We start from the raw sequence: 114,281 nt of genomic DNA, 5'->3' as shown, positions 1-114,281 counted from the left end.
TCGCGTAACGCCCCGGCGGCGCCGTGCCGCACGGTGACGGCGAACCGGTCACCGAGCAGCACCATCACGTCACCGGTGTCGATCACCTCGGAGGTGTCGGTCAGCTCGGCGTGCTCGACGTACCCGGCGGTGCGCAGCACCAGCAGGGTGACCGGCCCGTGTCGCTGCACGGTGGGCCGGTGCCCGTCGGCCAGCGCCTGCTCGACGGTCAGCTCGTCCAACCCGAAGGTGCGGCCCACCGCGGCGAGCACGGCCGGCCCCGGCTCGTGCAACCCGAGCCACACGAACGCGTCGCGGCTCCGCCGGGCGCGGGCGTACGCGTCGTCGTAGTGCGGCCGGCCCGGCTCCCGTCGACCGTTGACGTAGACGGCGCAGTCGACCACGGCGTCCGGATTGGACCGGCGGGGTGTGGGAGTGTCACCGCCGGGGCGACCGAGCAGGCGACGGGCCAGGGCGCGTACGCCCCGACCGGCCCGGTCCCGTACCGCTCGCTGATCCACGACGCGCCCCCTCCCGCGCACCGACGCGGCCACGGTGCTTGCAGGGCATGGTGCCATCGGAACGCTTGGCCACGTCCGTGGGGGCGGATGTGGTCGCGAGCGGTATTCCCAGCCCCTCAGGCGGTGCGGGTGGCGAAGACGACGATGTTGTCCACGTAGTTGCCGGTCGCGTCGTCGAACCGGCCGCCGCAGGTGATCAGGCGCAGCCCCGCGACGTCCGCCGGGCCGTAGACCAGGCCGCTGGGGAAGCGGTCCTTGGGGTACGCCTGGACACCGTCCACCGTGAACGTGGCGACCCGCGCGTCGGAACGGGTTACCTGGATCTCCTGGCCGGCGCGCAGGCGACCGAGGTCGAAGAAGACCGCCGGCCCGGCCGGGGAGTCGACGTGTCCCACCAGGACGGCGTTGCCGGTCTCGCCGGGGCTGACCCCGTGCCGGTACCAGCCGGCGAGGGTCGGTTTGTCCAGCGGGGGGACTTCCAGCACCCCGGCGGCGTCCACGCCGACGGCGACGATGTCGGCGCGTACACCGATGGTGGGAATCTGGACCCGGACGGGCGCGGCGCGGGGCAGCGGCGCCAGGTCCGGCGCGGGCCGGGAGTGTGCCGGCGCGGCGGCCGGCGGGCGTGGGGGGCGTGCTGGCCCGTCGGTGAGGCCGACCGTGATCAGCCCCAGTCCGGACACGCCGAGCAGGGCGACCACCGCCGCCGCCAGAGTGCGCCGCCGCCACCACACGTGTTCACCTCCGTACGCCGATGGTCGGAGTGCCCGTGCCGGTGTCGCCGGCACGGGCACCCTTCCGCAGGGATGGAGCGGTCGCCGGTCAGGCGACGATGGATGCCGGACGGCGTCGGCGCAGCAGCAGCACCGCGCCCGCGGCGGCAGTTCCGAGCAGCGTGCCGCCGGCGGCGAGCGCGCCGCTGTCGCGGTCGTCGCCACCTGAGCCGGCGGGCGCGCCGCCGATCGGGGTGACGGTGAAGGTGGCGCTGCCCGCCGAGCTGCCGTCGGCGCAGGTCGCGGCCACCGTGTAGGTGCCGAGGGTGAACCCGGCGGTGAACAGTTCGGCGCTGAGCCCGCCGCCCGCGGCGGCCGTGGTGGATCGGACGTTCTCGTCGCGGTTGGGCCCGGTGACCCGGAAGATGACGTCACCGGACTTCGGGTTGCAGGTCGTCGCGGTGAGTACGACGGTTCCTCCGACCGGGGTGGTGGCCGGTGACACGACGGTGTCGGCCAGTGCGGCGCCCGGCAGCAGAAGCGTGCCGAGACCCACGCCGAGTGCCGTCGAGCAGAGTGCTGTTGAGACCTTCATACGCGTCTTCCCTCACTTTTCGTCCGCTGACTGCGTGGGACGTCGTTCGGGTGGCCAACTCCGTGACTAGCACCGGTGTGCCCAACACTAGGTGGGTTGGGACCCCGATCAGGTGAAAATGAGAAACCTTCGTTGCCGTCACGTGTCCACCCGAAGGCGGGTCCTGGTGCAGCCCGACGAGATTGCGCCGATCTTGCACTTTCGGTCGCCGACATGCGTGCCATGCCCTGTATGTCGCGACAGCAACTGCAAGATCGCTGGGCAAAGGGGAGGCCGGCCCGGTGGTGTGGCAGCGTGGTGCGGGTGACCGACTCCGTCCGGATCGACGTCGACCTCGCGCTGCTCGGCGGCGGGGGCGCCGCCTCGCTGCTGCTCGCCGCGCTCGACCGGCACGGCGTGCGGGGCCTGCGGATCGCCGTCGTCGACCCGGTCCGTCGGCGCGGCCAGGACCGCACCTGGGCGTTCTGGGGCCATCCCGACATCGACCTGGACCCGCTGCTCAGCGCGAGCTGGCATCAGGCCGAGGTGGTCACGCCCGCGCGACGCCGCGTCCTGGACCTCACCCCGCTGCGGTACGCCATGCTGCGCTCCGGCCCGGTCTACGACCGGGCTGCCGAGGCCGAGCGTCGGCTGGACGCCACCAGGATCGTCGCCCCGGCCGAGACGGTCACCGACGACGGTGACCGGGTGGTCGTCCGCTGCGGTGACGGGTCGGTCGTGCGGGCCGGCTGGGTGCTCGACTCCCGCCCCCGCCCACCGGCGCGCGCCGGGCGGACGACCTGGTTGCAGCACTTCCGGGGCTGGTGGCTGGAGTCCGACCGGCCGGTGTTCGACAGGCGGCGGGCGGTGCTCATGGACTTCCGCACCCCACAGCCGGCCCGGGGCGTCTCCTTCGGGTACGTGCTGCCGGTCGACGACAGGTACGCCCTCGTCGAGTACACCGAGTTCTCGCCCGACCTGCTCACCGACGCCGGGTACGACATGGCGCTGGCCGCCTACCGCGACCTGCTCGGGCTCGACCCTCGCGGGCTGCGTGTCCGCGAGGTCGAGAACGGGGTGATCCCGATGACCGACGCGCCGTTCCCGGCCCGGCCCTCCCCGCGCGTCGTACGCCTCGGCACGGCCGGTGGCGCGACCCGACCCTCCACCGGGTTCACCTTCTCCGCCATGTACCGCCAGGCAGACCAGGTGGCCCGTGCCCTGGCCGCCGGTCGCCCGCCGGTGCCGGCGCCCGCGTATCCGGCCCGGCACCGCTGGATGGACGCGGTGGCGCTGCGGGCGCTGGACCGAGGCGGCGTCGGCGGGCCCGACTTCTTCGACCGGCTCTTCGACCGCAACCCGCCCGAGCGGGTCCTACGCTTCCTCGACGGCGTGACCACCCCGGCGGAGGAGATCGCGATCATGAACTCGACCCGGCTGCTGCCGATGATCGCTGCCACGGCCGGCGACGCCGCCCACCGCGTCCGTGACCGCCTGCGGGCCGCGCGGCCTGCGCCGGCCATTCCGGCGGCCGTGGTGGGTGGTCAACCCCGGCCACTCGCCGACTCGGAGACCTGACCGGCCCGGTCAGCGCCGGGCCGTCACCGCGTCGCGGATCAACACCCGTAGGTCCTCCATCGGGTCACCGTCGCCGGCCCCGAGCAGGGTCTTCGTCGCCGCGACCGTCAACCCCAGCTCGGGGTACGCGTACGCGAGGCTGCCGCCGCTGCCGGCCGCGCCGAAGGAGCCGTCGCCGTCCACCGCGTACCCGAGGCCCCAGGTCGTCTCCTGCCCGAACACCCACTCCGGGCCGGGCGGCCCGTCAGGAGTCGTCGCCTCCCGGAGCCGGGCCGGCGAGATCAGTCGCACGCCGTCCACCTCGCCGATCAGCGCGGCGAGCATCCGCGCCGCCGCGCGGGCGGTCATGGTGCCGGTGGCCGGCACCTCGGCGGTGAGCACGTCGGCCCGGCTGCCGACCTGCGCGCCAGGTCGGACGCCGGGCGGGGCGACGCGGTCGAAGTTCGGCAGGTTGGCGCTGGCGTAGTCGAACAGCGCGGACAGGTTGCGGTCCTCGACCCGGGCCAGTCGACCCAGCTCGGCGGCCGGCACCGCGAGGTACAGCTCGTCGGCGACGCCGAGCGGCCCGGCCACGTCCTCGGCGAGCACCGTCGAGATTCGTCGGCCGGTCACCCGACGGACCACCTCACCGACAAGCCAGCCGAACGTCCACGCGTGGTACGCCTTCAACGCCCCGGGCGGGGCGACCGGCTCGGCGTCGGCGACGATCGCGCACATCCGGTCCCAGTCGGTGAGGTCCTCCGGCGTCACGTCCACGGGCAGGGCGGGTACGCCGGCGGTGTGGGTGAGCACGTGCCGCAGCGTGATCCCGTCCTTGCCGTGCCGGGCGAACTCCGGCCACACGTCGGCGATCCGCAGGTCGTACTCCAGCTTGCCGCGCTCGGCCAGCACGTGCGCCACTGTCGCGGTGAGGGCCTTACCGGTGGACACGCTCCAGATCGGGGTGTCGGCGGCCAGCACCCGGCCGGTGGCCCGGTCGGCGCTCCCGGCGTGCACCTCGAGGATCGGCTCGCCGTCGAGGTACGCGGCGACCTGCACCCCGGACTCCCGTCCGCTGGCGATCAGCTCGTCGACCGTGCGTCGTACGTCGGCGCGCAGGCCGTCCCAGTTCCCGTCCACGACGGTCGACTCTGACAGACCGGGCCACGATCGCGCGCACGATTTTCGGCGGGCGTGGCGGCCCCCGAGCGGCCGGCGCACGGTCGCCGCCCGGTAGGTTGCCTGCCATGGTGGACGTGGCGGCCGGCAGGGGCGTGCAGATCTGGACCGACGGGGCGTGCAGTGGCAACCCCGGGCCGGGCGGCTGGGGCGCACTGCTGCGTTACGGCGACCACGAGCGGGAACTGTGCGGCGGCGAGGCCACGCCGACGACCAACAACCGGATGGAGCTGATGGCGGCCATCCAGGCGTTGGAGAGCCTGAACCGGCCGGTCACCGTCGAGCTGCACACCGACAGCACCTACGTGCGCAACGGCATCACGAGCTGGTTGGCGTCGTGGAAACGCAACGGCTGGCGGACCGCCGCGAAGCAGCCGGTGAAGAACGCCGACCTGTGGCAGCGGTTGGAGGCGGCCTGCGAGCGTCACGAGGTCACCTGGCTGTGGGTCAAGGGGCACAACGGTCACCCGGAGAACGAGCGCGCGGACGGCCTGGCCAACAAGGGCATGACCGAGGCGCGCGCCGCGCTGGCAACCCGCTAGCCCCGACGGGTCGCGTCGGGGTGCCCCGGCATGCTCGACCCGCCGCCGCTGCTGCCGGACGAGCCACCGGCGACACCCGAGTTGTCGCCCTCCGTCACGATGTCCGGCCGCCCGTCCGTATCGGCCGGGGCAGGGACCTCGGTGTCCGTCTCGACCTGCACCAACGGCACCTGGCCGTTCTCGTCCTCGCTGTGCTGCGGGTCGCCCGGCAGCTCACCGTCGCGTTTTCGGTAGCCCACGCCGTGCCTCCCGTCGATGCCGGTCCGCGTCGGCGGTGGCTACCCGGCGTCGTCGCCCGCGAAACCTCGCGGAGCGGTTGCCGCCGGTTCGGCGACCCGGGCGACCTGCGGCGCGGCGTTCGGCAGGCGCAGGCTCCGCCGGCGGGTGAACGCGACGGCCGTGGCGAGCACCAGCGCCGCGGACGCCGCCAGGAAGCCGGGGGTGCTGCCGACGTGATCGGTGATCGCTCCGGCAGTGGCCGAGCCGACGGCGAGACCGACCTGTCCGGCTGTCTGCAACCAGCCGTACGCCTCGGCGAGCTGCGGCGTCGGGGTGGACCGGGCCAGGAGTTCGTCGGTGACGGCCAGAAACGGCGCGAGCGCGAGCCCGAAGACCGCCAGCGCGGCAGCCATCTGCGGCACGGTCCGAGGCAGCGCCAGCGCCAGCGAGGTGACGGCCAACGTGCCGACCAGTGTCAGGTAGGCGCCCCCGGGAGTGCCGGGTCGACCTCGGCGGGCCAGCAGCAGGCCACCGGCCAGGCTGCCCACCGACCAGAGGGTGACCAGCAACCCAGCCTGTCCCGGGTGCCCGACGGCGGTGGCGAAGGCGGGGACGAGCACCCACATGCTGCCGATGGCGGCCATGTAGGCGACCTGGGTGCCGAGCACGGTGCGCCGGGTCGCCCGGCCGGACGTCACGGGCCGGTCGGTGGCAACCGGGGTGTGGGCGCTGTGGCGGGGCACCACGAGGGCGGTGCCGACCAGCCCCGCGCTGCCGATCGTCGCGAAGGTCAGGAGCGCGCCGGCCGGTCCGCTGAGCAGCAGAATCACCGTCACCGCGAGCGGGCCACCCACGTACAGCAGTTCCTGCCCGACGGCGTTGACGGCGTACGCGCGGCTCAGCGCGGGGGCGGGGACCATTCGGGCGAGGTGGGAGCGTCCGCTACCGAGCACCGGTGGGGTGCTGAGTCCGGCCAGGGTGGCCAGTGCCACGAACGCCACCGGCGCGGTGGTCACCGCCAGCCCGACCAGGGCGAGCAGGTGGATGACGCCGGTACCGAGCAGCACCGGTCGGTGGCCGAGCCGGCCCAGCAGTCGGCCGACGAAGGGTGCGGTGAGCGCCAGCCCGATCCCGCAGCCGGCGCTTGCCGCACCGGCCGCGGCGAAGCTGCCCGTGTTCTCGTGGCCGAGCAGCACGACGAGGAGCTGACGCATGGCGACCGGTAGGTGCGCCACGGTCATCGACGCGACGAGCAGGACCGCTCGACGGGGCAGTTTCACGACCACGACCTATGCATACCTGAGGAGCTGACCGGCAGCGCACCCGTACCGTCGTCAGCGACGCCGCCCACGGCGGCTCGGAGCGGCGGCGCGCACCGGTGTGAGCGCGAGCGCCGTCCAGTGCGCCGGCCGGCTCAGCGTCCCCGGAAGGTCCGTGCGGGCGTCACCGCGCGCGGCGTCGAGTTGCGCCTGGTGCAGGAACAGCGTGGTCCGCAGGTCCGCGCCGCGCAGGTCGGCCCCGCGCAGGTCCGCGCCGGTGACGTCGGCCAGCGCGAGATCCACGCCGCGCAGGTCGGCGCCGATCAGCAGCGCGCCGCGCAGGTTGGCCCGGCGCAGGTCCGCGCCGCGCAGGTCGACCCCGAGCAGGTGGGCACCCCGGCGGTCGACGCCCCCGGGAGCGCGCGCCGCGTCACCGGCGCGCGACAGCAGCGGGTTGACCCGGGCCCGGTGCGCGTCGACGTCCACGGCCCGCAGGCGCGTCGGATCGGCCTCGGTGAGCCCGGCGATCTCGGCGCGGGCGTGTTCGAGTTCGGCGCGTAGTTCGGCCGACGGATGCAGCGACACCGCCTCGGTCAGATACCAGAGCAGTTCGTGCAGCGGGCGCAGCACCCGGAACGCCTCGGCCATCGCCGGCAGGGTCTCCGGGGCGTCGCGCCAGTCCCGTCCACCGAAGGTGACCTGCGCGACCTGCTGCCCGGCACCGAAGCAGTCGAAGACGGCGCAGCCGGCGAACCCCCGCTCCCGCAGGGTGGTGTGGATGCCGCAGCCGTGGTCCGGGCGCAGGTTCGGGCACGCCTGCCCGGCCGGCTTGTCGATGGCGAAGTCGGCCGACGCGGCGAAGGCCGGCACCACGCAGCACAACCCGAAGCAGCGCGCGCAGTCGGCGGCGAGGCGCGTCGACCCCGACGGCTGGGCGGGGTGCGTCGACACGGAAACGGTCCTCCTGGCGGTCGGGGCGGCGACCCCATTGTCTCGGAGAGTGGTCACCACCGCCCGGTCGGGGGTCACCGTCCGTGCGCGTCGCTGGCCGCCGCGGAGCGAGGATCGGGGGTACGCGGACCGCCCGGCGGCGGCACCAACCGGTGGATCTCCCGCTGCCCCTCGCCGTACTTCTGATCGAAGTGTCGGCGCACGGTGGCGGCCGGGGTGGGGTCCTCCTCGACGGGTTCCGCCAGCGCGAACACCGCCGGAGCGCCACCCGGGGCGCGCGGTGGCAGCACGGCCCGCACGGTCAGCGGACCGTTCACCTGGAAACCGCCGCAGTCGACGTAGTGCTGCCCGTCCACGCTGACGTAGGGCACCTGCATGGTGACCACGTCGGAGTCGTCATGGCGCAGCGTCACCGTGACCGACCAGTACCGTTCGAGGTTGACGGTCGCCTGCTCGTGCTCCCACAGCTCCTCGAAACGGGCGTGCACGAACCCGCCCCACGGGCTGTCCATGTCGACCTCGAGCTGGGGCACGTTGAACGACAGCTTCCCGATCGGGAAGAACGAGATCAGCGCCCGACTGTCCCACTGGTAGAGCTGGATGGACGGGGACGCGTCGTACAGGCGGACCTGCAGCCGGTGCCGTAGCCGGGCGTCCAGGGTCTCCTGGAACAGCGTCAGGTGGCGCAGGTTGGTGCGGATCTGGCGTGGCACGTCCACCCGCTGCCGTTCCAACTCCTCCGAGCGCTGCTGGGCTGCCGTGCAGTCCGGGTCGAGCAGGAGCAACTGCACCTGCGCGCCGTTGGCGAGGGCCCTGCGCACCGCTCGCAGCGTCTCCTCGCGGTGCGTGTCCTCCAGCAGGATCGTCCAGGTGTCGAGGATGCGCACCCGGCGGGCGCAGCGGTGCAGCCGGGTCACGAACGCGTGCTGGTCGAAGCTCAGGTGCTCCTGCACCCGCGCCCGGCGCGCCTCCTCGAACAGCGGGTCAAAGATGACGTACGAGATGGCGGCGAGGACCACGCTGGAGCCGATGTTGAGCAGCAGGTCGCTGAGGAAGCCGCTGCTGCGCCAGGCGGCGAGCAGCATCACGAACGCGATGCCGAGCAGCGTCCCGCCGACGACGAAGGCACGTCGCTGTCGGCCGCCACCTTCGCCCCGACCTGCCCACTCGGGCATCCGGCCCCCTTTTTCGTCACGGCCCACCGAGATGCGGAGGATACGTGCCGGCTTTGCCGCTCGCTGTCCCTTTCGGGACCGGCAGTTTCGTCGGCTCGGCCCGCCGTACCGCTCTTAGGGTGACGGTATCGGAGTCGGGCGAGCGCGGAAGGTGACGGTGTGGACGACGTGGAACGCGAGAAGGCGCTGTTGAACGTTCTCAACACCGAGCACTACGCCCTGCAGACGTCCCGGTCCGGCACGATCGAGGAGGCCACCGGCCGCGCCACCATCTTCCTGTCCGTGCTGTCAGCGGCCCTGATCGGTCTCGGCTTCGCGGCCGGCAACGAGCAGGTGGTCCGGCCCTACCTGGGCGCGGTGCTGCCGATCCTGGTGATCATCGGGATACTGACCTTCCTGCGGCTGGTCGAGACCACCGTGGAGAACTCGTTGGACATGAGGCGGATCCAGCGCATCCGCGCCTACTACCACCACCGTCTCGCCAGCGAGCACGACTTCTTCGCCGACGCGGTGGCGTCCGAGGACAGTGCGGAGACGGCCCGGATGCTGGTCGGCATCCGGTCGGGGCGCTGGGAGTTGCTGCTCACCACGGCCGCGCTCGTGGGCGCGGTCAACGCGGCGCTGGTCGGGTCGGGCATCGCCCTGGTGCTCGGCATGGTCGGGGACTGGCACTGGCTGATGGTCCTCGCCGGGGTGGCGGTCGCGGTCGCGGCGTTCGTGGCCCAGTTCCTCTACATCGTCCGGATGTCGAGGGGACGCCGGACCTGACGTCCCCTCCTTCCCGACGCCTTGCCGCTTGTCAGCGGGTCGGCCTGCGGACCCGGTGGCGGCGTACCGTCACCGAATGCGGATCATCCGGTTCACGCACTCCTGCGTCCGCGTCGAGCACGACGGCACGGTGCTGGTGATCGACCCGGGGACCTGGAGCGAACCGCGCGCGCTGGTCGGCGCGGACGCCGTCCTGGTCACCCACGAGCACACCGACCACGTGGACGTGCTGCGGCTGGCCGGGCTCGGCGTGCCGGTGTACGCCCCCGAGGGCGCCCGGCTGCCCGACCTCGCGCCGCTGCCGGTGACCCGGGTACGCGCGGGACAGCGCTTCACCGCCGCCGGCATCCCGGTCAGCGCCCACGGGGGCCGGCACGCCGTCATCCACGAGGGGCAGCCCGACTGCCCCAACCTCGGCTACCTCGTCGGCGACGGGCTGTACCACCCGGGCGACTCGGTGCACGTGCCGGACGAGCCGGTGCACACCCTGCTCGTCCCCGCCCAGGGATCGTGGCTACGCCTCGACGAGGCGATCCGCTTCGCCCGCGCGGTGGGCGCCGCCGCCGCGTACCCCATTCACGACGCGCAGCTCAACGACCGTGGTCTGGCCAGCGTCGCCGGCTGGTTCGCCGAGACCATCCCCGGCTACCGCCACCTCGCTCCGGGCGACACCGCCTGAGCGCCGGCATCGTCGTGGGTGGTCAGGGCACACAACGGCATCGACAAGCGTGTCGGTCGCGCTCATGTCGGGTGTGGCCCACGTCACGGTAGCTTCGGCGCGCGTCGACGTCCCCCGTCCGGCGCTGCCGAGGAGAGCGTCCATGACCACACCGCGCAGAGCCGCCACCGCCCTGACCGCCGTCCTGCTGCTGATCCTGACCGTCGCGGCCCCCGCCCAGGCCGCCACCCCGGCCACCAGGCCGCCGGTCTCCGGGGCGTTGGGCACCTACAACATCTCCGGGGTGTACGTCGCCGGAGTCTCCTCCGGTGGTTACCTGGCCACCCAGCTGCACGTCGCCTACTCGTCCCGGATCCGGGGCGCGGCGGTCTTCGCGGCCGGCCCCTACTACTGCTCCCAGAACACCGTCGCCCAGGCGCTCTACGGCTGCGGCGACAACCTGTACCCGACGAACGTGTCGGCCCTTGAGGCGTACACCCGGACGTGGGCGGCGTACGGCTGGGTCGACCCGGTCGGCAACCTGTCCGGCGACCCGGTGTACGTCCTGCACGGCGCCAACGACACCACCGTCAAGAAGTCCGTCACCGACGACCTGGTCCGCTACTACCAGCGCTTCGGGGCGAACGTGCAGTACGACAGCGGCTCCGCCGCCGGTCACGGGTGGGTCACCCCGTACGGCACGCTGGGGTGTACGGCGACCGCGTCGCCGTTCCTCGACGACTGCGGCAGCGACCCGCAGAACGCCCTGCTGCGCACACTGCTCGGCGGCGTGAACGCGCCCAACACCGCGGCGCTCGGCGGCACGCTCGTCCGGTTCGACCAGAACGCGTTCGCGGTCAACGGCCGGGCCAACGGGTTGAGCATGGACGCCAACGGTTTCGCCTACGTCCCGTCGGCCTGCGCGGGCGGGCAGTCGTGCCGGCTGCTGGTCGCCCTGCACGGCTGCGCCCAGGGGTACGGGTCGGTGGGCACGGCGTTCGTCGACCGCGCCAACCTCAACCAGTACGCCGACACCAACAACCTGGTCGTGCTCTACCCGCAGGCGAGCACCGCCCTGAGCAACCCGAACGGCTGCTGGGACTGGTGGGGCTACCTGGGCGCGACGAACTTCCCGATCAAGGGTGGCGCGCAGGTGGAGACCATCATGAACATGGTCCGCCGGCTGGACGGCTGAGCTGGGCGGCTGAGCTGGGTGGACGGCTGAGAGCGGTGCTGCCCTCAGCCCAGGAACAGTTGGACGAGCACCAGGACGGCGAGCAGCGCCCGCCCCCGAGCGCCCTGTCGCAGCAGGTCGACGGGGACCATCCCGAACGGCGTGTTGACCGTCGCGCCGCCGTAGTCGATCGGCGGGCGGGTGCCGCTGCGCCAGGCGGCGGCGACCACGCCGAGCGCCAGCGTCGGCGCGAGCCAGGTCGGGCCGGCATCGAGGGTCGGCAGACTCGGCAGGGTCAGCAGCCACCACAGGCCCGCGCCGACCGCCGGCACCACCACGTGGATCCCGCGCAGCGCCGCGTCGCTGCCGCCCAGTGCCCGGCGCAGGCCCGGTGACCGGCTGACCGCGCGCAGACCGCCGGTGAGCCGTTCGGTGGCGACGTAGGCGAGCACCACCTGCGCGGCGCCGGCCAACCCGGGCAGGGCGAGCGCGGCCGCGTACTGGACGCCGGCCAGTCCCGCCCAGATCAGCAGGGCGCTGGGGTGGCGGCGCAACCGGCGTACGTCGGCCTGGAGCAGTGCCCACCAGCCGGGGCCGGGCAGGAGGCGTCGGCTGCGGACCCGGCCGATGCGACGCCAGCGGCGGCTCTCGACGAGGCCGGTGAGCATGCTCGGGTCGAGCAGGATCGTGGCCGTCGCGGCGGCGTTGGCGAACTGCGCGCCGGTCGTCAGCGTGGCCCGGTCGACCCGGGGCAGCGCCCGCAGGGCGAGCACGGTGACCACGACCGCGAGCGGCACCCCGACGGCGACCAGCACGCCGGTCGGCAGTGTCGCCGGCCGGGGCAGCGCCTCGCCGAGGCGACCCGCGATCACCACCACCGCCGCGACGACGGCGGCCGCCACCAGCGGCGTTGCCCCGACAGCTGTCGGCCAGCGGCGCCCCGCCCGGCTGCTCTGGGCGACGACGGCGAGGGCGAGCGCGGCAGCGCCCCAGCCGGCGCCGGCCGCCGCGGCCCACCCCACGGCACCCAGGTCGGTGGCACCGCCCAGTACGGCCACGGCCACGCCCAGCAGCGCCGTGCCGGCCGCCGCGCCCACCAGCAGGACGCCGAGTCGCGGCGCGAGCCAGGCCTGCCGGTCGATCGGAGCGCTGGTCACCCAGCTCTGGGTCGCCGGGGTGACCAGCAGCGGGCCGAGCGCGCGCAGACCTCGCCAGGCAAGGCCCGCGCCGGCCAGCAGCGCGGCCACCGCCAGCCACCAGCGCACCCCCGCGTCGGCGCGGCCGACGGTGGGGGAGACCAGCATGTCGCGGCTGGCGCTGACCGCGAACCAGCCGTACATGCCCACGAAGAGCACGATGACGTACGCGTCGCCCAGCACGTCGCCCAGCGAGTGCTCGTGGTGCCGGCGGCGGGCGCGGCGCAGGTGCGTCCGTACCTGTCGGGCGCTCGGCAGCCCGGCGGGCGTCGGGGTGACCGTGGCCGGTGGGGCGCTCACCGGCCGATCTCGATCCGCTCGTCGACCACCGCGTCGATCAGTTCCGGGTCGTGCGAGGCCAGCAGGACGGCCGTGCCGGCGTTCCGCTCCCGGCGGAGCCGGTCGGCCAGCCACTGCCGGCCGCGCACGTCCAGCCGCTGCTCGGGCTCGTCCAGGATCAGCAGCCGGCGCGGGCGCACGAAGCACGAGGCCAGCGCCAGCCGGCGGCGCTGCCCGCTGGAGAGGGTCACCGGCAGTTGGTCGCGGGCCGGTTCCAGGCCCAGCTCGGTGAGCACCTCCTCGACCGGCTCGGCGTCGCCCCCGTGGGCGTACGCGACCAGTTCCAGGTGCTCGACCACGGACAGGTCGGGAAAGAAGTCGATGTCGTCCAGGGCGGCCGCGACGAGCGCCCGCACCTCGGGGTCGGTCTCGTCGGCGCGCCGGCCCTGCACCAGCACCTCACCGGCGTCCGGGCGGTCGGCGCCCACCACGCAGCGCAGCAGGGTTGTCTTGCCGCTGCCGTTGGGGCCGAGCACCACCGCGATCCGGCCCGCCGGCAGCGTGAAGGTCACGTCGTCGAGCACGACCAGGTTGCCGAAGTTGCGGCTGAGTCCCCGCACCGAGAGAGCGTCCACGGTCACACACTCTCCCAGACCCGCGCCACCGGCCACGACGAGCGATCGACATCACGCCGACCCGGTGGGACACACCGGTCAGGGGATGGCCGGCGGCACTTCGACGTCGTGTTCCAGGCGCTCGTCCGCGGCGGCCAGCGCCCGGTCGTCGTCGACCTCCTCGGCCACCGTCGCCGCGTCCGCCCAGAGCCGCCGCGCGTCCGTCGGGTCGCCCAGCGCGGCGGCGGCGTCGCCCAGGTAGAGCAGGGTACGCCCCAGCCCCGCCGTGGGTCGGGTCTCGGCACGCAGCCGTCGGCTCTCGGCCAGCAGCTCGTACGCCGCCCGCGCCTGCCCCGGAGCGCTGGTCAGCAGCGTCGCACCGGCGTTGAGCAGCGCCGCCGCGCGACTGGTCGGGTCGTTGACCGACTCGTACTCGCGCAGGGCCGCCCGCCAGGCCTGCGCCGCGTCCAGGTGCTCGCCGAGGCTGGCGTGCACCAGCACCAGGTTGGTCAGCGCGGCCGCGTAACCGCGCGCGTCACCCACCGACCGGAACGTGTTCGCCGCCCGCACCAGGTGGCGGTGCGCGGTGTCCAGCTCACCCCGGGCCAACTGGGCCGCGCCCAGGCCCAGGTCGGTGAGGGCGTGCCCGGACCGGTCCGCCGACGAGCGGTGCCGGCGGGAAAGCTCCAGGTGCTCCACCGCGTCGTCGAGCTGCCCCAGGTCGAGCAGGGCCAGGCCGAGGTTCATCCGCGCCTGTGCGGTGCCCCGACGGCCGCGTTCGGCCACCGCGAGGGTGAGCGCCGTCGCCGCGCCCTGCGGGTCGTGCCGACGCCGACGCAGCACGCCCAGCTCGTTGTGTGCCCACCCGGCGATCTCCGGACGGTCGTCGGCTGTCGGGGTGGCCAGCACCGTGCGGCAGACCTGCTCCCACTCGTCGAGCCGCTCGACGTGCGCGAACCACCCGCACAGCGCCACGGCCAACCGGAACCACCACCGACGTACCCGCCGGGGCAGCGCCTCCGCCGCCCCGGCCGGCACCCGGACGACGGCCAGCAGCAGCTCCTGGTGCAGGTCGAACCAGCCGTACGGGTCGTCGTCGAGCGGCAGCGACCACTCCCGGTCCGGCGGTGAGCCGAGCACGGCCAGGTTGGCGGCGTGCCGTTCGGCGCGGCGGGCCAGGTGACGGGTCAACCGGGCCTGGGCGGCGACCCGGGAGCGGGCCGGATCGGCGTCGCGCAGGTGCAGCCGGGCGCTCGGCGCGAGCAGCGGGCGGATCTCGTACCGGTCGCCGGGCGCGCCGACCACGAACGCGGCGGCGGCCAGCCGGTCGAGCAGCGCGGTCACCCGCTCGGGGTGGCGGCGGGCCAGGGCGGCGATGGTCGGCCGGTCCACCGGGGCCGGGGTCAGGGACATCAGCCGGTACAGCCGACGCCCCTCGCGGGTCAACGCCCGGTACGCGGTGTCCCGCTCGGTGACCAGCTGCGCCGCGGGCGAGACGGCGACCCGCTGGTGCGGTGGTGTGCGTGCCGCGCGGCGCAGCGCGTCCAGCACGTCGGAGTGCCGCCAGCCGTGCTGGGCGGTGCGGTAGCCGAGAGCACGCACGATGCGGGGCTGCCGGCCGCACAGGTCGACGATCTCGCGTACCGCCGGGTCGGTGCGCGGGTCCGCGCGGCGGAGCCGGGCGGCGGGCGCGGCCCGGCCGGCGTCCGCGAACAACTCGACCGCCTCGTCCGGGCCGGGTTCGGCGATCCAGTGCTCCACCACGCCGCTGAGGCCGCTGAGCGTGGGCCCGCCGGCCAGCAGCAACCGGGAGGTGCGCGTGGTCGGTGGCAGCAGCGGCCGGACCTGCTCGGGTCGGTCGACGTTGTCGAGCACCAGCAGGATCTTGCGGCCGTCCAGCTTGCGGCGCAGCGCGGCGGCGGCGACCGCGAGGGCGTCCGGGCGGCCGGAGGTCGGCGGCGGGGTGCCCAGCACAGCGGCCAGCGCGGTGAGCACCTGCCGAGCGGACCGGGGACGACCACCACGGCGTAGGTCTAAGTGGTACTGCCCGTCCGGGAAGTCCTCCCGGCACAGGTTCGCGGCCTGTACGGCGCACGCGGACGTGCCCACCGCCCGTCGGCCGAGCACCGCCACCGCGTGCTCGCGGGCGAGCAGGTCGAGCACCGCCCGGACGTGTTCCTCGCGACCGGCGAACCCGGCCGTGTACGGCAGGTTGGGCACGTCGGTCGTCGGCGTGGTGACGACGTCGGTCGGTTCCGGGCCGGTCTGCCGCACGGCTCGCCGCCGTCGCACCTCGAACACCACGAACCCCACGCCACCGGCAACCGCCAGCGCGATGCCGGCCGGGCCGAGGACGCTGGCCGCCAGCTCGGAGAGCAGGTTGCTGGCGAGGTTGCCGAGCACCCCGCTGACCAGCGTGCCGACCGCGATGAGCACCGGCCAGCGTGGCGCCCGGCCGTTGCCGCCGGGGCTGGTCACCGGACACCACCGGAGACCAGCCCGGCGACGAGCTGTCGCCGGGCGACCACCATGAGCAGCACCGGAAGCACTGAGGCGAGTACCGACCCGGCGGCCAGGATGCCGCTGTTGGACACGAAGCCGCGGCTCTGCCCGGCCAGCAACAGGGCGATCGGCGTGGCCTCCGGCCCACTGAACAGCAGCCCCACCGCCAGGTCGTTCCAGACCTGGACGAACTCCAGCACGGAGACGGCGATCACCGCCGGCAGGTTGTGCCGGGCCAGCCGGTGCAGGGTGCCCCACCAGCGCCGCCCACCGAGTCGCGCGCCCCGTACCTGCTCGGCCGGCAGGTCGGCGAACGCGTTGCGCAGCACCAGCACCGCGAACGGCACCCCCAACGCCACGTGCACCAGGGCCAGCCCGCGCGCGGTGCCGGAGGAGAGCACCGCGCCGAGTACCTCGTTGACCGGCCCGGCGATCACCTGCACCGGCACGACGGTGGCGGCCATCAGCAGCAGCCCGGTCGCCTGCGCGGCCGGCCCGGTCAGCCACGCCAGCGGGTACGCGGCCAGCAGCGCGACGAGCAGCACCGTGGCGGTGACGACCGTCGCCAGCAGCAGCGTGAAGCCCAGCGCCCGCCACAGCTCGTCGCCCCCGAGCAGCGCCGTGTAGGAGCCCGTCCCGGGCGGGGCCGACCACCAGCCGCGCGCGGCGGCGTCCACCGGACCGTGCGCGGAGGTCGCCACGAGCACCACGAGGGGGATCAGCCAGGCCACCGCGCCGCCCGCCGCGAGCAGCCGGAACAGTCGTCGCGGCGGCGTCGTGGGTGCGGGGTCGGGTGACGGCTCGACGCGGGGTGGCGGCCACGCCTGTCGGACGAAGAACGCCGCCACCAGCATCCCGGCGACCACCGCCACCAGCCAGACGACGCCGAGCGCGGCGCCCTGCCCGGTGGTGGTGCGGCCCGAGGTCTGCCAGACCTGCAACGCGAGCACCGTGGCGTCGTCGCGGACCGACCCGGGCGTCATGACGAGAATCAGGTCGAACGTCCGGCTGGTGCCGAGCGCCACCAGCGCGAACACCACCGCGACGGTACGCAGCAGCAGTGGCCGCCACTGCGCGTCCCACAGGACGTGTCGTCGGCCACCGCCATAGGCGCGGACCGCGTCGGCCAGGCTCGGCGGCAGCCGGTCCAGTGCGGCCCGGAAGACCAGCACGGCCAACCCCACCCACGCCCACACGAACGCCGACATCAGCGCCACCGTGACCAGGCCCCGGCCGAGCAGCTGCGGGGCGTCGTCGGCGGCGCGGCCGGTGAGTCGCGCCGCGAGCAGGGTGGCCACGCCACGCGTCGGGTCGGGGTCGTACATGAGCCGGAAGGTCACCCCGGTGACGACCAGCGGCAACGCGACCGGCACCAGCAGGATCAGGCGGACCAGACCGCCCTCCTGGGAGCGGCGGGACGCGACGGCGAACAGGTAGCCCAGCGCCGTCACCACCGCCGGCACCAGGACCGCCCACAGCACCGTACGGCCGACCACCGCGCCGGTGCCGGGCGCGGCGAGTGCGGCCCGGAAGTGCTGCGCGCCGACCCAGCGACCGTCGGTGGTGACGCTGGCGTGCAGCGTACGTAGCACCGGCCACAGCACCAGCGCGCCGAGCAGCACCGCTGCCGGCAGCAGCAGCGCGGAGGTCGCCCCGGCCGCCGGGTAGGCCCTGCCGCGTCGGGGCGGGCCGACGTCGTCGAGCACCGCCAGCTCGCCGAGCACCTTGACCTGGCTCATCGGCCACCATCCGCGTCGCGGGCTGCCGCGGCGAGCTGCCTGGTGGCCCGGCGTACCGCCTCGTCGGCCCGGACACCGTCGGTGACGTCGGCGAAGAAGTCCTGCATGATCGGCCAGATGCCGATTCCGTCGGAGCCGGTGAACGGCGCGGGCAGCTGGTCGGACAGGTCGAAGTGCAGGGTGTCGGGGCCGCGCATCTCGCGGGCGAGCTGGCGACGGACCGGGTCGGCGTAGTCGGTCAACGGGATCGTGGTGTTCGGCGACAGGTAGCCACCGGCACGCAGCCAGGGGCGAAAGGCATCGGCCCTGGTCAACCACTCGACCAGCTCCACCCCACCCCGGGCGTCGGCGAACACCACCGCCACGTCCCCGCCGACGATCAACGCGCCGCCACCCGCACCGGCGCTCGGAAACCGGAAGGAGACCGGAGTCTCGGCGCCACTGCGGAACCGGCCGACCACCTCGGCGGTGAAGTCGGCCTCGAAGACCATCACCGCCCGGCGGGAGTTGACCACCTGGATCACCGACTCCTCGTACTGGGTGAGCAGGGCGCGACGGCCGCCGCCGAGAAACGCCCCGTCGATGCTCCACAGCTCGGCGAGCCGATCCAGGGTGTCGCGCACCGCCCGGCCCTGCCAGTCACCATCCGACGCGGCGAGGGCGTCGTACGCCGCCGGGGCGAGGTCGGCCAGCACGTTCTCGAACCAGTCGGTGAGCACCCAGCCGTCCGCCGCGCCTATCGCCAGCGGCGCCGGACCGGCACCGCGCCGGGCGAGCGCGCCGAGACGGCGGGTGAGCGCGACCAGAGCGTCCCAACTTGTCGGCTGCTCGGGCAGCATCGAGGGCAGGTGCCAGACGAGAGACTTGTGCGCGGCCTTCACCCACACGCCGAAGCGCTGCCCGCGGGCCATCAGCAGGTCGCCCAGGCCGATGGGTACCGCGTACTCGGTCGAGGGGCGTACCGGCCGCAGCCACTCCCGCGCGGCGTACTCCGTGACCAGGCCGGGACGCGACATGATCGCCACGTCGGGGGAGGTGCCCGCGAGATGCCGGGCGCGCAGGAACGCGTCGATGTCGTTGCCGGCGCTGACCACGCGTACCGGGTGGGGATAGGTGGCCACGACGTCCCGGAAGCGGTCCAGCTCGCCCCCGGACCAGACCACCGCCACCTGCACCGATCGGCTGCCACCGGCACACCCCGCGACGGTCGCCGCCGTACCGGCCGCGGCGGCGCGCAGCAGCGCACGTCGGGTGACCCGGCCGCCCGGCGTCACCGCGGCACCTCGTCGGTCTCGGCGACCAGCTCGTGCCGCTGCGGGATCTCGGCGAGGGTGGCCGGGTCGGCGGTGCAGACGAGCGTGGCCACTCCCGGCGCGCCCGGCGGCGCCAGCCGGGGCAGCAGGTCACCGAGGCGGCTGCCGCCGGGCGGGTCCACGGGCAGGTCGACCACGAGCACCTCGGGCAGGCAGACCGCCGCCCGGGCCAACGCCACCCGGAAACGTTGGGCGTCGGAGAGCACGTGGGGCAGCAGACCCAGCGTGGGCGCCAGCTCCAGCCGGTCCACCACCGTCGCCGTCCAGTCGTCGGCCATCTCGTGCACCCGTTCGCGCTTGCGCTGGCCGTACTCGATGTTGCGGCGCACGGTGAGCTGCGGCAGCAGTGCCCCACCGGCGGGCACGTAGCCGATCTGCCGGCGCGGCGGCGCGAGCGCCGTGACGTCGCGGTCGCCGACCATGATCCGTCCGGTGACCGGGGCGGCCAGGCCGGCCAGCACGCGAGCCACGGCCGTGCCGACCCGCGGTGGCGCGACCAGGGCGACGGTGGCGCCGGACGCGACGTCGAGGGTCACCGGCCCGGTGCCGGGCACGGCGACCAGTGCGCGTACTCGTAACGTGGCCCTCACCTCCGGTGACCCCTGGTGCCCGTCCCAGGGTGGCACACCGTGCCGACAGTCGATGTCCCGCCGATCTTCCGGTGTGCACGTGGCGGCGGCTACCGGGTCGGGGCGTAGAGGGCGGCCAGGCCGGCGGCGGTGGCGGCCAGGCGGTCGCGGAGCGCGACCGGGCTGAGCACCTCCACGTCGGCGCCGAGGCGCAGCAGATCGCCGTGGGCGTGGGTGAGCGACTCGATGGGCAGGACAGCTGTCACCCAACCGCGAGCGTCGGGTGGTCCCGCACTGGCGTCCACGGCGGACACCACCGGATCACTGCCGATCTCCCGCAGCCGGTCCCGGCCGGCGGGGGACAGGCGTACGGTCGCCTCGTCCTGGTGCAGTTGGGCGCGGAACCGCACCACGTGCTCCCGCCACCAGGCCGGCAGGTCGAAGTCGGCCGGCCTGTCGAACTCCTCGGCCAGCGGGGTCAACGCGAGGATCTGGTTGACCCGGTAGGTCGCCGGCTCGCCGCGGCCCGGTCGGGCGGCCACCACGTACCACCGGCCGCCCTTGAGCACCAGGCCGTACGGCTCCAGCACCCGGGTCACCTCACCCCGCCAGCCCCGGTAGCGCACCCGCACGCGCTGCTGCCGCCAGACGGCCTCGGCCGTGCGGGCCAGCTCCGGGGAGGCGTCGCCGTCGGCGTACCAACCGGGGGTGTCCAGGTGGAAACGCTGCTGGAGTTGGGTGGCCCGGTCCTGCAACGGCGCCGGCAGCGCGGCGTGCAGCTTGAGTCGCAGCGCCGCCACCACGTCGCCGTAGCCCAGCTCGTCGGCGGGGCCGGGCAGCCCGGCCAGGAAGAGCCGCTCGGCCTCCTCGGCGGTCAGGCCGGTCAGGCGGGTCCGCCAGCCGTCGACGAGCTGGTAACCGCCGGCGTGCCCGGCCTCGCCGTAGAGGGGAATGCCGGCGGCGTGCAGCGACTCGACGTCGCGGTAGATGGTGCGGGGGGAGACGGACAGCCGCTCGGCGAGTTGCGCGGCCGTCAGTCGGCCGTGCGACTGGAGCAGCAGCAGGACGGAGAGAAGTCGGCTGGCCCGCACTTCACTGACACTAGCTGTCAGTGAAGTGGTCCTACCGTCCCGGCATGGCATTTCACGACAAGGATCTACGGACGCCGGGACCGGTCACGGTGGACGGTTGGCAGCTCAAGCGTTACCACATCGACCAGCCGGGGCAGCCTGTCGAACCGGCGGTGGAGAAGGCCGCGTACGACGTGCTGCCAACGCTGCTGGCCCGCGCGGTTCGCGACGGCACGCCGGCCGCCGGGTGGGTGGTGCTGCACCGGGGCGCGGACACCGGCGCGTACCTGCTCGCGTACACGTGGGTGTGGGACAACGCGGTGCAGGTGCACATCGCGGTGGCCGGTCAGCCGGCGTTGGACTGCCCGGACGACGACCCGACCCACTTCGTCGAGCTGGGTCGGCGCGAGGTTGGCTGCGTCTGGGAGCTGGCGGTGCTGGAGCACGAGCGGGCCGCCTGGGTACGCCACCTGCTGGCCCCTGAGCGCCCCGACCTGGCCGGCTATCTGCGCGACTCGCGAGCGGAAGGGCCGGTGGGCCGCTGATGGGCGACTTCGACTTCTACGTCGGCACCTGGAACGTGGTCAACCGACGGCTGCGCGAACGGCTGACCGGTTGCGACGACTGGGACGAGTTTCCCGGTAAGTCGGTCGCGCACGGCTTCTTCGGCGGCGGCGGCAACTTCGACGAGATCACCTTCCCCACCAGGGGTTTCTCCGGCGCCACGATCAGGATCTTCGACCCGGCGAGCGAGCAGTGGTCGATCTACTGGATGAACAGCGGTCGAGGCGAGCTGGAGCAACCGCCGGTGGTCGGCCGCTTCGTCGACGGGGTGGGCCACTTCTACGCCGACGACCGGCACGAGGGGCGGCCGGTCCGGTGCCGGTTCATCTGGTCCGGGATCACCGCGACGACGGCCCGCTGGGAGCAGGCGTTCTCGGTCGACGGCGAACGTACCTGGGAGACGAACTGGATCATGGAATTCACGCGAGCGTCCACGGACTAGCCTGCGGCCCACGCAGATCGCGGTGGCCTCGCCGCCCGGTGCCGCGCATCCGGGGCGGTGTTAGGGTCCGACCACCGCCCCGGGAGGAATCGATGCCCTCCGACCATGTCGACGTGCTCATCGTCGGCGCCGGCCTGTCCGGCGTCGGCGCGGCCTGCCACCTGCGCCGCGACTGCCCCGACAAGACGTACGCGGTGCTGGAGGCGCGGGACGCCGTGGGCGGCACCTGGGACCTGTTCCGCTACCCCGGCATCCGGTCCGACTCGGACATGTTCACCCTCGGCTACTCGTTCAAGCCGTGGACCGACGCGCGGGCCATCGCCGACGGCGCGACCATCCGGGCGTACGTGCGCGAGGCCGCCCGGGAGTACGACGTGCAGCGCCACATCCGCTTCTCCCATCGGGTGACGCGCGCCGAGTGGGACAGTGGCACCGCCCGCTGGACGGTGCACGCCGAGCGCACCGACACTGCCGAGACGGTGGTGTTGACCTGCTCGTTCCTGTTCGCCTGCACCGGTTACTTCCGCTACGACGAGGGCTACACGCCCACCCTGCCGGGCGTCGACGCGTACACCGGGCGGTTGGTGCACCCGCAGCACTGGCCCGACGACCTGGACCACGCGGGCCGGCGGGTGGTGGTGGTCGGCAGCGGCGCGACCGCCGTGACGCTGGTGCCGGCCCTGGCGCGGCGGGCCGCCCACGTGACGATGCTGCAACGCTCACCGACGTACGTCATCGCCCTGCCCTCGCGTGACCGGCTGGCCGACGCCCTGCGGCGTCGGCTGCCGGTGGGCGTCGCGTATCCGGTGGTGCGGTGGAAGAACGTGCTGCTGTCCACGGCCAACTTCCAGCTCAGCCGGCGCGCGCCGGGGCTGGTGAAGCGGCTGCTGCGCCGGGCCGCGACGCGCCTGCTGCCGGTCGGGTACGACGTCGACAGGCACTTCTCGCCCCGCTACGACCCGTGGGACCAGCGGCTCTGCGTGGTGCCCGACGGCGACCTCTTCACCGCCCTGCGGGACGGCCGGGCGTCGGTGGTGACCGACACCATCGACACGTTCACCGCCGACGGCCTCCGGTTGGGCTCCGGCGACGAGGTGAGTGCCGACATCGTGGTCACCGCGACCGGGCTCAACCTGCTCGCGCTCGGTGGCCTGACGCTGCGTGTCGACGGTGTCGAGGTCGACCTGTCCGACACCGTCGCCTACAAGGGCATGATGCTCTCCGGCGTGCCGAACTTCGCGCTGACGATCGGCTACACCAACGCGTCGTGGACCCTCAAGGCCGACCTGGTCGCAGGCTACGTCTGCCGGCTGCTGCGGCACCTGGACCGCACCGGCCAGCAGGTCGTCACCCCGCTGCCGCCGCCCGGTGACGAGCGGGCTCCGCTGATCGACCTGCGCTCCTCGTACGTGCTGCGCGGCGTCGACGCCCTGCCCCGGCAGGGGGCGAGGGCGCCGTGGCGGCTGCACCAGAACTACGTCCGCGACGTGCTGCTGATGCGGCACGGCCGGCTCGCCGACGAGGGTGTGCGGTTCTCCCGCCGCGCCCGCGAGCAGAGGAGCACCGATCGTGCGGAGGTTTGAGTTCGCCGGCGCGACGGCCGTGGTGACCGGCGCGGCCAGCGGTATCGGCGCGGCGTTGGCACACGCTCTGGCCCGCCGGGGCGCGGACCTGGTGTTGCTGGACCGGGACGCCGAGCGGTTGGACGCCGTCGTCAGCGCCATCGGGGCCGCTTACCCGGACCGCAGGCTGCACACGTACCGGGTGGACCTCGCCGACGCGGCGGCCACCGCCCGGGTGGCGGCGGAGATCGTCCAGCGCCATCCCCGTGTCCGGCTGCTGGTGAACAACGCCGGCGTCGGCCTCGGCGGCCGGTTCGACCAGGTGACGTTCGACGAGTTCAGCTGGGTCGTCGACATCAACTTCCGGGCCGTGGCGCAGCTGAGCCACGCGCTGCTGCCCGCGCTCAAGGCCGAGCCGGGCGCGCACCTGGTCAACATCTCCAGCCTGTTCGGGCTGATCGCGCCGGCCGGGCAGGCCGCGTACGCGGCGAGCAAGTTCGCCGTCCGGGGCCTCACCGAGGCGCTGCGGCACGAGCTGGTGGACGACGGCATCGGGGTGACATCCGTGCACCCGGGTGGTATCCGGACCCGGATCACCGAGAACGCCCGGGTCGGCAGCGGCGTGTCGACCGAGGAGTACGCCGCCGGCCGGGCGCAGTTCGAGAAGCTGCTCACGATCGCGCCGGAGCGGGCCGCCGAGGTGATCCTGCGGGGCGTCGAGCGCCGCCGGGGCCGGGTGCTCATCGGCTGGTCGGCGAAGGTGCCCGACCTGCTGGCCCGGCTCCTGCCGGCCTCGTACAACCGGCTGTTGGTGGTCGGCCTGAACCGGGGTGTGACGCGGCCCGCGCCGGCACCGCCGCCGGTCGCGGACCCCACCTGATCAGGGCGGGCTGCTGCCCCGCTTCTCCTCCTGGGCGAGCACCGCCTCGCGGTGCTCGGGCTCGTCGCGGCGGGCCAGCTCGGCGGCGAGCCGTGGGTCGGTCACCAACCGCTCCCGGTTGCGGTGCAGGAAACTCTCGAAACCCCCGGTGTACGGGCAGGCCAGCTCGCCGAGCGCCCGCTCCGGCGCGTACCGGCAGCCGGCGCAGTAGTCGCTGATCTCGTCGATGTCGGTACCGTCCACCGCGTACGGTCGGGTGTCCACCCTGGCCAGGTCGGCGTACTGGCTCATGCCGATCACCGTCGCGTTCATCACCCAGTCGGTGCCGTCGACGAAGCAGCGCTGGAACCAGTCCGCCACCTCGGCGGGACGCCAGCCGCGCTGCAACGCGTAGTTGCCCAGCACCAGCAGCCGGGGACTCTGGTGCGTCCAGGCCCGGTCCCGGACGGCGGCGAGCACGTCGGCCAGGCAGCGCGCCTCCACCGCGTCGGCGTCCAGGTCGGCGAACCACCGCGGCATCGGCTCGGTCGCGGCCAGCCAGTTCGCTCCCCGAAAGCGCGGCTCGTGGTACCAGTACAGCTGCCAGAGGAACTCACGCCAACCGAGAAGCCCGCGGATGAACGGCTCGACCGCGGTGCGGGGTGCGGCGCCGGAACGCCACGCCTGCTCGGCCGCGCGGACGGCCGGTTCGGGGTGCAGCAACCCCAGGTTGAACGACGAGGAGAGCGCCGAGTGCGCGAACAGCGGATCGTCGGCGCTCATCACGTCGGCGTAGCGGCCGAACCCGGGCAGCCGGTACGTGAGGAAGTGCGCGAGCCGCGCCTGTGCCTCGGCGTGCGTGGCGGGGTGTTGCCGGGGGCCGTCCCGCCCGACGAACCGGATCCCCTCGGCCGCCCACCGGTCGAGGTCGCGGCGGACCTGCACGTCGATGTCGTCCTCGACGATCGGCGGTGGTGGCGGCGGCGTGGCGGGTACGGCGGGTGCCTCCCCCCGGGGCCCTCGCGGCGTCGGGGCGGTGGCGGCGATGCGGGCCGGACCGGCCAGCACGGCGTGCCGGCGGCGGGCCTGCCGGTAGTGGTCGGCCATCCGCAACGGGCCCCGGCGGGAGCGGTCGGCCCAGGCCGCGAAGTCGGCCTGGCTGGTGATGAAGCCGCGCGGCGGCAGCACTGTCAACCCGGGCACCGAGCGGGCGAACCCGAGCGCGGCCCGGGAGTGCGGGTGGCACACCTCCACCGGCTCGGCGACCTGGGCCAGGGCCTCACGGAACGTGCCGGTCCGTAGCAGCAGCGCCCGGTCGCCCAGTTCGGCGGCGCGGTGACGCAGGGCGGAGAGGATCAGGTGCGCCTTCTGCCGGTGCATCGGGCGACGGCGGAACAGCTCCCGGATCTCCACGAGGAGGACCGGTTGATCGGGGTCGTCGAGGAAATGTGGCCCGAGTTGGTCGGCCAGCAACCATCGGCGGCGTAGCATCCCGCAATTCTGCCCATTTTCGGACCGTCCCGCGCGCCGGCAGGCCGAGTGATCGATGCCTGATCCGGATCGGGGTCAGGCCGCCGCCGTCGCGGTCGACCCGGCGTCGCGTCCCCGCAGCACCACCGTCACCGCCACGAGGGCGACCAGCAGCAGCGCGAGTACCGGCACCGGGGCCGGTCCCAGCGGCACGAGCAGCGCCAGCCCGGCGACCACCGGATACGCGGCGACCACCGCGCCGTGCTGCTGGCGGCGTACGTGCAGCACCCAGACGGTCAGCAGGAAGACGGCTGTCGGTACGGCGACCGCATACGCGGCGGTCGTACCGGAGACGTGCGCGAGGTGCCGTTCGTGGTCCACCACCACGGGCAGGCCGGCTCCGACCGCGGCGATCGCCGCGAAGATCAGGTAGTGGCCGTACCCCCACACCAGCGAGTACGGCATCCGGTCCGGCGCCTCGACCGGACGGTCGAAGTAGAGCCACCACAGCGCGTACACGATGACCGCGCCGGCCGCCGCGAGCGCCCAGAGACCGTGCTCGCCCGCGTCCAGCCCGGTCTGGATCGCCACCGAGATCGCCAGCACTGCCTCACCGAGCACGATCAGCGTGAACAGCCCGTACCGCTCGCCGATGTGCCCGGGATGCCACGGTGTCATGCCGGGACGCTCGGCCACCGCCGGCACCAGCAGGTCGGCGAGGGCCAGCAGCAGGAACGTCACGATGCCCCAGCCGTCGGGCAGCACCAGCCGCAGCAGCCAGCCGAGCTGCACGACGGTCACGCCGATGGCGTACCGGTGGGCCGCGGCCCGGTGCGTCGGGTCACCGGCGGCGGCCCGGCTCCACTGCCCGACGGCGGCCAGCCGCATGACCACGTACCCGTAGGTGATGACGGTGAAGTCGGCGTCGCTGAACGCGCGCGGCACCCCGGCCGCCAGGATCAACGCCCCGGTGATCTGTACCAGTGTGGTGATCCGGTAGACGTCGTCGTCGGTGTCGTACGCCGAGGCGAACCAGGTGAAGTTCATCCACGACCACCAGATGGCGAAGAACACCATCAGGTAGCTCGGTAACGCGTGGGCCAGGTGCCCCTCGGCGACGTCGTGGTGCAGGCTCGTCGCCGCCTGCGCCACAGCCACCACGAAACACAGGTCGAAGAAGAGTTCCAGAGGGGTGGCCGAGCGGTGCGGCTCGTCGCGGCGGCGCGGCCTCATGGGCCGGTAGAACGGCCGCACCGAACGACTGTGGGTCACCGCAGCTCCTCAGGCCGACCGTCGGGCTCGGGCACACGATAACGGGTGCCGACGATGCGGTTCGGCCAGGTCAGCCGCGCCGACGGCCGTGGGTCAGCCCCTCCAGCACCAGCGTCAGGCCGGCGCCGACCAACCAGACGTCCTTGGCCAACCCGGCCCCCTGCTGGGTCGGCCGGACGCCGCCGGGCCGGCGCATCCCCGGCGTCTTCAGGTAGAGCTGCACGAGACCCGCGCCGAACGCGGTCAGACCGAGCCCCACCAGCGGCGTCGGCACGAACGGCGCGAGCAGCGCCGCACCCAGGGCGATCTCCGAGTACGACAGCAGCTTGGCGAATCGCGGCGGGTCCAGTTGGCCGAGCTGCGGAACGGCGGCGACGGCCATCCCGTGCATCGCCTGCGCGGCCTCGCCCTCCAGGTTCCGCTTGCCGAGGCCCGAGTCGAGGAAGTACGCGCCGATGGTGGCCCGCAGCGGCAGATGCGCGAGTTTCATGATTACTCCCGATGGCCGTGGTCCGAATCGTGGCCCGCGTACCCACCGTGACCCCCGATAACCCGCCGCCCGACCGACTGGGCCGACCGTGATGATCGCGGTAGGTTCGCCCGGGGCCCACCGCCGAGCCCGGTCCACCCGCCCGGTACCGGCCCCGCCACCGACCACCACCAGGAGGCGAAGTGAGCCAGGAAGTCCGGGGAGTCATCTCCCGCAGCAAGGGCGCGCCGGTCGAGGTCACCACGATCGTGGTGCCCGACCCCGGCCCGGGTGAGGCGATCGTCCGGATCCAGTCCTGCGGCGTCTGCCACACCGACCTGCACTACCGCGAGGGTGGCATCAACGACGACTACCCGTTCCTGCTCGGCCACGAGGCGGCGGGGATCGTCGAGCAGGTGGGGGAGGGCGTCACCGACGTCGCCCCGGGCGACTTCGTGGTGCTCAACTGGCGGGCGGTCTGCGGCGACTGCCGGGCCTGCCGTCGCGGCCGGCCCTGGTACTGCTTCAACACCCACAACGCCACCCAGCGGATGACCCTCACCGACGGCACGGAACTCACGCCGGCGCTGGGCATCGGCGCGTTCGCCGAGAAGACGCTGGTGCACGCCGGACAGTGCACGAAGGTGGACCCGGCCGCGCGGCCGGCCGCCGTGGGTCTGCTCGGCTGCGGCGTGATGGCCGGCCTCGGCGCGGCGATGAACACCGGCAACGTGACCCGTGGTGACTCGGTCGCGGTGATCGGCTGCGGCGGCGTCGGGGACGCGGCGGTCGCCGGCGCGGCCCTCGCCGGCGCCACGACGATCGTGGCCGTGGACACCGACAGCCGCAAGCTGGACTGGGCGAGGAAGTTCGGCGCGACGCACACCGTGAACGCCTCCGACGTCGACCCGGTCGAGGCGATCCGCGCCGCCACCGGCGGTTTCGGAGCCGACGTGGTCATCGACGCCGTTGGCCGACCGGAGACCTGGAAGCAGGCGTTCTACGCCCGGGATCTGGCCGGCACCGTCGTGCTGGTCGGCGTGCCGACGCCGCAGATGCAGATCGAGCTGCCGCTGCTGGACGTCTTCGGTCGCGGGGGCGCGCTCAAGTCCAGTTGGTACGGCGACTGCCTGCCCAGCCGGGACTTCCCGATGCTCACCGAGCTGTACCTCCAGGGCCGTCTCGACCTGGACGCCTTCGTCACCGAGGAGATCGCCCTCGACCAGGTCGAGAACGCGTTCGAGCGGATGCACCACGGCGACGTGCTGCGTTCGGTGGTGGTGTTCTGATGACCGTCCGGGTCGACCACGTGGTCACCTCCGGCACGTTCTCCCTCGACGGGCAGACCTTCGAGGTGGACAACAACGTGTGGGTGGTCGGTGACGACGACGAGTGCGTCATCCTCGACGCGCCGCACGACGTGGCCGCGATCCTCGCGCTGGTGGACGGTCGTCGGGTACGGGCCATCCTCGCCACCCACGCGCACGACGACCACGTACGGGTGGCGCCCGAACTGGCCGAGGCCACCGGCGCGCCGATCCTGCTGCACGCCGACGACCGGGTGCTCTGGGACATGGTCCACCCGCACCTGCCGCCGCACGGCGAGCTGCGCGACGGGCAGGGCGTCGAGGTGGCCGGCACCGCCCTGTGGGTGCTGCACACCCCCGGGCACAGTCCCGGCGCGTGCAGTTTCCACGCCCCGGACCTGGGCGCGGTGTTCACCGGCGACACCCTGTTCCAGGGCGGGCCGGGCGCGACCGGGAGGTCGTACAGCGACTTCGACACCATCGTCGGGTCGATCCGTACCCGGCTGCTGACCTGCCGGCGGACACGGTCGTGCACACCGGTCACGGTGACGACACCACCATCGGCGCGGAGGCCCCACACCTGCCGGAGTGGCTGGCCCGGGGGCACTGACCCGCGCGTGCCGACGGCCGGCTCAACGTTCGTCGGCTGCGCCCAGCACCGGCTTGACGTCCAGCACGGGGGTGCCGTCGAGGGCTTCCAGGCCGGCCACCTCGACGCGCAGCCCGTCCACCGCGAGCACCCGCACCCGGTGCAGCCCGATCGGGTTGGGCCGGTGCGGGGAGCGGGTGCTGAACACGTCGCCCTGCCGCGGGGCGCTGGCCGCGTCGACCAGCGGCGAGGCGACCCGGCCGACCGGGCGCAGCAGGTACGCGTCGTCGACCATCCTTGCTCCCTCGGGACAGTGCCCCCGTCAGCGTAGGCGTTACGATCCGGCGCATGGCCGCCGAGAACCCCGTGCCCGCCGTCCGTCAACTGCGCCTCGTGGTGGAGGCGGCGGACCACGAGGCCGCCGTGGCGTTCTTCCGCGACGCTCTCGGCCTGCCCGTGGAGGCCGAGTTCACCAGCGACGGAGACGCCCGGGTGGTGATCCTGGACGCCGGCCGGGCCACGCTGGAGATCGCCAACCCGGCGCAGAAGCGGCTGATCGACGAGGTCGAGGTGGGCCGTCAGGTCGCACCGCGCATCCGGGTGGCCTTCGAGGTGGACGACTCCGCCACGACCACCGCCCGGCTGGTCGCCGCCGGGGCGAGCGAGGTCGCGCCGCCGACGCTGACGCCGTGGCGGTCGCTCAACGCGCGCCTCGACGCCCCCGCCGACCTGCACATCACCGTCTTTCAGGAGTTGGACACGGAGCCGGACACGCCGTGACGTCGCCCGTACCGGCGTGTGCCTGGGTCGTGCCGGGACGGACGTCGCGGGCCTGACGCGGACGCTCCTGGACACGCCGCTCCAGACCGCAACGGTCGGCCGTGCGCTGGACGACTACGTGCAGGCCCAGATCCACGGACCCTTCGACCTCGCGTCCGACGTCGAGGAGCTGGTGGTGGACCCGTCCTTCGCCGGTACCGCCACCGGCGACGCGCTGGAATTCGTGGCGCGGCGGTACGGTTTCCCGCTGCGGTGGCACCCCGGCTTCGCGCTGGCCGTCGACGAGGTCGACGCCGAGTTCCGGGGCCCCGCGATCCCGGTGCTCGCGGCACGCCTGCACCGGGAGTTCGCCCGGCCGGGCGCGCCGGTGATCGGCCGGGGCGCCGTGTCGGTGGTGACCGAGCCGCACCGCTGGGCCGATCGGGGTCCGGCCGCCGACACCCTCCAACACCTCAAGCAGCTCTGGCACGTGCTCGTCCGGTTCGGTACGGCCCATTCGGGCCGACCTGACCGCGCGGATCGTCCGTTTCGTCCATTTGTCGCGTGACCACGCCGACCATCCGAATTCCCCGAGGTGGCCGGCACCGCAGCCCGTCACCGTGGAGACATTTCCGGAATGACCGACTCGTCGGGCTGGTTGTGTCCCCCGTACCGCCGGAGCCCAAACCCCTTTTCCGCGGTCACCTCCCGAGGCGCGTTCACCCCGGAGCGCTCCGCACGATCGAAAGGAACCATCGTGAAGCCCGACTTCACTCGATGGCTCCCCGCCATCGCCAAGGACTCGTACCGCAAGACCGCGCTGAGCGTGGTGGGTGTTGCCGCCCTCGGTGGTCTGGCGCTCGCGCCGACCGCGGCCGCCGCCCCGGTCACCTCCGGGCCGCACCAGGGCGCCGTCGCCGCCATCGACCTCGCCACCGGCAAGGCCGCCACCGCCGCTCACCACGAGGAGCAGCCCGTCGAGTCCGGGCTGACCACCGGCTCTCCCACCGGCAAGCCGCCGGCCGGCAAGCCGAGCCGCGACGAACTGATCCCGCACGGCATCGAGGGCGCACAGTCGCGCATCCCGCTCGACAAGGCGCAGCTCGACAACGCGCGGGCGATCGTCGACGCGGCCAGGAAGACCGGCGTCGGCGACCGTGGCGCGGTGATCGGTGTCGCCACCTCCCTGCAGGAGTCGAAGCTCTACAACCTCGGCCACCTCGGCGCGTACAACGACCACGACTCGCAGGGCCTGTTCCAGCAGCGTCCGTCGTCCGGTTGGGGTTCGCCCGAGCAGATCACCGACCCGGAGTACGCCGCCACGGCGTTCTTCGACGCGCTCAGGAACGTCGGCGGCTGGCAGGACCTGCCGCTGACCACCGCCGCGCAGACCGTCCAGGTCTCCGCCTTCCCGTACGCGTACGCGCAGTGGGAGGAGCAGGCGGCGGACGTCGTCCAGCAGCTCTGGTGACCTCGACACACCGGCCGGCCCCCGTCACGGGAGCCGGCCGGTGTCGTCTCGTCAGCAGGGCGCGTAGAGGCGGCGGGTGCCGACCCCTGCGGCGTACGCCTCCCGGTCGCTGAACCGGCAGCCGTAGTCGGGCCGCGACACGATCGCCGGATCGGTCACGGTGTCGCCGGCCGGGCGCTTGCCGGTGCGTACCCAGGACACCAGGTCGTCCCAGGCGGCGCCGGCCTCGGCCGGGCTGAACTCGCAGTGCTGCGCGGCCCGGACGGCTCGCTGCACCACCAGCCGGCTGCGACCGTGCCGTGCCACGTCGGTGGCGTACGCCTGCTCCATGCTGAACGGTACGAACAGGTCACCGAGGTCGTGCAGGCTGAGCACCGGCGCGCTCGGGCGGCCGGCGATGCGCGGCACCTCCGTCAGCGTCGGCAGGAGCCGTTGCCGGAGGTTCTCCGGCGCGACCCGTCGCACGGTCGAGTTCAGGTCGACCGGATTGTTCGGGCTGTAGCGGGTGAGCAGGTTCGTGGCGAGCTGCCCGGGCCGTTCGGCGGGGGAGTCGCCGCCGTCGGTCACCATGATCGAGAAGAGGAAGTCCTTCCAGACCGCGAACGCCGCCTCCGCGCCGGGACGCGGCCCGCCCGAGCGGTTCACCGTCACGGCCCGCAACTGCTTGCCCCGCTCGGTGGTGGTGTCCGGACCGGTCGGCGTGAGTCCCGCCAGCCCCAGCGTCGCCTGGATGCGCGGCACCGCGTTGCTCAGGTAGTCGGCCGGCGTGGGATAGGCCGGCACCCCGGCGAGCGCCTGCGCGACCAGGTTGTAGTCGAGATAGAAGTCGAGCAGAGTCTGGTCGCCGAGCACCCCGCACATGGGCAGAGCGCCGTCGTAGTAGCCGGGATACTGCTCCAGCGAGCGGCCGATGACGTACCCGCCCATCGACACCCCGGCGAGATACGTGCGGTGCGGCCGACGTACCGTCCGTCCGAAGTGGTCCGCGAGATCCTTCGTGCTCAGCACCCCGGAGCGGATGTCGAAGCCGTTCCGGTCGTACGAGGACGACGCCCACGCGTACCCCTGGGTCAGCATCCGCTGCCGCAGGTCGAAGCCCGGCGGCTCCGGCGAGAGCACCGTGCCCTGCCCGCGGTATCCGTGCGCCCACACCACCAGGTCACCGTTCCACCGGGCGGGAACCTCGATGATGTACGCGGAGTGACGGTGCACGCCCTGCCGTACCGTCGTCGGCTTGCCCGCCACGGTCAGCGGCGTCAGCGGCGGGTTCTGGAAGGTGTAGCCCGGCAGCGGCTGGTCGCCTCCGGGGTCACGGTCGGTCGCCGCGGCCGCGCCTGCGGTGCCTGCGGGTGCGGCGGTGGTGGGTGCGGGGCCGATCAGCCCGACGGCCAGGGTCAGTGTCGCGGTGGCGGCGACCAGGCGGCGCAGGGTGCGAATGGGTACGGACAGCATCATGCTTCCCATCGGACGGATGTCGCCTGCGGGGCGACCAGGCGGGACGGTTGCCTACCGGCCGGTAGCGTCCTGAACCTAGGACTGCCGTCGACCGGAGTCAATGGCTGCGCTGACCGGTCGGTCAGCCCCGGTCGGCCTCGATTCCGTGTTTCGGTCCCGTCGGGTTGACTGTCGTCGTGGACGACACGATCTGGGCGGCGGCCCGGGCTGCGCGGAGTTGGCTGGACACCGCGAACGGCACCGGGCAGACCGAGTTGACCTGCCGCATCCTCAAGCTGACCGAGGAGGCCGGCGAGGCGTCCGCCGCCTGGATCGGTCTGCTCGGGCAGAATCCGCGCAAGGGTGTCACCCACACGCGCGAGGATGTGGCAGCCGAGTTGGCCGACGTCGTCTTCACCGCGCTGGTGGCGATCGAGAGCCTGGGACTCGACGCGCAGACCGTCGTGGGGGCCTGTGCGGAGAAGGTCCGCTCCCGGCTGGAGACCTGACCCGCGCCGGCGACCGTGATCCACTCCAGGTCGCCGATGTGGGGGCTTCCCACGCACCCGATGCCCCCGGATCGGCGACCTCGAGTCGATCACCCGATCCGCCCGCCCCTGCGCCCGGTGGGGCCGGGGTGATATGTGTGCTGTGTCCGGACCCGGGGGGCGTGACCGCACGTGCGGGTGGGGATGTGACCGGGCGCGTGGACGGGTCGGACTGCCGTCGGGGCCGGACGCAGGTGGCCCGCCGGGAATGGGCCCCGGCGGCACGCCGTTACACCCGGTCCCGGCATGGCAACCACCCCAGCGCCGCAGGTCGGCCGGGGAATGGTCCCGGCCGCCGGGTCGTTGTACAGGGTCCGGCGCGATGAGCCTCCGCTCGCGGGCCGCCCCCCGAGCCCCCGGAATGACCCCGGCCACCAAGTCGTTGCACCCGGTCCACGGCGCCTATCAAGGGCCCGTGAGCCCGCGGGAATGACCCCGACCGGCCGGTCGTTACACCCGGTCCCGGCTCGGCTCACCCGGTTCGTCAGTCCCCGGGAATGACCCCGGCCAGCCGGTCGTTATGCACGGTCCCGGCGCCACGAGCCCCCCGCTCGCAGGCCGCCGACCCCGGACTTTTCAAGCGCCCGGACGAGGTGCTGACCCCCACGTCACCCGATCCCCCCGAGCAGGTGTGTGGGTGTTTCCTACCCCCGAAGGAGCTACCCCCATGAACACGATCTTCCGCAAGAGCATGCTGTCCGTTGCTGGTCTCGCGTTCGCCGGTGGTGTGTTCGCCGGCCCGATCGCCGCCCACGCCAACCCGGCCGTGGACGCCAAGCCCGCCGCCGTCGCCGTGCAGAGCGCCGCGCCCAAGCCGCAGGGCGACCAGTCGCACATCACCCTCGACGACGAGCAGACCGCCAACGTCAAGGCCATCATCGCGGCCACGAAGAAGGCCGGCCTGCCCGAGCGGGCCGCGGTCATCTCCATCGCCACGAGCCTGCAGGAGTCCAAGCTGGAGAACCTGGGTCACCTGGGTGACGCCAACGACCACGACTCCCTCGGCCTGTTCCAGCAGCGCCCGACCTCGGGTTGGGGCACGCCGGAGCAGATCACCAACCCCGAGTACTCCACCACCGCGTTCCTCAAGGGCCTCAAGCAGGTCGACGGCTGGCAGGACATGCCGCTGACCGACGCCGCCCAGACCGTACAGGTCTCCGCGTACCCGGACGCGTACGCGCAGTGGGAGCAGCAGGCCACCGACCTGGTCGCCCAGCACTGGAACAGCTAAGAACCACCGATGGCCGGCACCCCACACGGGGTGCCGGCCATCGTCGTACCCGCGACCGTTCAGAAGAGGACCGTGGCGAGCGTGCCGACCGGCTGGAAGCCGCAGCGTTCGTACACCCGGCGGGCCGGCAGGTTGAAGTCGTTGACGTACAGGCTGACCGTCGGGGCGACCCGGGCCAGCGCGTCGCGTACCACCGCGGCCATGGCACCGGCGGCGATGCCCCGGCCCCGCCACTCCGGCGCGACCCAGACGCCCTGGACCTGGGCGGTCCGCTTGGTCACGACGGCCAACTCGGCCTTGAACACGACCTTGCCGTCGACGAACCGGGCGTACGCACGGCCGGCGCGGACCAGGTCGTTGACCCGACGGCGGTAGCTGCGGCCGGCGTCCTCGGCGAGTGGGGAGACGCCGACCTCCTCGGTATACATGGCGACGGCCGCCGGGAAGAGTCGGTCGACCTCGCCGGAGCGGACGCGGCGTACCTCTGGGTCGGCCGGCACGGCCGGCGTCGTGTCGGTGGCCAGCAGCGGCTGGTTGGGGCGGACGTCGCGGGCCGGACCCCAGGTGCCGGAGAGCCGTTCCCAGAGGGCGAGGACGGCGTCCGCGCGGCCGACGATCGAGGAGCACAGCCTCTCCTCGCCGGCGAGCAGGTCGGCGAAGGCGGAAACGGCGGCGTCGTTGGCGAGCACCGGCGTCAGGTTGCCGCCGAGCCAGCACAGTGATTCGAGGTTGCGTCGGGCGCCGTACCCCAGGATTCGCCCTTCGGCCCGCCACCAGGACAGCCCGCGCGCGGCGATGCGCTCGGCGACCTGCGCACCCGCGAAAGGGTCACGGTCGAGCAGGCGCTCGACCGCGCGGCGCTCCGATTCCCCCAGTTGCCGTACCGGCACCGTCAGCACGCCTACCAGCCTGCCAGATCGACCCCCCACCCCGCCGGCCGAGTGGCGAGCCCGGTCTCAGACGTGTGCCGGTTCGGTGACCGCGCTGGTCGGTCGGGTTCGGCCCGCCCACCGGACGACCGGGGGCACCAGGGCACCGAGCAGGAGAAAAAGCCCGGCCAGCACGAGCCATCCCGGTACGCCCCAACCGAGGGCGAGGCTGGTCACCACGACGGGTGCGAGCATCTTGCCCAGTTCGTAACCCATGCCGTACGTCCCCTGGTACTGCCCGTGCGCGTCGGCCGGTGCCAGCCCGAAGGAGATCCCCCAGCCGGCGGCGGAGTGCCACAGCTCCCCGATGACGTGCGCCAGCGATCCGACGCAGAGCAGGCCGATGGCGCCCGGTGTGGGCAGTGCGCCGCTGGCGGCGAAGAGTACGCAGGCCAGGGCGATGACCGCCCCCGCCCGGCGGGACGCGCGGGCGGCTCCCGGCAGGGTGACGGCAGTGCGCGCCGCCCGTACCTGAAGAAGCACCACCATCGCGGTGTTGACCAGCGTCAACACCGAGATCATCCAGACCGGAGCGGTGGTGTGCCCGGCGATCCACAGCGGCAGGGCGAGGGTGAGCAGGCTGAAGTGCATGGACATCAGCCCGTCGAGCAGGGTGAAGGCGAGGAACGGGCGGTCCCGCAGGGCGACCAGTCGGGGTCCGCGCGTGGGGGCGGCGACGGGCGCGACGGTGGGCAGTCGGACGGAGATCGCCGCTGCGGCCAGCGACGCGGCCGCCGTGGTCAGGATCAGGGTGAGGTAGCCGGCGCGGGTGTCGGCGGCGATGGCGAAACCGCCGAGGACGGCCCCGACGGAGATCCCGACGTTGGTGGTGGCCCGCAGGTAGGCGCGGGTGTGTACCCGCTGGTCGGCCGGGATCGCGCCGGCGATGAGGGCTCCCCGGGCACCGCGCTCGACGGCGTCGGCGAGCGCGGTGGCGGCACCGACCAGCACGAACGCGGGGAACGATCGGACGGTGATCAGACCGGCGGTCAGGAGGCCGGCCGCGATCAGCCCGCCCACCTGCACCCCACGCGGGCCCATGCGGTCGGCCAGGTAGCCGCTCGGCGTACTCGCGAGCACGCCGACGAACGCCGCGATGGTGAGCCCGACGCCAACCTGGGTCGCCGAGAGACCGACCGAGCGAGTGAGGAAAAGCGCGCTGGCAACCAGCCAGAGACCCCGCCCGATGGTCTTGACCAGGGTGCCGAGTGTGAGGGTCCGGGCCGGGCCGGGCGGTGGGAGCAGGCGCATGTCAGCACCTTAGCAAGACGTACGTACGGTTTGATAGATCAAGGCTTGTCGGCGATGCATTGCCGATATATCGTTGATGCATCAGCGACAGTACGAAGACGAAGAGAAGGAGAACCCGATGAGGTTCCATCGACAGCACCACCCGATGCACGAGGCCCGGATGCGTGGATTCGGCTTCCCGCCGGTTCCGCCCGGCCCGCACGGCCACGGCCACGAGCACGGCGGCCCCTGGGGCGGACGCGGTCGCGGACGAGGCAGGGGCCGCCGCCCCAACGTCCGTGGCGCGGTGTTGGCCCTGCTCACCGAGCGGCCGATGCACGGCTACGAGATGATCCAGGAGATCGACTCCCGCACCGGCGGGGCCTGGCGGCCCAGCCCGGGGTCGATCTATCCCACGCTCCAGCTCCTGGAGGACGAGGGTGTGATCGCCGCCAGCACCGAGGAGTCCAGCGGCGGACGCAAGCGGTTCACCGTCACCGAGGCCGGTCAGGCCGAGGCCACCGCCGCCGCGCAGACGCCCGCCTGGGCGGACGTCGCCCAGGGCACCGTGAGCAGCTGGCACGACATCCGCGACTCCGGCGCGCAGGCGATGAACGCCCTGCGTCAGGTGATGATGAACGGCACCGACGACCAGCGTGAGCGGGCCGCCCAGGTGCTCGACGAGACCCGGCGCAAGCTGTACGCGATCCTCGCCGAATCAGAGTGAGACGCGCCAGAACGAATGCGGGCCGCTCCCCGAGGGGGAACGGCCCGCATTCTTCGAACTGACTCAGTGCACGGTGACCGTCGGGCCGGTGACCAGCCCGCGCAGCTCCTCGGGCAGCTCGGCGCCCATCTCGTCGGCGATGCGCAGCGCCTCCTCGATCAGCGTCTCCACGATCTGCGCCTCGGGCACCGTCTTGACGACCTGACCCTTGACAAAGATCTGGCCCTTGCCGTTGCCGGACGCGACGCCGAGGTCGGCCTCGCGGGCCTCGCCCGGGCCGTTGACGACGCAGCCCATGACGGCCACCCGCAGCGGCACGGGCAGCCCTTCGAGGCCGGCGGTGACCTCCTCGGCGAGCTTGTAGACGTCCACCTGGGCACGCCCGCAGGACGGGCACGAGACGATCTCCAGGCCCCGTTCGCGCAGGCCCAGCGACTCCAGGATCTGGTTGCCGACCTTGATCTCCTCGACCGGCGGGGCGGAGAGCGACACCCGGATGGTGTCGCCGATGCCCTCGGCCAGCAGGGCGCCGAAGGCGACCGCGGACTTGATGGTGCCCTGGAAGGCCGGCCCGGCCTCGGTGACGCCGAGGTGCAACGGGTAGTCGCACTGCTCGGCCAACTGCCGGTACGCCCGGATCATCACGACCGGGTCGTTGTGCTTGACCGAGATCTTGATGTCGCGGAAGCCGTGCTCCTCGAACAGCGAGCACTCCCACAGCGCCGATTCGACAAGCGCCTCGGCGGTGGCCTTGCCGTACTTGGCCAGCAACCGCTTGTCGAGCGAGCCCGCGTTGACGCCGATCCGGATCGGCGTACCGGCGGCGGAGGCCGCTGCGGCGATCTCCTTGACCTTGTCGTCGAACTGCCGGATGTTGCCCGGGTTGACCCGGACGGCCGCGCAGCCGGCGTCGATAGCGGCGAAGACGTACTTGGGCTGGAAGTGGATGTCGGCGATCACCGGGATCTGCGACTTCTTGGCGATCGCGGGCAGCGCCTCGACGTCGTCCTGGGACGGCACCGCCACCCGGACGATCTGGCAGCCGGACGCGGTCAGCTCGGCGATCTGCTGAAGGGTCGCGTTGACGTCGGAGGTGAGGGTCGTGGTCATCGACTGCACGGACACCGGCGCGCCGCCACCGACCGGCACCGAGCCGACCATGATCTGGCGGCTGGCCCGGCGGGGAGCCAGTGGCGGGGGCGGCACGGCGGGCATACCGAGACTGATAGCGGTCACTTCAGGCACTCACCTTGAGAAGAGCGTGATCGGGTTGACGACGTCCGCGGCGATGGTGAGCAGTGTGAACGCGCCACCGATCAGGATCACCGCGTACGTGAAGGGCATCAGTTTGAGGTAGTCGACCCGGCCCGGGTCGGCTCGGCCGATCCGCGCGTAGAGCCAGGAGCGGGCCCGCTCGAACCAGGCGACCGCGATGTGGCCGCCGTCGACCGGGAGCAGTGGCAGCAGGTTGAACACGCCGATGAAGAAGTTCAGCGACACGAACAGCATGAAGAAGACCAGCCAGGCGTTGTTCTGGACGGCCTCGCCGCCGAGCCGGCTGGCGCCGACGACGCTGATCGGGGTGTCCACGTCCCGCTCGCCGCCGGTGAGGGCGGTCCACAGGGCGGGGACCTTCTGCGGGATGCGCTGCAACGCCTGCGCGGTGCCGACGGCGAGTTGACCGGTGAAGTCGGCGGTCGCCCCGAAGGCGCCGACCGGCCCGTACGTCAGGCGGCGAGGCGTGCTGGGGGCCACGACGATGCCGAGCGCGGCCACCGGCCCGACGGCACCGCCGGGGTTGTCCAGGGGCGGACGCTGGGTCTGCGCGAGCACCGTACTGGCGCTGCCCGGCTGCCCGTCGCGGACGTACTCGATCCGCGCGGTCTCCCCCGCCTTGAGCCCGCGCAGCTTGGTCAGCAGTTCGCCGTACGTGCCGACGGGGGAGCCGTTGATCGAGGTGATCCGGTCGCCGTCGCGAAGCTGGGCCTGGGCGGCCGGGCTCACGGGATCGGCGGGCGTGCACTCCCGGACGACGTTCTCCGGCACCACACACGACCTGAGTTCGATGACGGCGGGCTCCTGGCGGGCCTGCGCCTCGGTGGTCGGGAAGTCCGGGTTGGGAAGGCCGGCGGAGACGGCGAGGATCCAGATGGTGACCAGCGCGAGCGCGAAGTGCGTGATCGATCCGGCGGCCATCACGATCGTCCGCTTCCAGACCGGGTAACGCCACATCACCCGCGGCTCGTCGCCCGGCTCGACGTCGTCGTCCTGCGGGGTCATCCCGACGATCTTGCAGAATCCGCCGAGGGGGATGCCCTTGAGCCCGTACTCGGTCTCACCCCGCTTGAACGACCAGATGGTGGGGCCGAAGCCGACGAAGAACTTCGTCACCTTCATCCCGAACATCTTGGCGGTGAGCATGTGCCCCGCCTCGTGCAGACTCACCGAGATGAGGATGGCCAGGGCGAAGAGGACCACCCCGAGCAGGTACGACATCAAGCTCCCTTCACCGAACCCGCGATGATCTCCTGCGCGTGCGCGCGCGCCCACGACTCGGCCGCGAGCACGTCCCCGACGGTACCTGGTTCGGCGAAGTCGGGAGCGTCCTCCAGCACCCGCTCGAGGGTGTCGACGATGCCGAGGAACGGCAGTCGGCCCGCGACGAAGGCCGCCACGCACTCCTCGTTCGCCGCGTTGTAGATCGCCGGGCGGCACCGCCCAGCCTCCCCGGCGGCCTTGGCCAGCGCGACGGCCGGGAACGCCTCGTCGTCGAGCGGCGCGAACTCCCAGGTGTGCGCTGCCGTCCAGTCGACGGCGGTGGCGGCCTCGGGCACCCGGTCCGGCCAGCCGATGCCCAGCGCGATCGGCAGCCGCATGTCCGGTGGGCTGGCCTGCGCGATCGTCGACCCGTCCACGAACTCGACCATCGAGTGGATCACCGACTGCGGGTGCACCATCACGGTGATGTCGGCGTACGGCACGTCGAACAGCTCGTGTGCCTCGATCACCTCAAGCGCCTTGTTGACCATGGTCGCCGAATTGATCGTGACGACCGGTCCCATGTTCCAGGTGGGGTGCGCGAGCGCCTGCTCCGGTGTGACCTGCGTCAATTCGTCGCGCTGCCGCCCCCGGAACGGGCCGCCGCTGGCCGTGACGATCAGCCGCCGCACCTCACCGCGCGACCCGGAGCGCAGACACTGGGCCAGCGCCGAGTGCTCCGAGTCGACCGGCACGATCTGCCCCGGCCGCGTCACCGCGGCCTTGACCAGCGGGCCGCCGGCCACGAGCGACTCCTTGTTGGCCAAGGCGAGAGTACGACCACCGTGCAGCGCGGCCAGCGTAGGAGCGAGGCCCAGCGAGCCGACCACCCCGTTGAGCACGATGTCGCAGGGCCACTGCGCCAGCTCGGTCATGGCGTCCGGGCCGGCCACGATCTTGGGAAGCTTGAAGTCGCCGGTGGCCCAGCCCCGACGGCTCGCCTCGGCGTAGAACGCCAGTTGCAGGTCCTGCGCGGCGGACGCCCTGGCCACCCCGACCGCCTCGACGGCCAGTTCGAGGGCCTGCGCGGCGAGCAGCTCGACGTTGCCCCCACCGGCCCCGATGGCCACCACCCGGAACCGGTCCGGGTTGCGCCGGACGATGTCGATGGCCTGCGTGCCGATCGAACCGGTGGACCCGAGCAGGACAAGATCACGGGGGGAAGTCACGACGCCATTCTCCCCCACCGCCGCTGTACGCCCGCTGGGAGCCTCAGCCCTCCCCGCACGCCGCTGTCAGCCATGATCGACTCCAGCTCGCCGATCTCGGGGTATCCGCACCTCTCGGACACCCCCACGTCGCCGAAACCGAGTCGATCAAGAGGTGCCCGACTCCTCCGGGACCGCCTCCTCGTCCAGCAGTTCGGCCGGATCGATGGAGAACTCGAAGGGCTCGCGCATCGCGAAGGTGCTGCCCGCTGCTGCGGCGGCCACCGGCCGGTACTCCCCGTTGACCAGCTCGAACAGAGCCAGTGTCGGTACCCGATTGCGCAGGTCCACCCGGAGGAAGAACGGAACTCCAGCAGCCGCGTACTCCCGGGGCCGGTCGATCACGTCCTTGCGTCGGTTGCCCGGCGAGACGATCTCTCCGAGTAGTACCGCCTCGGCGATGGGAACCGTGGTGCGGCCACCCCCGGAGCTGCGCAGCACGACGATGTCTGGAATGGAGAGATCATCCCCGGAGAGGACGTTGATCTCCGGATAGACCCAGAAGCCGGCCTTTCGCGCAGCACGGTGCAGCACGTAGGGCAGTTCCCTCTCGACCGACTGGTGGTCAATTCCCGCGTGTGGTGTCACGATCACGCTTGGGCTCAGGACCTCAACCTTGGGGCCGTTGGTCTCCGGCAACAGGTCGAGGGCGAGCTGCGCGGTCCACGGCTCGTCGTGCCACCGCAGCACGTCGAACGACGGCTCGGTGTGCTGCGGCGCCGGCTCCGGCGCGAACGCTGCCTGGGCCATCCGGGCTCACCCCCTCAGCGGACCATCCTGCTCAGGTCAGCCTAGCCACCGCAGCCCGCGCAGCACGTCATCGCACACCGAGTCCGCCACCAATCAGCCGCACTGGTCCTGATCCACGGGCCGAGCGGGCACCACGCCGTCGCCGTAGTTGGTGGCGAGGGCCGCGGCCCACAGGTCCGGGACGGTCCAGCCGGGGAAGGCAACCGGGACGTACGCCTCCAACGCGCCGGCCGCATCCAGCATGGGGCCGAACTGCTCCTGCCACTCACCGCGTACCGCCGAGGTGGGGAACCCCCGGAAGATCGCCACTTCGGGATCCCGCTCACCCCAGCACCCCCACTTGCGGGAAGGCCCGGTGACCGCGATGACGTTCGCCGAGATCGCGATCGAACCGAAGATGTCGCTGGCAGCCTCGTGACCGATCAGCGCCCAGTAGTCGTCCTCACTGGCCTCGACGGACAGCGACAGGGCCGGATACGACTGATACTCCGACAGGTAGTACGCATCGCAATCCGGTTCGAGGACCAGCAGCTCGACACGCTGGTCGCCATGCCAACGGGCCATCGCACAGAGCGCCGGCCAGAACTCCGGGTCGAGGACCGAGTCGAACTCGCAGAATAGCGACTCCCCCTCGATCTCACGAAAGACCTGGTCGGGCAACCTGGCCGAAAGATCGAAGGCGGCTGCACAGCGCGAGCGGATGTTCAGGTAGGCGTGGTGATCGATCACGACAGAGCCCTCCCCGGAGATCCCCGGTCTACTGTCCCAACCCCGGCGTCAAGATGCACGAGTGGTTCGTGCAGATCTTGGACACTTTCCGTTAGGCCGTAACTATTCAATCCCATGACATCTGTCAGTGGTGAAGTCCCGATACATGTGTCAGTTGGTATGGATCTTGGGTGGAGGGGAATCGCCCCTCCCGGGGCCGAATTCTCCCAAGAACTCAATCGACGAGTTGTTTGAGCGGTTCAGCGGCGAATGTTCAACTGACGTGCGCGGGTCGCCGCGACGAAGTCGGACCAGGCCGAATCGGTGAAGGTCAGCACGGGGCCCTGCCGGTCCTTGCTGTCGCGTACGCCGACCGCGTCGGCGAACCCCGCCACCTCGACGCAGTTGCCCTCGCCGCCGGATCGGGTCGACGTGCGCCAGACTCCGTCACGCTCCATCGGTCATCTCCTTCGCTATGGCCGCGATCAGCTCGCGGGACTCGTCGGCGTCGAGCGCCCGCTCACCAAGGGAGCGCCACGCGTCCTCATAGATGGCAATCTCGTGGGTCTTGTCAAGGTAGACCGCGCCACACGGCCCGTCCATGTAGATCGTGGTCGGCTCCGGCTCGCGCACCTCGGCCGGGAAGTCGAGCATGGTGAAGGTGCCGGCCTGCGCCCAGCGGACCAGGCCGGCGTCGAGCGGCAGCACCCGGATACCGATGTTGTGCTGTCGCGACGACACCACAAGTGACTCCAGTTGCCGTGCCATCGCGGCGCGATCACGTAGCGGGCGGCGCAGTACCGCCTCGCCCAGGATGACGTCGAGGCGCGGAGCGCGCGGTATGGCCCGCGCCAGCAACCGTTGCCGGCGCAGCCGCACGTCCACCTTCGCCTGACGCTCCGCCTCACTCATCTGCGGGTGGTCGGTGGCGATCACCTCGGTCATGTAGTCGACCGTCTGCAACAGACCGGGGACGAGGTTCACCTCATAGTGGCGAATGCGGGTCGCGGCAGCTTCCAGGCCGACGTAGAGCTTGAACCAGTCCTTGATCGCCTCGCCGTAGCTGTGCCACCAGCCGTGCGCCTTGGTTTCCCGCGCGAGTGCCCGCATCGTCTCGATCGTCTCGGGGGACGCGCCGTAGACGCGGCACATGGCCGCCACGTCGTTCGGGTGCATGGAGACCTGGCCGGTCTCGTAGCGCCAGATCCGGGGTGCCGACCATTCCAATTCCTTAGCCGCGGCGGAAACGGTCACGTACGCGTTTTCGCGAAGCTCTCTCAGATATCTGCCGAGCTGCCTCCGTGGGACCGTGCTGCCGGAATCGTCCACGTCATCTCCCTGACTGTCGGCGCGTAGGACACCTCATCCCTTGGTCCGGATTCTGCTCCGAAATATTGTGCTGGGCCATCGTCGGAATGACTCTCGTTGATGACGGCAACCGCGAAAATCCCACCGAAGGACGGCCATGGAACCAACCGACGAACTGCCATTGCCGCCCTACGTGACCAAAGAGGACGTCGTGTTCGCGCTGCGGGCGGTCAGCGTGCACGCCGCCGTACAGCGAGCGGACGGCGAGCGCTGCCGCAAGGACGACTCTCGGCACCCGTGCCGACTGCACCGTTGGGGCCGCCGCGTCCTTAGCGAGCGCGGTCTGACCGACGGGCAGATCCAGACGTTGGTGGACGGAGGAACGGTGGTCCTGCCATGAGCATCGCAACCGGGCCCCGCTGGATCATTCATCTGCCGACCACGCTGAACAGCCTCGACGAGGTCACCGCCCTAGCCGTGGCACTGCGCGACTCGCTCGGTCACCTCACCGTCGTCGACTTCGGCGAGACGACGCTCAGCGAGGAGGACGCGCAGTTTCTTCGTACCCGAGTGTTCTGTGACGCCCGGCTCGACGACGCCGGCCGGTGCCGGCGGCCCGACGCCCACGACGGACCCTGCGCGGCGACGATCGACTCGGGTTCGTGGAAATCGGGGTGTCCGCAGTCCGCGGACACCCCGATTTCGGCGAAAACGTGTTGATCAAGCGGCGAGCGGCAGGTCAGCCGCCGTTGATGACGAACTGTGAGCCCGGCTGGACGACGATGTTGCCGTCGGCCGAATTCGTGATGGTCACGTTCGTCAGGTTGGCGTTGCCGCGTGCGCCGCTCATCGCGAGAATGCCGGCACCGTTGTTGGACTTGTCGATCCGCACGTTGGTGATGGCGACGTTCGGCATGTTGCCGCCGCCGTTCTTGAACTGGATGCCGTCGTACGTCGAATCGATGATGTCGGTGTCGCGGATGGTGACCCCGGTGATGTCCCGGGTGGAGGGGAACAGCGTGATGGCGCCGAACTCCTGGTCCTCGTTCCAGAACGCGCCACCGGTGCGGTAGAGCCCGTTGTTGGCGATCAGCGTCGTCCCGGAGAACGGCAGCGGGTCGTGGTCGGTCGCCAGCATGATGCCCGGGTAGTTGGCGGTGTCGTAGATCAGGTTGTTCTCGATCGAGTTGTCGTAGCCGCCGTAGATGGCGATGCCGTTGGCCCGCCAGGGCAACTGGACGGTGTTGTTGACGAAGTGGTTGTCGTGCGCGATGTCGACGGTGCGGTCCTTGACGTACGGGTTGGCCCAGACGGCGAGCGCGTCGTCGCCGGTGGTGCGGAACGACGAGTTGAACACCCGCGAGTTACGCGTGCCGTTGCTGAAGTTGATGCCGTCGGCGTACGTGTCGCGGATGCGCATGCCGCTGAACTCCAGCCCGTCGGCCGGCCCCCACAGGTCGGGGATGTTGTCGTAGTCGCGGCCCACCCAGACGCCCACATTGGCGTGCTCGATCCAGACGTTGCTGATCTTCGTGCCGGTGCCGAAGCGACCGTTCAGACCGACGCCACCCTCGCCGTTGCCGTCACCGCCCCGGATACGGCCGGAGCCGAAGATGGCGATGTCGGAGATCTGGGTGTTCTTGTCGATGTCGAACCCGAAGTTGCCCTCGTGCGGGTGGTTGATGCCGCCCACCACGTTCTGCGGCTCGGTCAGCGTGTAGAGCTGCGAGTGCCACATGCCGGCGCCCCGGATGGTGACGTTGCTGATGCCGACCTGGTTGTGCGTACCCCGGTTCAGCGGGTCGTCGGTCAGGATCTTCTGCTCCTGCCGCCACTGCCCGGCGGGGATCCAGACGCAGCTGATCACGCCGTTCTGGTCGTCGGTCACCGCCCGCTGGATGGCTGCGGTGTCGTCGATCCCGTCGTTCGGGACCGCGCCGTACGCGGTGATCGAGGTGCAGCCGGCCGGCTGGCTCGCCGGCGGTGCCACCTGCTCCAGGTCGATCATGTCGATGACGTAGAACGAGGCGGTGTCACCCGAGTCGCGCTGCAACTTGAAGCGGGTGCCCGCCGGGTACGACTGCGCCAGCAGAGCGTTCGACTCGTCGAACAGCCGTCGGGCGTCGGCCTGCGGGGTGTTGGTCAGCGCCTCCGGCCCGTCGGTGTTGCCGTAGAGCCAGCTGTGCCTGGACGACAGGGTCAGCTTGCGGGAGAACACGTCGTTGACGTAGAGGCTGATGGTCGCCTCGATGCCGCCACCGCCGGGCGCGTCCGGGATGGAGTTCCGCACCACGATCGCGTTGGCCTGGTTGGCCGAGGTGAACTCGACGAACTGGCCGGTGCCGGTGAGGCGTACCGACTTGCGGCCCGACGACTCGCTGGCGAAGTTGGTGTGCCCGAAGGTGCGCAGCGGGTCGGCCTCCAGCAGCGTGCCCGAGTAACGACCGGCCTCCGCCTCGTACGAGACGTACGGCACGGCGGCTCCGCGTCCGACCACGATCGCCTGGCTGAACGCGTTGTTGCCCTCGTTGGTCTCGGCGACCACGTTCGTCGCGTCGGCGGTGGCGGTGATGGTGGCGCCGCCGCTGGTGGCGGTCCAGCTACCGCTGACGGCCACGGTGACCGTCGCGCCGGCCGCGATCGAGGCGGTGTTGGTGTTGAGCGTGGTGCCGCCCACCACCAGCCGGGTGACAGTGGTCGCGCCGGTCGCGGCGGTGCCCCGGTTGCGTACCGACACGGTGAACGTGACGGACGCCCCGACGGCCGGGTTCGGCGGGTTCGAGGCGATGCCCAGCACCTGGAGGTCGGGGCCGGGGGCCTGCGTGACGACAAGCGGCGACGCCACCGTGAGGCTGTTGTTGCCGTTGTTCTGCTCGACGATCGTGTTGGTCGGGTCGACCACCGCCGAGACGGCGTAACTGCCCATCGGCCGCGTACCGGCGTTGTAGGACACGGTGGTCGAGGCGCCGGCGGCGAGCGCGCCCACCGTGGCGCTGCCGACGACCGCGCCGGCCAGGCTGAAGTTGACGGTGGTCGCCCCGGCCGCCGCCGAGCCGATGTTCTGCACGACGGCCGAGAGGGTGACCGCGCTGGCCTCGCTGGGCGACGACGGCGACCAGGTCACCGAGCTGACGACCAGGTCCGGGTTGGGGGCCGGGGTGCCGCACACCTCCAGTTCGGCCACCTGGCCGGACGGCGCGCCGGTGTTGCCGGTGAACCGCAACTGCACGTCCGCCGTGGTCGCGCTGACCGGGATGGTCACCGTGTTGACACCCTGGACGAACTGGTAGGACGCCGCCGACACCAGGCTGGTGTACGACGACGACGCCTGGTCGCGGCCGAGGACCTGGATGGTCTGCGTACGGGTGCCCCAGGACGAGTCGGGGTTGAGCTTGACGGTGACGCCGGAGATCGAGTGGTTCGCGCCCAGCGCCACGGTCAGGTTCTGCGGGTAGCTGGCCGCGCCCTCCCAGTAGGTGGCGAGCTGCCCGTCGTTAGCCTTGTCGGGGGTGAAGGTGAACGTCGAGCCGCTCGCCGTCATGGTCTTGCCCTGCGCCACGTTCGTGCAGGCCGGGGGGTTGCTGCCGGTCCGGGTGACGGTGTTGCTGTTGCCCGACAGGTTGCCGGCGCCGTCGCGGGCCCGGACGTAGTAGGAGACGGTCGCCGTCGCCGGCTGGGTGTCCTGGTACGTCAGGACGGTGCCCAGCGTGGCGACGAGGTTGCCGCCCCGGTAGACGTTGTAGCCGGCCAGGCCGCTGCCACCCGAGTCGGTGGACGCGCCCCAGTTGAGGGTGATCGTGCTGCCCGACGTGCTCTGCGACAGAGTTCCCGGGACGCTCGGCGCGGTGGTGTCGCCGGGGGTGCCGCCGCTGCCGTACACCTCCAGCTCGGAGAGCTGCCCGGCCGGCCAGCCGCTGTTGGCGGTGATGGTGATCCGGACGTAGCGGGTGGAGGTGGCGCTGAAGTTGATCGTGGCGGTGCTACCGCTCGCCGGGTTGAAGGTGTACGTCTGCGACCCGACCAGGTCGGTGAACGAGGAGCCGTCGGCGCTGCCGCGCACGCTCAGCGCCTGCGTCCGGGTGCCCCAGCCCGAGGTCGGCAACTTCAGGACGACCTGGTTGACGGACTGCGACGAGCCGAGGTCGACCTGCACCCACTGGGGGAACGAGTTGTTGACGCTCTCCCAGTAGCTGCCCACGTCGCCGTCGACGACCCTCGACGAGCCGTAGACGTCGGCGTGGCCGCTCTCCTGGGTGGGACGGCCCAGGGCGAGGTTGGTGGCCGCCGCGGCGAAGGCGCTGCTCGACGCGGCCGCCGTGTCGGCGGGGCGGGCGGCGAGGGCGGGGTTCGCGAGGGGGGTCGCGATCAGCGTGGTCGCGACTGTCGCCGCCACCATCCTGAACAGTGTCGCTCGTCGTCTCATGACTGTCCTGTCGTCGGGGGACGGTTGCCGCGGGCGGGGGTGACCACGGGTGGGGGTGAGCGGTGGCACGCAGATTTCCGAGGTGATGCTTCAAATCAAGCATCTCTTTGTCGAAATCTTGCATGAGTTTGGCCAAAGGTTACTGACGTGCTACGGGAGCGTCAACACTTCGACCCACGTGACTATTGATGGGCTTGCTCGCGAACCGGCGGGGGTCAGCCGCCCGGCGCGGTCAGGACGAACGTCTCCAACTGCTCGCCGCCGTACCAGTCCGTGCGCCGGCCCACGTGCGCCATGCCGAGTCGTCGGCAGACCGCCATCGACGGCTCGTTGCCCGGCGACACGACCGCGTAGATCTCCGGGGTACCGGTGGCGAACTCCCGGGCGAGAAGCGCCCGGGCCGCCTCGGTGGCGTAGCCACGCCCCCACGAGTCGGGGTGCAGGTGCCAGCCCACCTCGATGTCGTCGGTACGCCGTGTCTCGTCGCGCCCCGGCAGCGGCTTGAGCAGGATCGTTCCGGCCACCTGCCCGGTGTCGCGTACCTCGATCGCCCAGGTGCCGTACCGTCCCTGGTCGCCGGCGTGCCGGTCCCGCCACATCTGCAGCCGTTCGGCGGCCTGACCCGGCTCCACCATCGGCAGACCCGGTGCAACGCCCAACCAACGCGTGATCTCCGGGCGCGAGTAGATGTCGTAGATCCGGGCCAGGTCCGCCGGTTCGTCGGTCCAGTCGCGCAGGATGAGGCGTTCGGTGGTGACAACAGTCATGACCGGCGATCTTAAGGAGTGACCGCCCCGACGACAGGGAAGGAGAAGCCGATGGGCAACGGATGGCAGCGCGCGAAACGGATCATCAGTGCCGCGTTCCGTCCCGTGCGCGGGCGCGACCTGTCGCTGCACGCCGCCGCGATCACCTTCTACGGGGCGATCGCCGTGGTCCCGGTGGCGCTGCTGGCCCTCTGGCTCACCTCGCTGCTCGCGGGCGCCGATCGGGTACGCCGGCTCACCTCGTACGCCGTGGACGCCCTGCCGACGGCGATCGGCGCGCCCCGGGCGGTGGCCGCGCTCGTCGACGCCGGGGTGCAGTTGACCCCGCTGCTGGCGCTCGCCGCACTGCTGCCGGCGTCGCTCTACGGCGAGGGGCTGCGCCGGGCGTTCGTGTCGGTGGCGGCGCCGCGGAGCGACGAGCACCTGGTGGGCTGGCGGGGCCGGCTGCTGCTGCTGCCGCTGCTCGCGCCGGCTCCCGCCCTGCTCCTGTCGATCCTGCTGGCGTTGCCGCTCACCACCCGCCTGGTCCGTCAGGGTGGCTGGGTCGGAGTGCTGGGTGTGGTGCTCTCGTTCCTGGCGGTCTGGCTGGTGCTCACACCGGTGCTGGTGTGGGTGTTCCGGGTGGTCGGGCCGGCGTCGCCGGACTGGCTCTCCACCCTCGGGATCGGGTCGTTCACGGCCGCGAACCTGTCCGGGTTCCTGCACGGCTTCGTGCTGTTCGCGTCCCTGCCGCTGGACCTGGGCACACCGTTCGGGGGTTTCGACCCGATCGGCGCGGGCGTGGCGGTGCTCCTGTGGCTGTACCTGTTCCACGTGATCGTCCTGGCCGGTTACTCGGCGACCCTGGCCCTCTCCCGCTGGCGCGCCCAGCGGCAGCGCTGATCACGGGGCGGCGAGCGCTTCGGTGGGAGTGAGCCGGGCGGCCCGGATCGACGGGTAGACCCCCGCCGCCATCCCGACCAGCAGGGCACCGGCGATGCCGCCGGCCACCGACGTCATCGGGATCGTCGGCGGCCAGCCCTGGTAGCCGGCGTACCCGACCGTCGCAAGCACGCCGAGAACCGCGCCGGCGGCCCCGCCGAGCACGGACAGCAGCACCGACTCGGTGAGGAACTGCACCCGGATCTGGCCACGGTTCGCGCCGAGCGCCCGGCGCAGACCGATCTCCCGGCGGCGTTCCAGCACCGAGATGACCATGGTGTTGGCCACCCCGATCCCGCCGACCAGCAGCGCCACCGCGGCCAGACCGAGGAACAGCGCGGAGAACGTGTCCTCGGTGGCACGTTTCGCGGCGAGCGCGTCCGAGGGACGACTGACCTGGACCAGGCCGGGCAGCTGCGCGTTCAGGGTGGCCGGCAGCACGGCCCGGACGTCCTCCAACGCGTTCTCGCGGGCCCGCACGTACACCACTGTGGGATGCCCGTCGAAGCCGAGCAGGTCCCGGGCCGCGTCCCAGCCGACCAGCACCGACCGGTCCAGGTCGGGGGCGATGGGCAGCGGATCGAGTACGCCGATCACGGTGAACCACCGCTCGCCGATGAACACCTGCGGTGGCTGGGCCGGGTCCACGGTGGCGAACCCGAGCCGGCTCGCGGCCACGTAGCCGAGGACGACCGTCGGCAGCCGAGCCGTGCCGTCGTCGAGGAACCGGCCGGCGCGGACCCGGCCGTTGACGGTGTCCAGCAGGTCCGGTCGGGTCGCCAGGGTGCTGAGCCCCGAGGTGTCGTACCGGTCCATCATGTCGCTGCGGCGGACCATCACGTGGGTGTTCGCGACGGCGCTCACCGTCTCGACGGGCCCGATCCGCTGCACCATCGCGACGGAGTCCTCCGGCAGCAGCACGGGCGGGTCCTGATCCGGTACCGGTTCGGCGCGCAGCAGGTTGGTGCCGAGCGCGGAGAGCTGGTCCATGAGGTCGCGCTGGCTGGACGCGGGGATGCCCACCACGACGATCATCGTGGCGATGCCGATGGAGATGCCCAGGGCGGACAGGACCGCCCGCATCCGCCGGCTGGTCAGCCCGAGCAGACCGAGCCGGAGTACGTCCCCCGGGGCGAGCCTGGGCGGACGGCCGCCGGGTGCCGCTGTCGGTGTGCTCATGCGGGAGTCCTGTCACGGGTGTCGGAGACGATCCGCCCATCGCGGATGTCCACCTGTCGAGGGGTACGGGCGGCGAGATCCCGGTCGTGGGTGATGACGGCGATGGTCGTGCCCTCCGCGTGCAGACTCAGCAGCAGCGCCAGGACCGCCTCGCCGTTGGCGGTGTCCAGGGCCCCGGTCGGCTCGTCGGCCAGGACCAGCGCCGGTTCGTTGACAAGCGCCCGCGCTATCGCCACCCGCTGGCGTTCTCCGCCGGAGAGCTGGTGCGGCAGATGGTCGACCCGATGCGCCAGGCCGACCCGAGCCAACGCGTCGACGGCCGTACGGCGACGGCGACGACGGGGTACGCCGGCGTAGAGCAGCCCGGTGGCGACGTTCTCGGCGGCGTCGAGCCCGCCGACGAGGTGGAACTGCTGGAACACGAAGCCGAGCCACCGACCCCGTAGCGCCGAGAGCCGCCGGTCGGACAGGTCGGTGACCTCCTGCCCGGCGACGCGTACCCGCCCGCTGCTGGGCAGGTCGAGGGTGCCCATGATGTTCAGCAGGGTCGACTTGCCGGAACCGGACGGTCCGACGATGGCGAGCAGTTCTCCGGCGCAAACAGTCAGCGAGACGTCGTCCAGGGCGGTGACGCCACCCGGGTACGTCCGGCTCACCCCGTCGAGCTGCAGGACCGGTTCGGCGTACGCCGGGATCACCTCGGTCGGCGCGTTCCGGGCCGGGAACGGGATGACGGTGCTCACGCGGCGGTCACCACCGTGAGTCCCTCGGTGACGCCGTTACCGCTGACCTCGACCAGCCCCCGGGAGAACATCCCGGTCTCCACGGCCACCAGCCCACCCTCGGGCAGTTGCAGGGCGTGTCCGCCCTCGCGGAGCGCCACCAGCGCGCCGACCGGTACGGCCAGCACGCCCTTGCGGGTGCTCGTGGTGAACGTGACCCGGACCGACGCCGCGTCCAGCTTCGCCACGTCCGCCGCCTTGGTCGGTGTGACGAGGACGTTCACCTTCGGCGGGCTGGCCTGGCCACCCCCGGCGTCCGGGCCGCCGCCGTCGACGGTGTGCGAGATCGAGGCGACCCGGCCGGGACTCTCGGTCGTGTCGGGCAGCGTGATCGTGACCGTGGCACCCACCCGGATACTGCTGACCTCGGTCGCCTCCACCGCGACGGTCACCAGCTTGACCTTCTCGGTGACAGCCAGGAGTTCGCCGGCGGCGGGGTCACCGGTCACGGCCTTGACCGCGCTGATCCGGACCGGTCCCGGCAACACCGTGGCCCGCCCGACCTCGATCCGGCCGGTGGGTTGCAGGTCGAGCGCCTGCTGCCACTTCTTGATCGCGCCCACCAGGGTGTCGGTCAGCAGGGACTGCCCCGCGGGGATCTTCGTCCCGTCCTTGGCCCGGGTCGGCCGCGTGCCGGTCTGGTAGCCGAGCGCGGCCAGATTGTCCGACACGACGCGCACGTCGCTGCCCACGAGACCGGGCTTGTCGAGCGTGCGGAACAGCGGGACGCTGCCGAAGAGCACCGGTACCGGCTGGTCGTTGACCCAGTAGAGCGGCTTGCCCCGGGCCACCGTGTCACCGACCTTCGGCAGGCGGGTGACGACACCCTCGCCCGTGCCCTTGACCACGCGCTCCGGGCCGAACCCCAACGTGCCGTCGAGCGACCGGCTGTCCGACAGGTCGGTGCGGGTGACCGTCGTCGTCGTCAACGGCGGCGGGGCGCTCGCCGCGTCGTCCGCGCCGGCACGCCCCAGCGTCAGCACAGTGACGCCGGCGCCGGCGACGGCCAGCGTCACCGTCACCAGGGCCGCCATCGCCAGCTTATTTCTTGCCACGGAACGCCTCCATCGTGCATTCCTTGTCCGCCTTGTCGTACGCGGCGCCCACCAGACCGCCCGTCGCGTCCTCCACGTCGTCGTACGTCCAGCCGGAGCCGTCCGGCAGTGAGTGGATCTTCATGCCGCGCCCGCGCAGGCACTGCACGTAGTCGTTCCACTGGATCACGTAGTTCGGGTTCTTCTCCTCGTCCAGCTCGGGCGGCTGGAGGGGGAGCTTGTCCGCGCACGCCACGTACGCCGCCTTCGGCTCACCGCTCTGGTCGAGGGAGATGATGCCGCTTCCCTTGGGTGCCCCGGCCGAACGTTCCTTGTTCTCCTTGACCCCGTGGTCGCGCAGGCAGTAGTTGTACGTGTTCCAGAGCCGCTGCTTCTCGTCCTCGTTCATGTCCAGGCGCAACTGCGGGCGCCCGGCCGCCGCCGCAGCCGCAGCACTGGCGGACGCGCTCGGCGCGGCGGAGCCGGTGGCGAGGGAAGCGACGTCGGCCGTGCCCCCGGCGTCGGACTTCTCACCGCCGCAACCGGCGAGAACCGTGGCGAGGAGGGTGAGCGCCGCGAACCCGACGCGTCGTGGTGCGTTCGTCATGCCGGCAGCCTCACGGGAAGTTGTCAGAGACCTGTCAGGAACCGATGCTCATTCCGTAGCCCCAGGTCACGGGCAGCACCTGCGGGGGCCGGCGACCCGTACAGTCGCTGCCGTGACCGCGCGGGTGCTGATAGCCGAGGACGACGAGAAGCAGGCCGAACTGGTCCGCCGCTACCTGGAACGCGAGGGGCACACGGTCGTCGTCGTCGGCGACGGGCGGGCCGCCCTGGAGGAGGTTCGCCAGCACCCACCGGAGTTGCTGATCCTCGACGTGATGATGCCGAAGGTCGACGGCCTGGACGTGTGCCGCATCCTGCGGCGGGAGTCCGACCTGCCCGTGCTCATGCTGACCGCCCGCACGACCGAGGAAGACCTGTTGCTCGGCCTCGACCTCGGCGCCGACGACTACATGACGAAGCCGTACAGCCCTCGCGAGCTGGTGGCCCGGGTGCGGACACTGCTGCGCCGCAGCCAACGGGCGGCCCGCGCGGCCGATCCGGTGCTGCGGGTCGGCGCGCTGCACGTCGACCCGGTCCGCCACGAGGTACGCGCCGACGGACGACAGGTCGACTGCACGCCCGGCGAGTTCCAACTGCTCCAGGCGATGGCCGCCCAGCCGGGACGGGCGTTCACCCGGGACCAGCTCCTGGGCTACCTGCACGGTTTCGACAGGTACATCACCGGCCGGACCGTCGACGTCCACGTGATGAACCTGCGCCGCAAGATCGAGGCGAACCCGCGTCGACCCACCCGGCTGCTGACCGTGTACGGCGTCGGCTACAAACTCGTCGAGGAGAGCCACCATGCGGCGTGAGGTGCCGCTGCACCGAAGCCTGCTGCTCCGGCTGCTCGCGCTGGCCGTCCTCATCGCCGTGGGCTCGATCGCGGCCACCGCCTGGCTGGCCGTGCGCACCACGACCGGGGCGATCCGGCAGGAACAGGGGCAGGCCCTTGCCGACGATGCGCGCATCTACGACACCCTGGTCGGTTACGCGGCGACCCACCCGAGTTGGGACGGCGTCGACGCCACCCTCCGACCACTCGCCGAGCAGGTCGGCCGGCGCATCACCCTGACCACCGAGTCGGGTACGCCGCTCGCCGACTCGGCACCGCAGGCCGGCCCGCTGCCCACGAAGCCGTCCGCGACCATCGACGCGCTCGCCGTCGACACCGCCCTGACCCCGGGCCCCCCCGCAACCGTCGACGCCGGGCGTATCGACCCCCGCGCCGCCGGCCCGTACCTGCTACCGGCCAACGAGCGCCGGACGCTGCTCGACCGGGCGGACCAGGCCGTCCTGTGCCTGCGGGTGCGGGCGAGGATCGCGGCCGTGGCCGAGCAGGGGGCCACCGGCCGACCACGGATCGCCACCCCCGGCACCGACCCCAACGACTCCAGCTGCGGCCCGCTTCGCGAGGAGTTGGCGACCCCGACGGCCACCGAACGCAAGGCGCTGGCACAGCTCAACGCGCTGGTGAACACCTGCCTGGCCCGGCGCAAGGTCGCGCCCGTGAACGTCGACCTGGACTGGACCTGGACGACGCGGTCCGCCCCCGCGGCGAACAGCCGTCGGGACGTCATCGAGGTCGACCAGGACCAGAGCCAAGCGGTCAGCGCCTGCGTGGGCACCAGCCGGCGGGAGCAACTCCTCCCGTACGTCGCCCCGGCGGCGACCCTGTTCGTCAGCGACCCGGGCGGTCGCCCCACCACGACCTTCGACCTGTCCCGGGCCAACCAGGCCCGCATCGTGGCGGTCGCCGGACTCGTGCTGCTGGTGACCGTCGGCATCACCGTTCTGGCCGGTGTCCGGCTGACCCGGCCGCTGCACGCGCTGACCGGCGCCGCCCAGCGGATGCGCGACGGTGACGGTGCCGCCCGCGTCCGCGTCACCGGCCGCGACGAGATCGCCCGGCTGGCCGAGGCGTTCAACGACATGTCCGAGCGGCGCGAACACCTCGAACAGCTCCGCCGCGCCATGGTCAGCGACATCGCCCACGAGCTACGGACGCCGGTCACCACCATCCGGGGTTGGCTGGAGGCCGCCGAGGACGGCGTCGCCCCGATGGACCGGAGGTTGGTGTCCTCGCTGCTGGAGGAGGCGACACTGCTGCAACACGTGATCGCCGATCTCCAGGACCTCGCCGAGGCGGACGCGGGCGCGCTGCGGCTGCACCCCGAGACGGTCTACCTCGCCGACCTGCTGGGTCAGGTCGCGGAGGCGTACCGCGTCCAGGCCGGTCGCGCCGGCGTCGCGCTCGCGCTGCGGGTCGACGACGACCCGCAGGTGTACGCGGACCCGGTGCGGCTGCGTCAGGCCGTCGGCAACCTGGTCGGCAACGCGGTACGCCACACACCGGCCGGCGGCAGCGTCACGATCAGCGCCCAGGCGGCCGACGGCAAGGTGCTGATCGCCGTCGCCGACACGGGCAGCGGCATCAGCCCCGAGCATCTGCCCCGGGTGTTCGACCGCTTCTGGCGGGCGGAGAGGTCCCGCAGCAGGCAGACCGGCGGTAGCGGCCTGGGCCTGGCGATAGTCCGCAAACTGGTAGAGGCCCACCAGGGCACGGTCCACGTCCAGAGCCAACCCACAAAGGGATCGACCTTCACCGTCCGCCTCCCCACCCACCCCCGGTGAGCAAGAGGTTCGCGTCATCCGGGCAGCGTTTCCTGGCGCGAACCTCTTGATCAACGGGTCACAGGGGGCGGTGGGGGGACTAGGCTGCGGCGGCATGAGTGGTGAGATTCCGGCTCGGGCCGATGTCGTGATCGTCGGTGCCGGGCACAACGGTCTGGTCTCCGCAGTCCTGCTGGCCCGCGCCGGCCTGGACGTCCTCGTGCTGGAAGCCGCCGACGTGATCGGCGGCGCGACCCGCACCGAGAACCCGTTTCCGAAGGTGCCCGGGCTGCGCCACTCCACCGGGTCGTACCTGCTCGGGCTCATGCCACCCGAACTGCTCGCCACGCTCGACGTACGCATCCCGGTGCTGCGCCGCGACCCGCACTACTTCCTGCCCACGCCGGGTGGCCTCGGCTCGCCGTACCTGCTCTTCGGCAGTGACACCGCCGCCACCCGGGCGCAGCTCGCCGAATTCTTCTCTCCCGCCGACGTGGCCGCCGACGACGCCATGCAGGCCGAGCTGGCCGCGCTGCGCGACGACCTCGCTCCCGCCTGGCTGGCCGAGCCCCTGACCGCTGAGGAGACCGCGGAACGGCACGTCCGCCCGGCGCTGCGGCAGATCTTCGTCGACCTCGTGCGGGGGTCCGTCGCCGACTACCTGGCCCGCTTCGAGTTCCGCTCCGAACTGCTGGTCAGCATGTACGCCGTCACCGACGGCCTCTCCGGCCTCAACGCCGGCCCGGACGACCCGGGAACGGGTCACAACTTCCTGGTGCACAACATGTGCAGACTGCCGGGATCGGGCGGCACCTGGATGATCGCCGAGGGCGGCATGGGCACCGTCTCACGGACGTTCGCCGACGCCGCACGCGCCGCCGGAGCCACCATCACAACGGGTACGCCGGTCAGCGCGGTGACCCTCGACGGCGGCGCGGCCAGCGGTGTCGTACTCGCCGACGGTCGGCAGGTCGCAGCGCGGGTGGTGCTCGGCGCGTGTGACCCGTACACCCTGATGGAGCTGTTGCCCGACGGCGCGCTCCCGGCGCGACTCGGCGCACGGATGGCGGCGGTCCGCCGGCCCGGCACCACCCTCAAGCTCAACCTGGCGCTCAGCGGCCTGCCGCGCTTCTCCTGCCTGCCGCCCGACGCGCCGAGCCCGTTCGGGTCGACCATCCACCTGCTGCCCGGCTCCGCGTCGCTGGTCGGCGGCGACACCACCTCGCCGATGACCGCGCTACGCGCGATGTGGGCGGACGTGCAGGCCGGACGGCTGCCCGCGGAGCCGACCATCGAGTGGTACCTGCACACCACGGTCGACCCGTCGCTCTCCGACGCCGCCGGCCACCACTCGTCGGCGCTGTTCGTGCAGTCGGTCCCCTACGAGCTGACCGGCACCACCTGGGACGCGGAACTGCCCGGCTACGTCGACCGGCTCGTCGAGATCGTCGAACGGTACGCCCCCGGCACCGCCGACCTGATCGCCGACGCGGTGCCGCTGCCTCCACCGGGCATCGAGGCGCACTTCGGCATCAGCGGTGGCCACATCCACCACGTCGACAACACCGTCTCGTTCACCGACCGGATGCCGTACTCCACCGGCGTCGACGGCGTGTACGCGGGCAGCGCCGGCTGCCACCCGGCCGGTAGCGTCATCGGCGCCGCCGGCCACAACGCCGCCCGACGGATCCTCGCGGACCTGGGTAGTTGAGGCGTCCTCGGCCCGGTGCACGTACGGCCGCAGGTCAACCGCTCTCGGTGGCACGTCGCGCGCACCCCTCCCGCGATCTTGCACTTTCGGTCGCCGTTCTGGAGCGATTGCGGGGCTTTGCCCCCACGGAAAGTGCAAGATCGCGGGCGGAAGAGGTCAGGTTAGGGCCTCCCCGGCCGGGGCCGGGGTCTCCGCGTCGACCCGGTGGGCGCGGACCTTGTGGCCGACGCTGGTCAGGCAGCGGCCGCTGGGCAGGTCGAAGCGCCAGCCGTGCAGCTGGCACGTGAGCTGGTCACCCTCGACGATGCCGAAGCGGGTCAGGTCCGCCTTCAGGTGCGGGCAACGGCGCTGCACCACCCAGTCGCCCAACGTGATGTCCTCGGCGTCGGTGGAACGCTCGTGCTCGTCGTACCAGCCCTCGGCGTACTGGAGGCGCTCCTCGGAGAGGCACTTGAAGAACGCGTAGACGAACTCGTTGTACTGGCCGATCCGGGCCGCCGAGAACCGGCAGGAGAGAAAGAGCGAGTTGACCCAGTCCACCTCGTCGATGAAGAGCAGGTGTTCGATCAGCGACCGTTCGGTCCGGAAGCGGTAGCGAACCTTCTCGTCCGCGTACGGCCGGACCTCCTTACCCGGGAAGTCCACGACGATGGATTCGAGGGTCTCCCCGCCTGAGCTGTCGGTGCCGACCAGGTCGAAGCGGACCGGGCCGCCGACCCCCTTGGCCAGATAGATCGACTCGTCGAGCAGCGGCTCGATCCGACGCTTCATCTCGCCGAGGACGTCCACCTCGGGGTGCCGCCAGGACGCCTTCTCCGCCTCGATGACCGGGCGCTTGCGCTCCCGCATCTCCTCCAGGTGGGCGACCTTGTTCGCGAAGAACTCCTCCACCGGCACCGGGTGGGTGGTGCTCGCGCCCTCGGTGGTGACCTCGGCGACGCTGCCCGGCAGCAGCACGATCCCGTTGGTGCCGCCGACCTTCGCGTACTCCGACAGGAAGACGGACTGGTCGGGGAAGATGTTGCCCTCGTCGCCGTGGATGTCGTTGAACTGCCACAGCTCGTCGTCGAGGAAGCAGGGCGGGCCGGCGATCGGGAAGACGTGGTCGGCCTTCAGGTCGTCGATGTAGCGCCACGTCCGGTCGAACTGCCGGTCACGCTTCTGCTTGCCGAACGCGGTCTTCGCCGCCTGCGGCAGCTCGTAGACCATCGGGTACCAGATCGCGCCGGAGAACTGGAGCAGGTGCGCGTGCACGTGCCCCAGCTCGGCGAACACGCTGAGGTCGGTCGGGCGGGCGTCGTTCTGGTTGAGCAGCCGCACACCGTCGTACTCGACCCAGAGCGAGGAGTCGCCGATCGGGCCGTCGGTGGGGCTGGTCAGCGCCTGGATCATGATCTTCAGGCCGCCGTCCAACTCGACGACCTGCTCGTTCGGGGCCTTGAGGAACTTCGTGAAACCCAGCGCCCGGAACTCGTCCTCCATCTCCGAGGTGGGGAACTCGGGGAGCAGGACGGTGGCGTCCTTGGAGATGTGGTCCCGCAGGTGCTTCGCGTCGAAGTGGTCCCGGTGCAGGTGGGAGACGTACAGGTAGTCGACCTGACCCAGGGTCTCCCAGTCGAGCAGGGAATTGTCCGGGAAGGGGAACCACGAGGCGAAGTAGGCCGGGTTGACCCACGGGTCGCACAGGATGCTGCCCGCGGCCGTGTCGATCCGCATGCTGGCGTGCCCGGTTCCGGTCACTCGCACCGCACAGTCCCCCTCAAACAGACAATCAGGTGTACGCCAAACGCTACCGGAGGGAGTCTGACCGCCACCCCGCGACGCCCGTAGTGCCGTCCGGCCTGGGCGGGCAGGGCCGAAGGGCCGGTAAACCCCCACCGCACCGCCCCGCGCGGGAGGCGTGCCAGACTAACCAAAGATCCGATCGCGAGGGAAGGACCGACAGTGGCAGGAAGCGAGCCGGTAACGTCGCCGGACCAGCACAAGCCCGGGCACCGCAAGTCGGGGCGCATCGGCGCCGTGCTGTCCGCGCTGGCGCTGGTCGTCATGGCGTTCTGCGGCAACCACGAAGGCAGGGTCGAGGACATCTGGCTGATCGGCCTCGCCGCGCTGCTGCTGGTCATCGTGATCGGCGATGCCGTACTGCGGCGCAACGGCCTGCGCTCCTGAATCGACCGGCCGCCGGGCGACCGGCCAGGACACAACGAGGGCCCACCCCCACCCGGGGACGGGCCCTCGTTTCGTGTACGCGTCGGGCTCAGCGCCCGAACAGGATGTCCTGTATGTCCTTGAGCGCGGCGTCGACCTCGGCCTCGAAGTAGCCGCCGGGCACCAGGCCGAACCGGAGCGTGTCCAGGTCCTTCGGGTCGACCGGCATCGGGTTGCGCCGCTGCATGCCGCCGAGCAGGGAATCGAAGAACTGGTCCACCTGGTCCGGGTCGTACCCACTGCCGAACCGACGTACCTGGAACCTACGACGGATCTGGTCGACCCGGTACAGGTCGCTGCCGGGCGGGCCGGCCATCGGCGGGCCACCCATCGGCGGACCGGCCACGGCGGGCGGGCCTGCCATCGGCGGACCACCGATGCCCTGCTGCGGCATCGGGGGCGGGCCGGCCGGGCCACGACGCAGGTCACGCAGGTCACGCTCGGGCATCCGGATCTCGGCCGTCATGTCGGCGCGAGCACGTCGACCGGCCTCGAAGCCGTCGAAGCGGGGCTCCTCCGGAGGCGGGTAGCCGCCCGGCGTCCGCGGGCCGTCGGGCGGGCCGTACCCGCCGGGCGTGCGCTGGTCATCCGGCGGACCGTAACCGCCGGGCCTGCGCTGGTCATCCGGCGGACCGTAGCCACCCGGCATGCGCTGATCATCCGGCGGACCGTAGCCACCCGGCATGCGCTGATCATCCGGCGGACCGTAGCCACCCGGCATGCGCTGATCATCCGGCGGACCGTAACCGCCCGGCATGCGCTGATCATCCGGCGGACCGTAGCCACCCGGGCCGGCCGGCAGGCCACGCGGCGGAAGGCCGTGTCCGCCCATCGGCCCGCCGGGCCCCATCTGGCCGGGACCACCCGGGCCCGGGCCGGGGCCACCGGGGCCGGGGCCGCGCTGCGCGTCGTAGCCGCCTCGAGGGGCGTCGTACCCGCCGGCGAAGGCACCTGTGGGCTCGTCGTACCGGCCGTAACGGTCGGCTGGCGGGCCGGCCTGGGCGGGCATCGGCCGGGGCGGCATCGGCTGCGGAACCATGCCGCCACGGTCGTCGCGCATCGGCGGACCCATCCGGTCCGGAGGGCCCATCCGGTCACCCATCCGAGGATCGCCGCCGCGGCCGGCGCTGTTGCGCTCCTCCAACTCGGCCAGCTGTCGCTCGACCCGGTCCAGGTGCAGGTCGACCTGCCACTCGTCGTAGCCGTTGAACCGCACCCGGAAGACGACGTCGTGGACCTCCTGGGAAGCCACGGGCGCGCCGACCTGCCGGCCGTCGAGCGTCGCCTCGACCCGGTCGAGGAAGGCATCCACCTCGTCGACCTTGTATCCCCGGCGAACCGCCTTGCGCCGGAAACGCTGACCCTGACTCGCCACTATGTCTCCTGGTGTCGTTCGCCACGCCCGGTCACGCCGGTGCCTCTCCGGCGCGGTCGGTGAAGGTGTCGGTGTCCTCGGCGGCGGCGAGCTGGCCACACGCGCCGTCGATCTCGCGACCCCGGGTGTCCCGTACGGTGGTGGAGACTCCCGCATCGCGCAAGCGCCGGACGAACTCCCGCTCGACCGGCTTCGGGCTCGCGTCCCAGCGGCTGCCCGGCGTCGGATTGAGCGGGATGAGATTCACATGTGTCAACTTGCCGGCCAACAGCCGCCCGAGCAGGTCAGCTCGCCACGGCTGGTCGTTCACGTCCTTGATCATTGCGTACTCGATGGACACGCGACGGCCCGTCCGGGCGGCATAGTCCCACGCTGCGTCCAGCACCTCGGCTACCTTCCAGCGCTGGTTTACCGGCACGAGTTCATCGCGCAGATCATCATCGGGCGCGTGCAACGACAACGCAAGGGTCACAGAGAGGTCTTCGCTGGCCAGTCGGCGGATGGCCGGAACCAGGCCGACCGTGGAAACGGTGATGTGCCGCTGGGAGAGGCCCAGCCCCTCGGGGGCGGGGCTGACCAGTCGACGGATCGCCGCGATGACCCGGTTGTAGTTGGCCAGCGGTTCGCCCATGCCCATGAACACGACGTGTGACAGGCGCGGCGGTGAACCGGCGACGGCGCCGGAGGCCGCCACCCCCGCCAGGTAGACCGCCTGGTCGACGATCTCGGCCGTGGACAGGTTGCGGGTCAGCCCGGCCTGGCCGGTGGCGCAGAACGGGCAGGCCATGCCGCAGCCCGCCTGGCTGGAGATGCAGACCGTGACCCGGTCCGGGTAGCCCATCAGCACGCTCTCCACCAACGCGCCGTCGTGCAGCTTCCAGAGCGCCTTGCGGGTCGCGCCGTCGTCGCAGGCCAGCTCGCGCACCGGGGTGAGCAGCGTGGGCAGCAACTCGTCGGCCAGCCGCGCACGGGTCGCGGCGGGCAGATCGGTCATCGCCTGCGGGTCGCGTACCAGCCGCCCGAAGTAGTGGTTGGAGATCTGCTTGGCGCGGAACTGGGGCTCACCCAGCCCGGCGACCAGCGCCTGGCGGCCGGCCAGGTCCAGGTCGGCCAGGTGTTGCGGCGGCATGGAGGCCCGGCGTGCGGTCGGGGCGTCCGAGATGGCGGGGATCAGCGGCAGACTCGTCATGGCTGGTCCAGTGTGTCACGCCTCCGGTGGTCGGCACCTGTCCGGAGGTGTCGAACCGGCCCCCGCCGTGGGTCGGCACTGCTCGGGCCATGGTGTTGCATGCCTCACCCCGCCACCGGCACGAAGATCACCAGCAACAGGTACGCGGTGGGCACGGCGAACAGGATCGAGTCCAGCCGGTCCATCAGGCCACCGTGCCCGGGCAGCAGGTTGCTCATGTCCTTGATCCCGAGGTCCCGCTTGATCATCGACTCGGCGAGGTCGCCGAGGACCGCCGCGCAGGAGATGGCCACCCCGAACACCGCCCCCCACCAGGGAGCCAGATCGAACATCAACCACAACAGCAGGGCACTTCCCAGAGCCGCCGCGGTGACCGAGCCGGCGAAACCCTCCCAGGACTTCTTCGGGCTGATCGACGGCGCCATCGGGTGCCGGCCGAAGCGGACACCGGCCGCGTACCCACCGGTGTCGGAGAGGACCACCGCGATCAGCGTGGCCAGGATGCGCAGCCGGCCGTCGTCGGGCGCCGCCGCCAGCATCGCCGCGAAACCGGCGAGGAACGGCACGTAGACAGCGATCAGGGTGGCGGCGGTGAGATCCCGTTGGAAGCCGGCCGGGCCGTCACCCAACCGCCAGATCATCGTGCCGAGCACCGTCACCAGCAACCCGAGGCTGAGCGCGTCCGGGCCCGCGAACCAGGCCAGACCCACGGTCAGGACACCACCGGCGATCAGCGGCACCAGTGGCGGGTGGGCGCCGCTGCGGCGCACCGCCCGGGCCATCTCCCAGATCCCGATGGCGACGGCGACGGCGATCACCGGCAGGAACGCCGGCGGGTACACGGCCAGCGGCACCACGATCAGCGCGCCGAGGGCGAGGCCCACACCGATGGCCGCCGGCAGGTTGCGACCGGCCCGCCCGGTACCCACCTGCTGGGTCGCCGGTCGGTCGATGCTGGCCCTACGGCGGCCCTTCGGCCGCCGACCCGTCGGCGGCTCCGGGTCGTCCACCGGCTCGTCGTCCGGCAGGATCTCGGCGCCGATGGGCGCGAGCTGCGCAGTCGGGTAACCGGCATCGTCGTCGTAGCGCGGCGCGGCGTCGCGATCGTCGTAGCGCGGAGCGACATCGCGGTCGTCGTAGCGGTCGCGGTCGTCGTAGCGGTCGTCGTAGCGGTCGCGGTCGCCCGGGCGGACGGTACGGCCCCGCTCGTCGTACGGGTCCACTGGCTGCGGCTCGGCGTACGCCCGGGCGCGAGGCTCGGCGTACAGCTCAGGCCCGACGGCCGGACGGCGGCTCCACTGGCCGGCCTCCAACTCCTGCTCGGGCCAGGGCAGGGCGACCGGGTGTTCCGGCCGGTCCCAGCCGCGCGGCTCGCCACTGTAGGGGTCGGGGTGGGACATCACGCACCGTGTTGGAGCGCGAGTGCCACCACATGACGCAAGACCACAAGCATCCCCTACAAGCGCGACTGTGTTCCTCGGGCCCGACCGCCGCGACGGTCGGTGGATCCCCGGTGTGCACCACCCGGTGGCCGGGAATCCTGCCGAGCCTACTGCACACGCCGCCGGGGCGAGGCGGACGATGGCCCGGCCCCTTCGGCGTACCTGTCCGGGAGCCGACCCCCTCGTGCGCGCCCTTTGCACTGCTTCAGCGGAGGCGACAGTCGATGTCCGGATACCGGACACGAGGTGTTGCCCCGGTTGAAGCAGAGCAAAGCGCCGAGACGAGGTGGGCTGCCCCGCCACGCGCTGGCTCAGCGCGACGCGACCGACCGGGAAAGGGGGCGAGGCCCGCCCCGCTGATCGGGTCGGGCCTCGTCGTGGTGAGCGGTGGCGGTCAGACCTCCAGCAGCTCGGTCTCCTTGTGCTTGACCAGGTCGTCGATGCTGGCGACGTAGCGCTGCGTCAGGTCGTCGAGTTCCTTCTCGGCGCGGCGGCCGTCGTCCTCGCCGGCCTCGCCGTCCTTGACGATCCGGTCCAGCTCCTCCTTGGCGCGGCGGCGGACGTTCCGGATGGCCACCTTGGCCTCCTCGCCCTTGTGCCGAACCACCTTGATCATGTCGCGGCGACGCTCCTCGGTCATCTGCGGGAGCAGGATGCGCAACTGGTTGCCCTCGTTGTTCGGGTTGACCCCGAGGTCCGAGTCGCGGATCGCCTTCTCCATCGCGTTGATCTGCGAGTTGTCGTAAGGCTTGATGATGGCCATCCGCGGCTCGGGGACCGCGATGGACGCCATCTGGGTCAACGGCGTCGGAGTGCCGTAGTAGTCGATGATGACCTTGGAGAACATGGCGGCGTTGGCGCGACCGGTACGGATCGCGCCGAACTCCTCCTTGGCGTGCTCAACCGCACGCTCCATCTTCTCCTCGGCCTCGAGGAGGGTGTCGTCGATCACCGGTCTCCTCGCCTCCTTCTGTGCTCGTGGTGGGCTCTGCTGAAAGTCGTCCGGCTCACGCGGTGATCAGGGTGCCGATCTTCTCGCCACCCACCGCGCGGATGATGGTGTCGTCACCCTGCGCACCGAAGACCAGCATCGGCAGGCCGTTCTCCATGCAGAGACTGAACGCCGCCGCGTCGGCCACCCGCAGGTTGCGGCGCAGCACCTCGGAGAAGGTGATCGAGTCGAGCTTGCTGGCGGTGGGGTCGATCCGCGGGTCGGCGGTGTAGACGCCGTCGACGCCGTTCTTGCTCATGAGCACCACGTCGGCCCGGATCTCCAGCGCCCGCTGCGCGGCCACCGTGTCGGTGGAGAAGTACGGCATGCCGGCGCCGGCGCCGAAGATGACCACGCGGCCCTTCTCCAGGTGCCGGATCGCCCGCAGCGGAATGTAGGGCTCGGCGACCTGGGCCATCGTGATGGCGCTCTGCACCCGCGTCTCGATGCCCTCCTTCTCCAGGAAGTCCTGCAACGCGAGGCAGTTCATCACGGTGCCGAGCATGCCCATGTAGTCGGCGCGCGCGCGGTCCATGCCGCGCTTCTGCAGCTCCGCGCCGCGGAAGAAGTTCCCCCCGCCGACAACCACCGAGACCTGCACGCCGCGGCGGACCACGGTGGCGATCTGGCGGGCGATGGCCTGTACGACGTCCGGGTCGACGCCGATCGCGCCGCCACCGAACACCTCACCGGAGAGCTTCAGCACCACCCGGCGGGCCCGCCCGGGCGGCGGTGCCGTCGGATCGTCCATCGCCAGAGTCCGGTCACTCACAACCTGCGTCATCCGCCCCGCCTTCCCCACGCGCACGCCCTCGGGCGACGCGATACCGCGAACCTGCCGCTGCCGACCCTATGTGACGAGGAGGCCGCGGTGCCTGTCACGTACACCGGCGGCCTCCTCGTCGACGTCTTGCGCCCACGGGCGCGCGCGGCGCCCGGGTGGCGGCTCAGGCCTGGCCGACCTCGAACCGCACGAAGCTGGTGACCTCGATGCCGGCCTCGGCCAGCACCTGCTTCACCGACTTCTTGTTGTCGGCAACCGACGCCTGCTCGACGAGGACGTAGTCCTTGAAGAAGGCGTTCACCCGACCGTCGACGATCTTCGGCAGCGCCGCCGCGGGCTTGTTCTCCTCGCGGGCGGTCTGCTCGGCGATGCGCCGCTCGGACTCGACGACCTCGGCCGGAACCTCGTCCCGGCTGAGGTACTTCGGCCGCATCGCGGCGATCTGCATCGCGACGCCGCGGGCGTCGGCGTCGCCCGCCTCGTCGGACTTGCCGGTGTACGACACCAGCACGCCGACGGCCGGCGGCAGGTCCTGCGCCTTGCGGTGCAGGTAGACCGCGGTGGTGCCCTCGACCTTGGCGAAGCGGTTGAGGACCAGCTTCTCGCCGATCTTGGCGGACTGCTCCTGGATCAGGTCCGCGACGACCTTGCCGTCGAGCTCGCTGGCGAGCAGCTCCTCGGCGTTGTTCACGCCGGAACGCTCACCGTGCTCGACCAGCTGCTGGGCCAGCGCGATGAACGACTCGGTCTTGGCGACGAAGTCGGTCTCGCAGTTGACCTCGAGCAGCGCCTTGCCGGAGTGTGCGACCAGACCGTTGGCGGCCGTACGGCCAGCCCGCTTGCCGACGTCCTTCGCGCCCTTGACGCGCAGGATCTCGACGGCCTTGTCGAAGTCGCCCTCGGCCTCGGTCAACGCCTTCTTGCTGTCCATCATGCCGGCGCCGGTGAGGTCGCGGAGCTTCTTGACGTCCGCGGCGGTGATTTGGGACATGGCTCTCTCTTCGATGTTGAGTCGGCGTGTGGATGGTCAGAGGTGCCGGTTACCCGGATTCGGGCGGAACCTGCCCGTCGTACCGTCGCCGCCCGCCGTTCGTGAAAACGGACGGCGGGCGGGCGACGGTGCGGTCACTCTGCGGTGGCGGCCGCCGGCTGCTCGGTGGCGGCCTGCGCCGGCTCCTCGGTGGCGGCGGGCTGCTCGGTGGCGGCGGCCTGCTCGGTGGCGGCAGCGGCCGGCTGCTCGGCCGGGGCGGCCGACTCGTCAGCCTTCTTCGGCTCGAGCAGCTCGCGCTCCCACTCGGTCAGCGGCTCGTCGCTCGCGACACCCTCGGGCTTCTCGTCGTTGCCCCGGCGACGGCCGGAACGAGCGATCAGACCGTCCGCGACGGCGGCGGCGACGACCTTGGTCAGCAGCTCGGCCGAGCGGATGGCGTCGTCGTTACCCGGGATCGGGAAGTCGACCTCGTCCGGGTCGCAGTTGGTGTCGAGGACGGCGATCACCGGGATGCCCAGCTTGCGGGCCTCGTCGACAGCGATGTGCTCCTTCTTGGTGTCGACGATCCAGACGGCGGCCGGCAGCTTCTGCATGTCCCGCAGACCACCCAGCGTGCGGGTCAGCTTGATCTTCTCGCGGGAGAGCTGCAGGGTCTCCTTCTTGGTGTAACCGGCGGCGGTGCCGCTGAGGTCACCCAGGCCCTCCAGCTCCTTCATCCGCTGGAGCCGCTTGTACACGGTCTGGAAGTTGGTCAGCATGCCACCGAGCCAGCGGTGGTTGACGTACGGCTGACCGACCCGCGTCGCCTGCTCGGCGATGGCCTCCTGGGCCTGCTTCTTGGTGCCGACGAAGAGGATGCTGCCACCCTCGGCGACGGTCCCACGCACGAACTCGTACGCCTTCTCGATGTACTCGAGGGTCTGGCGCAGGTCGATGATGTAGATGCCGTTGCGCTCGGTCATGATGAAGCGCTTCATCTTCGGGTTCCAGCGCCGGGTCTGGTGCCCGAAGTGGACACCGCTCTCCAGCAGCTGGCGCATGGTCACGACGGCCATGGTTGGGGTACTCCTCAAGATCCCTGGTTGTCACGCCCGGCCGGTGGCCGGGCGTCCTGGCGCCTGGTCGCCGGCCCATGGTGGACCCGATCAAGATCGGGACCAGGGAGGCCGTCGCTACACGACGATTCGTGAAGAGGGCGCGCGAGGTCGACCGCGCAAGGCGGTCGCCAGTTGGCCAGTGTACGCCCCTCCCCGGTTGCACCGTGCCGGGGTGCCGCGCGGCGGGTCAGCCGGCGGCGAGCGCCGCGGCGACGAAGAGCACGAGACCGACAGTCAGGTACGCCGTGGGAGGGCGCAGCCAACCCCGGCCACTGTCGGAGAGCGCGAGTCCGCCCGTCCTGAGCCCGTACAGCCCGGTTGCGAAGATCGGCAGCCCGGCGACCAGGCAGATGCCCACCACGACGTTGCCCGCGTCCACCGGGTCGCCCGTCACACCGGCCAGCAACACCCGCAGCGCGGGGATCTCGAAGATCAACGCCAGCAGGGCGAAGAGGGCCGCCAACGCCGGCCGGCGGGTCCGGTAGACACCGTCCGGTGCCGGGGGGTACGCCGGAGCGTCGCCCCCGGTCGGGTCGGGGCGGGGGCCGATCCCCGGCATCGGGCCGGTCGGCATCTCCAGCGGATGCGGGTGCTCCCCGCTGCCGCCCCGGGTCGGCTCGACGATCGGGTATCCGGCGAGCGGGGCGGGCCGGCTCTGCTCGGCCAGCGGGACAGGCTGGCTCTGCTCCCCGGCCAGGCCCGGCCCACCGAGCAGGGCGACCGCCGGCCCGACGTCCGGGGTGGGGGCCGGGCCGACGTTGCCGCCGGTCACCAGCCCGGTGTCCCGGGCGGTGGTCGACACGGCGTCTCGGGCGGTGTCCGGCGTCGTCATGGTCAGTGGCTCTCGGGCGGCCCGGCGGCCGGGCAGCTCACCGGAGATCTCCGAGGACTCCCGATCCGCCCTGCGTGAGCGCGTCGTCCGGTAACCGTCCGCGTCCGTGCGGGCGTCACCCAGCGGGTCGGGGACGCGCCCGAAATCTGCCTCGCCGACGCCGAACCGCCCCGGCTGCGCCTCGACGGCACCGAACCGCCCGGAGTCCGGTTCCGGGGCACCGCCGAAGCGACCCGCGTCCACCGCGCCGAAACGACCCGAGTCGGGTTCTGACGCACCACCGAAGCGGGTGGGGTCCGGCTCGCGGCGTCGGCCGACGCCGGTGTCCTCGACGGAGCGACCGTCCTCGATGCCACGCTGCTCGGGGATATCGCCGTCGCGGTATCGCGGTTCACCCGTACCGCGCCACTCGGGCTCGCCGTAGCCGCGGCCCCGCTCGTCGGGGTACCAGCGCGGCTCCTGATCTTCCGGAAAGCTCCGTCGTCCGTCCACGTCAGGCACCGTATGCGACGGGCCGTGCCCGCGCCATTTCGGCCCGGCGGGGTTGGTCGACCCCCACCGCCCACTCCGCGTCGTAGCACAGCAGGGGCTTGATCGTCCGGTTGTCCACAGAGCGACCGTCATCCACAGGCGGGCCGCGGCGGGGTCGCGGCGTGCGCACTCGACCGGGCACCGTCGCGGCCATGACGAAGCGGAACCAGGCGGTCGGCGCGTACGGCGAGCGGTGCGCCGCCCGGCACCTGAGCGAGGCGGGACTAGACCCGATCGTCCGGAACTGGCGGTGCCCGGACGGGGAGATCGACATCATCGCCTGGGACGGGCCGGTGCTCGCGTTCTGCGAGGTGAAGACCCGTCGGGGCGACACCTTCGGCACGCCGGCCGAGGCTGTCGTACCCGCCAAGGCCCGCCGCCTGCGCGGTCTCGCCGCGCGGTGGCTCGCCGAGACCGGCACGAGCGCCGACGAGGTGCGGTTCGACGTGCTGTCGGTGCGGCTGCCCACCGCCGGTCCCGCGCAGGTCGACCACGTCAAGGGCGCGTTCTGAGATGCGCCACCGACGCATCGGCGACGCGCCGTGAGCTACGCGAAGGTCCTCTGCGTGGGGTTGGTCGGCGTCACCGGCCACCTCGTCGAGGTCGAGGCGGACCTGGCCGCCGGCCTGCCGGCGGTGGTGATCTCCGGTCTGCCGGACACGGCTCTGCACGAGGCCCGCGACCGGGTCCGGGCCGCCGTGGTCAACTCCGGCCAACGCTGGCCGAACCGGCGCATCACGTTGAACCTGCTGCCGGCCACGCTGCCGAAGTTCGGCTCGGCGTTCGATCTGGCCATCGCCGCCGCGCTGCTGGGCGGCTCGGGCGAGCTGCCGCTGCTTCCGCTGGAGGGGGTCGTGGTTCTCGGCGAGTTGGGCCTCGACGGGACGGTCCGGCCGGTGCGCGGTGTGCTGCCGATGGTCGCCGCCGCGGCCAGGGCCGGCATCGAACGGGTCATCGTGCCGACCGGCAACGCCGCCGAGGCAGCGGTCATCCCCGGCGTACGGGTGCGGGCCGTGGACACGCTGCACCGACTGGTCGCCTTCGTGCGCGACGGCAGCCCGCTCATCGAACCACCGCCGGACGCCCCGGCACCGGTTCTCGGCGGCCCCGACCTCGCCGAGGTCGCCGGGCAGGAGTTGGGTCGGCGGGCGCTGGAGGTCGCCGCCGCAGGTGGGCACCACATCGCGCTGCTCGGCCCTCCGGGTGCCGGCAAGACGATGCTTGCCGAGCGGCTGCCGTCACTCCTGCCCGAGTTGGACGACGACGCTGCGCTGGAGGTGACCGCGCTGCACTCGGTCGCGGGGCTGCTGCCGCCGGGCGGTCGACTCCTGCGCCGCCCGCCGTTCCAGGCGCCTCACCACACGGCGACGATCCCGTCCCTCGTCGGCGGCGGTTCCGGGTTGGCCCGCCCCGGAGCGGTGTCCCTGGCGCACCGCGGGGTGCTGTTCCTGGACGAGGCGCCGGAGTTCAGCAAGGGCGCGCTGGAGGCGCTGCGCCAGCCGCTGGAGAACGGTCGCATCCTGTTGAGCCGGAGCGGGGGCGGCACCGAGTACCCGGCCCGGACCCAACTGGTGCTGGCCGCCAACCCGTGTCCCTGCGCCAAGCCGTCCGGCGACGCGTACTGCGAGTGCTCTCCGCTGGTCCGCCGCCGCTACCTGGGCCGACTCTCCGGGCCGCTGCTCGACCGGATCGACGTGCAGGTGCGGTTGATGCCCGTACGTGCGGCGGAGCTGATGGCATCCGGTGGCGACGCGGAGTGCTCGGCCGCGGTCGCCGCCCGGGTCGCGGCGGCCCGCAGCGCGGCGGCCACCCGCTGGGCCGGCCTCGGACGACGCCTCAACGCCGAGGTGGACGGTCCGCTCCTGCGCCGCCCGCCATGGCGGCTACCGGCACTGGTCACCGCCGATCTGCGCGGCCGGCTCGACTCCGGCTCGCTCTCGGCCCGGGGCTTCGACCGGGTGATCCGAATGGCCTGGACCATCGCGGATCTGGACGGCCGGGACCGGCCGGATCGCGACGACGTACGAGAGGCGACCCAGCTACGGACAGGAGAGACGGCATGAGCGCCGACGAGGAGAGCAGGCTGGCCCGCGTGGCGTTGACCTGGCTGGCCGAGCCGGGCACGAGAACGGTGTACCGGTTGGTCGAACGGCTGGGGCCGGTGGCGACGCTGGATCTGTTGCTCGACGGCGGCAGCCCCGACCGGCGGTTGTCCGCCGCCGTGGCCGCTCGGATGTCCGCCGGTGACGCTCGTGCCGTGGCGGCCGAGGCCCTGGACCGGACAGATCGGCTCGGCGCACGTCTGGTCACACCGGACGACGACGAGTGGCCGGCCCGCGTCGCCGATCTCACCAGCCTGCGACTTCCGGACCTGAGCCGCCGGGTGGACGCGGAGACCGCCCCACCGCTGTGCTTCTGGGTACGTGGCGCATGGCCGCTCGGCGAGGCGCTGGACCGCTCGGTGGCGGTGGTCGGCGCGCGGGCTGCCACCGGCTACGGCCAACACGTGGCCACCGATCTGGGGTACGGGCTGGCCGAGCGGGACTGGACGGTCGTCTCCGGTGGCGCCTTCGGGATCGACGCCGCCGCCCACCGGGGCGCCCTGAACGCCGACGGGCTGACGGTGGCGGTGCTGGCCTGCGGGGTGGACCGGCCGTACCCGATGGGCAACACGGCCCTCTTCGACCGGATCGCCGACACGGGCCTGCTGGTCAGTGAGTGGCCGCCCGGCGCCGAGCCGCTGCGGCCCCGGTTCCTGATCCGCAACCGGGTGATCGCGGGCGGCACGCTGGGCACCGTCCTGGTGGAGGCGTCGGCGCGCAGCGGCGCGACGCAGACGGCCCGGCGTGCCATCTTCACCGGCCGGGTGGCCATGGTGGTGCCCGGGCCGGTGACCTCGGCGATGTCCGTCGGCGCGCACGAGCTGCTGCGCGAGAATCCCAGGGCTCGGCTGGTCACCGGGGTCGCACACGTACTCGAGGAGGTGGGTCGCATCGGTGCGGACCTGGCTCCGCTGGCCCGTGGCCCGCAGCGGCCGACCGACGCGTTGGACGACGACGCCCGGTCGGTGCTGGAGGCGTTGCCCCGCCGGGGCGTACGGGGTGTGGACGCGCTCGCCGCCCGAGCGGGCCTGGACGTACGCACCGCCCTCCGCAAGCTCTCGCTACTCGAAGAGCTGTCCATGGTGGTACGACGTGACGACGGCTACGCCCTCGCTCCTCTCGACAAGCCCAAGGGTCCGGCCGATCGCTGGTAGAGCCGTACGCTGGTGCCGTGCCAACTGTCCGTGGGGGTGCAGCCACCGCAACGCCGCCATCGGCGCGGCGGCCGTGAGCCGGGCCTCCCGGGGCACCCGGGCCACCCACCAGGAGTTGCCGCCCGCGTTCCGCGACGCGGTCGACGACTTTGCCGCGCACCTGTCCCAGGTCCGCAACCGGTCGGCGCACACCGTCCGCGCGTACGTCACCGACGTGGTCGCGTTGCTCGACCACGCGGTCCGGATGGGTTGCCGAGAACTGTGCGAGGTGGACCTGTCGGTGCTGCGGAGCTGGTTGGCCCGACAGCGGACCACCGGCGCCGCCCGTACGTCACTGGCACGCAGAGCCGCCTCGGCACGGGCGTTCAGCGCGTGGGCACACCGCGCCGGGCTGCTCCCCACCGACGTGGGCGCGGCACTGGCCAGCCCTCGCGCGCACCGGGAACTGCCCAGCGTCCTGCGCGCCGACCAGGCCGCCGCGCTGCTCGATGCACCACCCCGGCACCCGGCGGCCGCAACCGGCACGCCCACGACGGAGTCCACCCCGGGCGGAGACCCCACGACGACAGGGGCGGCCGACGCGGCGGTGGTCCTGCGCGACCGGGCGCTGCTGGAACTGCTCTACGCCACCGGCGCACGGGTCAGCGAGGTGTGCGGGCTGGACGTCGAGGACGTCGACCACGGCCGACGGGTGGTCCGGGTCTTCGGCAAGGGCGGTCGGGAGCGGTCGGTGCCGTACGGGGTGCCGGCGCAGCGTGCGCTCGACGAGTGGTTGCGGCAGGGCCGTCCCGCGCTGGTCGCCCCGCGGTCGGGTGGCGCGCTGCTGCTCGGTGCCCGTGGCGGTCGGCTGAATCCGACCAGCGCCCGTCAGATCGTCGGCAGGTACGCCGAGGCCGCCGGCCTGCCCCGCACCAGCCCGCACGGGCTGCGCCACTCCGCCGCCACCCACCTGCTGGAGGGCGGGGCCGACCTGCGCGCCGTGCAGGAACTGCTCGGCCACTCGTCGCTGGCCAGTACGCAGATCTACACGCACGTCTCGGTGGAGCGGCTGCGCGCCGCCTACCGGCAGGCCCATCCCCGCGCCTGATCAAGGACCGAAGGCCGGGACGACTCGACGGTTACGATCATCGGGTGACTGCCCCGCAGCCCCCCGAGCCGATTCCGGGCGCCCGCCTGCTCTTCTCCCTGGACCCGGCGGTCAGCCATCTCAACCACGGGTCGTTCGGCGCGGTGCCGATCGGCGTGCAGCGGGTCCAGCAGCGGCTGCGCGACGAGATGGAGGCCAACCCGCTGCGCTTCTTCACCCAGGGGCTCGTCGACCGGATCGCGCACACCAGGCGGCACCTCGCCGGGTTCCTCGGCGCGGACCCGGAGGGCAGCGCGCTGATCGGCAACACCACCACGGGCGTCGCCCTGGTGCTTCAGTCGGTGGGCCTACGCCCCGGCGACGAGATCCTCAGTACCGACCACGGGTACGGGGCGGTCAGTCTGGCCATCGCGCGGGAGTGCCGCCGCACCGGCGCGGTGAGCCGGGTCCTGCCGATCCCGTTGGACGCCAGCGACGAGCAGATCGTGCAGACCATCCGAGCCGGCCTGCGCCCGGGGAGGACCCGGCTGCTCGTCGTCGACCAGCTCACCTCCGCCACCGCGAAGCTCTTCCCGACCGCCGCCATCGTGGCAGTGGCCCACGAGAGCGGCGTGCCGGTCCTGGTCGACGCCGCACACGCTCCCGGCATGCTCTCCACCACGGTCGCCAGCATCGGCGCCGACTTCTGGGCGGGCAACCTGCACAAGTGGGGGTACGCCCCGCGCGGCACCGCCCTGCTGACGGTCGCCCCGCCGTGGCGGGAGCGGATCGAACCGCTGGTGGTGTCGTGGGAGCAGGAGACGGGCTTTCCGACTCGGATCGAATGGCAGGCCACCCTCGACTACACCTCGTGGCTCGCCGCCCCGGCAGGACTGTTCACGCTGCGCAGCCTCGGCGTCGACCGGGTGCGTCGGCACAACGCCGCGCTCGCCGCGTACGGCCAGCGGGTGGTGGGGGACGCGCTCGGCGTGCCCCCCGCCGATCTGCCCGACCCCGGCGGACCGGGGGTTGCCCTGCGCCTCATCCCGCTGCCGGCCGGCACGGCGACCACCATCGACGCGGCGCGGGCGTTGCAGACGCGCATCGGCGAGCGGCTCGCCGCCGAGGTCGCGGTGATGAGCTGGGACGGTCGCGGCTGGCTGCGGCTCACCGGTCAGGTCTACAACAGCGCCGACGAGTACGAGCGGCTGGCTGTGCGGCTGCCGGCGCTGCTCGCCCAGCGCTGACCCCGCTCCCCCGATCGAGCGGACCGGGCGCACCGGGAGCAGCCGCACCGGGCCGAGGCCGAGCAGGGCCAGCGGGTCCAGATATTCGTCGCCCCGGCGCAGGCCCCAGTGCAGGCACGCGCCGGCCGGGCAACCCGGGTGGCCGGGCAGCAGTTCGCCCAGCGGCGCGCCTGTGGCGACTGCCTGACCGGGGCGTACCGCAGGTTGGACCGGCTCGTGGGTGGTCCGCAGCCCGTCGGCGTGCCCCACGGTGACCACCTCTCGACCGGCCACCAGGCCGGCGAAGAGCACGGTGCCCGGCCCGGCACTGCGGACCATGGTTCCCGCCGAGGCGGCCAGGTCGACGCCCCGGTGGCCGGACAGCCACGGCTGGGGTGGCGGGTCGAAGCGGCGCACCAGTCGCGGTGGCCCGTCGAGCGGCCAGCGGAAGCGCTCGGTGGGATCGGGCGCAGAGGCGGAAGCCTGGAACGCGATCGGCACGGTCGGCGTCGGTGGCTGGCCGGGCACCGACGCGACAAGCACCGCCAGACCGCAGAGCTGCACGATCAGAGCGAGGGGGAACGCCGCGCAGAGCAGCACGGTACGGCGGATCGAGCCGAGGCGGGTGGTGACTGGCGCGCGCATGCCGGCAGCCTCGGCCCGGGGCCCGGTCGTTCGCCAGCCCGGCCGCCGAAGCTGTGGACAACAGTCCGCTCTGTGGACGACCACCCGGAGGAGTCGACGATCTGCTATGCCACGCTGAGGAGATACGGTCCGCTCCGGGCTCGCCGAGGCGTCGGGTAGGGCCTTCCACCCTTCCCGACGTCCCATCGGACGAGCCGGGGTCAGATCACCACCACTGCTCGTTGGAACCGGTTTCGTAGTCGTACTCCTCGACGTGGTCCCACTTAGCCCCGGTCAGCTTCTGATAGGCGTTCGAGGGGACGTCGAGGATCGAATCCGCGTGTGCGGCCTCGACGGTGGTGAAGCGTGCGAACGCCGCCGGATCGGCGAGCACAGCATCGAATGCCGCAGGCCCCGCCACCACCACCGCGCAGCGCGCATAAAGGAAGCCGTCCTCAGTCAGTTGATCAGCGCCCGGTGGGACCGCCTGAGCGAGCACCCGACGGTCCAACTGATGGAGCTTGACTGCAAGCGTCTCGGCGAAATCGATGATCCGCTCCACCGGCTCGTCCGCCAACACGGCGGTCAACCGCTCGTACGGACGGTCGTCCTGGACCTCCGGCTGACCGCCGAGCACGGCGACGAGCCGCCAGAATTCCTCATCTACAAGCATCGAATCCTCAACCCGTCATCGGTACGACCAGATCAGTGCCAATTCTTGCGTCGGTTCTCCGGCGCTGGCCGAAGGCCTAGGCTGGGCCGCGTACGGCGGGTGCCGCCGGGTGTACCGGGGAGGCCAGCATGACCACTCTCGACGATCGGACGACGTCCCGTCCGGACGGCGCCGAAGCTTCCGGCCCGACGCTGGCCGACGTCAGCGGCCCGTCGCGGCTCGCCGCACCGGACGAGGCGATCAGCGCCGACGAGTTGCAGCTCGCCGCCCGCAACCACGGCCTTCCGCTGGAGGCGCTGCGCTACGACGTCACCCCGGCCGGGCTGCACTACCTGCTGATCCACTACGACATCCCGGAGCTGAATCCGGCGACGCACGCGCTGACCATCGGCGGCGCGGTCGAACGGCCGTCGACCGTCACCCTGGCCGACCTGCGCGAACGGCCCAGCGTCACCCACCGGGTCACCCTGGAGTGCGCCGGCAACGGTCGGGCCCTGCTGCACCCCCGGCCGGTGAGTCAGCCGTGGCTGGTCGAGGCGGTCGGCAACGCCGAGTGGACCGGCACTCCACTCGCGCCGCTGCTGCGCGAGGCGGGCCTGGGCGCGGACGCGGTCGACGTGGTCTTCACGGGCGCCGATCACGGTGTCGAGCGGGGTGTCGAGCAGGACTACCAGCGGGCGCTGCCGATCGCCGACGCGCTACGCGAGGAGGTGCTGCTGGCGTACGAGATGAACGGGGCTCCCCTGCTGCCGCAGCACGGCGCGCCACTGCGGCTGATCGTGCCGGGCTGGTACGGCATGGCGCACGTCAAGTGGCTGCAGTCGATCGACGTCCGGACGACGCCGTTCGACGGCTACCAGAACGCGGTCGCCTACCGGCTGCGCCAGAACGCCGACGACCCGGGCGAGGCGGTCACCCGGATCGAGCCGCGCGCACTGGTCCGCCCGCCGGGCTTTCCGGACTTCATGACGCGCCGTCGGGTGCTGCGGGCGGGACCGTGCACGGTGGACGGTCGGGCCTGGTCGGGGCACGCGCCGGTGGTGACGGTGGAGGTGAGCGTCGACGACGGGGCGAGCTGGGCGCCGGCCGAGCTGGACCCGCCGGCGGGCGGCGAGTTCGCCTGGCGGCGGTGGCGGTACGAGTGGACGGCGACGCCCGGCCGGTACGTGCTCAGCGCGCGGGCGACCGACGCGTCCGGGCGGACCCAGCCGGTCGAGCAGCCGTGGAACCGTGGCGGTTTCGCCAACAATCTGGTGCAGCGCGTCGAGGTCGTGGTGCCGGCCGGGTGACCGGTGGGTCAGCCGCGGGTGGGGGCCCGTGGTGCGACCGGTCGGTCAGTTGCCGAAGCCGGAGTCGGCGGGCAGGGAGATGTCCGGCTTCTCCAACTCCTCGACGTTGACGTCCTTGAAGGTCATCACGCGGACGTTCTTCACGAAGCGGGCAGGACGGTACATGTCCCACACCCAGGCGTCGTGCATCTCGACCTCGAAGTAGACCTCGCCGTCGGAGTTGCGCACGTGCAGGTCGACCTGGTTGGCCAGGTAGAACCGGCGCTCGGTCTCCACCACGTAGGAGAACTGGCGGACAATGTCGCGGTACTCCCGGTAGAGCTGCAGCTCCATCTCGGTCTCGTACTTTTCGAGATCTTCCGCGCTCATCGCACTCCGCCTTCCATGACCACATCTTCCCCCACCGGCGCCGAAGGCCGAAGCTGCTCGCCCAACGCCACGCCGACGGTACCCCCTGACGCGCGGGAGTGCCCCATCGGCTCGTCCGAGCCCGGGTCGACGGGCCGCCGGGCGCGCGGCGGCCGGCCGTCGCGGCCGGAGACCGTGGCGACATTGACGTACGAGAAGCGGTGTTCCCGGCACGGCCCGTGCTCGCGCAGCGTCGCGCTGTGCTCCGGGGTGATGTAGCCCTTGTGTTCGGCGAAGCCGTACGCCGGGTACACCCCGTCCAACTCCACCATGATCCGGTCCCGGGTCACCTTCGCGAGAACGCTGGCCGCGGCCACACAGGCGGCCACCCGGTCGCCCTTCCACACCGCGAGCCCCGGCACACCGAGGCCGTCCACGCCGAAGCCGTCGGTCAGCACGTACTCCGGTCGGGTGGTGAGCGAGGCGAGGGCCCGACGCATCGCGGCCAGATTGCACACGTGCAACCCCCGGGCGTCGACCTCCTCCGCCGGGATGATCACCACGGCGTACGCGAGTGCGCGGTCGACGACCTCGGCGTACACCCGCTCCCGGCTGGCCGGGGTGAGGAGCTTGGAGTCGGCAAGTCCGTCGATCTCGCCGCGTCGCCCCTCGGGGAGCACGGCGGCGGCGGCGACCAGCGGCCCGGCGCACGCCCCTCGGCCGGCCTCGTCGGCGCCGGCCACGTGCCGGAAGCCGCGCCGTTGCAGTGCGCGCTCCAACGCGTACAGACCGGCCTCCCGGCGCACGACGGTACGCGGCGGGGTCAGCACGACGCCTCGCCAGCCGGCGGCAGGAGACGGGCCAGCAGGTCGGGCAACTCGGGCGGGTAGTACCGCTCGCCGCTGGCGGCCAGTTCGGCCGGCGCCCACCAGCGGTGACCCGCGATGCTGCGCTGCTCGATGTCCGTGAAACCGATGGTGTCGACCTGCCACCCGGGCACCCTGAGCAGGAAGAAGTCCTGCTTCTGGCGGTACCAGCCGCCGTCGAACGGAAACTCGGTCTCGTCCGACCAGACGGGCTCGCCCAGGTCGGCGGGCTCGACCCGTAGCCCGGTCTCCTCGGCCAACTCACGGGCCGCCCCGCGCGCCGGGGACTCCCCCTCGTCGAGCCCGCCGCCCGGGGTGAACCAGTAGCGGTGCTCCGGGCGGACCGGGTCGAAGCCGTGGAACATCAAAACCCGGCCGGCCGCGTTGACGAGCAGCACTCGGGCCGCGCGTCGAGGGGTGCAGACACGGAGGGCGCTGTTCGCGGCCTCCGGGCCCGTGCTCTCACTCCTCACGGTCACCGCACCAGCCTGCCAGACGGGCGGCCGATCGCCCATGCCCCCGTCCGCTTCTACGGCTTGGGAATGCCGTCGAACTGGTCGGGCACGGTCAGCCAGGTGGCCCGGTTGAAGGGCCAGAAGACGGTGAACGCCCGCCCGACCACCTCGCCCTCGGGGATGGTGGCCTCGGTGATGTTCTGCCCGGACTGTTGCCAGTGCTCCAGCGAGTCACCGGAGGCCGAGCGGTGGTCACCCATCACCCACAGCCGACCCTTCGGCACGGTGATGTCGAACTCCTGGTCGGCGGCCTTGTCCTGGACACCGTCGATCGAGAAGATGTACGGCTCGTCGAGCGACTTGCCGTTGATCATCAGACGTTCCTGCGGGTCGCAGCAGACCACGTGGTCGCCGCCGACGCCGATCACCCGCTTGATGAAGTCCTCGCCGTCGGGGTTGCCGCTCCACTCGGTGGGTGCCTTGAACACGATCACCTCACCGCGGTGCGGTGACCGGAAGTCGTAGACCAGCTTGTTGACCAAAACCCGGTCATCGATCTTGAGAGTGTTCTCCATGGACGGGGACGGGATGAAGAAGGTCTGCAGCACGAAGGCGCGGACCAACACCGCGACCAGGATCGCCACACCCAGCAGGATCGGCAGCTCCTTCCAGAAGGAGCTACGGGGCTTGTCGGTCTGCTCGTCAATCACGCCAAGGAGCCTACGTTGCCGGGCCGGACGTCACCGTCCGGAACGCGCGGGAACCCCTCAGCGCGGCCGCCAGCGGGAGGATCAGCAGCACACCGCCCTGCGGGGACGGGCGGACCGGCGGCGCATCGGAGGAGGCCGTGGCCGGCGCGGCCACGTCGTCGAACGTCGCCGGCACCGACAGCGCCGCCCAGCGCGACGACGGCCAGACCACCATGAACGCCCGGCCGACGACGTTGTCGATCGGCACCGGCCCCTGACAGCGCGCGTCCTGGGAGACCTCGCGGTGGTCGCCCATCACGAAGATCTGACCCGGCGGTACGACCACCTCGTCGAAGCGCCGGGACCGGCACTCCTGCGGGTTCGGGGGCAGATCCAGTGGCGAGTCGCGCAGCACGTACGGCTCGTCGAGCGGGGTGCCGTTCACGGTGACCCGCCCCTGCGAGTCGCAGCACTTCACCCGGTCACCGGGCAGGCCGATCACCCGCTTGATGAAGTCCTTCTCGCCGGGACGGCTCACCCCGACCAGGTCGCCGACGGTCCGGCCGAGCTTTCCGGCGAACCCGGGCTCCGGCTGCGCGTCGACCTGGGGCGCCCAGCGGTCGGTGCCCCGGAACACCACCACCTCGCCGCGCACCGGGTCACGGACGTCGTAGACGACCTTGTTGACCAGCACCCGGTCGCCGATCAGGAGGGTGTCCTCCATCGAACCGGACGGGATGAAGAACGCCTGGAGCAGGAACGTGCGGATCAGCACCGCGAGGCAGAAGGCCACCACCAGCAGCAGCGGAAGCTCCTGCCAGAGGGGCATCTGGCGGCGGCCACGGCGGACCCGCCGGCGCCACGGATCGACGGTGCCGTCCTCGTCAAGCGTCTGCACCACGTCACCACTCCCCGGTCCGCAGAAACACCACCGCCCGGGAGCCTCGTCGAGGCTCCACGGGCGGTTGTGGACGGCTGCCCGCCTCATGGGCGGGGCCACCGCCTGGCTGCGCCCGTACGACCAGGGTAGTGCGGTCCGGTCGGTACGGCATACGCGCAGCTCAGGCGGCGTGGCGAGCGGGAAGTCAGCTGGGCTGCTTCTCCCGCTTCTCCTTGATCTTGGCCTTCTTGCCGCGCAGCTCGCGCAGGTAGTAGAGCTTGGCGCGACGCACGTCACCGCGGGTCACGATCTCGATCCGGTCGATGCCCGGGCCGTTGAGCGGGTAGGTCCGCTCGACGCCGACGCCGAAGCTGACCTTGCGGACCGAGAAGGTCTCGCGCAGACCGTCACCCTGGCGGCGGATCACGACGCCCTGGAAGATCTGGACACGGGACCGGTTGCCCTCGACGACCCGCGCGTGCACCTTGACGGTGTCACCGGCACGGAAGTCGGGAAGGTCGGTCCGCTTCGACTGGGCGTCAAGGGCGTCCAGGATGTTCATCGCTGCGTCCTCGTAAGGCTCACGGCGCACCGTCACTCGGTGCGCGGGTGGGTGATTCTGATCCCCGGGTGGCGGTCGGCGGGCCGACCCCGGTCGGGGATCCTCGCAGCCGCCCACGGGCGTGGACGGATGCGGCAACCCCCCTACTTTGCCACATCCCCCGGCGCTGGCTGAAATCCGGCTCGTTCCAGCGCCGCGATGTCCCGTTTGTCGAGCCGGTCGGCAGGCAGCGCGGCCAGCAGGTCCGGACGCCGGTCCGCCGTCCGCAGCAGCCCTTCCTCCCGCCGCCAGCGCGCGATCCTGCCGTGGTCGCCGGAGCGGAGCACCTCCGGCACGTCATGCCCACGCCAGCTCGGCGGCTTCGTGTAGATCGGCGCCTCGAGCAGGCCGTGCGCGTGCGACTCCTCGTCCAGCGAGCCGGCGTTGCCCAGCACCCCGGGCAGCAGCCGGGTGATCGCCTCCAGGACGACGAGCACCGCCACCTCGCCGCCGAAGAGCACGTAGTCACCGAGCGACACCTCGGTGACCGGCATCCGGGTGGCGGCGTGCGTCAGGACCCGCTGGTCGATGCCCTCGTACCGGCCACAGGCGAAGAGCAGATGCGGCTCGGCGGCCAGCTCGTGGGCCATGGCCTGGGTGAACGGCACACCCGCTGGCGACGGCACCAGCAGCCGAGGTGGAGCGGCCCCGTCCGGGGCGAGCGCGTCGAGCGCCGCGCCCCACGGCTCGGGCTTCATCACCATCCCCGGGCCGCCGCCGTACGGGGTGTCGTCGACCGTGCGGTGCACGTCGTGGGTCCAGGTCCGCAGGTCGTGCACGGCCAGCTGGAGTACGCCGTTGGCCCGGGCACGACCGATCAGTGACAGGTCGAGCGGGGCGAAGTACTCCGGAAAGATCGACACGACGTCGACGCGCATGCGGGGCGGTCCTAAAGATCGAGCAGGCCGGCCGGCGGGTCGACGATGACGCGTCCACCGGCCAGGTCGACCTCCGGGACGATCGCCCGGACGAACGGGATCAGCGCGGTACGACCCTCGGGACGCCGCAGAACCAGCAGGTCGGACGACGGCGCGTGGTCGATCCGGGCGACCTCGCCCAACCGCTCGCCGGCCGGGGTGACCACGGCCAGACCCACCAGCTGGTGGTCGTGGAACTCCTCCGGGTCGTCCGGAGGCTCGACGTCGGCGCTGTCCACCACGAGCAGCGTCCCGCGCAGAGCCTCGGCGGTGTTGCGGTCCAGGACGCCCTCGAACGCGATCAGCACCCGACCCTGGTGGAAGCGGGCTTCCTCGATGGTCAGCTCCGCGGGAACCTGGAACGGCACCCCGGGCTCATCGATGGTGGGAGGGGGTGTCGCCCCCGGCTCGGTGCGCAGCACCGTACCGGGGGCGAACCGCGCCTCGGGCTCGTCCGTCCGCACTTCCACGGTGACCTCACCGCGGACGCCGTGCGGCTTGCCGATCCTTCCGACGACGAGCTGCATCAGTACGAGTCGACGATGTCGACGCGTACTCCGCGCCCACCGATGGAGCCGATCACCTGACGCAGCGCCTTGGCGGTCCGGCCGGACCGCCCGATCACCGTGCCGAGGTCCTCGGGGTGCACGCGGACTTCCAGCCGCTTGCCCCGACGGGAATCGACCAGCCGGACCCGGACGTCGTCCGGGTGGTCGACGATGCCCTTGACCAGGTGCTCCAACGCGGGACGCAGAGGCATGTCAGGCCTGCTCACCGGCGTCGGCAGCGGGGGTCTCGGCGGGGGTCTCCGTCGCCGGAGCCTCCGTCGCCGGAGCCTCAGCCTTCGGAGCCTCCGCCGCCGGGGCCTCAGCCTTCGGAGCCTCGGCAGCCTTGGCGGCCTTCTTGGCCGGCTTGGCCGGGGTCTCCGGGGCGAGCCCGGCGGCAGCCTTCGCCTCGGCCTCGTACGCCGCCTTGCGGTCGGCCCGCTCGGGGGCGACCAGGAGCGGCGGCGGGGCCGGCAGGCCCTTGTACTTCTGCCAGTCACCGGTCAGCTCCAGCAGCCGCTGCACCGCCTCGCTCGGCTGGGCGCCGACGGACAGCCAGTACTGGACCCGCTCCGACTTGACCTCGATGATCGAGGGGTCTTCCTTGGGCTGGTACACCCCGACGAACTCGATCGCCCGGCCGTCACGCTTGGTGCGCGAGTCGGCGATGACGATGCGGTACTGCGGGTTGCGGATCTTGCCCATCCGCAGGAGCCGGATCTTTACGGCCACAGTTGTTTCGCTCCTGTTGCGATCTCACCGGCCCGTGCGGGCGGTGTGCATGGGTGAGCGCCGACCGGACCCGTGGGGTTGGGCCGGAGACTACTCGGTGGACTAGCGACGTGCCCGGGTTAGAGGGCGCCGGACGCGCGCCGGATACCAGCGACCCATTCTGCCAGATCCGCCGCCGATCGTTCGCATCGGACCCGGACACCACGTCACCGGTGATCCGGAACACCTCTCAGCGCACCGGCGGGCGGTCCCACCCCGGGGGCAATTTATCCGGTACGTCCCAGTCTGCCGGCGGGGTGAAGTCACACCAGGTGCCATCGAACGGGAACTTCCCGCCCTCGGCGAGCGCGATCACCCTTTCGCCCTCGGCCCGGACGGCCTTCTCGTCGGTCACCCAGTAGTCGTCGCCGAAGGCGAGCCGCTCGACGAACTCGTCCTCGTCCTTCCACTGCCAGCTCAGGTCGGGACGTACCACCACGTCGAGGTCCTGGTCCACCACGTCGACGCCGGCCACCGCACCGTCGTCCCAGCGGACCCCGGGCTCCTCCAGGTTGACGTACCAGTGGGCGAACCGGCCCTGCGCGTCCCGGAACCACCACACCGAATGCGCGGCCCCGGCGGGCAGGAACTTCAGCAGCGGCGGACCGTTCCACCGCCCGTGCGCCAACCGGTACGACGACGAGATCCACTGGGCGAACGGCACCGCCCGCATGTTGAGCCCCGCCTCGGTCACCTCGTGGGCCACCGGCGAGTCCCGGACGATCCACACCAGCAGACCACGCTCGTCGTCGCTGACCACCCGGCCCGGCCGGACCCAACCGATCCGGCCGTGCCGCACGTTGCGGTGCATGATCAGGCGACCCGGCTCGAACCGGTCGACGAGCACCTCAGTAGGCGCGGGCGAGGATGGCCACCAGGTCGGGCTCGTCCTCCGAGTCCGGCACCGAGCCGTCGGCCCGCAGCAGGCAGCGCACCGTGACGCCCTGCCCGTTCGCCTCGGCCTCGCCGGCCACCCCGACCGCCGACCACGGCACCCGCGCCCAGCCGTTCGCGGCCGCCTCGATCGCCTCGGCGAGGGTCGTGACCTCCACCGTCCGCGACTCACGGTTGGCCAGCGCCTGGTCGTGCAGCGCCTGCTGGTCGGCCTCCAGCGCCGCCAGGACCGCGCCGACCACGTCGGCCACCGGCGTCGGGGACTTCGACCCGTCGGTACGACGAACCACCGTCGCGTTACCGACGGCCAGGTCGCGGGGACCGACCTCGACGCGTACCGGATAGCCGCGCAGCTCGGCGTCGACGGCCCGGCGGCCGAACGCGGTGTCGGTCCGATCGTCGAGCGCCACCCGGACACCGGCGTCACGCAGGCCGTCGCGCAGCTTGGCCGCCGCCTCCGCGACGCCCTCGCCGTCCTTGACGACCATGATGTACGCCTGGATGGGCGCGAGCCTCGGCGGCACCCGCAGGCCGTTGTCGTCGCCGTGCGCCATGATCAGGCCGCCGAGCATGCGGGTCGACGTGCCCCAGGAGGTCGTCCAGGCGTGCTCCCGGCCGCCCTCCTTGGCCGAGTAGCTGATGTCGAACGCCTTGGCGAAGTTCTGCCCCAGCTCGTGGCTGGTGCCCAGCTGAAGCGCCTTGCCGTCGCCCATCATGCCTTCGCAGGTGTACGTGGCCGTCGCCCCGGCGAACCGCTCGCGGGCCGTCTTCAGGCCGACCACCACCGGAATGCCCAGCACGTTGACCATCAGGTCCTCGTACGCCTCGTGCAGGATCCGCCGCGCGTACGCCCGCGCGTCCTCGCGGGTGGCGTGCGCGGTGTGCCCCTCCTGCCACAGGAACTCACTGGTCCGCAGGAAGATCCGCGGGCGCAGCTCCCACCGGACCACGTTCGCCCACTGGTTGAGCAGCAGGGGCAGATCCCGGTACGAGTCGATCCACTTGGCCATGAACTCGCCGATCACCGTCTCGCTGGTGGGACGCACCACGATCGGCTCGGCCAGGGGCTTGCCGCCACCGTGGGTGACGACCGCCAGCTCCGGCGAGAAACCCTCGACGTGCTCGGCCTCCCGCTTGAGGTAGCTCTCCGGGATGAACAGCGGGAAGTACGCGTTCTCCGCGCCGGCCGCCTTGATCCGGGCGTCCATCTCGGCCTGCATCCGCTCCCAGATGGCGTAGCCGGCCGGGCGGATGACCATGGTCCCCCGGACCGGGCCGTTGTCGGCCAGCTTCGCCTTGGCGATCAGGTCCTGGTACCAGCGGGGAAAGTCCTCCGCACGGGGAGTGAGCACGCGTGCCATGACCGCACATCCTATGCGCCACGCGACGCACCGCCGCGCCCGGGAGGCGTCGCGCCGTCCACGGACGTCGCCCACACCGACCCGGCCAGCGGATCGCGGTCAGCAGGCGGCACCTCGGCGGACCGTGGGGTACCGGCCGGCGGGCTGGCCGGGTGCGGTCCCGCGGCGCGGCTAGAATTCGACCACCATGACTGCGACGACCGACTCGCCGCGCCAGCGACCGCGGGACACGATCGTGGAGGCAGCCCGCGCGCTGACCATCGCCACCGGCTGGGACGCGGTACGGATGGGCGGCGTGGCCACCGCCGCCGGGGTGAGCCGACAGACCGTCTACAACGAGTTCGGCAGCAAGGCAGGCCTGGCCGAGGCGCTCGCCCGACACGAGGTGGACCGGTTCGTGGGCGACGTACGCGAGGCACTGCGCGCGCACGGCTCCGACATGCGGGCCGGCGCGTACGCGGCCATCGCGCACACCCTCACCAGCGCAGCGGACAATCCGCTGGTCAAGGCGATCCTGACCAGCGCACGGGGTGGCTCGGACGAGCTTCTGCCGTACCTCACCACCCGGGCCGAGGTGGTCCTCGACGAGGCGTCGGACGCGCTGCTCACCTGGGCCGGCGACCACCTGCCGGGCGCCGACGAGGCCGCGACGACGTTCGCCGCCGACGCCATCGTCCGCCTCGTGGTGAGCCACATCGTGCTCCCCCGCTCCCCGATCGACCAGACCGCCACGGCCCTGGCCGACCTGGCCGTCCACCTCTTCGCCGCCGCAATCCCCCAGCCCCGCTGAGCCCTCTGCCACCTGCCGACGGCGCCCGCGCCCCGCGCCCCGCGCCAAGATCCGCGCAACATCGGTGATGTTGCTGCTTCCGGCGCGCCTGAGGCAGCAACATCAGGGAAGTTGCGCGGATCTTGGCTTTGTCGACCCCCTCCACTCGGCAAGATCGTGCTCGATCCTGGTTGTAGTGGCATTCCCACGCCCCCGAGGCCACTACTTCCTGGATCGAGCACGATCTTGCGGGGCACCGCACGGGCGCGGCACCGCACGGGCGCGGCACCGCACGGGCGCGGCACCGCACGGGCGCGGCACCGCACGGGCCAGGGACAGCGCAGGGGATCAGCGCACCACTCGGCCGCGCAGGATGGTGCGGGACGGGGCGCGGACGACCCGCAGGTCGTCGCGGGGGTCCTCGGGGTAGACGGTCAGGTCGGCGAGACCGCCCTCGACCAGCCCGGGAAAGCCCAACCACTCCCGGGCGCCCCAGGAGGCGGCGGCGAGCACGTCGATCGGGGCCATGCCGGCGCGCTCGTGCAGCAGCAGCATCTCCTCGGCGGCGAGCCCGTGGTCGATGCCGCCTCCGGCGTCGGTGCCCACGAAGATCGGCACGCCCGCCTCGTGAGCGGCCCGGACCACCTCGGGGAAGCGGTCGCGCAACGCGAGCATGTGCTCGGCGTACCCGGGGAACTTGGCCCGCGCCTGCTCGGCGATCCCACCGAAGGTCGCGATATTGATCATTGTGGGGACGAGCGCGGTGCCCCGGCGGGCCATCTCGTCGAGCAGGTCGAGGCTCAGGCCGGTGCCGTGCTCCACCGAGTCGACGCCGGCGCGCACCATGATCTCGACGGCCGACTCGGAGAAGCTGTGCACTGCGGCGCGTACCCCGGCGTCGTGCGCGGCCCGCACGGCGGCGGTCAGGGTGTCCGCGTCCCAGGCCGGCGCGAGGTCGCCCACGCCCCGGTCGATCCAGTCGCCGACCAGCTTGACCCAGCCGTTGCCGGCCTTCGCCTGGGCGGCCACCGTCGCGGCGACCTCATTGGCGTCGACCTCCACGCCGATGTCGCGCAGGTAGCGCTTCGGGGGCGCGACGTGCCGGCCCGCACGGGCGAGTCGCGGCAGGTCCGGTTCGTCGTCCAACTCGGGGTACGGGTACGGCGAGCCGGCGTCACGGATCGCCAGCACCCCGGCGTCCCGGTCGACGTGGGCCAGGTCGCGGGCCTGGTCGAGCGAGGTGATCGGGGCGCCACCCCGGGCGATGCCGATGTGGCAGTGCGCGTCGACCAGCCCCGGCAGGACGAACCCGCCGTCCACGACGGTCTCCGCGCCGGACACCGGGGTGCAGGTCACCCGGTCGCCGACCAGCCAGAGGTCCCGGACCTCGTCGTCGGGGAGCAGTACGCCGCGCACATGAAGAGCCATGCGCACAGTCCTACCGGATCACTCCCCGTCGGGGGCGGGCAGGTCGTTCTTCCGGGAGGTCAGCACGGGCAGGTCCGTGTCAGCGCGGGCCCTTGTCGCCGCCCTTGCCGAGCTTGTTGAAGTCGATCTTCGGGAGCTTGAAGCCGGGCGGAAGCCCCTGGCCACCGGCGAGGTCGTTCGGGTCCATCCCCGGCGGGAGCTGCGGCATGCCACCGGGGAAGCCGCCCGGCATCCCGGCGCCGGTACGCGGCCGACCGCCACCCTTGGTGCCCTTGCGCTTGTTCTTCGGCGACTTGGTGGCCTTGCGCCGACCGCCGCCGGGCAGGCCCATCATCCCGCCCATCTGCTTCATCATCTTCTGCGCGTCGGCGAAGCGGTTGAGCAGCTGGTTGACGTCCATCACGGTGACACCGGAACCGTTGGCGATACGCGCCCGGCGGGAGCCGTTGATGATCTTCGGGTTGTTGCGCTCGCCCGGGGTCATCGACCGGATGATCGCGGTGACCCGGTCGAAGTGGCTGTCGTCCAGGTCGGCGAGCTGGTCCTTCATCTGCCCCATGCCCGGCATCATGGCCAGCACGTTGGCGATCGGACCCATCCGTCGTACCGCGATGAGCTGATCGAGGAAGTCGTCAAGCGTGAACTGCTCCCCGCCCATCAGCTTGGCGGTCATCTTCTCCTTCTGATCGGAGTCGAAGGCCTGTTCGGCCTGCTCGATCAGAGTGAGGACGTCGCCCATGCCGAGGATCCGGCTGGCCATCCGGTCGGGGTGGAAGACGTCGAAGTCCTCCAACTTCTCACCGGTGGAGGCGAACAGGATCGGCTGCCCGGTGACCTCGCGGACCGACAGCGCGGCACCACCACGGGCGTCGCCGTCGAGCTTGGAGAGCACCACGCCGGTGATGCCGACGCCGTCGCGGAACGCCTCGGCGGTGCGGACGGCGTCCTGACCGACCATGGCGTCGATGACGAAGATGACCTCGTCCGGCGAGACGGCGTCGCGGATGTCGGCGGCCTGCTGCATCATCTCGGCGTCGATGCCGAGGCGACCGGCGGTGTCGACGATGACGATGTCGCGGGCGGCACGCTTGGCGTGCTCGATCGAGGCGCGCGCCACCTGGACCGGGTCACCGGTGCCGTTGCCGGGCTCCGGGGCGTACACCTCGACCCCGGCCCGACCACCGAGCACCTGGAGCTGACCGACGGCGTTGGGACGCTGGAGGTCGGCGGCGACCAGCAGCGGCTGGTGCCCCTGGCCCTTGAGCCAGCGGGCCAGCTTGCCGGCCAGGGTGGTCTTACCGGAACCCTGGAGGCCGGCCAGCATGATCACCGTCGGCGGCTGCTTGGCGAACTGGAGCCGCCGCCCCTCGCCGCCGAGCACCTTGATCAGCTCTTCGTTGACGATCTTGATGATCTGCTGGGCCGGGTTGAGCGCCTGGGAGACCTCGGCGCTGCGGGCGCGCTCCTTGACGGCCGCGATGAAGCCCTTGACCACCGGCAGCGCGACGTCCGCCTCCAGCAGCGCGAGGCGGATCTCGCGCGCGGTGGCGTCGATGTCGGCGTCGGTGAGCCGTCCCTTGCCGCGGAGCTTGGTGAAGATCCCGGACAGGCGGTCACTCAAGGTGTCAAACACGCGAACATCCCGTTTGTCAGTGTTCCGGCGGGCACAACACGGCCGGCACTGCGGAGTCCGGCCACCGCTAGGGTAGCCGCCCGGCCGCACGGCCGCTGGCGGCCCGGCCTCACCCCGAAACCAGGCCCGATTGGTACGCGAAGACGACGAGCTGGGCCCGGTCCCGGGCTCCCAGCTTGCCCATCGCCCGGCTGACGTGTGTCCGAGCGGTCGCCGGGCTGACCACCAACCGGGCGGCGATCTCCTCGTTGTTGAGGCCCTCACCGACCAGGCTCACCACCTGGCGCTCCCGGTCGGTGAGGGTGTCCAGCCGCGGGTGCGGACGGGGCGCCCGCGACGGACGGGTGGCGAACTCACGCACCACCCGGCGCGTCACCGACGGCGACAGCAACGCCTCTCCCTCGGCGACCAGCCGGATCGCGCGCAACAGCTCCGGCGGGCGGGTGTCCTTGGTGAGGAAACCGCTCGCGCCGTGGCGCAGCGCGTCGAAGACGTACTCGTCCAGCTCGAAGGTCGTGAGCACCACCACCCGCGTGCCGGTCAGGTCGGGATCGGCGACGATTCGGCGGGTCGCCTCGATCCCGTCGATGCCCGGCATCCGGATGTCCATCAGCACGACGTCCGGCCGCTCCCGCCGGGCCAGCTCCACCGCCCGCAACCCGTCGGCGGCCTCACCGGCGAGCGTCAGGTCGTCCTCGCTCTCCACCAGCGCGCGCAGCCCGAGGCGGACCAGGTCCTGGTCGTCGGCGATCAGCACCCGGATCACGTGGAAGGCCCCAGCGGCAGCCGGGCCCAGACGCGGAAGCCGCCGCCCGGACGCGGTCCGATCGTCAGCCGCCCGCCCAGCGCTGCCACCCGCTCCCGCATGCCGGCCAGCCCGTGCCCTCCGGTCTGGCCGGCGGACGCGTCGAGCTCTCCGGCCGCGTCGAACCGGCTGGCGGCCCCGACACCCCGGTCCGTGACCTCGACGGTCAGCTCGTCGGCCCGGTAGCCCACGGTCACCTCCGCGCTCGCCACCCCGGCGTGCCGCAGCACGTTGGTCAACGCCTCCTGCACCACCCGGTACGCGGCCAGGTCCACCGCCGCCGGCAACTCCCGCGGGTCACCGTCCTGGCGCAGGTCGACCGCGAGACCGGCGCCCGCCAGGCGGTCACACAGGGCGGGGAGCCGGGCCAGACCGGGCACCGGTTCACGCTCCGCGCCCCGCCGTACCGCGCCCAGCGTGACCCGGAGTTCGTCCAACGCCTCCCGGCTGGTGCGGCTGATCGCGGTCAGAGCCACCTCCGCCTGTTCGGGCCGTTTCGGCAGCAGGTGCAGGGCGATCTCCGCCTGCATGCTGATCGCGGCCAGCCCGTGCCCCACCACGTCGTGTACCTCCTGAGCGATGCGCAACCGCTCCTCGTCGGCCTGCCGCCGGGCCTGCTCGGCACGCTCACGGGCCTGTTCGGCGCGGCTACGCGCGGCCGTCTCGCGGTTGACGCGTACCACCACACCCACTGCGAATGGTACGACCACCCAGGCCGACGCCGGCAGCACTCCGAACCAACCCGGCGCCGGCCCACGGCTGACGAAGACGTGCGCCACCAACAGGACGAACGCACCGCTGGCGGCGAGCGCCGCCGGACGCACCGGCAGTCGCACCGCCACGGTGTACACCGCGAACAGGAACGCGAGCAAGATCGGTCCGTACGGGTAGCCGAGCACCAGGTACGTCGAGGTGGCCACGGTGACCACTGCGAGGGTCGCCACCGGGGCTCGCCGCCGAAGCAGTAGGGCGAGGGCGGCGAGCGCGATCAGTGCGAGACAGATGGCATCCACCGGCGTGGACCCCGGCTGGTTGTCCCCGGCCAGGTCGGTGGCGAGCACCCCGAACACGAGCAGCGCCAGAGGGAGCACCGTGTCCGCCGCCGCGTGCCGCCACCCCCACCACCCGTTCCCTCGCATGGTCGTCATTCTGCCCGCGCAGACGCCTCCCGACGTGCGCCCACGAGCGGCACCGCCCCTACGTCCCGCGACGTACCCGCGACCTCACCCCGCCCGCGCCATCCGGCCTGTCAGCCGCCGACGCGTCGCCCGACAGCCGCCGACGCCTGGGGCACGCGGCGGCGGACACCGCAATGAGCGTGATGACTGAGAGGCATATTGATGCCTCACAGTCATCAGCCGCAAGTAGCCCTTGCAGGCCGCTCAGGATCCCCGAGGCGACGACCAACCCCCGACGATCTGCGGGCGGCGGCTGCCAGCCTGGGTCGCCGCACGGCGATGGCCGTTGGTCAGACGGCGGCGAGGACGGCGGCCTCCAGGCGGGCCCGGGTGGCGTCGTCGGGCCAGCCGCCCACGAGGTAGAAGGCGTCGACGACGTCCGCGCCGAGGGTGGAGATCCGCGCGGCCCGGACCAGGGCTCCCGCCTCGTCAAGCGCGCCGGCCACCCGGTAGAGCAATCCTGCGGCGTCGGCCGCGCGCAGTTCGAGCAGGACGGCGTCGGTGGCGGCTTCGCGGTGCCAGACCACCCGCGGAGCGGCGCCGCTGCCCCGGGCGGCGAGCGCACGACCCCGCAGCCGTTGGGTGACGGACACGTCGCCGGCCACCGCACGGCGTAGGTCGGCGCGCAGCGGGACCGGGTCGGCCGGGAGGCCGTAGCGGGGTTGTACCCGGCACTCGACGAGCGCTCGACCGTCGACCACGGAGGCGTCCGCGGAGAGCACCTCCAGCCGGTGCAGGGCGAGGCAGCCGGCCACCGTGGCGAGCAGTCCCCGTCGGTCGGCGGCTGCCACCGCCACCCGGTCTCCGGTCAGGTGGACGACCGGCAGCGGCCCGGCCAGCAGCGCCGGGTCCGGGGCCGGGGGTTCGGGCAGTACGCCGGTGTCCAGGGCGGTACGGACGCGGGCGACGAGTTCGGCGACCAGTCGACCCTTCCAGTCCGACCAGGCGGCCGGGCCGGTCGCGGCGGCGTCGGCGCGTACGAGGGCGTGCAACAGGTCGAGCGTGCCGGTGTCGCCCACCGCCTCGGCGACCGACGCGATGGTCACCGGGTCGGCGAGGTCCCGACGGGTGGCCACGTCGGGCAGGAGCAGGTGCAGCCGGACGAGCGTGCCGATCAGCGCCACCTCCGGGGCGGGCAGCCCGACCCGGGTCGCCACCGTCTCGGCGAGCGGCACGCCGACGGTGCTGTGGTCACCGGGGAGACCCTTGCCGATGTCGTGCAGCAGGGCGCCGAGCAGCAGCAGGTCGGGGCGGTCCACCTCGCGGGCGTGCCGGCTGGCCTCGTGGGCGGCCTGCACGAGGTGCCGATCGAGGGTGTAGCGGTGCACCGGGTTGTGCTGAGGGAGGCTACGCACCCGGGTCCACTCGGGCAGCCAGCCGTCCACCAGCCCGTACCTGTCGCAGGTCTCCCACGCCGGCACCAGGCCGGGACCGGCGCCCAGCAGCGTGGTCAACGCGGCCCGGGCCTCGGCCGGCCAGGGCGCGGGCAGCGGCGGGCAGTACGCCGCCAGCCACTCGCAGGTGGCGCGCGCGATCGGCAGCCGGGTCGTGGCTGCCGCGGCGGCCACCCGCAGGGACAGGCTCGGGTCGGGGCGCGCGCCGATCGCCGTCCGGGCCAGCACCAACTCCCCGTCGTGCTCGACCACGTCCCGGGCCACGGGCCTGCGCACCGGACTGCCGTTTCCGCCGCGGGAGCGCCCGGAGCGCAGCCGGTCGGCGGCGCGGAAGGCGTCATCGAGGGCGTGGCTGACCGTGCGCGCGTCCCCGGCCACCCGCCGCAGGAGGGCGTCGCCATCCTCTAGCCCGAGCAGCGCGGCGACGCCGTCGCGTTCCTGGGCCACCAATCGGTCGACCCGGCGGCCGACCTGCTGGTGCAGAGCGTCGCGCGTGTCCAACAGCCGCAGGTGGGCGGCGCGGACGGCGGGACGCAGCGCGTCGGTGATGCCGGCGGCGGAGATCGCGCGCAGCAAGCCCACGTCGCGCAGCCCGCCGGCGGCCTCCTTGAGGTCACCCTCGAGGAGGAAGGCCAACTCGCCGTGGGCCTGCCAGCGGGCGGCGGTGACCTCCCGCAGACGCGGAAGCTGGCGTACGGCGGTACGTCGCCAGTGATCGGCCGCGGTGCGGGTCAGTGCGTCGGCCAGTGCCTGGTCGCCGACCACCAGGCGGGCGTCGAGCAGCCCGAGGGCGACCTTGACGTCGTCCTGGGCCACCGAGAGTGCCTCGGAGATGGTTCGCACCGAGTGGTCCAGGCGCAGGCCGGCGTCCCAGATCGGGTACCAGACCGAGGCGGCCAACTCGTCCGTGCCCGGCACCCCGGCGTGCAGCAGCACCAGGTCGAGGTCGCCGTACGGAGCGCACTGCCGCCGTCCCAGGCCCCCGACGGCCATCAGCGCGACACCGTCGCGCGCGGGCAACAAACCGCGCAGGAACTCGTCGTACGCGGCCGCCCGCCCCACTCGGGCGGCCTCCCCGATCCCCCCGGGTACGCCGACGACCTCGTTGATCAAGAGGTTCGCGTCACCGTTCTCGGCGTTTCCTGACGCGTCCTTCTTGATCAACGAGGTCATGTCGTCGTGATCCGGATCAGAGGGCGTCGAGGCCGCGCTCGCCGGTACGCACCCGGACGACCTCTTCGACACCGGTGACCCAGACCTTGCCGTCGCCGATCTTGCCCGTACGGGCGGCGCCGACGATGGCGTCCACGATCTTTTCCACGTCGATCTCGTCGGTGAGCACCTCGACCCGGATCTTGGGCAGGAACTCGACCGTGTACTCGGCACCCCGGTAAACCTCGGTGTGCCCCTTCTGCCGTCCGTACCCCTGGACCTCGCTGACGGTCAGCCCGGCCACGCCCAGGGCGTGCAGAGCTTCCTTCACCGCGTCCAGCTGGTACGGCTTGATGACCGCGGTCACCAGCTTCATGTCCAACCCCTCCATCTAAGGAACGTTAACCGGCGACCTTGGCGCTGACCGGCTCGGTGGACTCGGTCTCGGGAGCGGCGCTCGGCGCGCCACCGGTCGAGCCGATACCGGCCATCGCGAACGCGCCACCCGTGCCGCCGCCCGACGGGGACAGGTCGTAGCTGCTCTCGGCGTGCTCGGCGATGTCGATGCCCTCGACCTCGGCCTCGTTCTTGACGCGGAAGCCGATCGTCTTCTCGATGACGAAGGCGAGCACCCAGGCGATGCCGAACGACCAGGCGGTGACGATAAGGCCGGCCAGGGCCTGCCGACCGAGCTGGGTCACGCCGCCACCGTAGAACAGGCCGTCGGAGGCTCCGACCACGTCGCTGATCGCGGCGTTTACCGAGTTGGTGGCGAACAGGCCGAGCCAGAGCGAGCCGATCCAGCCACCGACGAAGTGCACGCCGACGACGTCGAGGGAGTCGTCGTAGCCCAGCTTGTACTTGAGGCTGACGGCGAGCGCGCACACCACACCGGCGACGATGCCGAGCAGTACGGACGCCCACGGGGCGATGAAGCCACAGGCCGGGGTGATGGCGACCAGGCCGGCGATGGCACCGGACGAGGCACCGACCATGGTCGGCTTGCGGTCCTTGATCCACTCGACCGCGATCCAGCCGAGCACCGCGGCCGCGGTGGCGAGCTGGGTGTTGATGAAGGCGAGGCCGGCGACCGAGTCGACGGTCAGCTCGGAGCCGGCGTTGAAGCCGAACCACCCGAACCACAGCAGACCGGCGCCGAGCGCGACGAGCGGAATGTTGTGCGGCTTCATGCCCTCGCGGGGCCAGCCGAGACGCTTACCGAGCACCAGCGCCACGGCCAGGGCCGCCGCACCGGCGTTGATGTGCACCGCGGTGCCACCGGCGAAGTCCAACGCGTGGATGTCGGCGCCGATGATGCCGCCGCCCCACACCCAGTGTGCGACCGGGAAGTAGACCAGGGTGGCCCAGCCGAACGCGAACACCAGCCAGCCGGCGATCTTGGCCCGGTCGGCGATGGCACCGCTGATCAGCGCGACGGTGATCACGGCGAAGACCATCTGGAACGCCATGAACACGTAGAGCGGAATACCGATGCCGCTGGGGTTCTCCGCCGTGGCGCCCCACAGGTCGGTCTCGGCGAGGAACGTCTTGGTACCGAGGTACGCGCCCGGGTCGCCCCAGAAGCCGTTCACGTCGGTCCCGAAGGCGACGCTGAAACCGTAGAACCACCACAGAACAGAGATGAGCCCGATCGCCGTGAAGCTCATCATCATCATGTTGAGTACGCCCTTGGCCCGGTTGAGGCCGCCGTAGAACAGCGCCAGTCCGGGGGTCATGAGCAGCACGAGCGCGGTCGAAACCAGCAGCCACGTGGTATTGGCGCCGTCGATCGTCGGTGCTTCAGGCACGCTGGCCTCCTAAAGGTGAAGTCCTCCTTCGCGGCTTTCCGGGGCAGCGTCGCCCGTAGGCCGGTTGCGCGGAAGCTTCGCGGCCGGCTGTTTCACTTTGGGTCCCGTGCGGGTTTCCGTTTCGTGACGGGTTGTTTCGTACGTGTCACGAAGTCCGCACAGTCAGCAGCATGGACGAGTGTGGATCAACCGGACGGTGAACGTCGATGGCTGACCGGTCGACCGCATCGACCGATGCGCGTGACGGGACCGGCCGCGCATCGACCGACAGGCACTCAGCGGAGAGCGTTCTCCAGAGCGTGCCGCTCGTAGTCGAGCAGTCGCAGGTCGCGCATCGGCCGCCGCAGGTGACCCTTGTGCACGATCCGGACGAACGCCGGCTCGCCGGCGGCAGCCATCCGGCGGATGCCCTCCACGTGGTCCACGATCCGCTTGCGGATGGTCCGGATCAGCCGGTGCCGGTCCCGTGGGATCAGCCCGTACGCGTCGGCGAAGAGCCGCAGCCGGCGCGGACGGTCCGGGTGCTTCCAGCCCAGCGTGATCGAGTCCCGGTCGGCGAAGATCGGCACCCACGTCCACGCCGCGTACGCCACGTCGTAGATCCGGGCGCCGGGCGAGGCGAGGTCGAAGTCGATCAGCCCGAGGGTGCCGTCCGGCCGCCAGATCACGTTGTGCGGGGCGGCGTCGTGGTGACAGATCACCTCGGTGTCCGGTGGCGGGGGCCCGAACGAGCGCCAGACGGCCCCGGCCGGCGGGGCGAAGCCGTACTGCGCGTCGTGGAACATCCGCAGCATGGTGGCGACGGTGACCAGCGCCTCGTCGGTCACCCAGTGCGGAGCGAGCGGGTATTCCCCGCACTCCCCCTCCAGGTACGACAGCACTTCACGGTTGCGCTCGTCCATGCCGAGCGCCCGGGGAGCGCCGGTGAAGCCGACGTACTCCAGGTGCCGCAGCAGGGCGTGCACGGACGGGGTCCACGGCCCGGCGTTACGACGGACCGTGTCGCCGACCCGGACCACGGTGCTCACGTTGCCGCCGTGCAGCGGGATCTCCTGCGAAGTCACGTACGGTCTCCCGAGGCGCTGCGAGGCGTGGCCGGGGTCGCGCCAGCCCGTGTACGCGCGATCGTCAGTGGTCACCCGAGACTACGCGTCCCGTCCGGCGGGTTCGGTCCCCAGCAGCGCGTCGACGAACTGCGCCGGGTCGAACGGGGCGAGGTCGTCCTTGCCCTCGCCGAGGCCGACGAGCTTCACCGGGATGCCGAGCTTGCGCTGTACGGCGATCACGATGCCGCCCTTGGCGGTGCCGTCGAGCTTGGTCAGCACCACGCCTGTCACGTTGACCACCTCGGTGAAGACCCGGGCCTGCTCCAGACCGTTCTGGCCGGTCGTGGCGTCGAGGATGAGCAGCGTCTCGTCGATCGGCCCCTGCTTCTCCACGACGCGCTTGACCTTGCCCAGCTCGTCCATCAGGCCGATCTTGTTCTGGAGGCGTCCGGCGGTGTCGATGAGCACCGTGTCGACGCCGGTGTCGATGCCCCGCTTGACGGCGTCGAACGCGACGCTGGCCGGGTCGGCCGCCTCCGGGCCCCGGACGGTCTCCGCGCCGACCCGCTCGCCCCAGGTCTGCAACTGGTCGGCGGCGGCGGCCCGGAATGTGTCGGCTGCGCCGAGCAGCACGCTCCGGCCGTCGGCGACCAGCACCCGGGCGATCTTGCCGCAGGTGGTGGTCTTGCCGGCGCCGTTGACGCCGACCACCAGCACCACCGCCGGAACGCCCTCCTTCGGCGCGGTCCGCAGCGCGCGGTCCATGGCGGGGTCGAGGGCGTTGACCAGCTCGGCCGCGAGCAGCGCGCGCAGTTCACCGGCAGAGCGGGTACCCAGTACCCGGGTGCGCTCCCGCAGCCGGTCGACGATGTCGCGGGTCGCGTCGACCCCGACATCGGCGGTGATCAGGCTGTCCTCGATCTCCTCCCAGGCGTCCTCGTCGAGGTGGTCGCGGGCGAGCAGGCCGAGCAGGCCCTTGCCGAAGACGTTCTGCGAGCGCGACAGGCGGGAGCGGAGCCGGACCAGCCGCCCGGCGGTCGGCTCGGGGACCTCGACCTGCGGTTCGAGCACCGGCGGCGGCTCGACCAGGACACCGGTGGACAGATCGGACTCCGGTGCCTCGACGGGCGGACCGGCGAGATCCTCCTCGGCCCGGGTGTCGACCTCGGTGCGCGGGAGCGGAGGCTCGGGCCGCCGCCGCAGACGGGGCACGACCAGCCCGACTGTGCCGGCGATCAGCACACCGAGCAGGACCAGAGCGAGGACGAGATATTCGGCCATGCCGGAATCCTGTCAGATGCCGGCGACGGCGTCCCAGCCACCGCACCCGGCCGGTGTCCGGAAACCGGCGGTAGGCTCGCGTCATGCCCGCCGCACACCTCCTGATCGGCCCACTGCTGCGGCGAGTGGTCGACACCCGGGCGACGATCTGGGTGGAGACCGCGGCGCCCGCCGTGGTCACCGTCCGCACGGCCGACGGCGCCACCGGCACCGCGCCCACCTTCTCGGCATACGACCACCACTACGCCCTCGTCGTCGTGGAGGGCCTCACCCCGGACAGCGCCACGACGTACGAGGTACTTGTCGACGACGAGCTGGTCTGGCCCGTGGAGAGCAGCAGCTTCCCGCCCAGCGTGATCCGTACCCGGGCGGTTGACGACCTGGACCAGCCGGTCAACATGATCTTCGGTTCGTGCCGGGAGACCACCCAGCACGCCACCACGCGCAAGCTCCCGCCGGACGCCCTGGACGCGTACGCCCGGCGGTTGATGGCCGATCCCGAGTCGCACCCGCTGCCCGACCTGCTGGTGCTCCTGGGTGACCAGGTGTACGCCGACGTGACCTCACCGACCGTGCGGCGGCTGCTGCGTCGGCGGCGTCGTCGCCCCAAGGGCGCTCCCGCCGACCAGGTGGTCAGCTTCGACGAGTACACCAAGCTCTATCTGGAGTCGTGGCGCGATCCGGAGATCCGGTGGCTGCTCTCCACCGTGCCGAGTGTGATGATCTTCGACGATCACGAGATCATCGACGACTGGAACACCTCGGCGTCGTGGCGTGCCGAGATGCGCGAGCAGTCGTGGTGGGCCGAGCGGATCGGCAGCGGACTGGCCTCGTACTGGGTCTACCAGCACCTGGGCAACCTCGCGCCGGACGAGATCGCCGCCGACCCGGTGTTCGCCAAGGTGGTCGCCGCCGAGGACGCCACCGGCGTGCTGCGCGAGTTCGGGCACCGGGTCGACCAGGAGGCCGACCTGGCGCACGACACCGAACGCTGGCGGGCCGTGCAGTACCAGTGGAGCTACGCGCTCGACCTGGGGCGTACCCGGCTGGTCATGCTCGACAACCGGTGCAGCCGGGTGCTCGAACCGGGCAGCCGGGCGATGCTGCCGCCGGGTGAGTGGTCGTGGTTCCTCGACCAGGCGCACGGCGTCTACGACCACCTGGTGGTCGGCGCCTCGCTGCCCTGGCTGCTGCCGCAGGGCATCCACCACATCGAGGCGTGGAACGAGAAGCTGGCCGACTCGCGCCGGCCGTGGGTCGCCCGGACGGCGGAGAAGCTGCGCCGCGCCCTCGATCTGGAGCACTGGGCGGCGTTCCGGCGGTCCTTCGAGGCGCTCGGTGAGACGTTCGCCCGGATCGGCACCGGCACGCCGAGGGAGTCCGGCGCACGGGTCGGTGCCGGCCCGGCGTACGCCCCACCGGCGTCGATCAGCGTGCTCTCCGGGGACGTGCACCATTCCTACGTGGCCCGCGCCCGGTTCGCCGACCCCGCGGTGGTCACGCCCGTCCACCAGCTCACCTGTTCACCGATCCACAACCAGGTGCCGGCCGGCATCCGCCCGCTGATGAAGATGGGCTGGTCGTCGGGTCCGGCGGGCGCCACCCGGGCACTGGCCCGCTCGGCGGGTGTCCGGCGGCCGGGGGTGCGCTGGCGCAAGCTGGCCGGGCCCTACTTCGGCAACGCCGTCGCCACCCTGTCCCATCGGGGCCGGCAGGCTGAGGTGACCATCGAGGGCACCACCAGCGACGGGCACCTACGCCCGGTGATGAGCCGCCGCCTCTCCGGCGACGGGTGACCGGGCCCCGCCGTACTCTCTAGGCCGTGAGCGAGCATCAGCCGGAGCCGATCCGGTCCGTCGAGCACGAGCTGACCGCGCTGCTGCGCCGGGGCCGGGCGGTCTCCTGGGAGATCGCCCGCGAGGTGCATCCGACCCTCGAACCGAACACCTACGGGCTGCTGCTCTGGCTGCGGCGCAGCGGTTCGATCCGGCTGACCGAGCTGGCGGCGCGCCTCGGCGTGGGCAAGGGCACGCTCAGCCGGCAGATCAACGGGCTGGAGGCGCTGGGCCTGGTGCACCGCGAGCCCGACTCGAGTGACCGGCGGGCGGCACAGATCAGCCTCACCGAGGAGGGGCAGCACCGGTTTGATGTCGCCCGGTCGGCCCGATTGGGCGAATTCCTCCGTGCGCTGGACGACTGGCCGGCCCGGGACGTCGAGGAGTTCGCCCGACTCCTCGGCCGGTTCAACGATTCCTGGAGATGAAACGCGACGCGGGGAATGTTGTCGCCGCTTCCCCAGTTGTTGCTTGAGGCAACCAATACGTACGGGCTGGAGGCACCACACGATGAGCCAGGCGACAGCGTCCCGAGCGCCAGCCGTCGACATGACCCACCGGCAGATCCTGGAGGCCCTCTCCGGGCTGCTGCTGGGCATGTTCGTCGCGATCCTCTCCTCCACGGTCGTCTCGAACGCGCTGCCGCGCATCATCACCGAGCTGCACGGCGGTCAGTCCGCCTACACCTGGGTGGTCACCTCGGCACTGCTCGCGACCACCGCGACCACCCCCATCTGGGGCAAGCTGGCCGACCTGACCAGCAAGAAGACACTCGTCCAGCTCGCCCTGGGGATCTACGTCCTCGGCTCGGTGCTGGCCGGCCTGGCGCAGGGCACCAGCGAGCTGATCGCCTGCCGGGTGCTCCAGGGCGTCGGCGCCGGCGGCCTCACCGCCCTGGCACAGGTGATCATGGCGACGATGATCACGCCGCGCGAGCGGGGACGCTACAGCGGCTATCTCGGCGCCGTGATGGCCGTCGGCACCATCGGCGGGCCGCTGATCGGCGGCGTGATCGTGGACACCTCGTGGCTCGGCTGGCGCTGGTGCTTCTACGTCGGCGTGCCGTTCGCCATCGCCGCGCTGGTCGTGCTCCAGAAGACCCTGCACCTGCCGGTGGTCAGGCGCAAGGCGCAGATCGACTGGTGGGGCGCCACCCTGATCACGGCGGCGGTCTCGGTGCTGCTGATCTGGGTCTCCCTCGCCGGTGACCAGTTCGCCTGGACGTCCTGGCAGACCGTCGTCATGGTCCTCGGCGCTCTGCTCCTGGGCGCGCTCGCCATCCGGGTGGAGACCCGGGCCGCCGAGCCGATGATCCCGCCGCGGCTGTTCCGCAACCGGACGATCACCCTCGCCGTCGTCGCCAGCGTCGCGGTGGGCGTGGGCCTGTTCGGCGCGTCGATCTTCCTCGGCCAGTACTTCCAGATCAGCCGCGGCGAGTCGCCCACGATGTCCGGACTGATGACCCTGCCGATGATCCTCGGCCTGCTGGTCGCCTCGACCGTGGGCGGACGGATCATCACGAAGACCGGCCGCTGGAAGCGGTTCCTGGTGCTCGGTTCGGCGCTGCTCACCATCGGCTTCGCGCTCATGGGCACGCTGCGCGCGGACACCAGCTACACCCTGCTCAGCGTCTACATGCTGCTGATCGGCGTCGGCCTGGGCCTGACCATGCAGAACCTCGTGCTCGCCGTGCAGAACACCGTCGGCACGCACGAACTCGGCGCGGCCAGCTCGGTGGTGGCGTTCTTCCGCAGCCTCGGCGGCGCGATCGGCGTCTCGGCCCTCGGTGCGGTCCTCGCCCACAAGGTCAAGGACTACACCGCCGACGGACTGTCCCAGCTCGGCATCCCGGCCTCCAGCTCCGGCAGCGGTGGCACCCTGCCCGACGTGCACACCCTGCCCGGCCCGCTGCGGGCGGTGGTGGAGGCCGCGTACGGCCACGGTGCCGGTGACATCTTCCTCGCCGCCGCCCCGTTCGCGCTTATCGCGTTTGTCGCGGTGCTCTTCATCAAGGAGGTGCCGCTGCGGGAGCAGAACGGCACTCCGGTTTCCGGCGGGGGCGAGCGGGAATCGAACCCTGTCGAGGGCGTCGGCGTCATCCCCGCCGGCGGGCAGAGGTGAGGTAGAGCCATGAGTGTGGGAGCACCGGATCGCGAGGAGTACGGGCCACAGGTCAGCTCGCTGCCCTTCGAGCGCGGCACCGACGGCCCTCGGGTGATCATGGTCGGCGTCGACGGCACACGTACCTCCGGGCGGGCCGGCGCCTACGCCGCCGGGCTGGCCCGCCGGCAGGGCGCCGCCCTGGTGGTGGTCTTCGTCAGCTCGACGAGCGGTCTCACCGCCCTGGTGCCCGGCATGGACGCCGGCGCGATCCAGCGCACCCACGACGAGTTGGCCGACGAACTGCGCCGAGAGTGCCGGCGCGGGGCCGAGCAGTTGGGCATCCCGGTGACGCTGCTGTGCCGGCGCGGTGACGCGTACGCCGAGCTGTCCGCGGCCGCCGACGAGTTCCGGGCCGACATGGTCGTGGTGGGTGCGTCCGAGCAGGCCGGTCACCGGCTGGTCGGCTCGGTCGCCACCCGGCTCGTCCGCAAGGGGCACTGGCCCGTCGTCGTGGTGCCCTGAATAACCCGTCGCGTCGTGTCACAGGTGCCGGGCAGGATGCGCGCCATGACGTGGACCGCCCCGGAGATCACCCGGACACCCGAACCGTACGTCGGCGACGAGCGCACCATGCTCGACGGCTGGCTCGACTACCACCGGCAGACACTGCTGCTCAAGTGCGCGGGCCTCACCGAGGAGCAGTTGCGCACGCCCAGCGTGGAGCCTTCCGGGCTGACCCTGCTCGGCCTGGTCCGGCACCTCGCCGAGGTGGAGGCGTGGTGGTTCCGGGAGTGCTTCGCCGGCGAGCGGGTCGACTACCCGTACTTCACGCCCGAGAACCCGGACGCCGATCACGACGTGAGCGCCGCCGACGCCGAGGCGGACTTCGCCACCTTCCACCGCGAGGTCGCGCTGGCCCGCGAGGCCGCCGCCGGCCACTCGCTCGACGAGACGTTCACCGAGGTCGGCAGCAAGAAGCGCACGTTCAACCTGCGCTGGGTGTACGTGCACATGATCGAGGAGTACGCCCGGCACAACGGCCACGCCGACCTGATCCGGGAACGCATCGACGGCGCCACCGGCGAGTGAGCGCCGTTCAGTAGTCCAGGGCCGCCCGCAGGTAGCGCAGGTCGGCGTGACCGCCCCAGCGGTGCGCCGACAGCCCGGCGGCGCGGGCGCCCCGTACCGCCCAGTCCTCGTCGTCGACGAAGAGCACCCGGGCGGGTGGGATGGCAAGCGCCTGGCAGGCGGCCTGGAAGTACTCCGGGGCCGGCTTGTGCACACCGACCACCGAGGAGTTGACCACGACGTCCAGCTCGCCGACCAGGCCGAGCGCGGTCAGGTCGGCGTCGAGCAGGTCGGTGGCGTTGGTGCCCAGCCCGACCCTGATCCCGGCCGCACGCACCTCCCGGACGAAGTCGAGCACCTCGGTGTCCACCTCACCGCGGTAGCGCTGCCACTGCTCGACGGCGTCGCGGGCCCGCTGCGGGCTGCCGACCGACTCGGTCAGGGCGTCCGCCACACTCGACACCCACTCGGCGTGGTTGACCTGGCCGGTGAGCACCGGCTGGAGCCGGCTCCACTGCATCGCGATCTCGCCGAGCACCCCCTCGGAGAGGCCGTACTCCCGCTCGACACCGGCGGCCACCGCCGGGTCCCAGCGGCGCAGGACGCCGTCGAAGTCCAGCAGGAGCGCCTTCGCGCGTTCCCGAGCCACTACCTGTTCTCCTCGCCGCGGCCGGGCCGCTGGTCGTCCTCATCGGCCCGATTGAGCCGTTGACTGATCACCTGGGTGACCCCGCTGCGCATGGTCACCCCGTAGAGCGCGTCGGCGATCTCCATCGTCCGCTTCTGGTGCGTGATGACGATCAGCTGACTCTTCTCCCGCAACTGTGCCAGCAGCGTGATCAAGCGGCCCAGGTTCACGTCGTCCAGGGCCGCCTCCACCTCGTCCATGATGTAGAACGGGCTGGGCCGGGCGCGGAAGATCGCCACCAGCATGGCCACCGCGGTCAGCGACCGCTCACCACCGGAGAGCAGCGACAGTCGCTTGATCTTCTTGCCCGGCGGGCGGGCCTCGACCTCGACGCCGGTGGTGAGCAGATCCTCGGGGTCGGTGAGGATGAGCCGGCCCTCGCCGCCGGGGAACAGCACCGTGAACACCTGCTGGAACTCGCGCGCGGTGTCCTCGAAGGCGCTGGCGAAGACCTCCAGGATCCGCTCGTCCACGTCCTTCACGACGGTGAGCAGGTCCCGACGGGTGGCCTTGAGGTCCTCCAACTGCTCGGAGAGGAACTTGAAGCGCTCCTCCAGCGCGGCGAACTCCTCCAACGCGAGTGGATTGACCTTGCCGAGCAGGGCCAGCTCCCGTTCCGCCTTGGCGGCGCGCTTCTCCTGCACCGGCCGCTCGTAGCGGACCGGCTCGGGCACCGGGAGGCCATCGCGCTCCGCAGCCGCCACGTCCGCCTGCGTCGGCGGAACGGGCTGGGTGGGGCCGTACTCGGCGACCAGGGTCTCCACGTCCAGCCCGAAGTCCTCGGCGGCCTTCGCCTCCAACTGCTCGATGCGCAGCCGCTGCTCGGCGCGGGCCACCTCGTCCCGGTGCACCTGGCTGGTCAGCCGCTCCAGCTCAGCGCCGAGGCGTTTGGCCGCTCCGCGTACCTCCTGAAGCTCGGCCTCGCGGGCGGCGCGTTCGCGCGCGACGGCGTCGCGGTGCTGCTCGGCCGCCGTGATCGACGTGGTGAGGCGGGTGAGCGCCGCGCGGGCCCCGCCCGCGACGGCCCGGGCGATGCCCGCACCCCGGGTGCGCGCGGCCCGCCGCGCCGCGGCACGCTCCCGCGCCGCCCGCTCCGCACTGGCCTGGCGGGTGAGGGAGTCGGCCCGGCCGGCGATCGAGGAGACCCGCTCCTCGGCGGTACGCACGGCGAGCCGGACCTCCATCTCGTTCTGTCGGGCCTGCGGCACCATGGCGGCGAGCTGGTCCCGCTCCTCGGTGGAGGGCTCGGCATCGACCGGGGTCTCCTCGGCCAGCCGCAGCCGCTCCTGGAGCTCGTCGAGCGTGGCGAGGTCCCGTTGCCGGGCGGCCTCGGCGCGGGCGTGGGACTCGCCGAGCCGGTCGGTCTCCGCCTTGGCGGAACGGGCGGCCGCGCCCAGCTCGGCGAGCCGGCGGGCGGCGGCGTTGCGGTGGCTCTCCGCCTCGCGCTTCTCGGCGGCGGCGTGCTGCACGGCTTCCTTCGCGGCCGTCACCTCGGCGCGCGCCTCGACGAGTTGGTCGCGCAGCTCCGCGCCGGTCCGCTCGGCGGCGAGCCGGTTGGTACGGGCCTCCTCGACGGCCGCCTGCACCTCGATGTAGCTGGGTGCCTTGGCCGATCCGCCGGCCGCCGCGTACGCCCCGACCACGTCACCGTCCGGGGTGACGGCCCGCAGCTCGGGGTTGCCGGCGACCAGCTCGGCCGCTGCGGCGAGATCGTCGACGAGCGCCACGTCGCGCAGCGCCCGGTGCACCGCCGGACGGATGTCGGGTGCGCACTCCACCAGGTCGGGGGCCCAGCGGGCGCCGTCGGGCAGCTTCGGGCGCAACGCGTCGGCGGACCCGGTCATCCCGGGCCCGGCGGGACTGCCGACCAGCAGACCGGCCCGACCGGCGTCGGAGATCTTCAGCAGCCGCATCGCCTCGACGGCCTCGTCGACGCCGGTGACGGCGACCGCGTCGGCGAGGCCGCCGAGCGCGGCGGCCAGCGCGGCCTCGTTCCCGGGCGCCACGGTGAGCAGCCCGGCGAGACTGCCGAGCAGGCCGGGTACGTCCCCCGCGCGGGCCAGCAGCGCACCGGTGCCGTCCTTGCGCCGCAGGCCGAGTGCCAGGGCCTCCTCGCGGGCCTTCCAGGTGGCGGCGTCCTTCTCGGCGGCCCGCTCGGCGTCGGCCAGCGACCGTACGGCCGCCTGCGCCCGCTCCTGGACGGCGACCGCCTCGGCGTGCCGGGCGTCGAGGTCGGCGTTGTCGCGGTCCGCCTCGGTGGACTGGGCGGCCACCGCGTCGAGGTCGGCCTGCGCCTGCTCGGCACGGCCCAGCGCGTCGGCGTGCGCGACCGCGAGCCGTTCGATCTCCTCGCCGGCGCTTGTCGTCCGCGCCCGGGCCGAGTTGACCTGACCGGTGAGCCGGGCCATGCCCTCGCGCCGGTCGGCGATGGCCTTGGCGGCGGCGACCAGCTCCCGCTCGGCGGCGGCGAGCTGACGTTCCAGCTCCTGGCGGTGCTCGACGGCCTCGGCCAGCCGGATCTGGTCGTCGGTGAGCGCCGCGCGCAGTTCCTCCTCCTGCTCGCGGACCCGTTCGGCCTCGGCCTCCAACTGGTCGGGGTCGCGGCCGGGTCGCTCGTCGTCGCCGATGGCGCTGAGGTGCCGCAGCCGCTCCCGGGCCAACTGCTCGATCGAGCGGAAGCGCTCCTGCAGGGCGGACAGCTTGTACCAGGTGTCCTGCGCTGCGGCGAGCAGCGGCGCGTCCTCGGCGAGGGCGGCCTCCAACTCGCCGAGCCGGCCCTGCACCTCGGCGTGCTCGCCCTCGATCTGCTCGCGCCGCTCGCGCAGCGCGGTCTCGTCGGCGATCTCCCGATCCAGGGTGGTCCGCAGGGTGGCCAGGTCGTCGGCGAGCAGTCGCAGGCGCGCGTCGCGCAGGTTGGCCTGGATGGTGGCCGCGCGCCGGGCCACCTCGGCCTGCCGGCCCAGCGGCTTGAGCTGGCGGCGCAGCTCTGCGGTGAGGTCGGTCAGGCGGTTCAGATTCACCTGCATCGCGTCGAGCTTGCGCAGCGCCTTTTCCTTGCGCTTGCGGTGCTTGAGGACGCCGGCCGCCTCCTCGATGAACGAGCGGCGGTCCTCCGGCTTGGCGTGCAGCATGCCGTCGAGACGGCCCTGACCGACGATGATGTGCATCTCCCGGCCGATGCCGGAGTCGGACAGCAGTTCCTGGATGTCGAGCAGTCGACAGGAGTTGCCGTTGATCTCGTACTCGCTCTCGCCGGAGCGGAACATCCGGCGGGTGATGGAGACCTCGGTGTACTCGATGGGCAGCGCGCCGTCGGTGTTGTCGATGGTGAGGGTGACCTCGGCCCGGCCCAGCGGGGCGCGGCCGGCGGTGCCGGCGAAGATGACGTCCTCCATCTTGCCGCCGCGCAGCGCCTTCGCGCCCTGCTCACCGAGCACCCAGGCGATGGCGTCGACGACGTTGGACTTGCCGGAGCCGTTCGGGCCCACCACACAGGTGATCCCGGGCTCCAGCTTCAACGTCGTGGCGGAGGCGAAGGACTTGAAGCCCTTCACCGTCAGGCTCTTGAGATACACCTTCTCGATCCTCGTCCGGTGGCCGCCGTACCGTCGCCGGCTGCGGGGACCTGGGTGAACCCGCAGACTAACCCGGTGGCGGGACCGACCCGGCACGCGACCCGCCCCGAGCCGTCTCGACGACTCGCGCCATGCGTGACCCGGGAGCGGACCGTGCTGTCGTCGCGGTGGTCACCGAAAGACAAATACCGCTCACGATCGGAGTGCGCTTAGGCACGTTCCGTCGAAACTGCGGAGCGTGGATAACGTGGCCGCTTTACAAGATCACAAATGGTCGGCCGCCAAAGGTGCCGGACAGCGTTGCGCGCCGGCACGGAGGTGTCGGCGCGCATTTTTGCGGTGGTGCTGAGATTCAGTTTTGCGAACCGAAGATCAGGTCAGCGCCGGCTCGGCGAGACGAAGCAGGTCGTCCGCTTCCGCCGCAGCCGCCGCGAGCCGATCATTGTCGGCACGCAGACGCGTGATCTCGAACTCCAGTGCCTGAACCCTGGAACGCAGTCGGGTGACCTCGTCGAGCAGACGCCGATCGGGCGCTGCACCTACGTGGCCGTAGAGGGCCTTCGCCATGCTGACTCCTTGATATGCGCTGCCGGAAAGGCCGGCCAACGCGCGCCCATTAAGTACGCGGCTGTCATTCCAGGTGTATCTGGGCATGACCGGGCGCGACTGGCGACACCTATATATTGAGCCGCAAACCCCTCCTTCGTCAAGTCTTCGCAGGCCGTAGATCATCTCTACGTCGACCTGTCCACTTGTCGGGGGGCTGCCGCAAGGCACGGACACTCTCTGTCCGGACCCCTTTACTGTACGCCCGTATCCCCGGAAGTCAGCGCCTAGACGTCCGACTTCCTCTTAACTCTTCCTTAGCCACGTTGCCGCAGGTCGCGGGCGAGTCGTAGCGTCACCCGGGCCCGCAACCGACCCCGTGGAGGCAGAGGCGTGTACGGCTCAACCGACCCGATGGACCCGAACGGCGCCCCCCGGCGCGCCGGGCGGCCGACCGACGAGCCGGACTGGTTGAGGGACCGCCCGGAGCCCCGCTCGGCGTACCTGTTCGGGGACGACCCCGACCAACCCGGCGACGAGTGGCACCGCGCCGAGCCCACCGCCCACTGGCAGACCGCCCCCGTGGACGCGCCGACCATGGGCCGGCCCGGCCACGAACGGGCCGACGAGCCGACCGGTGACTCGCACCACGACCACCGACTGGCGGAGGTCGCCGACGGTTGGCGCACCGAGGCCGACGCGCTCACCACCTACGGCTGGAACACGACGGCCGGCGACGGGCGGACCGGCAGCGGACGGCACCGCTCGCCCCGGAACTGGCGTCGCCCACTCATGATCGGCGGCGCGGCCGCGGCAGCCACCCTCGTGGTCAGCATCGGCGTCGGCGCGCTCGCGATGCCCGGCAACGGCACGGAGGACGCACCGAGCGCCGTCGACGAGACCGTCGCCGCCGCGCCCGCGGTCCCCTCCGACCCCGCGACGGGCGACACCCTGGTCGCCCCCTCCCCGACCAGCTCGCCCAGCCCGACACGGCCGAGCCCGTCGCCGAGCAGGGTCGTCAAGCCCACCCCGGCGTCCTCGCGGACCACCGCCACCTCGCGCCGCAGCGCCGATCGCAGCACCGCCCCGAGCACCACCAGCGGCGCCGGAGGCACCAGCGGCACCGTCAGCGACCAGGCGCGCGAGGTGGTGGACCTGGTCAACGCCGAGCGGGCCAAGGCCGGCTGCAAGGCGCTGAGCATCGACGACAAGCTGACGACCGCGGCGCAGCGGCACAGCCAGGACCAGGCCGACCACAGCAAGATGTCGCACACCGGCAGCGACGGCAGCGACACGGGCGTCCGACTGGACCGGGTCGGCTACGCCTGGCGTACCTACGGCGAGAACGTGGCCTGGAACCAGAAGACGCCGGCCGCCGTGATGGACGCCTGGATGAACAGCTCGGGGCACCGCGCCAACATCCTGAACTGCGCGTTCACCGAGATCGGCGTCGGCATCGCCAGCAGCAACGGGCCGTACTGGACGCAGGTCTTCGCGGCGCCGCGCTGACCGCGCGTCGTCCGCGCCCCCGCGCTCGTTGGACCGGGTGGGTACGCCGAGCGTAAGGGTGGCGTACCGGTGGGGGCGGCGACCGGCCGCCCGGGACCCGGGAGCTGCCGATGCGGATCCGGCCGCGGCGACGTCGCGCCGCACGCGCGCTGCGCCGGATCGTGTCGGCCGGCGTCGCGCTCGTCCTGGTGGCACCGGTGTACGGCTGCCGCCGGGAGCTGATCCCGCCCGGCGCGCCCACCGCGTGGCCGGCTGCCCTTGCCCGCCACTGGCAGTGGCAGTGGCAGGTCGACGGCCCCCTCGACGAGACCGTGGACGCCGACGTGTTCCTGCTCGACCCCGTGGCGACCACGGCCGCACAGACGGCCGAGCTGCGCGCCCGTGACCGACGGTTGGTCTGTCAGGTGCCGGTCGGTTCGGTGCGCCCGACCGACCCGGACGCCAGTCGACTGCCGGCCGTCGTGCAGGGCGCCCCCGGCCGACGGCCCGGCAGCCGATGGCTGGACGTACGGGGGTGGGACGCGCTGGAGCCGGTGCTGACCGACCGGTTCCGGCTGTGCCGGGGCAAGGGCTTCGGCGCGGTGGCGCTGGCCGACGCCGACGGATACGCGCACCGCAGCGGCTTCCCCCTCGGCTTCGACGACCAACTGCTGTTCAACCGTCGCCTGGCCCGCCTGGCCCGCTCGCTCGACCTGTCCCCCGGGCTGGTCAACGACGTGCCACAACTCGCGGCCCTGGCACCGGACTTCGACTTCGTCGTCAACGAGGAGTGCGTCCGGCTGGACCAGTGCGCCAAGCTGCTGCCGTTCGCGGACGCCGGCAAGCCCGTCTTCCACGTCGAGTACGTCGGCACGACCGACGACTTCTGCGTCACGACGGTCGGCTACGGCTTCGCGTCGATCCGCAAGGAGCGGGCGTTGGACGCCTGGCGAGAGCCCTGTCCCCTGCCGTGACCACCCGGTGCCGCCACGGCACAGGCTGCGCGGCCGGACGGCCCGTGCCGGGCCGCGAGTCGCGGCCCGGCACGGGGGACGATCGGCCGTTCAGGAGACGGGCACCAGCTCCGGGGCGGGCGTCGGCGGATCGGTGGGAGCGGGCTCCGGGCGCCTGCGGAGGAACCGCGGAGCCCACCAGTTCGCGTCACCGAGCATGGTCATGAGAGCCGGCAGCACCACTCCCCGGATGATCGTGGCGTCCAGCAGGATCGCCGCCGCCAGGCCGATGCCGAGCTGTTTCATGTCGATCGTGCTCAACGTGGCGAAGATCGAGAACACTCCGACCATCACGATCGCCGCGCTGGTCACCACCCCCGCCGACGAGGTGATGCCGTACGACACCGCGTCACGGTTGGACATGCCGGCCCGGACCCCCTCGCGGATCCGACTCACCACGAACACGTGGTAGTCCATCGAGAGGCCGAAGAGCACCACGAACAGGAACAGCGGCAACCAGGAGACGATCGCTCCCATCGACGTGAAGCCGAGCAACCCCTCCGCCCACTCACCCTGGAAGACCAGCACCAGCAGGCCGTACGCGGCGCCGGCGGAGAGCAGGTTGAGCACGATCGAGCTGGCCGCCACCACGACCGAGCGGAAGGTCAGCGTCATGACGAGGAACGTGAGCACCAGTACGAAGCCCATCACCAGCGGCAGCTTGTCGCGGACGTGCGCAGCGTAGTCCTCGCTGTCGGCCACGCTCCCGCCGACCGCGTACTCGATCCCGGGAATGCCCCGCAGTTCGGCCGGGACCAGGTCGGAGCGCAGCTTCTCCAGCGACTGGACCGACCGGTCGTCGCGGCTGGCGTACGGGGTGGGCACGTCCAGCACCGACACCCGCCGGTCGGCCGACACCTTGATCTTCGGGCCGTCCGCCTCGGTGGGGGCGAACAGCGGATCGCCGGAGGCGCGGGCGGCCAGGCCGGTGAGGGCCGCGCCGACCCGGTCGGCCTGCTCGGCCGGCGCGCGGACGGCCACCACGTGGTTGGTGCCGGTGCTCGGGAAGGCGGCGGTGAGCCGGTCGTACGCCTGCATGGCAGGGGTGGTGCGGGGCAGGTCCTCCATGCCGGGGAACTTCAGCTTCATGCCGAGCGCCGGCGCGGCCAACGCGAGCAGCAGGCCGACCGAGATGACGAGCGTCGCCACCGGCGCACGCAGCGCGGGCCGCAGCACCGCCGGCCAGAGCCGGGGCGCGCGCGCCTCGCCGTGCCGTCCCGTGCGCGGCGCGGTGAGGCGCCAGAGCAGCGGCACCCGGGGCCGGTCGACCCAGCGGCCCAGCCTGGCCAGCAGGGCGGGCAGCACGGTCAGCGAGCCGGTCACCGCGACGGCGACCACCAGGATCGAGCCCACGGCCAGGGACGAGAAGACGACGTCACCAGCGAGGAACAGCCCGGCCATCGCGATGATCACGGCGACCCCGGAGACCACCACGGCGTGTCCGGAGGTCTCCGCGGCGATCTCCACCGCGTCCAGACCGGAACGGCCCTTGGCACGTTCCTCACGTTCGCGCCGGATGTAGAACAGCGAGTAGTCGACCCCCACCGCCATGCCGATCAGCAGGATCACCGGTGACGTGGTGTCGGTGGCGGGCACCAGATGCGAGGCCAGTGTGGACAGGCCCATCGCGGCAGCGACCGACGAGAGCGCCAGCAGCACCGGCACGCTCGCCGCGATCAACGCGCCGAACGCGATGATCAGGATGGCCAGGGTCACCGGCAGGCTCAGCAACTCGGCCCGCTCGAAGTCCTTGCCGAGGGTGTCGTCGAGCGCCTGTCCGATCGAGGGTCCACCGACCTGCTCGATGCGGAGCTGTGGGTGCGCGCTCTGGACTGTCGCGGTGGCGTCGCGCAACGGCTGCACCCGGTCCGACGCGGTCTCCGGATCGCCGGACATGGTGATCGGCAGCAGCAGCGCCGACCCGTCCCGCGCGGTGACCGGTGGGCCGATCTCGGCAACCCCGGCGACCGTACGCAGCCGGGCGGACGCGTCGTCGGCGGCCGCCTTCGCCGCCGCCGGGTCCAGGGTGCCGCCCCGGGAGGTGATGAGGACGTTCTCGACGGCCGGGTCGTCGAAGGCCCCGCCGTCCACGATGAGGCTCGCCCGCCCGGCCTCGCCGATCGCCTGGTCGCCGCTGGTCGCCTCGTTGAGGCCGGCGGCGCTGCCCCCGACGAAGCACACCGCCACGAACACGACCCACAACGCGATCGCCCGCCACGGATGCTCGGCACTCCACCGCGCCATCCGCACCGTCACCGGTCTGCTGCCCATCAGTGCCCCCCTGTCACGTCGACCCCCTGTCGACGGTGCTGACGTTAGGAGCGTGACGAGGCGGTGACATCGGGGAACGGCCCCCGTTCACCCCGGAGTCGGTCCGCCGGGGGCGGCGGGTCCGTCGGACGGGCATCAACCCGCGATTCGGACGTACGCCGGGGTGCTGCCCGGAGCGTCCGGCCGCGACCCGCCGACGCCGACCCGGAGCCGGCTCCGGGTCATCCCCGAAGGGCACCCCGAGGCCGCGGCTGGCAACGCGGGCAGCTGTACGAGGAACGGTTCATGAACGACTCGCGCCGGATCGGCGTACCGCACCGCCGGCACGGCTCGCCCTCGCGGCCGTACGCGTTCAGCGCCCGGTCGAAGTAGCCGCTCTCGCCGTTGACGTTGACGTAGAGGGCGTCGAAGCTGGTGCCGCCCTCCTTGATGGCCTCGGCGAGCACGTCGCGGACGTGGCCGAGCAGGCGCTGCGCGGCCGGGCCGGTGAGGGCGTCGGTGGGGCGGGCGCCGTGCAACCGTGCGCGCCACAGCGCCTCGTCGGCGTAGATGTTGCCCACCCCGGAGATCAGCGTCTGGTCGAGCAGTGCCCGTTTCACCTCGGTCCGCCGGCGTCGCAGCGCGGCAACGAAGGCCTCGTCCGAGAACTCCGGGTCCATCGGGTCACGCGCGATGTGTGCGATCTCGGCGGGCAGGTCGGCGCCACCCTCGCTGACCGCGAGCCCGCCGAAGGTGCGCTGGTCGACGAAGCGCAGCTCGGGCCCGTCGTCGGCGAAGCGGAACCGGACCCGCAGATGGGTCTCGTCGGGGGTACCGGGCGGCTGGAGCAGCAGCTGACCGGACATGCCGAGGTGTCCGACCACCGCGTCGCCGCTGTCCAGCGGGAGCCACAGGTACTTGCCGCGCCTGCGCACGTCCAGGATCGTCCGATCCGCGAGCACGTCGGAGAAGTGCGCGCCACCGGGTACGTGCCGCCGGACGGCACGCGGGTGACGGACCTCGACCGAGGCGATCCGCCGACCGGTGACCCACTGGGCCAACCCCTGCCGGACGGTCTCCACCTCGGGCAACTCAGGCACGACGGGACCCCTGCTCCTGCGCCACGTCGGCCGGCATGACCTGCGCCAGGTGATCGGCTTCCTCGCTGCGGGCCGCCTGCTCGGCGCGCTCCAGCGGCCCGGCCGCCCCACCCTGGTCGCCCTCGTCGCGCCGATCGTCGGACGCCTGCTGGTCGGCGTGCTCGTGCTCGTGCTCGTGCTCGTGCTCGTGCTCGTGCTCGTGCTCGTGCTCGTGCTCGTGCTCGTGCTCGTGCTCGTGCTCGTGCTCGTGCTCGTGCT

106 protein-coding genes and 5 pseudogenes (1 of these 111 running past the window's edge) are annotated in these 114,281 nt (G+C 72.1%); 38 read left to right on the top strand and 73 right to left on the bottom strand.

Going from position 1 to position 114,281, the window contains the following annotated elements:
* The 3 genes from ABZV06_RS05460 to ABZV06_RS05450 form a co-directional block, all read right to left on the bottom strand.
* Positions 1–500 carry the 5' end (the start) of a magnesium and cobalt transport protein CorA gene (locus ABZV06_RS05460; protein WP_355233164.1) on the bottom strand. 607 nt of this gene lie to the left of the window's left edge, so the window shows 500 of its 1,107 coding nt (coding positions 1–500); the start codon lies at positions 498–500; its stop codon lies off the left edge, out of view.
* Between the two features lie 116 nt (positions 501–616).
* The gene (locus ABZV06_RS05455; RefSeq protein ID WP_355233165.1) at positions 617–1,234 is read right to left on the bottom strand and encodes a class F sortase; all 618 of its coding nucleotides are present in this window, start codon (positions 1,232–1,234) and stop codon (positions 617–619) included.
* An 88-nt stretch (positions 1,235–1,322) separates the two neighbouring features.
* On the bottom strand, positions 1,323–1,808 hold the full coding sequence (locus ABZV06_RS05450) for a hypothetical protein (RefSeq protein ID WP_355618875.1): 486 nt from the start codon (positions 1,806–1,808) through the stop codon (positions 1,323–1,325).
* 303 nt (positions 1,809–2,111) lie between these two features.
* Between ABZV06_RS05450 and ABZV06_RS05445 the strand changes: the two genes are divergently transcribed.
* On the top strand, positions 2,112–3,365 hold the full coding sequence (locus ABZV06_RS05445; protein WP_355618872.1) for a lycopene cyclase family protein: 1,254 nt from the start codon (positions 2,112–2,114) through the stop codon (positions 3,363–3,365).
* Between the two features lie 9 nt (positions 3,366–3,374).
* On the opposite strand, the gene ABZV06_RS05440 is transcribed toward ABZV06_RS05445, so the two are convergent.
* A complete protein-coding gene (locus tag ABZV06_RS05440) occupies positions 3,375–4,484 on the bottom strand; it encodes a serine hydrolase domain-containing protein (protein WP_355618869.1) in 1,110 nt (369 codons plus the stop codon).
* Between the two features lie 107 nt (positions 4,485–4,591).
* Between ABZV06_RS05440 and rnhA the strand changes: the two genes are divergently transcribed.
* A complete protein-coding gene (gene rnhA / locus ABZV06_RS05435) occupies positions 4,592–5,065 on the top strand; it encodes a ribonuclease HI (RefSeq protein WP_355233169.1) in 474 nt (157 codons plus the stop codon).
* On the opposite strand, the gene ABZV06_RS05430 is transcribed toward rnhA, so the two are convergent.
* The 4 genes from ABZV06_RS05430 to ABZV06_RS05415 form a co-directional block, all read right to left on the bottom strand.
* Positions 5,062–5,304 carry a preprotein translocase YidC gene (locus ABZV06_RS05430; RefSeq protein ID WP_355618866.1) on the bottom strand — a complete coding sequence of 81 codons (243 nt, stop codon included), beginning with the start codon at positions 5,302–5,304 and terminating at the stop codon, positions 5,062–5,064. The two genes, rnhA and ABZV06_RS05430, sit on opposite strands and share 4 nt — an antisense overlap.
* A gap of 39 nt (positions 5,305–5,343) precedes the next feature.
* Positions 5,344–6,564, bottom strand: a complete 1,221-nt coding sequence (locus ABZV06_RS05425; protein ID WP_355618863.1) for an MFS transporter — start codon at positions 6,562–6,564, stop codon at positions 5,344–5,346.
* Between the two features lie 54 nt (positions 6,565–6,618).
* Positions 6,619–7,494 (bottom strand): pentapeptide repeat-containing protein, encoded by an 876-nt coding sequence (locus ABZV06_RS05420; protein WP_355618860.1) that lies wholly within the window; start codon positions 7,492–7,494, stop codon positions 6,619–6,621.
* A gap of 74 nt (positions 7,495–7,568) precedes the next feature.
* Positions 7,569–8,669, bottom strand: coding sequence for a DUF5919 domain-containing protein (locus ABZV06_RS05415; RefSeq protein WP_355233173.1), 1,101 nt, complete (start codon positions 8,667–8,669; stop codon positions 7,569–7,571).
* 159 nt (positions 8,670–8,828) lie between these two features.
* Here ABZV06_RS05415 and ABZV06_RS05410 point away from each other — a divergent pair, with 159 nt between their 5' ends.
* The 3 genes from ABZV06_RS05410 to ABZV06_RS05400 all read left to right on the top strand — a co-directional run bounded on the left by ABZV06_RS05410 (position 8,829) and on the right by ABZV06_RS05400 (position 11,290).
* Entirely contained in the window at positions 8,829–9,437 is a 609-nt protein-coding gene (locus ABZV06_RS05410; RefSeq protein ID WP_355618857.1) for a hypothetical protein, read from the top strand.
* Between the two features lie 76 nt (positions 9,438–9,513).
* Positions 9,514–10,116, top strand: a complete 603-nt coding sequence (locus ABZV06_RS05405) for an MBL fold metallo-hydrolase (RefSeq protein WP_355233175.1) — start codon at positions 9,514–9,516, stop codon at positions 10,114–10,116.
* Between the two features lie 142 nt (positions 10,117–10,258).
* Positions 10,259–11,290: a PHB depolymerase family esterase gene (locus ABZV06_RS05400; protein ID WP_355618854.1), complete on the top strand. Its 1,032-nt coding sequence runs from the start codon at positions 10,259–10,261 to the stop codon at positions 11,288–11,290.
* Between the two features lie 44 nt (positions 11,291–11,334).
* Here the strand turns inward: ABZV06_RS05400 and ABZV06_RS05395 are convergent, their stop codons facing one another.
* The 7 genes from ABZV06_RS05395 to ABZV06_RS05365 form a co-directional block, all read right to left on the bottom strand.
* Positions 11,335–12,765: a DUF6297 family protein gene (locus tag ABZV06_RS05395; protein ID WP_355618851.1), complete on the bottom strand. Its 1,431-nt coding sequence runs from the start codon at positions 12,763–12,765 to the stop codon at positions 11,335–11,337.
* The gene (locus tag ABZV06_RS05390; RefSeq protein ID WP_355233178.1) at positions 12,762–13,385 is read right to left on the bottom strand and encodes an ABC transporter ATP-binding protein; all 624 of its coding nucleotides are present in this window, start codon (positions 13,383–13,385) and stop codon (positions 12,762–12,764) included. The genes ABZV06_RS05395 and ABZV06_RS05390 overlap by 4 nt, the downstream gene beginning before the upstream one ends.
* 72 nt (positions 13,386–13,457) lie before the next feature.
* Entirely contained in the window at positions 13,458–15,836 is a 2,379-nt protein-coding gene (locus ABZV06_RS05385; RefSeq protein WP_355618849.1) for a tetratricopeptide repeat protein, read from the bottom strand.
* A complete protein-coding gene (locus tag ABZV06_RS05380) occupies positions 15,833–17,599 on the bottom strand; it encodes a hypothetical protein (protein ID WP_355618846.1) in 1,767 nt (588 codons plus the stop codon). Before ABZV06_RS05380 ends, ABZV06_RS05385 begins: the two co-directional genes overlap by 4 nt.
* Entirely contained in the window at positions 17,596–18,873 is a 1,278-nt protein-coding gene (locus ABZV06_RS05375; protein WP_355618843.1) for a hypothetical protein, read from the bottom strand. Before ABZV06_RS05375 ends, ABZV06_RS05380 begins: the two co-directional genes overlap by 4 nt.
* Complete coding sequence (locus ABZV06_RS05370; protein ID WP_355233182.1) at positions 18,870–19,502, bottom strand: ATP-binding cassette domain-containing protein; 633 nt, start codon at positions 19,500–19,502, stop codon at positions 18,870–18,872. Before ABZV06_RS05370 ends, ABZV06_RS05375 begins: the two co-directional genes overlap by 4 nt.
* An 89-nt stretch (positions 19,503–19,591) precedes the next feature.
* The gene (locus ABZV06_RS05365) at positions 19,592–20,572 is read right to left on the bottom strand and encodes a WYL domain-containing protein (protein ID WP_355233183.1); all 981 of its coding nucleotides are present in this window, start codon (positions 20,570–20,572) and stop codon (positions 19,592–19,594) included.
* 44 nt (positions 20,573–20,616) lie between these two features.
* On the opposite strand from ABZV06_RS05365, the gene ABZV06_RS05360 reads away from it, so the two are divergent.
* The 4 genes from ABZV06_RS05360 (at position 20,617) to ABZV06_RS05345 (ending at position 23,999) form a co-directional block, all read left to right on the top strand.
* The gene (locus tag ABZV06_RS05360) at positions 20,617–21,096 is read left to right on the top strand and encodes a hypothetical protein (protein ID WP_355618840.1); all 480 of its coding nucleotides are present in this window, start codon (positions 20,617–20,619) and stop codon (positions 21,094–21,096) included.
* Complete coding sequence (locus tag ABZV06_RS05355) at positions 21,096–21,557, top strand: hypothetical protein (protein ID WP_355233185.1); 462 nt, start codon at positions 21,096–21,098, stop codon at positions 21,555–21,557. The genes ABZV06_RS05360 and ABZV06_RS05355 overlap by 1 nt, the downstream gene beginning before the upstream one ends.
* A 92-nt stretch (positions 21,558–21,649) precedes the next feature.
* Positions 21,650–23,140 carry an NAD(P)/FAD-dependent oxidoreductase gene (locus ABZV06_RS05350; RefSeq protein ID WP_355618837.1) on the top strand — a complete coding sequence of 497 codons (1,491 nt, stop codon included), beginning with the start codon at positions 21,650–21,652 and terminating at the stop codon, positions 23,138–23,140.
* A complete protein-coding gene (locus tag ABZV06_RS05345; protein ID WP_355618834.1) occupies positions 23,127–23,999 on the top strand; it encodes an SDR family oxidoreductase in 873 nt (290 codons plus the stop codon). The genes ABZV06_RS05350 and ABZV06_RS05345 overlap by 14 nt, the downstream gene beginning before the upstream one ends.
* On the opposite strand, the gene ABZV06_RS05340 is transcribed toward ABZV06_RS05345, so the two are convergent.
* The 3 genes from ABZV06_RS05340 to ABZV06_RS05330 form a co-directional block, all read right to left on the bottom strand.
* Positions 24,000–25,469 carry a cryptochrome/photolyase family protein gene (locus ABZV06_RS05340; protein ID WP_355618831.1) on the bottom strand — a complete coding sequence of 490 codons (1,470 nt, stop codon included), beginning with the start codon at positions 25,467–25,469 and terminating at the stop codon, positions 24,000–24,002.
* Between the two features lie 75 nt (positions 25,470–25,544).
* Positions 25,545–26,720 (bottom strand): low temperature requirement protein A, encoded by a 1,176-nt coding sequence (locus ABZV06_RS05335; protein WP_355618828.1) that lies wholly within the window; start codon positions 26,718–26,720, stop codon positions 25,545–25,547.
* A 70-nt stretch (positions 26,721–26,790) separates the two neighbouring features.
* Positions 26,791–27,210: a hypothetical protein gene (locus ABZV06_RS05330; protein WP_355233190.1), complete on the bottom strand. Its 420-nt coding sequence runs from the start codon at positions 27,208–27,210 to the stop codon at positions 26,791–26,793.
* Between the two features lie 182 nt (positions 27,211–27,392).
* Between ABZV06_RS05330 and ABZV06_RS05325 the strand changes: the two genes are divergently transcribed.
* The gene (locus ABZV06_RS05325; protein WP_355618825.1) at positions 27,393–28,478 is read left to right on the top strand and encodes an S-(hydroxymethyl)mycothiol dehydrogenase; all 1,086 of its coding nucleotides are present in this window, start codon (positions 27,393–27,395) and stop codon (positions 28,476–28,478) included.
* Positions 28,478–29,106 (top strand): annotated as a pseudogene (locus ABZV06_RS05320) (MBL fold metallo-hydrolase). Before ABZV06_RS05325 ends, ABZV06_RS05320 begins: the two are co-directional and overlap by 1 nt.
* 22 nt (positions 29,107–29,128) lie before the next feature.
* On the opposite strand, the gene ABZV06_RS05315 reads toward ABZV06_RS05320, so the two are convergent.
* Positions 29,129–29,380: a TrmO family methyltransferase gene (locus tag ABZV06_RS05315; protein ID WP_355618822.1), complete on the bottom strand. Its 252-nt coding sequence runs from the start codon at positions 29,378–29,380 to the stop codon at positions 29,129–29,131.
* 53 nt (positions 29,381–29,433) lie between these two features.
* On the opposite strand from ABZV06_RS05315, the gene ABZV06_RS05310 reads away from it, so the two are divergent.
* From ABZV06_RS05310 to ABZV06_RS05300, 3 genes and pseudogenes are all read left to right on the top strand, one after another.
* Positions 29,434–29,865 (top strand): VOC family protein, encoded by a 432-nt coding sequence (locus ABZV06_RS05310; protein WP_355618819.1) that lies wholly within the window; start codon positions 29,434–29,436, stop codon positions 29,863–29,865.
* 13 nt (positions 29,866–29,878) lie between these two features.
* Positions 29,879–30,412 (top strand): annotated as a pseudogene (locus tag ABZV06_RS05305) (DUF3626 domain-containing protein); the annotation flags it as partial.
* Positions 30,413–30,601: 189 nt separating this feature from the next.
* The gene (locus ABZV06_RS05300) at positions 30,602–31,315 is read left to right on the top strand and encodes a hypothetical protein (protein WP_355233195.1); all 714 of its coding nucleotides are present in this window, start codon (positions 30,602–30,604) and stop codon (positions 31,313–31,315) included.
* 51 nt (positions 31,316–31,366) lie between these two features.
* On the opposite strand, the gene ABZV06_RS05295 is transcribed toward ABZV06_RS05300, so the two are convergent.
* A complete protein-coding gene (locus tag ABZV06_RS05295; RefSeq protein ID WP_355618816.1) occupies positions 31,367–32,770 on the bottom strand; it encodes a hypothetical protein in 1,404 nt (467 codons plus the stop codon).
* Positions 32,771–32,946: 176 nt separating this feature from the next.
* Between ABZV06_RS05295 and ABZV06_RS05290 the strand changes: the two genes are divergently transcribed.
* A complete protein-coding gene (locus ABZV06_RS05290; RefSeq protein WP_355233197.1) occupies positions 32,947–33,258 on the top strand; it encodes a MazG-like family protein in 312 nt (103 codons plus the stop codon).
* 706 nt (positions 33,259–33,964) lie between these two features.
* On the top strand, positions 33,965–34,528 hold the full coding sequence (locus tag ABZV06_RS05285; protein WP_355233198.1) for a hypothetical protein: 564 nt from the start codon (positions 33,965–33,967) through the stop codon (positions 34,526–34,528).
* Between the two features lie 59 nt (positions 34,529–34,587).
* Here the strand turns inward: ABZV06_RS05285 and ABZV06_RS05280 are convergent, their stop codons facing one another.
* Positions 34,588–35,427: a GNAT family N-acetyltransferase gene (locus tag ABZV06_RS05280; protein WP_355233072.1), complete on the bottom strand. Its 840-nt coding sequence runs from the start codon at positions 35,425–35,427 to the stop codon at positions 34,588–34,590.
* A gap of 57 nt (positions 35,428–35,484) precedes the next feature.
* Positions 35,485–36,708, bottom strand: coding sequence for an MFS transporter (locus tag ABZV06_RS05275; RefSeq protein ID WP_355618813.1), 1,224 nt, complete (start codon positions 36,706–36,708; stop codon positions 35,485–35,487).
* A gap of 118 nt (positions 36,709–36,826) precedes the next feature.
* Here ABZV06_RS05275 and ABZV06_RS05270 point away from each other — a divergent pair, with 118 nt between their 5' ends.
* Positions 36,827–37,414: a PadR family transcriptional regulator gene (locus ABZV06_RS05270; RefSeq protein WP_139586621.1), complete on the top strand. Its 588-nt coding sequence runs from the start codon at positions 36,827–36,829 to the stop codon at positions 37,412–37,414.
* 63 nt (positions 37,415–37,477) lie between these two features.
* On the opposite strand, the gene ispG is transcribed toward ABZV06_RS05270, so the two are convergent.
* From ispG to ABZV06_RS05235, 7 genes are all read right to left on the bottom strand, one after another.
* Entirely contained in the window at positions 37,478–38,650 is a 1,173-nt protein-coding gene (ispG, locus tag ABZV06_RS05265) for a flavodoxin-dependent (E)-4-hydroxy-3-methylbut-2-enyl-diphosphate synthase (RefSeq protein WP_355233069.1), read from the bottom strand.
* A 9-nt stretch (positions 38,651–38,659) separates the two neighbouring features.
* The gene (locus ABZV06_RS05260; RefSeq protein WP_355618811.1) at positions 38,660–39,910 is read right to left on the bottom strand and encodes a site-2 protease family protein; all 1,251 of its coding nucleotides are present in this window, start codon (positions 39,908–39,910) and stop codon (positions 38,660–38,662) included.
* Complete coding sequence (dxr, locus tag ABZV06_RS05255) at positions 39,910–41,121, bottom strand: 1-deoxy-D-xylulose-5-phosphate reductoisomerase (RefSeq protein WP_355618808.1); 1,212 nt, start codon at positions 41,119–41,121, stop codon at positions 39,910–39,912. Before dxr ends, ABZV06_RS05260 begins: the two co-directional genes overlap by 1 nt.
* 147 nt (positions 41,122–41,268) lie before the next feature.
* On the bottom strand, positions 41,269–41,910 hold the full coding sequence (locus ABZV06_RS05250; protein WP_355618805.1) for a Uma2 family endonuclease: 642 nt from the start codon (positions 41,908–41,910) through the stop codon (positions 41,269–41,271).
* Between the two features lie 93 nt (positions 41,911–42,003).
* Complete coding sequence (locus ABZV06_RS05245; RefSeq protein ID WP_355618802.1) at positions 42,004–42,639, bottom strand: hypothetical protein; 636 nt, start codon at positions 42,637–42,639, stop codon at positions 42,004–42,006.
* 239 nt (positions 42,640–42,878) lie between these two features.
* Positions 42,879–43,076, bottom strand: coding sequence for a DUF397 domain-containing protein (locus ABZV06_RS05240; RefSeq protein WP_355618800.1), 198 nt, complete (start codon positions 43,074–43,076; stop codon positions 42,879–42,881).
* Positions 43,066–43,947 (bottom strand): helix-turn-helix transcriptional regulator, encoded by an 882-nt coding sequence (locus ABZV06_RS05235; protein ID WP_355233063.1) that lies wholly within the window; start codon positions 43,945–43,947, stop codon positions 43,066–43,068. The genes ABZV06_RS05240 and ABZV06_RS05235 overlap by 11 nt, the downstream gene beginning before the upstream one ends.
* A gap of 136 nt (positions 43,948–44,083) precedes the next feature.
* On the opposite strand from ABZV06_RS05235, the gene ABZV06_RS05230 reads away from it, so the two are divergent.
* Both ABZV06_RS05230 and ABZV06_RS05225 read left to right on the top strand, forming a co-directional pair.
* A complete protein-coding gene (locus tag ABZV06_RS05230; RefSeq protein WP_355618797.1) occupies positions 44,084–44,326 on the top strand; it encodes a hypothetical protein in 243 nt (80 codons plus the stop codon).
* Positions 44,323–44,646 carry a hypothetical protein gene (locus ABZV06_RS05225; RefSeq protein WP_355618794.1) on the top strand — a complete coding sequence of 108 codons (324 nt, stop codon included), beginning with the start codon at positions 44,323–44,325 and terminating at the stop codon, positions 44,644–44,646. The genes ABZV06_RS05230 and ABZV06_RS05225 overlap by 4 nt, the downstream gene beginning before the upstream one ends.
* 19 nt (positions 44,647–44,665) lie before the next feature.
* Here ABZV06_RS05225 and ABZV06_RS05220 read toward each other — a convergent pair whose 3' ends face one another.
* Complete coding sequence (locus ABZV06_RS05220; protein ID WP_355618791.1) at positions 44,666–48,322, bottom strand: CARDB domain-containing protein; 3,657 nt, start codon at positions 48,320–48,322, stop codon at positions 44,666–44,668.
* A gap of 242 nt (positions 48,323–48,564) precedes the next feature.
* Positions 48,565–49,116, bottom strand: a complete 552-nt coding sequence (locus ABZV06_RS05215; protein WP_355233059.1) for a GNAT family N-acetyltransferase — start codon at positions 49,114–49,116, stop codon at positions 48,565–48,567.
* Between the two features lie 51 nt (positions 49,117–49,167).
* Between ABZV06_RS05215 and ABZV06_RS05210 the strand changes: the two genes are divergently transcribed.
* Entirely contained in the window at positions 49,168–49,998 is an 831-nt protein-coding gene (locus ABZV06_RS05210; RefSeq protein WP_355233058.1) for a YhjD/YihY/BrkB family envelope integrity protein, read from the top strand.
* Here ABZV06_RS05210 and ABZV06_RS05205 read toward each other — a convergent pair whose 3' ends face one another.
* The 4 genes from ABZV06_RS05205 to ABZV06_RS05190 are packed head-to-tail and all read right to left on the bottom strand — an operon-like array spanning position 49,999 to position 53,639.
* Positions 49,999–51,216 (bottom strand): ABC transporter permease, encoded by a 1,218-nt coding sequence (locus ABZV06_RS05205; protein ID WP_355233057.1) that lies wholly within the window; start codon positions 51,214–51,216, stop codon positions 49,999–50,001.
* The gene (locus tag ABZV06_RS05200; RefSeq protein ID WP_355233093.1) at positions 51,213–51,911 is read right to left on the bottom strand and encodes an ABC transporter ATP-binding protein; all 699 of its coding nucleotides are present in this window, start codon (positions 51,909–51,911) and stop codon (positions 51,213–51,215) included. The genes ABZV06_RS05205 and ABZV06_RS05200 overlap by 4 nt, the downstream gene beginning before the upstream one ends.
* 44 nt (positions 51,912–51,955) lie before the next feature.
* Positions 51,956–53,053: an efflux RND transporter periplasmic adaptor subunit gene (locus ABZV06_RS05195; protein ID WP_355233056.1), complete on the bottom strand. Its 1,098-nt coding sequence runs from the start codon at positions 53,051–53,053 to the stop codon at positions 51,956–51,958.
* Positions 53,040–53,639, bottom strand: a complete 600-nt coding sequence (locus ABZV06_RS05190; RefSeq protein ID WP_355233055.1) for a hypothetical protein — start codon at positions 53,637–53,639, stop codon at positions 53,040–53,042. Before ABZV06_RS05190 ends, ABZV06_RS05195 begins: the two co-directional genes overlap by 14 nt.
* A 112-nt stretch (positions 53,640–53,751) precedes the next feature.
* On the opposite strand from ABZV06_RS05190, the gene ABZV06_RS05185 reads away from it, so the two are divergent.
* The 3 genes from ABZV06_RS05185 to ABZV06_RS05175 all read left to right on the top strand — a co-directional run bounded on the left by ABZV06_RS05185 (position 53,752) and on the right by ABZV06_RS05175 (position 57,962).
* The gene (locus tag ABZV06_RS05185; protein WP_355233054.1) at positions 53,752–54,453 is read left to right on the top strand and encodes a response regulator transcription factor; all 702 of its coding nucleotides are present in this window, start codon (positions 53,752–53,754) and stop codon (positions 54,451–54,453) included.
* Entirely contained in the window at positions 54,443–56,272 is a 1,830-nt protein-coding gene (locus tag ABZV06_RS05180) for a HAMP domain-containing sensor histidine kinase (RefSeq protein ID WP_355618788.1), read from the top strand. The genes ABZV06_RS05185 and ABZV06_RS05180 overlap by 11 nt, the downstream gene beginning before the upstream one ends.
* Positions 56,273–56,366: 94 nt before the next feature.
* Entirely contained in the window at positions 56,367–57,962 is a 1,596-nt protein-coding gene (locus tag ABZV06_RS05175; RefSeq protein ID WP_355618785.1) for an NAD(P)/FAD-dependent oxidoreductase, read from the top strand.
* 156 nt (positions 57,963–58,118) lie between these two features.
* On the opposite strand, the gene ABZV06_RS05170 is transcribed toward ABZV06_RS05175, so the two are convergent.
* Positions 58,119–59,708, bottom strand: a complete 1,590-nt coding sequence (locus ABZV06_RS05170; RefSeq protein WP_355618782.1) for a Rieske 2Fe-2S domain-containing protein — start codon at positions 59,706–59,708, stop codon at positions 58,119–58,121.
* Between the two features lie 198 nt (positions 59,709–59,906).
* Here ABZV06_RS05170 and ABZV06_RS05165 point away from each other — a divergent pair, with 198 nt between their 5' ends.
* Entirely contained in the window at positions 59,907–60,131 is a 225-nt protein-coding gene (locus ABZV06_RS05165) for a DUF2631 domain-containing protein (RefSeq protein ID WP_234584241.1), read from the top strand.
* 88 nt (positions 60,132–60,219) lie between these two features.
* Here the strand turns inward: ABZV06_RS05165 and ABZV06_RS05160 are convergent, their stop codons facing one another.
* The 8 genes and pseudogenes from ABZV06_RS05160 to ABZV06_RS05125 all read right to left on the bottom strand — a co-directional run bounded on the left by ABZV06_RS05160 (position 60,220) and on the right by ABZV06_RS05125 (position 69,400).
* Positions 60,220–61,545, bottom strand: a complete 1,326-nt coding sequence (locus ABZV06_RS05160; protein WP_355618779.1) for a DivIVA domain-containing protein — start codon at positions 61,543–61,545, stop codon at positions 60,220–60,222.
* Positions 61,546–61,576: 31 nt separating this feature from the next.
* Positions 61,577–62,734, bottom strand: a complete 1,158-nt coding sequence (gene rlmN / locus ABZV06_RS05155; RefSeq protein ID WP_355233049.1) for a 23S rRNA (adenine(2503)-C(2))-methyltransferase RlmN — start codon at positions 62,732–62,734, stop codon at positions 61,577–61,579.
* Positions 62,735–62,838: 104 nt separating this feature from the next.
* Positions 62,839–64,134 carry a phosphatidate cytidylyltransferase gene (locus tag ABZV06_RS05150; RefSeq protein ID WP_355618776.1) on the bottom strand — a complete coding sequence of 432 codons (1,296 nt, stop codon included), beginning with the start codon at positions 64,132–64,134 and terminating at the stop codon, positions 62,839–62,841.
* Between the two features lie 436 nt (positions 64,135–64,570).
* Entirely contained in the window at positions 64,571–65,128 is a 558-nt protein-coding gene (frr, locus tag ABZV06_RS05145) for a ribosome recycling factor (protein WP_355233047.1), read from the bottom strand.
* Positions 65,129–65,183: 55 nt separating this feature from the next.
* Positions 65,184–65,951, bottom strand: coding sequence for a UMP kinase (gene pyrH / locus ABZV06_RS05140; protein ID WP_355233046.1), 768 nt, complete (start codon positions 65,949–65,951; stop codon positions 65,184–65,186).
* Between the two features lie 163 nt (positions 65,952–66,114).
* Positions 66,115–66,942 carry a translation elongation factor Ts gene (gene tsf, locus ABZV06_RS05135; RefSeq protein ID WP_355233045.1) on the bottom strand — a complete coding sequence of 276 codons (828 nt, stop codon included), beginning with the start codon at positions 66,940–66,942 and terminating at the stop codon, positions 66,115–66,117.
* Positions 66,943–67,076: 134 nt separating this feature from the next.
* Positions 67,077–67,997, bottom strand: coding sequence for a 30S ribosomal protein S2 (gene rpsB / locus ABZV06_RS05130; RefSeq protein WP_355233044.1), 921 nt, complete (start codon positions 67,995–67,997; stop codon positions 67,077–67,079).
* A 229-nt stretch (positions 67,998–68,226) separates the two neighbouring features.
* A pseudogene (locus ABZV06_RS05125) lies at positions 68,227–69,400 on the bottom strand (hypothetical protein).
* Between the two features lie 154 nt (positions 69,401–69,554).
* Here ABZV06_RS05125 and ABZV06_RS05120 point away from each other — a divergent pair.
* The 5 genes from ABZV06_RS05120 to ABZV06_RS05100 all read left to right on the top strand — a co-directional run bounded on the left by ABZV06_RS05120 (position 69,555) and on the right by ABZV06_RS05100 (position 74,971).
* Positions 69,555–69,914: a YraN family protein gene (locus ABZV06_RS05120; protein WP_355233043.1), complete on the top strand. Its 360-nt coding sequence runs from the start codon at positions 69,555–69,557 to the stop codon at positions 69,912–69,914.
* A 30-nt stretch (positions 69,915–69,944) separates the two neighbouring features.
* Positions 69,945–71,465, top strand: coding sequence for a YifB family Mg chelatase-like AAA ATPase (locus ABZV06_RS05115; protein WP_355233042.1), 1,521 nt, complete (start codon positions 69,945–69,947; stop codon positions 71,463–71,465).
* Positions 71,462–72,658, top strand: coding sequence for a DNA-protecting protein DprA (locus ABZV06_RS05110; RefSeq protein WP_355618773.1), 1,197 nt, complete (start codon positions 71,462–71,464; stop codon positions 72,656–72,658). The genes ABZV06_RS05115 and ABZV06_RS05110 overlap by 4 nt, the downstream gene beginning before the upstream one ends.
* A gap of 73 nt (positions 72,659–72,731) precedes the next feature.
* Entirely contained in the window at positions 72,732–73,745 is a 1,014-nt protein-coding gene (locus ABZV06_RS05105; RefSeq protein ID WP_355618770.1) for a tyrosine recombinase XerC, read from the top strand.
* Positions 73,746–73,789: 44 nt separating this feature from the next.
* Positions 73,790–74,971, top strand: coding sequence for an aminotransferase class V-fold PLP-dependent enzyme (locus ABZV06_RS05100; RefSeq protein WP_355233039.1), 1,182 nt, complete (start codon positions 73,790–73,792; stop codon positions 74,969–74,971).
* A 30-nt stretch (positions 74,972–75,001) separates the two neighbouring features.
* On the opposite strand, the pseudogene ABZV06_RS05095 reads toward ABZV06_RS05100, so the two are convergent.
* Positions 75,002–75,595 (bottom strand): annotated as a pseudogene (locus ABZV06_RS05095) (peptidoglycan DD-metalloendopeptidase family protein); the annotation flags it as partial.
* A 205-nt stretch (positions 75,596–75,800) separates the two neighbouring features.
* Complete coding sequence (locus ABZV06_RS05090) at positions 75,801–76,247, bottom strand: DUF4240 domain-containing protein (protein WP_355233038.1); 447 nt, start codon at positions 76,245–76,247, stop codon at positions 75,801–75,803.
* 128 nt (positions 76,248–76,375) lie between these two features.
* Between ABZV06_RS05090 and ABZV06_RS05085 the strand changes: the two genes are divergently transcribed.
* Positions 76,376–77,536, top strand: a complete 1,161-nt coding sequence (locus ABZV06_RS05085; RefSeq protein WP_355618768.1) for a sulfite oxidase — start codon at positions 76,376–76,378, stop codon at positions 77,534–77,536.
* A gap of 45 nt (positions 77,537–77,581) precedes the next feature.
* On the opposite strand, the gene ABZV06_RS05080 is transcribed toward ABZV06_RS05085, so the two are convergent.
* The 12 genes from ABZV06_RS05080 to proS all read right to left on the bottom strand — a co-directional run bounded on the left by ABZV06_RS05080 (position 77,582) and on the right by proS (position 85,863).
* Positions 77,582–77,905: a DUF2469 domain-containing protein gene (locus tag ABZV06_RS05080; RefSeq protein ID WP_018218957.1), complete on the bottom strand. Its 324-nt coding sequence runs from the start codon at positions 77,903–77,905 to the stop codon at positions 77,582–77,584.
* The gene (locus ABZV06_RS05075) at positions 77,902–78,714 is read right to left on the bottom strand and encodes a ribonuclease HII (protein WP_355233036.1); all 813 of its coding nucleotides are present in this window, start codon (positions 78,712–78,714) and stop codon (positions 77,902–77,904) included. The genes ABZV06_RS05080 and ABZV06_RS05075 overlap by 4 nt, the downstream gene beginning before the upstream one ends.
* On the bottom strand, positions 78,708–79,265 hold the full coding sequence (locus tag ABZV06_RS05070) for an NUDIX domain-containing protein (RefSeq protein WP_355618766.1): 558 nt from the start codon (positions 79,263–79,265) through the stop codon (positions 78,708–78,710). The genes ABZV06_RS05075 and ABZV06_RS05070 overlap by 7 nt, the downstream gene beginning before the upstream one ends.
* A 14-nt stretch (positions 79,266–79,279) precedes the next feature.
* A complete protein-coding gene (gene lepB, locus ABZV06_RS05065; protein WP_355233034.1) occupies positions 79,280–79,915 on the bottom strand; it encodes a signal peptidase I in 636 nt (211 codons plus the stop codon).
* Between the two features lie 10 nt (positions 79,916–79,925).
* Complete coding sequence (gene lepB / locus ABZV06_RS05060) at positions 79,926–80,795, bottom strand: signal peptidase I (RefSeq protein ID WP_355233033.1); 870 nt, start codon at positions 80,793–80,795, stop codon at positions 79,926–79,928.
* 184 nt (positions 80,796–80,979) lie between these two features.
* Entirely contained in the window at positions 80,980–81,336 is a 357-nt protein-coding gene (gene rplS, locus ABZV06_RS05055) for a 50S ribosomal protein L19 (protein WP_007456548.1), read from the bottom strand.
* A gap of 143 nt (positions 81,337–81,479) precedes the next feature.
* The gene (gene trmD / locus ABZV06_RS05050) at positions 81,480–82,253 is read right to left on the bottom strand and encodes a tRNA (guanosine(37)-N1)-methyltransferase TrmD (RefSeq protein ID WP_355233032.1); all 774 of its coding nucleotides are present in this window, start codon (positions 82,251–82,253) and stop codon (positions 81,480–81,482) included.
* Positions 82,254–82,264: 11 nt separating this feature from the next.
* Positions 82,265–82,819, bottom strand: coding sequence for a ribosome maturation factor RimM (rimM, locus tag ABZV06_RS05045; protein WP_355618764.1), 555 nt, complete (start codon positions 82,817–82,819; stop codon positions 82,265–82,267).
* Positions 82,819–83,079, bottom strand: coding sequence for an RNA-binding protein (locus tag ABZV06_RS05040; protein WP_186718042.1), 261 nt, complete (start codon positions 83,077–83,079; stop codon positions 82,819–82,821). Before ABZV06_RS05040 ends, rimM begins: the two co-directional genes overlap by 1 nt.
* Positions 83,054–83,569 carry a 30S ribosomal protein S16 gene (gene rpsP / locus ABZV06_RS05035; RefSeq protein WP_355618762.1) on the bottom strand — a complete coding sequence of 172 codons (516 nt, stop codon included), beginning with the start codon at positions 83,567–83,569 and terminating at the stop codon, positions 83,054–83,056. The genes ABZV06_RS05040 and rpsP overlap by 26 nt, the downstream gene beginning before the upstream one ends.
* A 229-nt stretch (positions 83,570–83,798) precedes the next feature.
* A complete protein-coding gene (locus ABZV06_RS05030; RefSeq protein ID WP_355618973.1) occupies positions 83,799–84,419 on the bottom strand; it encodes a DUF402 domain-containing protein in 621 nt (206 codons plus the stop codon).
* Between the two features lie 37 nt (positions 84,420–84,456).
* Positions 84,457–85,863, bottom strand: coding sequence for a proline--tRNA ligase (gene proS, locus ABZV06_RS05025; RefSeq protein ID WP_355618759.1), 1,407 nt, complete (start codon positions 85,861–85,863; stop codon positions 84,457–84,459).
* 187 nt (positions 85,864–86,050) lie between these two features.
* Here proS and ABZV06_RS05020 point away from each other — a divergent pair, with 187 nt between their 5' ends.
* Positions 86,051–86,653, top strand: a complete 603-nt coding sequence (locus tag ABZV06_RS05020; protein WP_355233028.1) for a TetR family transcriptional regulator — start codon at positions 86,051–86,053, stop codon at positions 86,651–86,653.
* A 327-nt stretch (positions 86,654–86,980) separates the two neighbouring features.
* Here ABZV06_RS05020 and ABZV06_RS05015 read toward each other — a convergent pair whose 3' ends face one another.
* The 9 genes from ABZV06_RS05015 to ftsY all read right to left on the bottom strand — a co-directional run bounded on the left by ABZV06_RS05015 (position 86,981) and on the right by ftsY (position 98,357).
* Positions 86,981–88,060: an amidohydrolase family protein gene (locus tag ABZV06_RS05015; RefSeq protein WP_355618756.1), complete on the bottom strand. Its 1,080-nt coding sequence runs from the start codon at positions 88,058–88,060 to the stop codon at positions 86,981–86,983.
* A gap of 79 nt (positions 88,061–88,139) precedes the next feature.
* Positions 88,140–89,693, bottom strand: a complete 1,554-nt coding sequence (gene ffh, locus ABZV06_RS05010; RefSeq protein WP_355233026.1) for a signal recognition particle protein — start codon at positions 89,691–89,693, stop codon at positions 88,140–88,142.
* Between the two features lie 109 nt (positions 89,694–89,802).
* Positions 89,803–90,459 carry a response regulator transcription factor gene (locus ABZV06_RS05005; protein ID WP_355233025.1) on the bottom strand — a complete coding sequence of 219 codons (657 nt, stop codon included), beginning with the start codon at positions 90,457–90,459 and terminating at the stop codon, positions 89,803–89,805.
* Positions 90,456–91,637 (bottom strand): sensor histidine kinase, encoded by a 1,182-nt coding sequence (locus tag ABZV06_RS05000; RefSeq protein ID WP_355618753.1) that lies wholly within the window; start codon positions 91,635–91,637, stop codon positions 90,456–90,458. The genes ABZV06_RS05005 and ABZV06_RS05000 overlap by 4 nt, the downstream gene beginning before the upstream one ends.
* A gap of 329 nt (positions 91,638–91,966) precedes the next feature.
* The gene (locus tag ABZV06_RS04995) at positions 91,967–94,243 is read right to left on the bottom strand and encodes a [protein-PII] uridylyltransferase (protein ID WP_355233023.1); all 2,277 of its coding nucleotides are present in this window, start codon (positions 94,241–94,243) and stop codon (positions 91,967–91,969) included.
* 16 nt (positions 94,244–94,259) lie between these two features.
* Positions 94,260–94,598, bottom strand: coding sequence for a P-II family nitrogen regulator (locus ABZV06_RS04990; protein WP_007456507.1), 339 nt, complete (start codon positions 94,596–94,598; stop codon positions 94,260–94,262).
* Between the two features lie 25 nt (positions 94,599–94,623).
* Complete coding sequence (locus ABZV06_RS04985; RefSeq protein ID WP_355233022.1) at positions 94,624–96,030, bottom strand: ammonium transporter; 1,407 nt, start codon at positions 96,028–96,030, stop codon at positions 94,624–94,626.
* A 275-nt stretch (positions 96,031–96,305) separates the two neighbouring features.
* A complete protein-coding gene (locus ABZV06_RS04980; protein WP_355233021.1) occupies positions 96,306–97,169 on the bottom strand; it encodes an aminoglycoside phosphotransferase family protein in 864 nt (287 codons plus the stop codon).
* 6 nt (positions 97,170–97,175) lie between these two features.
* The gene (ftsY, locus tag ABZV06_RS04975) at positions 97,176–98,357 is read right to left on the bottom strand and encodes a signal recognition particle-docking protein FtsY (RefSeq protein WP_355233020.1); all 1,182 of its coding nucleotides are present in this window, start codon (positions 98,355–98,357) and stop codon (positions 97,176–97,178) included.
* 83 nt (positions 98,358–98,440) lie between these two features.
* On the opposite strand from ftsY, the gene ABZV06_RS04970 reads away from it, so the two are divergent.
* The 5 genes from ABZV06_RS04970 (at position 98,441) to ABZV06_RS04950 (ending at position 103,384) form a co-directional block, all read left to right on the top strand.
* Positions 98,441–100,153, top strand: a complete 1,713-nt coding sequence (locus ABZV06_RS04970; protein ID WP_355618750.1) for an alkaline phosphatase D family protein — start codon at positions 98,441–98,443, stop codon at positions 100,151–100,153.
* Positions 100,154–100,179: 26 nt separating this feature from the next.
* Entirely contained in the window at positions 100,180–100,620 is a 441-nt protein-coding gene (locus tag ABZV06_RS04965) for a MarR family transcriptional regulator (RefSeq protein WP_355618747.1), read from the top strand.
* 82 nt (positions 100,621–100,702) lie between these two features.
* Positions 100,703–102,313 (top strand): MDR family MFS transporter, encoded by a 1,611-nt coding sequence (locus tag ABZV06_RS04960; protein ID WP_355618744.1) that lies wholly within the window; start codon positions 100,703–100,705, stop codon positions 102,311–102,313.
* A 9-nt stretch (positions 102,314–102,322) separates the two neighbouring features.
* The gene (locus tag ABZV06_RS04955) at positions 102,323–102,817 is read left to right on the top strand and encodes a universal stress protein (RefSeq protein ID WP_355233016.1); all 495 of its coding nucleotides are present in this window, start codon (positions 102,323–102,325) and stop codon (positions 102,815–102,817) included.
* A gap of 45 nt (positions 102,818–102,862) precedes the next feature.
* Complete coding sequence (locus ABZV06_RS04950; RefSeq protein WP_355233015.1) at positions 102,863–103,384, top strand: DinB family protein; 522 nt, start codon at positions 102,863–102,865, stop codon at positions 103,382–103,384.
* 7 nt (positions 103,385–103,391) lie between these two features.
* Here ABZV06_RS04950 and ABZV06_RS04945 read toward each other — a convergent pair whose 3' ends face one another.
* From ABZV06_RS04945 to ABZV06_RS04935, 3 genes are all read right to left on the bottom strand, one after another.
* A complete protein-coding gene (locus ABZV06_RS04945) occupies positions 103,392–104,012 on the bottom strand; it encodes an HAD-IA family hydrolase (protein WP_355233014.1) in 621 nt (206 codons plus the stop codon).
* Positions 104,012–107,626, bottom strand: coding sequence for a chromosome segregation protein SMC (gene smc / locus ABZV06_RS04940; RefSeq protein WP_355618742.1), 3,615 nt, complete (start codon positions 107,624–107,626; stop codon positions 104,012–104,014). Before smc ends, ABZV06_RS04945 begins: the two co-directional genes overlap by 1 nt.
* Before the next feature lie 372 nt (positions 107,627–107,998).
* A complete protein-coding gene (locus ABZV06_RS04935; RefSeq protein ID WP_030487463.1) occupies positions 107,999–108,193 on the bottom strand; it encodes a hypothetical protein in 195 nt (64 codons plus the stop codon).
* A gap of 372 nt (positions 108,194–108,565) precedes the next feature.
* Here ABZV06_RS04935 and ABZV06_RS04930 point away from each other — a divergent pair, with 372 nt between their 5' ends.
* Positions 108,566–109,681, top strand: coding sequence for a CAP domain-containing protein (locus ABZV06_RS04930; RefSeq protein WP_355618739.1), 1,116 nt, complete (start codon positions 108,566–108,568; stop codon positions 109,679–109,681).
* A 110-nt stretch (positions 109,682–109,791) separates the two neighbouring features.
* Positions 109,792–110,634 carry an endo alpha-1,4 polygalactosaminidase gene (locus ABZV06_RS04925; RefSeq protein ID WP_355618736.1) on the top strand — a complete coding sequence of 281 codons (843 nt, stop codon included), beginning with the start codon at positions 109,792–109,794 and terminating at the stop codon, positions 110,632–110,634.
* Positions 110,635–110,724: 90 nt separating this feature from the next.
* Here ABZV06_RS04925 and ABZV06_RS04920 read toward each other — a convergent pair whose 3' ends face one another.
* The 3 genes and pseudogenes from ABZV06_RS04920 to ABZV06_RS04910 all read right to left on the bottom strand — a co-directional run.
* Positions 110,725–112,944 carry an MMPL family transporter gene (locus tag ABZV06_RS04920; protein WP_355618733.1) on the bottom strand — a complete coding sequence of 740 codons (2,220 nt, stop codon included), beginning with the start codon at positions 112,942–112,944 and terminating at the stop codon, positions 110,725–110,727.
* Between the two features lie 221 nt (positions 112,945–113,165).
* Positions 113,166–114,023 carry a bifunctional DNA-formamidopyrimidine glycosylase/DNA-(apurinic or apyrimidinic site) lyase gene (mutM, locus tag ABZV06_RS04915; protein WP_355233009.1) on the bottom strand — a complete coding sequence of 286 codons (858 nt, stop codon included), beginning with the start codon at positions 114,021–114,023 and terminating at the stop codon, positions 113,166–113,168.
* Positions 114,016–114,281 (bottom strand): annotated as a pseudogene (locus ABZV06_RS04910) (hypothetical protein); the annotation flags it as partial. The gene mutM and the pseudogene ABZV06_RS04910, both read right to left, overlap by 8 nt.

It is taken from the genome of Micromonospora sp. NPDC005172 (assembly GCF_040608555.1).
Taxonomy (GTDB): Bacteria; Actinomycetota; Actinomycetes; order Mycobacteriales; family Micromonosporaceae; genus Micromonospora.
The sequence above is the reverse complement of the archived record's forward strand: the minus strand, read 5'-3'. Positions and strand labels throughout refer to the sequence as shown.

Bases quoted from the DNA above. Each gene is read 5' to 3' on its own strand.
- ABZV06_RS04960 (WP_355618744.1), top strand. From the start codon at position 100,703: ATGAGCCAGGCGACAGCGTCCCGAGCGCCAGCCGTCGACATGACCCAC.
- ABZV06_RS05090 (WP_355233038.1), bottom strand. From the start codon at position 76,247: ATGCTTGTAGATGAGGAATTCTGGCGGCTCGTCGCCGTGCTCGGCGGT.
- ABZV06_RS05310 (WP_355618819.1), top strand. From the start codon at position 29,434: ATGGCCGCCGAGAACCCCGTGCCCGCCGTCCGTCAACTGCGCCTCGTG.
- ABZV06_RS05380 (WP_355618846.1), bottom strand. From the start codon at position 17,599: ATGAGCCAGGTCAAGGTGCTCGGCGAGCTGGCGGTGCTCGACGACGTC.
- ABZV06_RS04970 (WP_355618750.1), top strand. From the start codon at position 98,441: ATGCCCGCCGCACACCTCCTGATCGGCCCACTGCTGCGGCGAGTGGTC.
- ABZV06_RS05405 (WP_355233175.1), top strand. From the start codon at position 9,514: ATGCGGATCATCCGGTTCACGCACTCCTGCGTCCGCGTCGAGCACGAC.
- ABZV06_RS05015 (WP_355618756.1), bottom strand. From the start codon at position 88,060: ATGGCTCTTCATGTGCGCGGCGTACTGCTCCCCGACGACGAGGTCCGG.
- ABZV06_RS05360 (WP_355618840.1), top strand. From the start codon at position 20,617: ATGGCATTTCACGACAAGGATCTACGGACGCCGGGACCGGTCACGGTG.
- ABZV06_RS05070 (WP_355618766.1), bottom strand. From the start codon at position 79,265: ATGGGCGATCGGCCGCCCGTCTGGCAGGCTGGTGCGGTGACCGTGAGG.
- ABZV06_RS05150 (WP_355618776.1), bottom strand. From the start codon at position 64,134: ATGTCCCACCCCGACCCCTACAGTGGCGAGCCGCGCGGCTGGGACCGG.
- ABZV06_RS05275 (WP_355618813.1), bottom strand. From the start codon at position 36,708: ATGCGCCTGCTCCCACCGCCCGGCCCGGCCCGGACCCTCACACTCGGC.
- ABZV06_RS05270 (WP_139586621.1), top strand. From the start codon at position 36,827: ATGAGGTTCCATCGACAGCACCACCCGATGCACGAGGCCCGGATGCGT.
- ABZV06_RS05225 (WP_355618794.1), top strand. From the start codon at position 44,323: ATGAGCATCGCAACCGGGCCCCGCTGGATCATTCATCTGCCGACCACG.
- ABZV06_RS04995 (WP_355233023.1), bottom strand. From the start codon at position 94,243: ATGACCTCGTTGATCAAGAAGGACGCGTCAGGAAACGCCGAGAACGGT.
- ABZV06_RS05110 (WP_355618773.1), top strand. From the start codon at position 71,462: ATGAGCGCCGACGAGGAGAGCAGGCTGGCCCGCGTGGCGTTGACCTGG.
- ABZV06_RS05000 (WP_355618753.1), bottom strand. From the start codon at position 91,637: ATGCGAGGGAACGGGTGGTGGGGGTGGCGGCACGCGGCGGCGGACACG.
- ABZV06_RS05205 (WP_355233057.1), bottom strand. From the start codon at position 51,216: ATGAGCACACCGACAGCGGCACCCGGCGGCCGTCCGCCCAGGCTCGCC.
- ABZV06_RS05030 (WP_355618973.1), bottom strand. From the start codon at position 84,419: ATGCACCGCAACGTGCGGCACGGCCGGATCGGTTGGGTCCGGCCGGGC.
- ABZV06_RS04925 (WP_355618736.1), top strand. From the start codon at position 109,792: ATGCGGATCCGGCCGCGGCGACGTCGCGCCGCACGCGCGCTGCGCCGG.
- ABZV06_RS04990 (WP_007456507.1), bottom strand. From the start codon at position 94,598: ATGAAGCTGGTGACCGCGGTCATCAAGCCGTACCAGCTGGACGCGGTG.
- ABZV06_RS05215 (WP_355233059.1), bottom strand. From the start codon at position 49,116: ATGACTGTTGTCACCACCGAACGCCTCATCCTGCGCGACTGGACCGAC.
- ABZV06_RS05210 (WP_355233058.1), top strand. From the start codon at position 49,168: ATGGGCAACGGATGGCAGCGCGCGAAACGGATCATCAGTGCCGCGTTC.
- rimM (WP_355618764.1), bottom strand. From the start codon at position 82,819: ATGCAGCTCGTCGTCGGAAGGATCGGCAAGCCGCACGGCGTCCGCGGT.
- ABZV06_RS05415 (WP_355233173.1), bottom strand. From the start codon at position 8,669: ATGCCCGAGTGGGCAGGTCGGGGCGAAGGTGGCGGCCGACAGCGACGT.
- ABZV06_RS04935 (WP_030487463.1), bottom strand. From the start codon at position 108,193: ATGGCGAAGGCCCTCTACGGCCACGTAGGTGCAGCGCCCGATCGGCGT.
- ABZV06_RS05400 (WP_355618854.1), top strand. From the start codon at position 10,259: ATGACCACACCGCGCAGAGCCGCCACCGCCCTGACCGCCGTCCTGCTG.
- ABZV06_RS05330 (WP_355233190.1), bottom strand. From the start codon at position 27,210: ATGAAACTCGCGCATCTGCCGCTGCGGGCCACCATCGGCGCGTACTTC.
- rnhA (WP_355233169.1), top strand. From the start codon at position 4,592: ATGGTGGACGTGGCGGCCGGCAGGGGCGTGCAGATCTGGACCGACGGG.
- rpsB (WP_355233044.1), bottom strand. From the start codon at position 67,997: ATGGCCGTCGTGACCATGCGCCAGCTGCTGGAGAGCGGTGTCCACTTC.
- ABZV06_RS05085 (WP_355618768.1), top strand. From the start codon at position 76,376: ATGACCACTCTCGACGATCGGACGACGTCCCGTCCGGACGGCGCCGAA.
- ABZV06_RS05230 (WP_355618797.1), top strand. From the start codon at position 44,084: ATGGAACCAACCGACGAACTGCCATTGCCGCCCTACGTGACCAAAGAG.
- pyrH (WP_355233046.1), bottom strand. From the start codon at position 65,951: ATGACGCAGGTTGTGAGTGACCGGACTCTGGCGATGGACGATCCGACG.
- ABZV06_RS05190 (WP_355233055.1), bottom strand. From the start codon at position 53,639: ATGACGAACGCACCACGACGCGTCGGGTTCGCGGCGCTCACCCTCCTC.
- ABZV06_RS05260 (WP_355618811.1), bottom strand. From the start codon at position 39,910: ATGTCGTACCTGCTCGGGGTGGTCCTCTTCGCCCTGGCCATCCTCATC.
- trmD (WP_355233032.1), bottom strand. From the start codon at position 82,253: ATGCGCGTCGACGTCGTGTCGATCTTTCCGGAGTACTTCGCCCCGCTC.
- ABZV06_RS05120 (WP_355233043.1), top strand. From the start codon at position 69,555: ATGACGAAGCGGAACCAGGCGGTCGGCGCGTACGGCGAGCGGTGCGCC.
- ABZV06_RS05355 (WP_355233185.1), top strand. From the start codon at position 21,096: ATGGGCGACTTCGACTTCTACGTCGGCACCTGGAACGTGGTCAACCGA.
- proS (WP_355618759.1), bottom strand. From the start codon at position 85,863: ATGGCACGCGTGCTCACTCCCCGTGCGGAGGACTTTCCCCGCTGGTAC.
- ABZV06_RS05250 (WP_355618805.1), bottom strand. From the start codon at position 41,910: ATGGCCCAGGCAGCGTTCGCGCCGGAGCCGGCGCCGCAGCACACCGAG.
- ABZV06_RS05175 (WP_355618785.1), top strand. From the start codon at position 56,367: ATGAGTGGTGAGATTCCGGCTCGGGCCGATGTCGTGATCGTCGGTGCC.
- ABZV06_RS05020 (WP_355233028.1), top strand. From the start codon at position 86,051: ATGACTGCGACGACCGACTCGCCGCGCCAGCGACCGCGGGACACGATC.
- tsf (WP_355233045.1), bottom strand. From the start codon at position 66,942: ATGTCCCAAATCACCGCCGCGGACGTCAAGAAGCTCCGCGACCTCACC.
- ABZV06_RS04955 (WP_355233016.1), top strand. From the start codon at position 102,323: ATGAGTGTGGGAGCACCGGATCGCGAGGAGTACGGGCCACAGGTCAGC.
- ABZV06_RS05295 (WP_355618816.1), bottom strand. From the start codon at position 32,770: ATGATGCTGTCCGTACCCATTCGCACCCTGCGCCGCCTGGTCGCCGCC.
- ABZV06_RS05180 (WP_355618788.1), top strand. From the start codon at position 54,443: ATGCGGCGTGAGGTGCCGCTGCACCGAAGCCTGCTGCTCCGGCTGCTC.
- ABZV06_RS05080 (WP_018218957.1), bottom strand. From the start codon at position 77,905: ATGAGCGCGGAAGATCTCGAAAAGTACGAGACCGAGATGGAGCTGCAG.
- ABZV06_RS05285 (WP_355233198.1), top strand. From the start codon at position 33,965: ATGAACACGATCTTCCGCAAGAGCATGCTGTCCGTTGCTGGTCTCGCG.
- ABZV06_RS05240 (WP_355618800.1), bottom strand. From the start codon at position 43,076: ATGGAGCGTGACGGAGTCTGGCGCACGTCGACCCGATCCGGCGGCGAG.
- ABZV06_RS05340 (WP_355618831.1), bottom strand. From the start codon at position 25,469: ATGCTACGCCGCCGATGGTTGCTGGCCGACCAACTCGGGCCACATTTC.
- ABZV06_RS04950 (WP_355233015.1), top strand. From the start codon at position 102,863: ATGACGTGGACCGCCCCGGAGATCACCCGGACACCCGAACCGTACGTC.
- ABZV06_RS05450 (WP_355618875.1), bottom strand. From the start codon at position 1,808: ATGAAGGTCTCAACAGCACTCTGCTCGACGGCACTCGGCGTGGGTCTC.
- ftsY (WP_355233020.1), bottom strand. From the start codon at position 98,357: ATGGCCGAATATCTCGTCCTCGCTCTGGTCCTGCTCGGTGTGCTGATC.
- ABZV06_RS05220 (WP_355618791.1), bottom strand. From the start codon at position 48,322: ATGGTGGCGGCGACAGTCGCGACCACGCTGATCGCGACCCCCCTCGCG.
- ABZV06_RS05350 (WP_355618837.1), top strand. From the start codon at position 21,650: ATGCCCTCCGACCATGTCGACGTGCTCATCGTCGGCGCCGGCCTGTCC.
- ABZV06_RS05315 (WP_355618822.1), bottom strand. From the start codon at position 29,380: ATGGTCGACGACGCGTACCTGCTGCGCCCGGTCGGCCGGGTCGCCTCG.
- rplS (WP_007456548.1), bottom strand. From the start codon at position 81,336: ATGAACATCCTGGACGCCCTTGACGCCCAGTCGAAGCGGACCGACCTT.
- ABZV06_RS04920 (WP_355618733.1), bottom strand. From the start codon at position 112,944: ATGGGCAGCAGACCGGTGACGGTGCGGATGGCGCGGTGGAGTGCCGAG.
- rlmN (WP_355233049.1), bottom strand. From the start codon at position 62,734: ATGACGAGTCTGCCGCTGATCCCCGCCATCTCGGACGCCCCGACCGCA.